The sequence below is a fragment of the Mesorhizobium sp. WSM4830 genome (assembly GCF_055811495.1).
In genome coordinates, this window is the sequence record NZ_JBVVQI010000012.1 from 57672 (window position 1) to 171109 (window position 113438).

The 113438-nt window shown below is 62.5% G+C and carries 104 protein-coding genes and 2 pseudogenes (2 of these 106 cut by a window edge); 60 read left to right on the top strand and 46 right to left on the bottom strand.

Translation table 11 applies throughout. The annotated features are described in order from the left end of the window. The 4 genes from AC0L2Y_RS16905 to AC0L2Y_RS16920 all read left to right on the top strand — a co-directional run. Positions 1 to 935 carry the 3' portion of an ABC transporter ATP-binding protein gene (locus tag AC0L2Y_RS16905; protein ID WP_473557928.1) on the top strand. Its footprint begins 157 nt before the window's first position, so only the last 935 of its 1092 coding nucleotides appear in the window; its start codon lies off the left edge, out of view; it ends in the stop codon at positions 933 to 935. A gap of 19 nt (positions 936 to 954) precedes the next feature. Continuing rightward, the gene (locus tag AC0L2Y_RS16910; protein ID WP_473558153.1) at positions 955 to 1872 is read left to right on the top strand and encodes a carbohydrate ABC transporter permease; all 918 of its coding nucleotides are present in this window, start codon (positions 955 to 957) and stop codon (positions 1870 to 1872) included. Beyond that, positions 1869 to 2717, top strand: coding sequence for a carbohydrate ABC transporter permease (locus AC0L2Y_RS16915; RefSeq protein ID WP_473557931.1), 849 nt, complete (start codon positions 1869 to 1871; stop codon positions 2715 to 2717). The genes AC0L2Y_RS16910 and AC0L2Y_RS16915 overlap by 4 nt, the downstream gene beginning before the upstream one ends. Positions 2718 to 2812: 95 nt before the next feature. After that, positions 2813 to 4132 carry an ABC transporter substrate-binding protein gene (locus AC0L2Y_RS16920; RefSeq protein ID WP_473557933.1) on the top strand — a complete coding sequence of 440 codons (1320 nt, stop codon included), beginning with the start codon at positions 2813 to 2815 and terminating at the stop codon, positions 4130 to 4132. Positions 4133 to 4314: 182 nt separating this feature from the next. On the opposite strand, the gene minE is transcribed toward AC0L2Y_RS16920, so the two are convergent. Genes minE through minC form a run of 3 tightly spaced genes read right to left on the bottom strand, consistent with a single transcriptional unit; the run spans position 4315 to position 6138 of the window. Continuing rightward, positions 4315 to 4587 carry a cell division topological specificity factor MinE gene (gene minE, locus AC0L2Y_RS16925; RefSeq protein WP_023677151.1) on the bottom strand — a complete coding sequence of 91 codons (273 nt, stop codon included), beginning with the start codon at positions 4585 to 4587 and terminating at the stop codon, positions 4315 to 4317. Beyond that, a complete protein-coding gene (gene minD, locus AC0L2Y_RS16930) occupies positions 4584 to 5399 on the bottom strand; it encodes a septum site-determining protein MinD (RefSeq protein ID WP_473557935.1) in 816 nt (271 codons plus the stop codon). The genes minE and minD overlap by 4 nt, the downstream gene beginning before the upstream one ends. A 19-nt stretch (positions 5400 to 5418) precedes the next feature. After that, positions 5419 to 6138: a septum site-determining protein MinC gene (minC, locus tag AC0L2Y_RS16935; protein ID WP_473557938.1), complete on the bottom strand. Its 720-nt coding sequence runs from the start codon at positions 6136 to 6138 to the stop codon at positions 5419 to 5421. Positions 6139 to 6377: 239 nt separating this feature from the next. On the opposite strand from minC, the gene AC0L2Y_RS16940 reads away from it, so the two are divergent. Further along, the gene (locus AC0L2Y_RS16940; protein ID WP_473557940.1) at positions 6378 to 7238 is read left to right on the top strand and encodes an alpha/beta hydrolase; all 861 of its coding nucleotides are present in this window, start codon (positions 6378 to 6380) and stop codon (positions 7236 to 7238) included. A gap of 94 nt (positions 7239 to 7332) precedes the next feature. Here the strand turns inward: AC0L2Y_RS16940 and AC0L2Y_RS16945 are convergent, their stop codons facing one another. Together AC0L2Y_RS16945 and AC0L2Y_RS16950 are read right to left on the bottom strand one after the other, a co-directional pair. Next, complete coding sequence (locus AC0L2Y_RS16945) at positions 7333 to 8439, bottom strand: glycosyltransferase (RefSeq protein ID WP_473557942.1); 1107 nt, start codon at positions 8437 to 8439, stop codon at positions 7333 to 7335. 8 nt (positions 8440 to 8447) lie between these two features. Then, a complete protein-coding gene (locus AC0L2Y_RS16950; protein WP_473557944.1) occupies positions 8448 to 9998 on the bottom strand; it encodes a GumC family protein in 1551 nt (516 codons plus the stop codon). A 171-nt stretch (positions 9999 to 10169) separates the two neighbouring features. On the opposite strand from AC0L2Y_RS16950, the gene AC0L2Y_RS16955 reads away from it, so the two are divergent. Beyond that, a complete protein-coding gene (locus AC0L2Y_RS16955; protein ID WP_352489838.1) occupies positions 10170 to 11447 on the top strand; it encodes a VpsF family polysaccharide biosynthesis protein in 1278 nt (425 codons plus the stop codon). A gap of 19 nt (positions 11448 to 11466) precedes the next feature. Here AC0L2Y_RS16955 and AC0L2Y_RS16960 read toward each other — a convergent pair whose 3' ends face one another. Continuing rightward, complete coding sequence (locus AC0L2Y_RS16960) at positions 11467 to 12906, bottom strand: glucosamine inositolphosphorylceramide transferase family protein (RefSeq protein ID WP_473557947.1); 1440 nt, start codon at positions 12904 to 12906, stop codon at positions 11467 to 11469. A gap of 201 nt (positions 12907 to 13107) precedes the next feature. Between AC0L2Y_RS16960 and wecB the strand changes: the two genes are divergently transcribed. The 3 genes from wecB to AC0L2Y_RS16975 are packed head-to-tail and all read left to right on the top strand — an operon-like array spanning position 13108 to position 16386. Continuing rightward, complete coding sequence (gene wecB / locus AC0L2Y_RS16965) at positions 13108 to 14262, top strand: non-hydrolyzing UDP-N-acetylglucosamine 2-epimerase (RefSeq protein ID WP_473557949.1); 1155 nt, start codon at positions 13108 to 13110, stop codon at positions 14260 to 14262. Next, on the top strand, positions 14255 to 15586 hold the full coding sequence (gene wecC / locus AC0L2Y_RS16970) for a UDP-N-acetyl-D-mannosamine dehydrogenase (protein WP_352489841.1): 1332 nt from the start codon (positions 14255 to 14257) through the stop codon (positions 15584 to 15586). The genes wecB and wecC overlap by 8 nt, the downstream gene beginning before the upstream one ends. Beyond that, complete coding sequence (locus AC0L2Y_RS16975; RefSeq protein ID WP_473557953.1) at positions 15583 to 16386, top strand: WecB/TagA/CpsF family glycosyltransferase; 804 nt, start codon at positions 15583 to 15585, stop codon at positions 16384 to 16386. The genes wecC and AC0L2Y_RS16975 overlap by 4 nt, the downstream gene beginning before the upstream one ends. 44 nt (positions 16387 to 16430) lie before the next feature. On the opposite strand, the gene AC0L2Y_RS16980 is transcribed toward AC0L2Y_RS16975, so the two are convergent. Then, positions 16431 to 17870, bottom strand: a complete 1440-nt coding sequence (locus AC0L2Y_RS16980) for a lipopolysaccharide biosynthesis protein (RefSeq protein WP_473557955.1) — start codon at positions 17868 to 17870, stop codon at positions 16431 to 16433. Positions 17871 to 18039: 169 nt separating this feature from the next. Here AC0L2Y_RS16980 and AC0L2Y_RS16985 point away from each other — a divergent pair, with 169 nt between their 5' ends. Then, on the top strand, positions 18040 to 19158 hold the full coding sequence (locus tag AC0L2Y_RS16985; protein ID WP_473557957.1) for a glycosyltransferase family 4 protein: 1119 nt from the start codon (positions 18040 to 18042) through the stop codon (positions 19156 to 19158). On the opposite strand, the gene asnB is transcribed toward AC0L2Y_RS16985, so the two are convergent. Both asnB and AC0L2Y_RS16995 read right to left on the bottom strand, forming a co-directional pair. Continuing rightward, entirely contained in the window at positions 19132 to 21057 is a 1926-nt protein-coding gene (gene asnB / locus AC0L2Y_RS16990) for an asparagine synthase (glutamine-hydrolyzing) (RefSeq protein WP_473557960.1), read from the bottom strand. The genes AC0L2Y_RS16985 and asnB overlap by 27 nt on opposite strands. Before the next feature lie 165 nt (positions 21058 to 21222). Continuing rightward, complete coding sequence (locus AC0L2Y_RS16995; RefSeq protein WP_473557962.1) at positions 21223 to 22464, bottom strand: glycoside hydrolase family 5 protein; 1242 nt, start codon at positions 22462 to 22464, stop codon at positions 21223 to 21225. Positions 22465 to 22580: 116 nt separating this feature from the next. Here AC0L2Y_RS16995 and AC0L2Y_RS17000 point away from each other — a divergent pair, with 116 nt between their 5' ends. The 3 genes from AC0L2Y_RS17000 to AC0L2Y_RS17010 all read left to right on the top strand — a co-directional run bounded on the left by AC0L2Y_RS17000 (position 22581) and on the right by AC0L2Y_RS17010 (position 26908). Further along, on the top strand, positions 22581 to 24509 hold the full coding sequence (locus AC0L2Y_RS17000) for a heparinase II/III family protein (protein WP_473557966.1): 1929 nt from the start codon (positions 22581 to 22583) through the stop codon (positions 24507 to 24509). 237 nt (positions 24510 to 24746) lie between these two features. Then, positions 24747 to 25742: a sterol desaturase family protein gene (locus AC0L2Y_RS17005; protein WP_473557968.1), complete on the top strand. Its 996-nt coding sequence runs from the start codon at positions 24747 to 24749 to the stop codon at positions 25740 to 25742. Next, complete coding sequence (locus tag AC0L2Y_RS17010) at positions 25739 to 26908, top strand: GNAT family N-acetyltransferase (protein WP_473557970.1); 1170 nt, start codon at positions 25739 to 25741, stop codon at positions 26906 to 26908. The genes AC0L2Y_RS17005 and AC0L2Y_RS17010 overlap by 4 nt, the downstream gene beginning before the upstream one ends. Positions 26909 to 26928: 20 nt before the next feature. Here the strand turns inward: AC0L2Y_RS17010 and AC0L2Y_RS17015 are convergent, their stop codons facing one another. From AC0L2Y_RS17015 to AC0L2Y_RS17040, 6 genes are all read right to left on the bottom strand, one after another. Further along, positions 26929 to 27240: a UBP-type zinc finger domain-containing protein gene (locus AC0L2Y_RS17015; RefSeq protein ID WP_036238601.1), complete on the bottom strand. Its 312-nt coding sequence runs from the start codon at positions 27238 to 27240 to the stop codon at positions 26929 to 26931. After that, a complete protein-coding gene (locus AC0L2Y_RS17020) occupies positions 27237 to 28928 on the bottom strand; it encodes an FAD-dependent oxidoreductase (RefSeq protein ID WP_473557973.1) in 1692 nt (563 codons plus the stop codon). Before AC0L2Y_RS17020 ends, AC0L2Y_RS17015 begins: the two co-directional genes overlap by 4 nt. Positions 28929 to 29246: 318 nt before the next feature. Then, positions 29247 to 30173 carry an NADP-dependent oxidoreductase gene (locus tag AC0L2Y_RS17025; protein WP_352565388.1) on the bottom strand — a complete coding sequence of 309 codons (927 nt, stop codon included), beginning with the start codon at positions 30171 to 30173 and terminating at the stop codon, positions 29247 to 29249. 115 nt (positions 30174 to 30288) lie between these two features. After that, entirely contained in the window at positions 30289 to 30726 is a 438-nt protein-coding gene (locus AC0L2Y_RS17030; protein WP_473557975.1) for a CBS domain-containing protein, read from the bottom strand. Further along, positions 30723 to 30857, bottom strand: a complete 135-nt coding sequence (locus AC0L2Y_RS17035; RefSeq protein WP_352455359.1) for a hypothetical protein — start codon at positions 30855 to 30857, stop codon at positions 30723 to 30725. The genes AC0L2Y_RS17030 and AC0L2Y_RS17035 overlap by 4 nt, the downstream gene beginning before the upstream one ends. 376 nt (positions 30858 to 31233) lie before the next feature. Further along, complete coding sequence (locus AC0L2Y_RS17040) at positions 31234 to 32031, bottom strand: AraC family ligand binding domain-containing protein (RefSeq protein WP_473558155.1); 798 nt, start codon at positions 32029 to 32031, stop codon at positions 31234 to 31236. 278 nt (positions 32032 to 32309) lie between these two features. Here AC0L2Y_RS17040 and melA (AC0L2Y_RS17045) point away from each other — a divergent pair, with 278 nt between their 5' ends. The 6 genes from melA (AC0L2Y_RS17045) (at position 32310) to melA (AC0L2Y_RS17070) (ending at position 41295) form a co-directional block, all read left to right on the top strand. Next, positions 32310 to 33776: an alpha-galactosidase gene (gene melA, locus AC0L2Y_RS17045; protein WP_473557979.1), complete on the top strand. Its 1467-nt coding sequence runs from the start codon at positions 32310 to 32312 to the stop codon at positions 33774 to 33776. A 118-nt stretch (positions 33777 to 33894) separates the two neighbouring features. Further along, positions 33895 to 35979 (top strand): ABC transporter substrate-binding protein, encoded by a 2085-nt coding sequence (locus tag AC0L2Y_RS17050; protein WP_473557981.1) that lies wholly within the window; start codon positions 33895 to 33897, stop codon positions 35977 to 35979. A 104-nt stretch (positions 35980 to 36083) separates the two neighbouring features. Next, entirely contained in the window at positions 36084 to 37091 is a 1008-nt protein-coding gene (locus tag AC0L2Y_RS17055; protein ID WP_473557983.1) for an ABC transporter permease, read from the top strand. A gap of 1 nt (position 37092) precedes the next feature. After that, the gene (locus tag AC0L2Y_RS17060; RefSeq protein WP_292653801.1) at positions 37093 to 38226 is read left to right on the top strand and encodes an ABC transporter permease; all 1134 of its coding nucleotides are present in this window, start codon (positions 37093 to 37095) and stop codon (positions 38224 to 38226) included. Positions 38227 to 38235: 9 nt separating this feature from the next. Continuing rightward, positions 38236 to 39903: an ABC transporter ATP-binding protein gene (locus AC0L2Y_RS17065; protein WP_473558158.1), complete on the top strand. Its 1668-nt coding sequence runs from the start codon at positions 38236 to 38238 to the stop codon at positions 39901 to 39903. A gap of 21 nt (positions 39904 to 39924) precedes the next feature. Then, the gene (melA, locus tag AC0L2Y_RS17070; protein ID WP_473557986.1) at positions 39925 to 41295 is read left to right on the top strand and encodes an alpha-galactosidase; all 1371 of its coding nucleotides are present in this window, start codon (positions 39925 to 39927) and stop codon (positions 41293 to 41295) included. Positions 41296 to 41322: 27 nt separating this feature from the next. On the opposite strand, the gene AC0L2Y_RS17075 is transcribed toward melA (AC0L2Y_RS17070), so the two are convergent. After that, positions 41323 to 42525, bottom strand: a complete 1203-nt coding sequence (locus AC0L2Y_RS17075; RefSeq protein ID WP_473557988.1) for an ROK family protein — start codon at positions 42523 to 42525, stop codon at positions 41323 to 41325. A 242-nt stretch (positions 42526 to 42767) separates the two neighbouring features. Here AC0L2Y_RS17075 and AC0L2Y_RS17080 point away from each other — a divergent pair, with 242 nt between their 5' ends. The 7 genes from AC0L2Y_RS17080 (at position 42768) to AC0L2Y_RS17110 (ending at position 51696) form a co-directional block, all read left to right on the top strand. Next, positions 42768 to 44039, top strand: a complete 1272-nt coding sequence (locus AC0L2Y_RS17080) for an ABC transporter substrate-binding protein (protein WP_473557990.1) — start codon at positions 42768 to 42770, stop codon at positions 44037 to 44039. Between the two features lie 71 nt (positions 44040 to 44110). Next, the gene (locus tag AC0L2Y_RS17085) at positions 44111 to 44995 is read left to right on the top strand and encodes a carbohydrate ABC transporter permease (protein WP_473557993.1); all 885 of its coding nucleotides are present in this window, start codon (positions 44111 to 44113) and stop codon (positions 44993 to 44995) included. Next, complete coding sequence (locus AC0L2Y_RS17090; RefSeq protein ID WP_473557995.1) at positions 44995 to 45846, top strand: carbohydrate ABC transporter permease; 852 nt, start codon at positions 44995 to 44997, stop codon at positions 45844 to 45846. The genes AC0L2Y_RS17085 and AC0L2Y_RS17090 overlap by 1 nt, the downstream gene beginning before the upstream one ends. Positions 45847 to 45907: 61 nt before the next feature. Then, positions 45908 to 47047: an ABC transporter ATP-binding protein gene (locus tag AC0L2Y_RS17095; RefSeq protein WP_473557998.1), complete on the top strand. Its 1140-nt coding sequence runs from the start codon at positions 45908 to 45910 to the stop codon at positions 47045 to 47047. Positions 47048 to 47065: 18 nt separating this feature from the next. Next, entirely contained in the window at positions 47066 to 49207 is a 2142-nt protein-coding gene (locus tag AC0L2Y_RS17100; RefSeq protein WP_352489866.1) for a beta-galactosidase, read from the top strand. A gap of 223 nt (positions 49208 to 49430) precedes the next feature. Beyond that, the gene (locus AC0L2Y_RS17105; RefSeq protein WP_473558160.1) at positions 49431 to 50672 is read left to right on the top strand and encodes an acyl-CoA dehydrogenase family protein; all 1242 of its coding nucleotides are present in this window, start codon (positions 49431 to 49433) and stop codon (positions 50670 to 50672) included. Between the two features lie 7 nt (positions 50673 to 50679). Then, the gene (locus tag AC0L2Y_RS17110) at positions 50680 to 51696 is read left to right on the top strand and encodes a phosphotransferase family protein (RefSeq protein WP_473558001.1); all 1017 of its coding nucleotides are present in this window, start codon (positions 50680 to 50682) and stop codon (positions 51694 to 51696) included. 44 nt (positions 51697 to 51740) lie between these two features. Here the strand turns inward: AC0L2Y_RS17110 and ftsZ are convergent, their stop codons facing one another. Then, on the bottom strand, positions 51741 to 52748 hold the full coding sequence (gene ftsZ / locus AC0L2Y_RS17115) for a cell division protein FtsZ (protein ID WP_352489868.1): 1008 nt from the start codon (positions 52746 to 52748) through the stop codon (positions 51741 to 51743). A 220-nt stretch (positions 52749 to 52968) separates the two neighbouring features. Then, positions 52969 to 54087 carry an NAD(P)/FAD-dependent oxidoreductase gene (locus AC0L2Y_RS17120; protein ID WP_473558004.1) on the bottom strand — a complete coding sequence of 373 codons (1119 nt, stop codon included), beginning with the start codon at positions 54085 to 54087 and terminating at the stop codon, positions 52969 to 52971. A 150-nt stretch (positions 54088 to 54237) separates the two neighbouring features. Between AC0L2Y_RS17120 and AC0L2Y_RS17125 the strand changes: the two genes are divergently transcribed. After that, positions 54238 to 55614 (top strand): aspartate aminotransferase family protein, encoded by a 1377-nt coding sequence (locus AC0L2Y_RS17125; protein WP_473558006.1) that lies wholly within the window; start codon positions 54238 to 54240, stop codon positions 55612 to 55614. Between the two features lie 5 nt (positions 55615 to 55619). On the opposite strand, the gene AC0L2Y_RS17130 is transcribed toward AC0L2Y_RS17125, so the two are convergent. From AC0L2Y_RS17130 to AC0L2Y_RS17145, 4 genes are all read right to left on the bottom strand, one after another. Beyond that, positions 55620 to 56720, bottom strand: a complete 1101-nt coding sequence (locus AC0L2Y_RS17130) for an alcohol dehydrogenase family protein (RefSeq protein WP_473558008.1) — start codon at positions 56718 to 56720, stop codon at positions 55620 to 55622. A gap of 9 nt (positions 56721 to 56729) precedes the next feature. Continuing rightward, the gene (locus AC0L2Y_RS17135) at positions 56730 to 58109 is read right to left on the bottom strand and encodes an aminotransferase (RefSeq protein WP_473558011.1); all 1380 of its coding nucleotides are present in this window, start codon (positions 58107 to 58109) and stop codon (positions 56730 to 56732) included. A 34-nt stretch (positions 58110 to 58143) separates the two neighbouring features. After that, on the bottom strand, positions 58144 to 59637 hold the full coding sequence (locus tag AC0L2Y_RS17140; RefSeq protein WP_473558013.1) for an NAD-dependent succinate-semialdehyde dehydrogenase: 1494 nt from the start codon (positions 59635 to 59637) through the stop codon (positions 58144 to 58146). A gap of 408 nt (positions 59638 to 60045) precedes the next feature. Next, positions 60046 to 60537 (bottom strand): Lrp/AsnC family transcriptional regulator, encoded by a 492-nt coding sequence (locus AC0L2Y_RS17145; RefSeq protein WP_473558016.1) that lies wholly within the window; start codon positions 60535 to 60537, stop codon positions 60046 to 60048. Positions 60538 to 60619: 82 nt separating this feature from the next. Here AC0L2Y_RS17145 and ehuR point away from each other — a divergent pair, with 82 nt between their 5' ends. From ehuR to doeB, 10 genes are all read left to right on the top strand, one after another. Beyond that, complete coding sequence (gene ehuR / locus AC0L2Y_RS17150; RefSeq protein WP_473558018.1) at positions 60620 to 62005, top strand: MocR-like ectoine utilization transcription factor EhuR; 1386 nt, start codon at positions 60620 to 60622, stop codon at positions 62003 to 62005. A 122-nt stretch (positions 62006 to 62127) separates the two neighbouring features. Next, positions 62128 to 62913: an ectoine/hydroxyectoine ABC transporter ATP-binding protein EhuA gene (gene ehuA / locus AC0L2Y_RS17155; protein WP_352467667.1), complete on the top strand. Its 786-nt coding sequence runs from the start codon at positions 62128 to 62130 to the stop codon at positions 62911 to 62913. A 65-nt stretch (positions 62914 to 62978) separates the two neighbouring features. After that, the gene (gene ehuB, locus AC0L2Y_RS17160; protein ID WP_352467666.1) at positions 62979 to 63830 is read left to right on the top strand and encodes an ectoine/hydroxyectoine ABC transporter substrate-binding protein EhuB; all 852 of its coding nucleotides are present in this window, start codon (positions 62979 to 62981) and stop codon (positions 63828 to 63830) included. A gap of 187 nt (positions 63831 to 64017) precedes the next feature. After that, the gene (ehuC, locus tag AC0L2Y_RS17165) at positions 64018 to 64677 is read left to right on the top strand and encodes an ectoine/hydroxyectoine ABC transporter permease subunit EhuC (protein WP_254819481.1); all 660 of its coding nucleotides are present in this window, start codon (positions 64018 to 64020) and stop codon (positions 64675 to 64677) included. A gap of 16 nt (positions 64678 to 64693) precedes the next feature. Then, positions 64694 to 65353, top strand: coding sequence for an ectoine/hydroxyectoine ABC transporter permease subunit EhuD (ehuD, locus tag AC0L2Y_RS17170; RefSeq protein ID WP_352467665.1), 660 nt, complete (start codon positions 64694 to 64696; stop codon positions 65351 to 65353). Next, positions 65350 to 66123 (top strand): ectoine utilization protein EutA, encoded by a 774-nt coding sequence (eutA, locus tag AC0L2Y_RS17175; RefSeq protein WP_473558022.1) that lies wholly within the window; start codon positions 65350 to 65352, stop codon positions 66121 to 66123. Before ehuD ends, eutA begins: the two co-directional genes overlap by 4 nt. A gap of 10 nt (positions 66124 to 66133) precedes the next feature. Beyond that, complete coding sequence (eutB, locus tag AC0L2Y_RS17180) at positions 66134 to 67126, top strand: hydroxyectoine utilization dehydratase EutB (protein WP_473558024.1); 993 nt, start codon at positions 66134 to 66136, stop codon at positions 67124 to 67126. Next, positions 67123 to 68115, top strand: a complete 993-nt coding sequence (locus AC0L2Y_RS17185; protein ID WP_473558027.1) for a cyclodeaminase — start codon at positions 67123 to 67125, stop codon at positions 68113 to 68115. Before eutB ends, AC0L2Y_RS17185 begins: the two co-directional genes overlap by 4 nt. 38 nt (positions 68116 to 68153) lie before the next feature. Continuing rightward, complete coding sequence (gene doeA / locus AC0L2Y_RS17190; protein WP_473558029.1) at positions 68154 to 69332, top strand: ectoine hydrolase DoeA; 1179 nt, start codon at positions 68154 to 68156, stop codon at positions 69330 to 69332. A gap of 5 nt (positions 69333 to 69337) precedes the next feature. Then, positions 69338 to 70339: a N(2)-acetyl-L-2,4-diaminobutanoate deacetylase DoeB gene (gene doeB / locus AC0L2Y_RS17195; protein WP_473558030.1), complete on the top strand. Its 1002-nt coding sequence runs from the start codon at positions 69338 to 69340 to the stop codon at positions 70337 to 70339. Positions 70340 to 70341: 2 nt separating this feature from the next. On the opposite strand, the gene AC0L2Y_RS17200 is transcribed toward doeB, so the two are convergent. After that, the gene (locus AC0L2Y_RS17200; protein ID WP_352467684.1) at positions 70342 to 71001 is read right to left on the bottom strand and encodes a GntR family transcriptional regulator; all 660 of its coding nucleotides are present in this window, start codon (positions 70999 to 71001) and stop codon (positions 70342 to 70344) included. A 322-nt stretch (positions 71002 to 71323) separates the two neighbouring features. Here AC0L2Y_RS17200 and AC0L2Y_RS17205 point away from each other — a divergent pair, with 322 nt between their 5' ends. The 10 genes from AC0L2Y_RS17205 to AC0L2Y_RS17250 all read left to right on the top strand — a co-directional run bounded on the left by AC0L2Y_RS17205 (position 71324) and on the right by AC0L2Y_RS17250 (position 80406). Next, entirely contained in the window at positions 71324 to 72451 is a 1128-nt protein-coding gene (locus tag AC0L2Y_RS17205) for a BMP family ABC transporter substrate-binding protein (protein ID WP_473558033.1), read from the top strand. Positions 72452 to 72471: 20 nt separating this feature from the next. After that, complete coding sequence (locus AC0L2Y_RS17210) at positions 72472 to 73596, top strand: ABC transporter permease (RefSeq protein WP_473558036.1); 1125 nt, start codon at positions 72472 to 72474, stop codon at positions 73594 to 73596. Then, positions 73596 to 74522, top strand: a complete 927-nt coding sequence (locus tag AC0L2Y_RS17215) for an ABC transporter permease (protein ID WP_352489886.1) — start codon at positions 73596 to 73598, stop codon at positions 74520 to 74522. The genes AC0L2Y_RS17210 and AC0L2Y_RS17215 overlap by 1 nt, the downstream gene beginning before the upstream one ends. A 14-nt stretch (positions 74523 to 74536) precedes the next feature. Beyond that, positions 74537 to 75238 carry a biuret amidohydrolase gene (gene biuH, locus AC0L2Y_RS17220; RefSeq protein WP_292658819.1) on the top strand — a complete coding sequence of 234 codons (702 nt, stop codon included), beginning with the start codon at positions 74537 to 74539 and terminating at the stop codon, positions 75236 to 75238. 10 nt (positions 75239 to 75248) lie between these two features. Further along, positions 75249 to 76781, top strand: a complete 1533-nt coding sequence (locus AC0L2Y_RS17225) for an ABC transporter ATP-binding protein (RefSeq protein WP_473558038.1) — start codon at positions 75249 to 75251, stop codon at positions 76779 to 76781. Next, positions 76781 to 77449, top strand: a complete 669-nt coding sequence (locus tag AC0L2Y_RS17230; protein ID WP_473558040.1) for a cysteine hydrolase family protein — start codon at positions 76781 to 76783, stop codon at positions 77447 to 77449. Before AC0L2Y_RS17225 ends, AC0L2Y_RS17230 begins: the two co-directional genes overlap by 1 nt. Further along, entirely contained in the window at positions 77442 to 77792 is a 351-nt protein-coding gene (locus AC0L2Y_RS17235; RefSeq protein ID WP_473558043.1) for a cupin domain-containing protein, read from the top strand. Before AC0L2Y_RS17230 ends, AC0L2Y_RS17235 begins: the two co-directional genes overlap by 8 nt. Beyond that, entirely contained in the window at positions 77789 to 79597 is a 1809-nt protein-coding gene (gene atzF, locus AC0L2Y_RS17240; protein WP_473558044.1) for an allophanate hydrolase, read from the top strand. Before AC0L2Y_RS17235 ends, atzF begins: the two co-directional genes overlap by 4 nt. Before the next feature lie 9 nt (positions 79598 to 79606). Continuing rightward, entirely contained in the window at positions 79607 to 79903 is a 297-nt protein-coding gene (locus tag AC0L2Y_RS17245) for a helix-turn-helix domain-containing protein (protein ID WP_473558047.1), read from the top strand. Positions 79904 to 80004: 101 nt separating this feature from the next. Further along, on the top strand, positions 80005 to 80406 hold the full coding sequence (locus AC0L2Y_RS17250; protein ID WP_473558166.1) for a hypothetical protein: 402 nt from the start codon (positions 80005 to 80007) through the stop codon (positions 80404 to 80406). 132 nt (positions 80407 to 80538) lie between these two features. On the opposite strand, the pseudogene AC0L2Y_RS17255 reads toward AC0L2Y_RS17250, so the two are convergent. The 3 genes and pseudogenes from AC0L2Y_RS17255 to cueR form a co-directional block, all read right to left on the bottom strand. Continuing rightward, a pseudogene (locus AC0L2Y_RS17255) lies at positions 80539 to 80631 on the bottom strand (phytochelatin synthase family protein); the annotation flags it as partial. Between the two features lie 66 nt (positions 80632 to 80697). After that, complete coding sequence (locus tag AC0L2Y_RS17260) at positions 80698 to 81252, bottom strand: cytochrome c (protein WP_473558049.1); 555 nt, start codon at positions 81250 to 81252, stop codon at positions 80698 to 80700. After that, a complete protein-coding gene (cueR, locus tag AC0L2Y_RS17265; protein ID WP_254819466.1) occupies positions 81249 to 81647 on the bottom strand; it encodes a Cu(I)-responsive transcriptional regulator in 399 nt (132 codons plus the stop codon). The genes AC0L2Y_RS17260 and cueR overlap by 4 nt, the downstream gene beginning before the upstream one ends. Positions 81648 to 81915: 268 nt before the next feature. Here cueR and AC0L2Y_RS17270 point away from each other — a divergent pair, with 268 nt between their 5' ends. Genes AC0L2Y_RS17270 through AC0L2Y_RS17280 form a run of 3 tightly spaced genes read left to right on the top strand, consistent with a single transcriptional unit; the run spans position 81916 to position 84895 of the window. Then, positions 81916 to 82983 (top strand): type III polyketide synthase, encoded by a 1068-nt coding sequence (locus AC0L2Y_RS17270; RefSeq protein ID WP_473558052.1) that lies wholly within the window; start codon positions 81916 to 81918, stop codon positions 82981 to 82983. Continuing rightward, positions 82980 to 83693 carry a class I SAM-dependent methyltransferase gene (locus AC0L2Y_RS17275; RefSeq protein ID WP_473558054.1) on the top strand — a complete coding sequence of 238 codons (714 nt, stop codon included), beginning with the start codon at positions 82980 to 82982 and terminating at the stop codon, positions 83691 to 83693. Before AC0L2Y_RS17270 ends, AC0L2Y_RS17275 begins: the two co-directional genes overlap by 4 nt. Then, the gene (locus tag AC0L2Y_RS17280; protein ID WP_473558057.1) at positions 83690 to 84895 is read left to right on the top strand and encodes an NAD(P)/FAD-dependent oxidoreductase; all 1206 of its coding nucleotides are present in this window, start codon (positions 83690 to 83692) and stop codon (positions 84893 to 84895) included. Before AC0L2Y_RS17275 ends, AC0L2Y_RS17280 begins: the two co-directional genes overlap by 4 nt. A gap of 117 nt (positions 84896 to 85012) precedes the next feature. Here the strand turns inward: AC0L2Y_RS17280 and AC0L2Y_RS17285 are convergent, their stop codons facing one another. From AC0L2Y_RS17285 to AC0L2Y_RS17325, 9 genes are all read right to left on the bottom strand, one after another. Next, a complete protein-coding gene (locus AC0L2Y_RS17285; RefSeq protein ID WP_023720633.1) occupies positions 85013 to 85177 on the bottom strand; it encodes a hypothetical protein in 165 nt (54 codons plus the stop codon). A gap of 118 nt (positions 85178 to 85295) precedes the next feature. Continuing rightward, positions 85296 to 85862, bottom strand: coding sequence for a hypothetical protein (locus AC0L2Y_RS17290; RefSeq protein WP_352489899.1), 567 nt, complete (start codon positions 85860 to 85862; stop codon positions 85296 to 85298). Continuing rightward, complete coding sequence (locus AC0L2Y_RS17295) at positions 85859 to 86638, bottom strand: DsbA family protein (RefSeq protein WP_473558060.1); 780 nt, start codon at positions 86636 to 86638, stop codon at positions 85859 to 85861. Before AC0L2Y_RS17295 ends, AC0L2Y_RS17290 begins: the two co-directional genes overlap by 4 nt. A 51-nt stretch (positions 86639 to 86689) precedes the next feature. After that, positions 86690 to 87427 (bottom strand): SCO family protein, encoded by a 738-nt coding sequence (locus AC0L2Y_RS17300; protein WP_473558063.1) that lies wholly within the window; start codon positions 87425 to 87427, stop codon positions 86690 to 86692. A gap of 13 nt (positions 87428 to 87440) precedes the next feature. After that, the gene (locus AC0L2Y_RS17305; protein ID WP_473558065.1) at positions 87441 to 87971 is read right to left on the bottom strand and encodes a TlpA family protein disulfide reductase; all 531 of its coding nucleotides are present in this window, start codon (positions 87969 to 87971) and stop codon (positions 87441 to 87443) included. Positions 87972 to 87978: 7 nt separating this feature from the next. Further along, complete coding sequence (locus AC0L2Y_RS17310) at positions 87979 to 88419, bottom strand: DUF411 domain-containing protein (RefSeq protein ID WP_023720628.1); 441 nt, start codon at positions 88417 to 88419, stop codon at positions 87979 to 87981. A gap of 29 nt (positions 88420 to 88448) precedes the next feature. Beyond that, positions 88449 to 89879: a multicopper oxidase family protein gene (locus AC0L2Y_RS17315; protein WP_473558068.1), complete on the bottom strand. Its 1431-nt coding sequence runs from the start codon at positions 89877 to 89879 to the stop codon at positions 88449 to 88451. 130 nt (positions 89880 to 90009) lie between these two features. Then, on the bottom strand, positions 90010 to 90417 hold the full coding sequence (locus tag AC0L2Y_RS17320) for a hypothetical protein (protein WP_473558070.1): 408 nt from the start codon (positions 90415 to 90417) through the stop codon (positions 90010 to 90012). 87 nt (positions 90418 to 90504) lie between these two features. Continuing rightward, a complete protein-coding gene (locus AC0L2Y_RS17325; RefSeq protein ID WP_473558073.1) occupies positions 90505 to 90930 on the bottom strand; it encodes a MerR family transcriptional regulator in 426 nt (141 codons plus the stop codon). 107 nt (positions 90931 to 91037) lie between these two features. Here AC0L2Y_RS17325 and AC0L2Y_RS17330 point away from each other — a divergent pair. The 3 genes and pseudogenes from AC0L2Y_RS17330 (at position 91038) to AC0L2Y_RS17340 (ending at position 95200) form a co-directional block, all read left to right on the top strand. Next, a pseudogene (locus AC0L2Y_RS17330) lies at positions 91038 to 92958 on the top strand (heavy metal translocating P-type ATPase). 31 nt (positions 92959 to 92989) lie between these two features. Beyond that, on the top strand, positions 92990 to 93586 hold the full coding sequence (locus tag AC0L2Y_RS17335; RefSeq protein WP_473558075.1) for a cation efflux transmembrane domain-containing protein: 597 nt from the start codon (positions 92990 to 92992) through the stop codon (positions 93584 to 93586). Positions 93587 to 93760: 174 nt separating this feature from the next. Further along, on the top strand, positions 93761 to 95200 hold the full coding sequence (locus AC0L2Y_RS17340; RefSeq protein ID WP_473558078.1) for an FAD-binding oxidoreductase: 1440 nt from the start codon (positions 93761 to 93763) through the stop codon (positions 95198 to 95200). A gap of 65 nt (positions 95201 to 95265) precedes the next feature. Here AC0L2Y_RS17340 and AC0L2Y_RS17345 read toward each other — a convergent pair whose 3' ends face one another. Further along, on the bottom strand, positions 95266 to 95688 hold the full coding sequence (locus AC0L2Y_RS17345) for a hypothetical protein (RefSeq protein WP_352489910.1): 423 nt from the start codon (positions 95686 to 95688) through the stop codon (positions 95266 to 95268). A gap of 187 nt (positions 95689 to 95875) precedes the next feature. Here AC0L2Y_RS17345 and AC0L2Y_RS17350 point away from each other — a divergent pair, with 187 nt between their 5' ends. The 4 genes from AC0L2Y_RS17350 to AC0L2Y_RS17365 all read left to right on the top strand — a co-directional run bounded on the left by AC0L2Y_RS17350 (position 95876) and on the right by AC0L2Y_RS17365 (position 101122). Further along, complete coding sequence (locus AC0L2Y_RS17350; RefSeq protein WP_352489911.1) at positions 95876 to 96688, top strand: class I SAM-dependent methyltransferase; 813 nt, start codon at positions 95876 to 95878, stop codon at positions 96686 to 96688. 568 nt (positions 96689 to 97256) lie between these two features. Next, entirely contained in the window at positions 97257 to 98786 is a 1530-nt protein-coding gene (locus AC0L2Y_RS17355) for a DUF2778 domain-containing protein (protein WP_473558080.1), read from the top strand. Between the two features lie 363 nt (positions 98787 to 99149). After that, positions 99150 to 99935, top strand: coding sequence for a ThuA domain-containing protein (locus AC0L2Y_RS17360; RefSeq protein ID WP_352489914.1), 786 nt, complete (start codon positions 99150 to 99152; stop codon positions 99933 to 99935). A 77-nt stretch (positions 99936 to 100012) separates the two neighbouring features. Next, entirely contained in the window at positions 100013 to 101122 is a 1110-nt protein-coding gene (locus tag AC0L2Y_RS17365) for a Gfo/Idh/MocA family protein (RefSeq protein ID WP_473558083.1), read from the top strand. Positions 101123 to 101190: 68 nt separating this feature from the next. Here the strand turns inward: AC0L2Y_RS17365 and AC0L2Y_RS17370 are convergent, their stop codons facing one another. Next, positions 101191 to 101889, bottom strand: a complete 699-nt coding sequence (locus AC0L2Y_RS17370; RefSeq protein WP_473558085.1) for a TetR/AcrR family transcriptional regulator — start codon at positions 101887 to 101889, stop codon at positions 101191 to 101193. Between the two features lie 195 nt (positions 101890 to 102084). Between AC0L2Y_RS17370 and AC0L2Y_RS17375 the strand changes: the two genes are divergently transcribed. Together AC0L2Y_RS17375 and AC0L2Y_RS17380 are read left to right on the top strand one after the other, a co-directional pair. Then, positions 102085 to 102570 carry a RidA family protein gene (locus AC0L2Y_RS17375; protein ID WP_473558162.1) on the top strand — a complete coding sequence of 162 codons (486 nt, stop codon included), beginning with the start codon at positions 102085 to 102087 and terminating at the stop codon, positions 102568 to 102570. Positions 102571 to 102979: 409 nt separating this feature from the next. Beyond that, complete coding sequence (locus AC0L2Y_RS17380) at positions 102980 to 103411, top strand: nuclear transport factor 2 family protein (protein ID WP_473558165.1); 432 nt, start codon at positions 102980 to 102982, stop codon at positions 103409 to 103411. Positions 103412 to 103435: 24 nt separating this feature from the next. Here the strand turns inward: AC0L2Y_RS17380 and AC0L2Y_RS17385 are convergent, their stop codons facing one another. From AC0L2Y_RS17385 to AC0L2Y_RS17425, 9 genes are all read right to left on the bottom strand, one after another. Further along, complete coding sequence (locus tag AC0L2Y_RS17385; RefSeq protein ID WP_473558087.1) at positions 103436 to 104179, bottom strand: amino acid ABC transporter ATP-binding protein; 744 nt, start codon at positions 104177 to 104179, stop codon at positions 103436 to 103438. Between the two features lie 25 nt (positions 104180 to 104204). Then, positions 104205 to 104879, bottom strand: coding sequence for an amino acid ABC transporter permease (locus tag AC0L2Y_RS17390; protein ID WP_473558090.1), 675 nt, complete (start codon positions 104877 to 104879; stop codon positions 104205 to 104207). Further along, entirely contained in the window at positions 104876 to 105547 is a 672-nt protein-coding gene (locus AC0L2Y_RS17395; RefSeq protein ID WP_473558092.1) for an amino acid ABC transporter permease, read from the bottom strand. The genes AC0L2Y_RS17390 and AC0L2Y_RS17395 overlap by 4 nt, the downstream gene beginning before the upstream one ends. 127 nt (positions 105548 to 105674) lie before the next feature. After that, positions 105675 to 106463: an ABC transporter substrate-binding protein gene (locus AC0L2Y_RS17400; protein ID WP_352489924.1), complete on the bottom strand. Its 789-nt coding sequence runs from the start codon at positions 106461 to 106463 to the stop codon at positions 105675 to 105677. A gap of 111 nt (positions 106464 to 106574) precedes the next feature. Then, positions 106575 to 107738, bottom strand: a complete 1164-nt coding sequence (locus AC0L2Y_RS17405; protein WP_473558094.1) for a saccharopine dehydrogenase family protein — start codon at positions 107736 to 107738, stop codon at positions 106575 to 106577. Continuing rightward, a complete protein-coding gene (locus AC0L2Y_RS17410) occupies positions 107735 to 108238 on the bottom strand; it encodes an Lrp/AsnC family transcriptional regulator (protein WP_023677254.1) in 504 nt (167 codons plus the stop codon). Before AC0L2Y_RS17410 ends, AC0L2Y_RS17405 begins: the two co-directional genes overlap by 4 nt. 317 nt (positions 108239 to 108555) lie before the next feature. After that, entirely contained in the window at positions 108556 to 109599 is a 1044-nt protein-coding gene (locus tag AC0L2Y_RS17415) for an acyltransferase family protein (RefSeq protein WP_473558097.1), read from the bottom strand. 202 nt (positions 109600 to 109801) lie between these two features. Next, positions 109802 to 110527, bottom strand: a complete 726-nt coding sequence (locus tag AC0L2Y_RS17420; RefSeq protein WP_473558099.1) for a 3-keto-5-aminohexanoate cleavage protein — start codon at positions 110525 to 110527, stop codon at positions 109802 to 109804. Positions 110528 to 110709: 182 nt separating this feature from the next. Further along, complete coding sequence (locus AC0L2Y_RS17425) at positions 110710 to 112905, bottom strand: tetratricopeptide repeat protein (protein ID WP_473558100.1); 2196 nt, start codon at positions 112903 to 112905, stop codon at positions 110710 to 110712. A gap of 236 nt (positions 112906 to 113141) precedes the next feature. On the opposite strand from AC0L2Y_RS17425, the gene AC0L2Y_RS17430 reads away from it, so the two are divergent. Next, positions 113142 to 113438, top strand: partial view of a 2OG-Fe(II) oxygenase gene (locus tag AC0L2Y_RS17430; protein WP_473558103.1) — the 5' end (the start) only. 447 nt of this gene lie beyond the right edge of the window; the window shows 297 of its 744 coding nt (coding positions 1-297); its start codon is at positions 113142 to 113144; the stop codon falls past the right edge of the window.

The window sequence follows — 113438 nt, forward strand, 5'->3', positions numbered from 1 at the left end:
TCGAAGCTGTCGATAGCGGCGAGATTGCCATCAACAACGAGCGCATCGATCATTTGCCGCCGGGCAAGCGCGGCATTGCGATGGTGTTCCAGTCCTATGCGCTTTATCCGCATATGACGGTGCGCGACAACATGGCCTTCGGCCTTGCGAATATCGGCGTACCAGGCAAGGTCATCGAGGCGCGCATCAACGAAGCCGCTCGCATCCTCGAAATGCCGCATCTGCTCGATCGCAAGCCGGGCCAGCTCTCCGGCGGTCAGCGCCAGCGCGTCGCCATCGGCCGTGCGATCGTCAAGGAGCCGAAGGCCTTTCTGTTCGACGAGCCGCTCTCCAATCTCGATGCGGCGTTGCGCACCCGAACCCGCATCGAGCTTGCTCAGCTTCACCAGCGGCTGCAATCGACGATGATCTTCGTCACCCACGACCAGGTCGAGGCAATGACGCTCGCCGACCGCATTGTCGTCATGAACAATCGCAAGATCGACCAGATCGGTACCCCGATGGAGATATACGAGCGCCCGGCGACCAAATTCGTCGCGGGTTTCGTCGGCGCACCGGCGATGAACTTCGTCGATGCGACGCTTGACAGATCCGGCGAGAACGCCACAGCCAGGTTTGCGGACGGCATCTCGGTGCAGACCGAGATTGCCTCCAGCCAATTGACCGACGGCAAGTACACTTTCGGCATCCGTTCTGAAGACGTGCGCATCGTTGCCGCCGGGCAGGGCAATGCCGACGGCGTCGTCGATGTGCTCGAGCGGCTCGGCGAACGCACGCTGATCTACGCGCGGCTGGGTGATGGCCAGCAGATCGTCGGCTCGGATGCCGGCAACAGCCGCGTCGCCGTCGGCGACAGAATCGGGCTCGCCTTTGACGGCCAGAAATCGCATCTGTTCAACGAGACCGGCCGCGCCTGGCATGCGAGGGAGGCCTGAGATGGCTGACCGGCTGGCGATGTCCCCGACCGCGACGCTGGCTGTCGGCGTCGGAGCTCCTACTGCCGACATCTATGCGCCGCAATGGCGAAACTTCATTTTCGTTGCGCCATTCTTGTTCTTCTTCACCACGCTGCTGCTCTTCCCGCTGCTCTGGGGGATGTGGCTGAGTTTCCACAAGGCCGACACGTTCTCGTCCGGAAATTTTGTCGGTCTCGGCAATTACGCCAGGCTGTATCACGACAAGGTTTTCCTGCAATCGATCTGGAACACCTTCTATTTCGTGCTTCTGACGGTACCGACGCTGGCGCTGATCGGCCTTTTCCTGGCGCTTTGCCTCAACCGCCGCACGCGCACTGCCGCGGTTTTGCGGACGCTGTTCTTTTCCTCGTCGGTGCTGTCGGTCACCATCGTCACGCTGATCTGGCGCATCGTCTTCATTCCAAATGTCGGCCTGTTGTCGACGATCTACGGATGGTTCGGCGCGACCGCACCGGCCTTCATTTCCGATCCCAGCCTGGCGATGATCGGCATCGCCATTGCCACCATCTGGTGGTGCATCGGCCTGCCGATGATGCTCTTTCTCTCGGCGCTCCAGCAGATTCCGCAGGACATTTACGAGGCGGCAGCGCTGGACAATGCCAATCGCTGGCAGACGCTACGCTCGATCACGCTGCCGTCGATCAAGCGGACCTTCATCCTGGTGATCATCATTCAGATCGTGCTGCAATTCCAGCTGTTCGGCCAGGCCTGGCTGATGACGCGCGGCGGTCCGAACAACCTGACCAAGCCGATCGTGCTCTACATCTACGATACCGCATTCCGTCGCTGGGATCTCGGCCTGGGTGCCGCTGCATCGGAAATCCTGTTCATCCTCATCCTGATCGCGGCCATGGCCCAGTACCTGGTGACACGCAGCAGGGGAGACCAGGCATGAGCGCTCCAGCCACTTCCATCAAGGGACGGGCATTTGGCGACCACGTGCTATTAGCCCTCGTCATCCTGCTTTCGATCGTCATGATCGCGCCGGTTCTGTGGGTCATCGGCCTGTCGCTCAAGGACAATGCCGAGCTGATGGCCGATCCGAATTCGGTGTTTCACGCGCCTTATACGCTGAAGAACTACATCAATACCGTCGGCACCTCGTCGGTGTTCATCTGGGTGCGCAACAGCATCATCGTCTCGGGCGGATTGACGCTCGGCACGTTGATCCTGTCGTCGCTCGCCGGCTACGGCTTTGCACGGCTGAATTTCCCCGGCCGAGACGTGCTGTTCGTGATTGTGCTGTTCGGCCTGGCGGTCCCGGAGCAGGCCGTGCTCGTCGCCCGTCACCAGATCTTCAGCATGCTGAAATTCCACAACACCTATCAAGGGCTCATCCTGCCGGGCCTTTCGGCTCCGTTCGGCGTCTTCTTGATGACCCAGTATTTCAAGGCCATCCCGAAGGAGCTGGACGAAGCCGCCATGCTCGATAACGCCAGCCGGCTCAGGATTTTCTGGAAGGTGCTTCTGCCGCTCACGCTGCCTGCGCAGGCGACGCTCGGCATCTTCACCTTTCTCGGCGCCTGGAACGAGTACTTCTGGCCGCTGATTTCGGCGACGAGGAAGGACATGTTCACGCTGACGGTGGGCATGGCCTCGACCCAGACCAACTTCGCCCAGTCCGAAGGCATCGGCTTCCTGATGGCGCAGGCGGTGTTCGCCGGTGCACCGATCCTGATCGTCTACCTGTTCTTCCAGAAATACATCGTCACGGCGGTCTCCGGTGCTGCGGTGAGATAACGAAGACTGCCTGACGGCCGGGGGGAATGCGTAGCGATTGAAGCACGAAAGCCAATCCAGGGTGGAGCGGCGGAAACTCAGTAGGAGGAACTGATATGAAACTGAAGAAAATACTGTTTGCCGCAGTTTCTGCGGGCGCAATGATGCTCGCAGCTCCAAGCTTCGCCGCCACGGAACTGAGCGTGCAGCGCTTTTTCGGCGCCTGCGATGCCGATTTCGGCACCAACACCGATCCCACCAAGGCCGTTGGCGAATGCGGCATCATCACCTCGCTGATCAACAAGTTCAACGCCGACAATCCCGATGTCCACGTCAACGTCACCACCGTGGAATGGCCCGGCTATGATCAGCTGACCGCGCAGTTCGCTTCAGGCGACGCTCCGGACATCGTCACGATCCATGAATCCGTACTGTCGGATTATCAGTCGAAGGGCCTGTTGATGCCGCTCGACGATCTCTTGAAGTCGGTCGGCGTGACACCCGACGCCTTCACCGACGCGGCGCGCAATGGCGCCACCAAAGACGGCAAGATCTACGGCCTGCCGATCGACAGCTGGACGATGCTCTATCACATCAACATGGATCTTTTCAAACAAGCCGGCCTGGTCAATGCCGACGGCACGCCGATCTTTCCAAAGTCGCCCGAGGAACTGCTCGCCCAGGCCGAACAGTTCAAGCAGAAGACGGGCAAGCCTTATTTCGTCCAAAACCTGGCCAATGAGACTGCACTCTACACACGCAACCTCTACACCTATCTTTTCCAGCAGGATTCCGATTTCTTCGCCGATCCGAAACATGTGAAGTTGAATACGCCGGAAGCCAAGAAGGTCGTCGAGATGTACAAGGCGATCTTCGAGAAGGGTTACACCACCAAGGATCTCGACTATGGCGGCTCGATCAACGCCTTCCTTGCCGGCGAGGGTGGCGTCCACCTCAACGGCACCTGGGTGGTCGGCGATTACAACGCTCAGTCCGAGACCAAGGGTACGGCGCTCAACAAGGGCGGCTATGCGGTCTATCCGTATCCGCAGCTGTTTGGCGGCACCCACGCGCAATATGCCGACGGCCACACCTGGGCCGTTTCGCAGAAAGACCGCACGCCTGAACAGATCGCGGCCATCGGCAAATTCCTGAAGTTCTTCGCCGACAACGACTTCGAATGGTCGCGCACCGGCCACTTGCCGGCCTATAAGGCCGTCATCACCTCGGAGGCCTTCGAGGCCCTGCCGCATCGCAACACGATCTCTGCGGTCGCCGACCTCGGCAAGCCGCTGCCGTCCGCCGTACAGCGTCAGTTTGCGATCCAGGACATCATCGGCGAAGAGATGAGTGCAGCAATCAGTGGCCAGAAGGACGTCGACACCGCCCTTGCCGACATGGAAAGCCGCGTCAACGAATTGCTCGCCAACATCTGATCACGGGTTTCGAAAGGCCCTCCCAAGGCGCCCCGCGGCTGGAAACGGCCGCGGGGTTTTGGTGAGGCAGTGATTATTGTCCTCGAATTGCGAGACTTGCCGGTGGCAACCGGGTCAAACACGCCAACCACGGCACCGCAACCTCGGCAGCAGCCGACGCAAGCCCTGCCTGGAGGGTTCCATTAGAACGCCGCGGCCATGGGCATTGCGACCTTGTTGGGGATCTGGATGTCGATCTCCAATCTCGATGTCGTCTCGCCGTGATCCATGCTCACCTGCAGGAAATCCTGATCGACCTGAACATGCCGGGCGATCACCGCCATGATCTCCTCGCGCAACACGGAGACGAGATCGGGCTGGTTGCGGCTTCGACGCTCGTAAGCCAACAGCAGTTGCAAGCGTTCGCGCGCCACCGGCGCGCTGCCGCGGCGCTTGAAGATATCGAGCAGGTTCATGCTGCCCTCCTTCCCAACAGCCGGTCGAGAAGGCCCCTCCGCTCGAAAGGCAGAATGACCGGCAGGTCCTCGCCCTCAAGTCTTCTTGCCGCGTCGATATAGGCGCGTGCGGCGGGGTTGGTGTTTTCGCTGAGCGTAACCGGCGCGCCCACATTGGATGCGCGCAGCACGTCCTGGCTCTCGGGAATTATTCCCAGCAGAGGCGTGGACAGGATCTCGAGCACGTCATCGATGCTGAGCATCTCGCCGCGGGCCGCGCGCGCTGCATCATAGCGCGTGACGAGGACGTGTTTGGCAATCAATTCACCTTGCTCGGCTTTCATCGTCCTGGAGTCGAGCAGGCCGATGATGCGATCGGAATCGCGGACCGAGCTCACTTCCGGGTTGGTAACGATTACCGCCTCGTCGGCAAAGCGCATGGCAAGTTGCGCGCCCCGCTCTATGCCGGCTGGGCTATCGCAGAAGACGTAGTCGAAAACCGAGCGCAGCTTGTCGATGACATCGGCGACACCGTCCTCGGTGAGGGCATCCTTGTCGCGCGTTTGCGAGGCCGGCAGCAGGAACAGCGTTTCGAGCCGCTTGTCACGGATCAGCGCCTGCGAAAGCTTGGCGGTTCCCTGAATGACGTTGACGATATCGAAAACAACGCGCCGCTCGGCACCCATGATCAGATCGAGGTTGCGCAGGCCGACATCGAAGTCGACGAGGGCCACCCGCTTGCCGGTTTTCGCGACCGCGGCGCCGAGAGCGGCCGTCGAGGTCGTCTTGCCGACACCCCCCTTGCCGGATGTGACAACCACTACCTTGCCCATATTTGTGCCTCCAATGTTGTTAGTTGAGCGGTGCGACGCAAAGTGCGCCGTCCTCGAGAAAGGCCTGTACCGGCCTTCCTCGCGAGGAGGCGTCCATTTCCTCGGCGGTGCGGTACCAGCCGTCCACCGCCAGAAGTTCGGCTTCGTTTTTCCGGCAAAAGATACGAGCCGCGGAATTTCCCGTAGCGCCGGCGAACGCACGTCCACGCAGCGTGCCGTAGACATGGATCGATCCTCCGGCGATGATCTCGGATCCGGAACTGACGGAGCCGACAATGACCACATCGCCATCTGGGTGAAAGATCGACTGGCCGGAGCGGATCGGTGCCTTGATCATCAATGAGTTCGGCGCCTGCGGCTCTTCCGTCTTGGCCTCAGCGGCGGCCTTCGGGTCAGGCTGCACGTAAAGCGCATCAGCGGTGGCCTCCTTGGCGCCAACGAGGAGCGGCGGCAGATCGGCATCGAGAGCAACATTGCCATCGGCCTCGATCGCGTAAATGCGAATCCCGCGCTCCGCGAGCTGTAAGACCAGATCCCGCATCTCGCCCACTTCGGGCTTGAGCATACTCAGATCGAGCACGACCGGACGGCCGGCAAAGAAGCCGGGAGAGTTTTCGGTCCAGTGATCGAGGCTTTGCAGCCATTCCCCTAGCGGGGCCTCAGGGGTGAGGGTGAAGGCTACAAACGAGCGCGCTCGAAAGCGTATGGACTTGTTTTGGATGGGAGCGACGCAGGTCACAGAGGCGAGTCCTTACTGATTGGTTAAGGCTAGCCCGGCATGGTTAACGAAAAGTTAATGGCGGCTTCCCGAGGCGTTGGCGGAGGCATTCTTTTTGCCTCCGATCGTCCCGCCGGGCGCCCTGCTTCCGATGCACGACGAGGTCCTCCTCGCGGCTGCCTGGAGGCGTCTCCAGTTCACGAGGTCGGCCGACCGGTATATTGTTGCCGGAATGCCGCGCCTATTAAGGAGTTATCGATTTGACAAGCGTTGCCAGGGGGCCTGTCGCGGATCGCGGTCGCGCTACCTATGACCTTGGCGCGACCGCCATCTTTGCTTCCAAATCAGACCCGCGCTTTCACTATTGCCTGTATGTGCCTCCCGCGGTTGGGGAAGGCGCCAAAGTCGATCTGATGGCCGCCATCCATGGCACCGGCCGCACCTCTTTTCTTGGATTCCGCGACGCGTTTTCCGAGTTCGGACGCTGGAACGGCTGCGCCGTTTTGTGTCCGCTGTTTCCCATCGGCGTTCTCGGCGATGATGCCCGCAGCGGGTACAAATATATGCTCGAGGGCAACATACGCTACGATCAGGTGCTGCTCGCGATGATTGAGGAGGTCAGCGCCAAATACAGTCAGGATTGGAGCCGTTTTGCCATGTTCGGATTTTCCGGCGGCGGGCATTTCACGCATCGTTTTGCTATCCTGCATCCCGACAGGCTCTGGGCGGCCTCAATCGGCGCGCCAGGCTCGGTGACCTTGCTCGATCCGACGCATGACTGGTGGGTGGGCATTCGCGATCTGCCGGAGAAGTTCGGCATCACCTTCGATGCCGTAGCGCTGGCAAAAGTGCCTGTCCAGATGATCGTCGGCGACGCTGACCTGGAGACTTGGGAAATCACTCATGTCCAAGGCAGCACCCATTGGATGCCGGGCGCCAACGATGCGGGGCTAACACGGCCGGAACGCCTCATGGCATTGTGTCGATCGTTCGAGGAGGCGGGTGCGCGCGTGCGCTTCGATTTGCTGCCAGGCGTATCTCACGAACGGGACGCGGTTCTCGATTCGGTCAAGGATTTCTTCGCCCAACAACTCAAGGAACGAGGGAACGCCTCACGATGAATTCGTCGCGCTCCAGCCCGTGAAGAGATTACGGCGATCAAAACCCGACCACGTCGATCGCATCCAACGCCGATGTGCTGGCAGTGCGCGACAATCAGAGCAACGCTTCGTACCGATCGCCGATCTTATCGACTGTGAAATCCACCGCCCTTTTTTTCAGCACGGCAGCAGGGGTGGGATGGTCCAGCATCTCGGCCATCGCCTCCGCCAGGGCTGCGCCGTCACCGACCGGCACCAAGGTGCCGAAACGGCCGTCACCGAGTATTTCGCGCGGGCCATGCGGAGCATCGGTGGAGATTATGGGGACACCTGCGGCCATCGCCTCGACCAAGACATTGCCAAAGCCTTCGCTGGTGGATGTAAGGACGAACAGATCGGCTGCGGCATAACAGGTTGCGGGATCGTTGACGTAGCCGGCAAAGAGTACGTCCCCGCCGATGCCGATCTGCTCGGCATAGGCGTGCAATTCGGCAGCCAGCGGACCTTCGCCGAAGATGACAAGCCGGGCAGGGCGGCCGACGCGCAGGGCAGCGAAGGCCCGCAGCAAAGTCCGGTGGTCCTTGACCGGCACCAGGCGTCCGGCGGTGGCGATGACCGGGCCATCGCCCATCGCCGCCAACGCTGCCTGCCAGGCATAGGAATTCCCCTGCGGTGCTTCAGCCGGCGGCAGCGGGTTGTTGATGACGACGACCTTGGATTCGGGGAAGCCGCGGGCGATGATGTCACGGCCGACACCCGCCGAAACGGCGATGGCTTTGGTTGCACGCGCTGCAACCAGCGCGGAAAGCCAGATCGCCAGCCTCGCGCCGAGGCCGCTGGCAGGCAGGGAGGTGGCGGCGTGGAAGCTTGGAAAGAATTTTGCCCGGCTTCTGGCCAACATGAGTGACAGCGCCATCACCAAATTGGCGAATTCCGGGGCACTATAGACCGCATCGGGATCAAGGCGGTGGAACAAATTTGCGCTCCGCACGATGCCTTTCAGCGTCGCCGACTTGGCGTAACCCTCGCCGCGCAAGAGAAGGCCGAAGTCGACCAGGTGCACGGCAGCGGAACGCAGCGCGGCGTTAGGGCCTTCCGAGTTCCAGGTAAAAAGCGTGACCTCGTGGCCACGCGACGCCAGTTCATTTGCCATAAGGACGAAAACACGTTCGGCGCCGCCGCCCCTCAGGCTGGCGATGTGGAAAACGATGCGCTTCGCCATGCCTTGCTTCAGGCTCGGCTGGCGGCAAGGCCTGATTGGTTCGGCGGCCGGCGCATGTCGCGGATGATGCCCATGCCGATGGCCAGCAGCATGCCCAGGGCAAAGCCTGCGAACGCTCCTGCGCCTGCCACCAAGGCAGGGCGCGGTGGCCATGAGCGCCCTGGTGGCGGCACCGCGGTCGAAATCACCTGTACGTTTGTGGTGTCGATCTGCTCGCGCTCGCTGATTTGGCGCGCACGGGACAGGAAGCTCTCATAGACCGCTCTCTTGGAGGCGGCATCGCGTTCAAGCTCACGTAGGGCGACTTCGGACTCGCTGTCGGTGAAAACGTTGCTCTTCAGATCGTTCATCCTGGCGTTGAGAGAAGCCAACGAGGCCCTGGCCTTGTCCAGGCTGGCCTTTGCCGTGCCGACGGTGCGAGAGAACTCGGCCCGGAGTTGCGAGTTGACGGTCTCGAGTTCTGTCCTGAGCCTGACAATCGTCGGGTGACGCGGGCCGAAGGTCATCGACTGTGAGTCGATCTGCTGCCGCAGGCCGTTTGACTTGTCGCGTAGCGCCGCGAGCGCTTCCGAAACCGTGGGGTCGGGATTGGCCCCATTGATACCGGAGGCAACCAGGGCGTCGTAGCTTGCCTGTGCGGCGATTACGCGCGATTGCGCATCGACGATTTCGCCGTTGAGCTGCGTCAGCGTCTGCGAACTGACGAGCTGGCCATTGCTGGACGACAGGTTGTGGCTGCGCCTGTAGCTCTCGACCTTCTCTTCGGCAGTCTGCACGTCGCTCTTGAGTTGGCCAAGCCGGCTGTCAAGGGCAGCCGCGGCACGGCTGGCGCCGGCAGCTTCGGCCTTGGCCAGTTCTTCCTGGAAGTTTTTGACTATGGCCTGCGAGATCAGGATCGCCTTGGCGGTGGTTTCCGCAGATACCGAGAGGGTTGTGACAAACGATGTCGGGTCCGCGATCGCGTCTACCCGGTCCGCCAGGTTCTTCAAGGCGATAAGCCTCGGGTCGGGCTTCGCCACAGCGCCAGATGAGGATGTGCTCCGGTCCGGATCGAAAAACTCCGGATCGTGAGTCAGATTCAGTTCGTCCACCACACGGGAAAGCACGTTGCCCGAGGTCAGGATGCGCTGCTTGCTGCGCGTGCTGAGCAGTTGGCTGTCGACCTGGCCCGGTTGCGAGTAGAGGTCGTTTTCCACAACCTGCAAATTGGATGGGTTGATGAGAACCTCGGTCGTGACGGTGTAACGCTGCTTGCTCAGCAATGCATACGCGCCACCGACAATGCCCCCGATTACCGCCAGCATGAAGGCCAGGGCGAGGCCGGCCCGCAGCCAGACGAACAGGCGTCGAAAATCGAGCTCGAGGAAATCGCCGATCTTGTCCAGGGTCACAGTCGCGACAGGCTCTGGAGGTTGCGGCGTCACCGGCGCGGAGCTTAGCGCCGCGACTGGGCCATGCTGTTGCAGCAATGCCCTGCGCCGTGCATTGGCGATACGCTCGAATGCACTGTTGTTGGAAGCCGTCGCGGAGATAGGGGGTGTGCCGGAACCGGCAGACATGGTGACAACCCTTGTTAAATCATTACGCTTGGCCTGCTCTACAGAAACATCGTTAACATCTTATTTTCCAAGTTGGCCCATTTTACTGTTCATACACCCCGTCCGTCCGGCGGACGTTGAAGGGATTTCGTTGCCCAGAATGCCGTTCGAATATCGCCATTTGGATGGGCCATGAGCTATCCCGCTGCCGCTTCGGAACGAGTGTTGTCCAGTCGAGCGCGCCGTCAGAACGCGCTGTCGCTGCTGTTTTTCCTGTGCGCGGCGTTCGCGCTCCTGCTTCGCTTTACGGTGTCGCCGCAGGTGATGAACATGGTCGTCGACTATACGGCCCAGGGAGGCTCGTTCTACGAAAAGCTGCATTTCGGCACCTATGCGATCATCCTGCTGCTTCCTATCGTTCTTTTCAGCCGACCGTTTCTGCTGCACGGCGATGAAATTGGAATATTCAAGGCGTTGATCCGCTATTCGGTGCTGATGTTCGCGCTGGTGCCTTATCTGTTCGTTACCGGCCGTGCGGGCTCCTCCGGCTTCATCATCGATACCTATCTGGTGGCCGGCGCCACAGGCCTGTTGATGCTGGCATTGAATGCAGAGGTGCGGCGGGCGTTGGGAGACGTCGTGCTTGGAATGGCGGTCCTGAGCGCTGTCATCGGCACCATCGAGGCGGTGACTCAACATCGGTTGTTGCCCTATGGCTTGAACGAACTGCAATTCAGGCCAACTGGCCTGTCGTCCCATCCGCTGGCACTGGGCGCGCTCTGCGCCACAAGCATTGGATTCGTGCCGCTGACGCACTGGCGCATCTGGATGCGGGTGATGGCGATCTTCCTGTTGTTCATCGGTTGCGCTGCGTCAGGCGCTCGCGCTGCGCTGATGCTCGCCACGGCGGAAATTCTCATTCTGCTACTGTTCGTGCCCTGGCCAGGCCTATCGCTCAAATACGAGCGGCAGGCCAAATTTTTCGTACTGATGTTCACCGTCGCCGGTGGCGCGGTGCTCGTAGCTGTACTGTTTGCGGGCGGTCTGCTGAATCGGTTCAGCAACACCATCTTCGACGAAAACTTCATGGCCCGGGTGACCATTTACCAGGTATTCGGACTGGTCAGCTGGAACGACATCCTGTTCGGCATGAACGTTGACGACCTGCTGGCGATCGTCAGGCAGAAGCTGCATCTGCCCTACATCGAAAGCGCGCCTGTGGTAATTATCTTGCTCTTCGGCCTGCCCATAGCCCTGCTGTTTACAGCGCTGATATTCTGGTTTGTCTTCCGGCTGCTGCGCGGGGCGCCGCTGCCCGCATGGATCGGCACCATAACGTTCTTGCTTGCCGCGCTGTCGAACAACGCGCTTTCGTCAAAAACGCCGGACATGACGATCATCGTGGTGTTGCTGCTTGCCTACAGGGACCAGTCTTCGGTCGCTGCATTGAAGCCGACTGAGATCCGTTAAGCACGGGCCTCGGATCCGCTCAGCCGGCGCTGTCCACGACCTCGACACGGCCCGCGCGGTTGAGCGTGTGAATGCCGGACCGAGCCCATGCCGGCCCGGGGTCGATTGGGCGGGGCAGTTCGAAACGGACGTCGAAATCGTCAAGCCGATCCAGCCGCATCAAGCCGAGGCCGCCACCATAGGCTCTCGAGCCGTTTTGCACCGGCAGCAGCGAGCCCTCCCGGCGGATAAAGGCGCCGCCAGGCCGAGTGGCCGAGTGATCGACGGCGACCGGATTGAGCGCGTGCGCAGCCCACGGCCCACGCAATGCCGGGGCGGAATAGACGGCCATTGTGTCGGACGCGCTACCGTGACCGAACCGCTCAGTCCCCAACAGCCAGAAGCGGCCGTCGGATTCGAGCAGCGTGGCGTCGTTGAAGTCCCTGTCCGCGATCAGCACCGTATCGCGTACCCAGCGATCCGGAAACTGCACGGCACGGTAGAGCACCAGTTCGCGCGCCGTAGCGCTTTCAGGGATCATGAATATCTCACCGGAGTGAGCGAACACCTGCGGATATGACAGGTGATGCGCTTCCTCCAGCACCATTTTCGGGACGCCGAAAGTGCCGTCGGTGCCAAGTTCCGCGACAGAAATCACCCCGCGGCCGGTGGCGTAAGGAAACTCCTCGACAAAAAGATAGTGGCGGCCATCGCGTTCGAGAACGAACGGATCGGCGTAGAATCGCTGTCCGTCATCGGCAAGCACGGTGAAGGGCTTGCCATCCAGCTGTCCGGTTTCGGCGACGCCTGGACCATCGATCAGCCGGTAAGCAACCTGCCAATAGAAGGGGCGCCGGCCACGTCGCAGTTTTTGCACGGCGCGGTCGACCAACCCCCTGCCGAAAAAGGGCAGATAGTACCTGATAAATCCGCCTTTCTGCAGGGGCGGCGCCGGGCTCTCGGCAATCGGCGCAAGTTTGCCCGTGGAGAATCGGGCGACACATTGGGCAATCAGGGAGATGGCGCCGGCGAGCAGGTCGTTGCTGGTTCGGGACAGCCAGAGCCGATCGCTGATCATCGGCCGCGCCCTGGCGACGGCAACGCCGTCGAGGCGCGCGGTGAGTTCTGGCAAACGCCCGCTCGCCAGCATCTCGGTCATGCCCGCGGCAAGGCTGCTGTGGCCGCAAAATTCGAGCGTCAGGACAGGCGTGCCCCGTCGTGCGGCGGTAGCGGTGAGATCGACTATAAGATCGACTGGGCCGGTGTCGCCGGACGGCAACGGCTCGGAACGGCTCGCCAATGAGGGGCCGAAGCGCCGGCCCTCGAGCGCCAGCACATTATCCATCATGCGCGCATTGGGTTCAGGCGCCGGCGCGCGGCAACTCGAAACCGCATGTCCAGCCACACTCAACCGCGCCAGAAGCTCATTTTCCCAGCGCCGGGATGCGTCGGCGTGGCCGATGATTAAAATATTAGCCAATCCAATATATTCTTTTTCAAGACTACTGCCATAGAACACTTGTCAGCCCAACCTTTCACAAGAGTTAAGCCGGGAGAACGCGGCCTTGGTTATTAATCATATATTAAGAATTGAGATCACGAAGGCGCTTCCCGGCGCTATTATGGCTCTTGCGGGCAATAGTCGGCATGTCCCGAAGGCTGCAGGCGACCAGGATCAGCAATGAACGTCCTTTCACGTCCAAAACTGCCGTCCAGGCAGAAACTGCTGATCGTGTTCGGCACGAGGCCGGAGGCACTCAAATGCTTTCCAGTGGCGCGTGCGGCCCTTGCTCATTCAGGCTTCATCACCGAAATATGCATCACCGCCCAGCATCGTGAAATGGTCGACCAGGTTGTCGAGCTGACCGGCCTGCCTGTGCATCACGATCTCAACATCATGCAACCCGGCCAGTCGCTGTTCGATGTGACCTCGCGCGTGCTCCTGGGCATGGCCGAGGTGCTGGACAAGGCGAAGCCCGATATCGTCATGGTACAGGGCGACACCACCACGGCAATGGCCGCGGCTCTGGCTGCCTTCTACAAGCGTATCCCGGTCGCTCATGTCGAAGCAGGATTGCGCAGCCACAACATCAACTCGCCGTTTCCTGAAGAACTGAACCGCAAGATTGCCGGCGACATCGCCACCTGGCATTTTGCGCCGACCGTTCAGGCTCGCGACAACCTCATCGCCGAAGGAAAGGCCGAAAGCACCATCTTCGTGACCGGTAACACGGTGATCGACACGCTGTTGCACTTTTCAAGCGCGATCGATGCCGACAGGCTGATGAACGCGAAGCTCGCTGCCCGCTTCCCGTTCCTCGATCCTTCCAAGAAAATGATCCTCGTCACCGGCCATCGCCGCGAGAATTTCGACGGCGGTATCCAGCGCATCTGTACGGCGTTGAAGGGATTGGCGGCGCGCGGAGACGTGCAGATCGTCTACCCTGTCCATCCAAACCCCAATGTGCGCTCGGTGGTCAACGCAGAGCTGGAAGGCGTGCCGAACATCCATCTGGTCGAGCCGCAGGACTATCTGCCCTTCCTGTACCTGCAGAAGCAGAGCTATCTGGTGCTTACCGATAGCGGCGGCGTGCAGGAAGAAGCGCCGTCGCTCGGCAAGCCGGTGCTGGTGATGCGCGAAAATACCGAGCGACCCGAGGGGGTCGTGGCCGGCACCGCCCGTCTTGTCGGCACCGATGTCGAGAAAATCCTGTTCAACGCCAATCGCCTGCTCGACGATCAGGCTGCCTATCGCGGCATGGCGGAACGACACAACCCATATGGCGATGGCCGGGCCAGTAACCGGATTGTTGAGGAACTGCTGCATCATGGCTGAAATCAAGACCGTTTCCGTAATCGGCATGGGCTATATCGGCCTGCCGACCTGCGCCATTTTCGCCAGCCGCGGGCTCAATGTCATTGGCGTCGATGTCAACGGAGCGGTGGTCGAGAAGGTCAACCGCGGTGAAATCCACATCGTCGAGCCGGACCTCGACGGCCTGATCCAGAAGGTCGTGGCGAACGGCAAGCTCATGGCCTACAGCACGCCACAGCCGGCGGACGCCTATATCATCGCCGTGCCGACCCCGATGACCCACGACCATAAGCCGGACGTGACCTACGTGCTCGCGGCGGCACGAAGCATCGCCCCGGTGCTGAAGCGGGGAGACCTTGTGGTGTTGGAATCGACATCGCCGGTGGGAACTACGCGTATCATGACCGGGCTGCTTGCCGAGCTGCGGCCTGATCTCAAATTTCCTGTCCAGCATGGCGAAGACGCCGATGTGCTGGTCGCCTATTCGCCCGAGCGCGTGCTGCCGGGAAAGGTGCTGACCGAGCTGATCAACAACGATCGCTCGATCGGCGGATTGTCCCGCAAATCGTCCGAACGGACCGCGGCACTCTATTCGACCTTCGTCACCGGCGACCTGTTCATGACAACGGCCGAAAGTGCCGAGCTGGTGAAACTGACGGAGAACGCGTTCCGCGACGTCAACATCGCCTTTGCCAACGAGCTTGCCGCCGTGTGTCAGGACCTGTCGCTCAATGTATGGGAAGTGATCGATCTCGCCAATCGACACCCTCGCGTGAACATCCTCCAGCCGAGCCCGGGCGTTGGCGGTCACTGCATTGCGGTCGATCCATATTTTATTATCGACGCCGCACCCAACAGCACGCGGCTGATGGCTTCGGCACGCCGGATCAATTCCGAGCGGCCCATGTCGGTGGTCAGGGATATCGAGGCCTTGCTCGACCCCTCCCGCAAACAGACGATCGCCTGTCTTGGCCTCAGCTTCAAAGCCAACATCGACGACTTGCGCGAGAGCCCGGCCGTCGAGGTGGTGAAGCTTCTGTCCGATATCCCCAATGTGAAGATCATTGCGGCTGAACCCAACACAAATTCGCTGCCGCATGAGCTCGAGGGCAGGGGCATCGTGTTCACCGACGCACTTTCGGCCATCGACAGGTCCGATATCGTCGTCCTCCTGGTCGATCATCGGCAATTCAATCTGGTCGACCCCGAAGCGCTCAAGGACAAGAAGCTCGTCGATACGCGGGGTCTGTGGACGTGGCGCAAGGCACGCAAGCCCGACGCCCGCATCGAAGGCAAGAAACCAGAGGTCGCACAAGTGACGCTTGCAAGGGAGCAGGCTGCATGAACGCGCACGCCCCGGCATGGGCGCAGCATACCCTATTGGCGTCACGGCGCCGGGAGTTCCTTGGCGCACCTATCCATGCGCTGACTATGGCAGAGACGCTGGCTATCGCCGACGAGGCGATGACGCTGCGACGGCCGCTGCATCATGTGGTCGTGAACGTCGCCAAGCTGGTGACCATGCGCCAGAATGCCGAATTGCGCGAGGACGTGGCCGGGGCGGACGTGGTCAATGTCGACGGCATTGGCGTGCTTTGGGGTGCACGTCTGTGCGGCGTCGCGCTGCCCGAGCGGGTGGCGGGCGTCGACATCATGATCAATCTGCTGAGCCTCTGCGCGAAGCGTGGATTCAGGCCGTATCTGCTGGGGGCCGAACAGCACGTTCTCGACGCGGTTGTATCGAGACTTGCCAGGGACCATCCGAGCCTCTGCATAGCGGGAATGCGCAACGGCTATTTCAAGCCGGAGGACGAGGCCGGAATCGTCGCGGCGATCAACGCCTCGGATGCCGACTGCCTGCTGGTGGCCATGCCGACACCGCGCAAGGAACGCTTTCTCAAACGCTACCGCGATGAACTCGCCTCAAGCTTCGTGATGGGCGTGGGCGGCAGTTTCGACGTCTATGGCGGCAAGGTTGCCCGTGCGCCGAAGCTGATACAAGCGGCCGGACTGGAGTGGCTGTTCCGCGTCGTCCAGGAGCCGCGACGCTTGTGGCGCCGCTACTACGACACGAACACTGCCTATGCGGGACTGCTGTGCCGGGAGTTCTGGGAGCGTCGCTGGCGCCGAAACGCCGGTTTATAGTTTCGCATTCCCCCACAAAACAGGCGTTGGCCCTGGACTTCGCTTTACGCGATCCGTAGCCGCGCCCGCAGCTGCGCGACGAATTGCGTCGCTGCCACGGGGTGGAACAACGAGGTCAGCCCGAAGAAAACCGCAGCGCCGGCAGTGCCGCCGGCGATAAGAGAGAAGATTGCCGGCACGTCGCCGGCCACCATGCTGGCAAGCTTGGCGGCCACCCCCGTGCTGAGCGAGATGATCACCGAAACACCGATGTCGCGCCACGGCACCGGCACCGGCGTAAGCCGCTCGCTGATGATGATGCAGGTTATGGAGCCCACCACCGAGCCGCCCGCAAGCGCCAAAGCGGCGCCGATCTCCGCCATCGGGGGGATCAACAGCAGGGATAATGCGATTGTTGCCACCGAGCCGAAGAGATTGGCGATGATCAGCAGCCACGGCCGCTTGTGCGCGTGCACCACGACGCCGTAGACGAAGCTGGTGAGGTTGGCGCACAGCACGCTGAAGGCAATGATCGGAAACAGCAGGCCGAAGCGGCCGTGATATTGCGAAGGCAGCATGAGCTCGGTGATATCGCTGCTGAGCGCGACCAGCATCGCTGCAATCGGCAGGCAAAGCCGCATCATCAGCGCCATCAGTTGCGACAGCAGCCGGCCCGACGCCGCGGGCCCATCCTCGTCGAACCGGCTGACCACCTCGGGAAAGGCGCCCATGTTGATGGCGTTGGCGACCATGTCGATCGGCTGGCGGGCCAGCGCATAGGCTGCGGCGAAGATCGCCACAGCGCTGGCGTCGTAATAGATCTTGAGGAACAGACGCTCCGCGCTGTTGAGCCCGAAGCCTACCAGCGCCATGATGATCAGCGGCACACCGAGCGCAAAGAAGTCCCTGTGGGTGAAGCGCGGCGGACCGGTAACGAGCCGTCGCGATGCCATGGTGCCCGCCACGATGCCGGCAATCAAGGCGCCGAGGCTCGAGCCGAGCGATACCGTCAGAAAGCTATCCTGAAAGACAAGGATGGCGCCGATCGGCAATGCGAGTTGCAGCAGGGCACGCAGGGCTTCTAGCATCGAATAGACCGAATGGCGCTGCTGCATCTGCAGCACGGTCAAGGCGAAGCGGCTGATGGACCCGGCGACCAGATAGCCGCAGACCGCGATCGCGAACTCGACCCAGCGTTCAGGCACGATCACCGCAGACGCGCCTACCGATATGACCAGCGCCAGTGCCGTCGTGGCAAGCAACACCTGCCCGGCTAGCATCAGGCTGCCGCGGCTGACTTCGCCCTTGCCGCCCAGCCTGAGCAAGGCGATGCGCAGCCAGTTGGTGACGGCAATGTCGGTCATTTCACCGACGGTCACCACCAGGGTGAGCAGGCCGTACTCGGTCTGGTCGATCAAACGCGTCACGACGACCAGCAGGAGCAGCGCCGAAATTCGCGTCAGCAGGATCGCCGGAGCATAAATGAGCGTGGAACGGAGCAGCAAGGGCGTGTCCCTGGAAAACTCACCTTCGACTAGCCGCCGACTGGCGGAAAATCCAGCGCGACGACGGCGAAGGGTGAACAGATTCAGTTTGAACTAAAAGATTTACCGTAAACCTTATCGGGAACGTTTGCTTTGCAGTTACCCGGTCTGTGTTATTTAGAGTACCATCATGTTGCAGCGCCTCATATCCGATCGAAAAATACATGTCCTGGTCGCGACGCCGTCGGGCGTTTCGGGGCAAGGCGGCATCGACCGCATCATGGGGGCGTTGAAGCAGGAGTTCGAACGGCAAGAAATCGCCGACATCGATGTGTGCTTCCTTGCCAGCCGTGGCCCGGGGCATGTCGGACTTTCGATCTTCTATATGCTCGGCTTTTGCTTACGGATGCTTAAAGCACGTCTGGCTGGACGCGCCGATGTCATTCATATCAACATCTCAGTTTCCGGCAGCACCTACCGCAAGATGGTGATCGCCTCCTGCGCACGGCTGCTGTCGATACCTTATGTCCTGCATCTGCACGGGGCGCAGTATCAGACATTCTGGAAAGCCGACCGCGGTTTCATAAGCCGCCGTATCAAAGCCCTGTTCGAGCATGCCGATCGGGTGATCGTTTTGGGCAGGCTTTGGCGCGATTTCGTCGCCAGCCGGGCGCCGGGCGCAGCCGGCAATATCGTGATCGTGCCCAATGCGACCGAAGTCCCGTCGCTGGCGCATGTCGGCGGCGGCGACCATGTGCATATCCTGTTCCTGGGCCGCATCGGCGACCGCAAAGGCGTACCGCAATTGCTGGAGGCACTGCACAGCATGAGCTCTGTCAAGAATTGGCGCGCCACGATTGCCGGCGATGGCGAAGTCGAGGCGGCACGGGCAAAGTCAGCCGCGCTGGGGATTGCAGACAGGATCGCCTTTCCGGGTTGGGTGGGACCTGACGATGTCGCATCGCTGATCTCGTCGGCCGATATTCTGGTTCTTCCCTCCTTCGCCGAAAATCTGCCGATGTCGGTGATCGAAGGCATGGCAGCCGGTTTGGCGGTGGTGGCGACCCCGGTTGGCGCGGTCGAAGACATAATCACCGACGGGCAATCCGGGCTGCTGGTGCCGCCAGGCGATGTTACTGCGTTGACCGAGGCGCTGAGCCGCCTCGCGGAGAACCCGGCACTGAGGGCAAGGCTTGGTGCCGGTGCCATGGCCGTGCATCGGGAACGGCTTGAGCTCGCCCCGTTTGTCGGCGCAATCTGCGATGTCTGGCGGTCGGCGGCGTCAAGCCGTCAACCGGTCAAGCGCTGAGGCCGACGATCGCGGCGGCGCTTCGAGCCTGAATTCGCGGTGGAATATCTCCAAATTCAACAGCGCCCATATCAGCTTTTCGTGGTCGGCAGCACGCGTGGTGTGTTCCGAGACGATTTGATCAAGCTGTTTCGGACTCAGATAGCTGCGAATGACGGAGTGAGGCGAGCAAAGATGGTCATGCACGTAGTTCCTCATCGATCCGCGAAACCATTCGGCGACCGGTACCTTGAACCCGACCTTGCGGCGGCTGAGAATTTCCTCCGGGAGGATATTGGCCATGCTGTCGCGCAGGATCTGCTTGCTGTGCAACCAACCCAGCCTGTAGCGATCGGGCAATTTGCTGACGAACGAAACTAGGTCGCGATCGAGGAACGGCATTCTCCCTTCGATCGAACCGGCCATCATCATGTGATCGCCTCGTTCCAGGAGATTGTCAGGCAGCCACGATGTCTGATCGAAAAACAGCACGCGGCGAAGATGGGAAGCCGTGGCGCTTGACGAGAACGGAAAGTCGTTGCGCTCATAACGGCGATTTGCGGACGCACCGATCAGGCAAGCGCCCTGCTGCGCCGAAACGGCTCCAAACCAGGAGACCATCCGGGCGGCAAAGTCCCTTTCGCCCGCGGTGCGGGCAAACGTATCGACCTTGGCCGACGCGCCCGGCATGGCGCGTACCAAAGGGGAAAGGACATAATCGTGCAGCGAGGCTGGAACAAGCGACTGGTAGATCCCGGCCAGTGATTCCGCGCGATGCTTGGGATAGCCGCCGAGAATCTCGTCGGCTCCTTCTCCGCTGAGCACCATCTTGACGTCCTGGGAGGCGCGCTCCGACATCAGGTAAATTGGAATATCGCTGCTTTGCGAAACAGGTGCGCCGCGTTGGCGAACCATCGCCGGCAGGTGATCCATCAGATCGCCTGGCTGGATGACAAGTTCGCAATGATCGGTCTTGAAATGATCGGCAACGCGCCGGGCGAATGCAAGTTCGCTATAGGCTGCGTCGTCGAACCCGACGGAAAACGTGCGAATAGGTGTGGCGCTGTGCCTGGCCATCAGCGCGACGATAGCCGAGGAGTCGAGCCCTCCTGAGAGAAAGGCACCAAAAGGTGCATCGCTGCGCATCCTGATCTCGACGGAATGGTCGAGCAGTTCCAGAAATCGCCGCTTGGCGGTTTTTTCGTCGATCCGCTCGGTCAGGGCCGCCTGGTCCGGAGGCGTATAATAGCGCGTTTCCTTGACTACCCCTTGCGACCAGACGGCATAGCTTCCGGGATTGAGCTTGCGGATCTGTTTAAAAAGCGTGCGTGGTCCCGGCACATAACGCCAGTTCAGATACTCGTGCACAGCATCCAGATCGAGTTGCTGCGCATCTTGCTGCGACGACAACAATGCGTTGATCTCCGAGGCAAACAGCAGCAATTTTTCGCTTTGCATGAGGTAAAGCGGCTTTTCCCCGAAGGGATCCCGGGCGAGGATCAATTCCTGCCTCTGAGCATCCCAGAGTGCAAAGGCGAACATGCCGCTCAGCCGGTCGAACATGGACAAGTGCCACTGATCGTAGGCTCGGAGCAGCACCTCGGTATCGGAGCGCGTTCGAAAATGATGGCCAAGGCCGATCAGTTCCTGGCGCAGCTCGATGTAGTTATATATCTCGCCGTTGAAAGTTATTTTGAGACGACCGTCCTCAATCTGCATCGGCTGGTTCGACTCAGGCGCCAAGTCAATGATCGCCAGGCGGCGATGGACCAATGCCAATTGTTGCTCGCCGGTATTCAGGTCCAGTATCTCGGTGCCTTCGGCATCGGGCCCGCGATGCCGCAATGCGTTTGACATTCTGGCGGCCCGCTCTTGTGGATTTTTAGCCCTTCGACCGATCCATCCGGCAATTCCACACATTGTTCCCCCTAGGCGCGCATTCCTCACTTCAGTACAACAAATGTGTTAAACACTTCGTGCCAATACAACCCGACCGGGAGAAAGCTGCCCCAGGCCGTTCCTCGATCGAGCCTGGCGGTCAGGGGTTGCGACCGGTTGTTCGCTGGTGAGGGCGAGTGACGGCACCTATGGCAGGCCCAATACCTGCAGCATCTCGGGGTCGGGAACCGGGGGACCATCGGGCGGGATGAGGCTCATCCCATAGGGATTGGAGAACTCCCAGACAGACCATGGGATCGCGAAGCGTTCGGCCTCTCGGCGCACTGCCTTGAGATAGCGAGAACGGTCGGCCTCAAAGGCGCCCATGCGGCCGTCCGCGGACATGAGGATAGCGCCGAATTCGCCCATGAAAAGCCGCCGGCTGGGAATGCCATGGCCTTCAGCCCAGTCGACAGCCTGGCGAAAGCTCGCCTCCAGTTGGCTCTGGCCCCAGTTCTGCTCGAAATATTTCGCGATTGCTTGGCGCGCGGTGGCCATGTTCATCATCTGCTCGACCCGGCTCAAGCCGGCAGCTTCCATCCGCGCTCTAAGGGTTTCGGTCACCACTTCGGGTGTACTGCTGTCGGCCGGCCAGGGAAGTCCCGAAGCAAAGCTGATTGTGTCATCGGGCCGCTGGTGGGTGAAGCTGTGCGGCTCATACATATGGAAGCTGTAATAGAGGTTTGGGTCATCAAAGCTGGGGCTGAGGTTGACCAATCCGGCAATGCTGCCGCCGCAGGCGCCGGTTGCAACGATGGTAAGTTCGCTGCTGACCGCTCGAATGTCGTGGACGGTCCCTGCCATGATCCGCTGCCAGTCATCGCTGCCGCTCGCATCGCAAGGGTAGTATGCGGGCTCGTTGTAAGGTTCGAGGGCGACTTTGTCGGTGCCTATCTTGACCAGCATGGCGGCGACCGCCACAACCATTTGACGATAGCGGGCGACACCCTCGCTGTCGGCGCCGCCATAGATCATCTCCATGCTGTAGTCGGGAACCTGAGTGACGCCATGCAGGTCGAAAACCACCTTGAGGCCGGTCGACGTGATCCGCTCGACGGCGGCGGCAAGTATGTCCAGCGCCTGCTGCCGCTTGGCGTCCCCGCTGGCAAGCAGCGGGCCGGGATCGACGCTCAGCCGGACGAAGTCGAAGCCCATCGATCGGATGTGGGCAAACACCTCCCCGGCCGGCCAGTCGGTGAGCGGCCTGCTTTCCGCAAGCCACTCCTTTTCGCTGCGATAGGGCGGCCAAACGTAGGTTCCATCTTTGTCCACCGGCGACCAGTTGAGCCACTGATGCACGCCAACGCCGCGCTTGAGAGGGATGGGCGCTGCGTCGGCAGCGACAAGCAAGGCGAGCACCCAGGCAACAACATACACCGCTTTTTGCATCGCTCCCTCCGCATGCTCGCGGGAGATATTAACCGCAACGAACGGGAAAGAAGATTGCCGGCCCGCAGCTTTTCGACGGCATGGTATACAAGGACCGAAACGTTGACGGGGCGTGCATGAGAATCGGCTGGTACATCAACCGATTGCGCAGCATGGGACCGGCCGAGGTGCTGCACCGGCTGGGCGAGCAACGTCGAAGGATCGCGTCGCGCCGCCGCGATGATGGGTGGGAGCGCTATCCATCGCCGCAGTTGCACCCGGTGCTGCCCGGATTTCGCCATGCTGCGCTGGCAGCGACCGACGCTCAACGGCAAGCCATAGCGGCGGCCGCGCAAGAGATGCTTCACGGCCGGTTTTCGGCACTCGGGCGGACATGGCCAAAGCGTGAGCCCGATCTTTTGTTTCCTGCTGAGCTTTGGCGTCTTGATCCGATGACCGGCAGGCTTTGGCCTGGCCCCGAGGCTCATACTTTCGATATTGATTTTCGCGATGGCGGCGACCTTGGCGATATAAAATATGTCTGGGAGATCAACCGGCTGCAGCAATTGCCAGTACTGGCTGCACATCTGCTCCTCAGCGAGGACAATCGATCCCGGAGTGCCATCGAGGCGGCAATCGGCAGCTGGCATTCCGCCAATCCGCCGTTCCGAGGCATTGGCTGGGCTTCCGGCATCGAAGTAGCGCTGCGAGCCATCAGCCTGATCGTCACCCTTGACCTTGTCGGTGACCGGCTTGACCCGGCGACGCTGCGGAAAGCCGGTGAGATACTCGCGGCAAGCGCCTATTGGCTGCCGCGGTTTCCGTCGCGATATTCCTCCGCCAACAATCATCTCGTCGCAGAGTTGGCTGGCGAATATCTGGTCGGCCTGGCGCTCGGGGCCGGATCCGAAATCGCCCGCGGCGCCCTCTTGAATGAGACGCAGAAGCAGATTCTTGCCGACGGCGCCGGTGCCGAGCAAACGCCGACCTATGCAGCTTTCAGCGCCGAACTCATCTTGCTGTGCGCCGCAGCGGCACGCCAGGCAGGAACGCCGTTTCCCTCGGCCGTCGAAGCGCGTCTGGGCGCCTTCGCCAATTTCGTCGGCTGGCTGCCACAGAAAGCCGCCCGCTTCGGCGACGACGATGAGGGCCATGTGCTGAAGCTGGGCGACGAGCCGAACTATGTCCGATCCGTCGCGGCCGCCATCCACGGCTTACTGGGGACGCCGGGCAACGCGCCGGAGCCCGACGATTTTCGTTCGCTTTTCTTTGGTGCGCCGTCGGGCCCGACGCCCGCGGTGCATGGCTTGCAGACATTCACGCAAGGCGGGCTCTCCGTCTGGCGCGGAGCAATGAATGGCCGCAATGTCGAACTGACGTTCGATCATGGACCGCTCGGCTATCTCTCGATAGCGGCGCACGGCCATGCCGACGCGCTGTCGCTCACCCTGTGCATCGACGGTGAGCCGGTGCTGGTCGATCCCGGCACCTGGCTCTACGGTTCGGGAGGCGCATGGCGCGACTGGTTCCGCTCCACACCGGCGCACAACACGCTGAACATCGAGGGCAAGAGCCAGAGCACCATCGCTGGAAATTTCAACTGGTCGCACAAGGCAGTCGCAGCGCTGGCGGAGAGCAAGCCGGGGATGCACTGGAGGCTGAGCGCCCGGCATGACGGCTATCGAAGCCGCTTCGGCGTCGTGCATCAGCGCACTTTGGCGCGCCGGGCCGATGGCATCCTCATCACCGACCAACTGCTTGGCGGCAGGCGCCAGTCCGAGATCGTCTTCCAACTGGCCGCCGGCCTCCATGCCGACCGGCACGAAAAGACGGTCACGGTATTGCGCGGCGACGAGGCACTGTTGGCCATCCGCTTTCCTGATGCTGCGCTCGATATCGGCGCCGGCGGTGACATGCCGGGCCAAGGCGGTTGGGTTTCGCTGCGTTTTGGCACCAGGCAGCAAGCCGAACGCCTCGCCTGGCACGGTGAAGTGGGCGAAGCCGGGATCGATATCCATCTTGCCCCAATTCACCCGCCGCAACGGCAAAAACCGCCGCCAACGTAGAGTTGCCGGGCGAGTTCCAGCCGTATTCGACATTAATTACGTTTGGACATTTAGCGGTTTCGTTACCGTTGATCTGTTAGTCTCGCACCATCCAGCCTGCTTTGCCCGCTGCGTCCGCAACAGCCACTGGTTGCAGGCGGCGTTGCGAGTTTGGCGGGAATTTTGTGCTTTGCTATTCGCCAGATCGCCTTCTTACGACCCCAGACTGCCTTCTTACGACCAGGAGCCGCTGCAACGATGTTTTCCGAATTTGTCCGAGCGATTGTGGAAAAGCTTTCGAACGTCAATCTGACCACGCTCGGCCTGCTTCTCCTAACCGCTCTGGGCAGCGCGGTGATCGCCTACTGGCGAACTGCCGAACATAAGTCCCTCAGGGACTTTTTCGACTTCGCCTTCCCACAGGAAGTCATCCTGCACCCGTCGGCGCGAGCCGACGCCCTGTTCTGGATCACGAAACGAGCGATGATGCCTTTCCTGCTCATTCCTGCCGGCGTCACCTTCGTCGTCGCGGTGGGCTATGGCACACGCGAGGCAATTGGCTGGCTCCTTAACATCCACGCGCCGCTTCTCGGCGGCCCGGCGGGACCGGTGACGATCGTCATCTTCACCGCAACCATGCTGGTCGCCTATGATATTTCATACTACCTCTACCACGTCGCCCAGCACCGCTTCCCGTTCCTGTGGGAATTGCACAAGGTACATCATTCGGCCGAAGTGATGGTGGGGATCACCAAGGACCGGGTTCATCCGCTAGACGATCTGATGAACCGTATGTGGGATGGCGTCATCCCGGGCATCTGCTTCGGCATCTGGAGCCTGATTGCACTCGATCCGGTAGAGGTCGCTATCTTCGGCATCAACGTCTATGTCATCCGCAACATCCTGATGATGGATTTTGTTCGCCATACGCATCTCAAGATCTCGTTCGGCCCGTTGAACAACATCATCCTGTGTCCGCACTGGCACCAGGTGCATCACAGCATCGACCTACGTCACTACGATAAGAATTTCGGCCTGCTTTTTTCGTTCTGGGATCGCCTGTTCGGAACGCAGTTTGTCCCGGAGCCGGATGAAGACCTGAAATTTGGCCTAGTCGACCGCGACGTGCGCGATTACCAGTCGCTCTTTGGGCTCTACATCCTGCCGCTCAAGAAGATGGCAAGGCATGTCATGCGACTGTTTCACAGACGGCCCAATGTGGTCGCGCAGCCACAGGACAGTTCTCCTTCATGAACACCGCTGTTTCCATCGACGTCCTAGGCGCGGAGCGCCTGGAAATCGTCCGTTCGGCGGATCGCCTGGCTGCGGTCGAAGCCGCTTGGATGGAGCTTTGGCATCGTACCGACGGGCTGATCTTTCAAAGCCATGCCTGGATTTCGGCATGGTGGAGTACCGTACAACGCCGTGACCAGCGCGCGTTGCGGATCGGCCTGGTCTGGAAGGGCGAGAGACTCGTTGCTGTCGTTCCGCTGGCGATCGGCAGGCGCAGGGGGCTGCGGTTTCTCGAATGGGCGGCCGGCAGCTATACCGACTATGGGGATATTCTCGTCGCTCCGGAATGCTCGTTGTCGGCGCTGCAGGAGCTGTGGACCCAACTCTGCGATGCAGGTGGCTTCGATCTGGCCTTGATCAGTCGTCTCTCGCCGGATGCGGCGGCCCGCAAAATTTTCACGCCGGGAGCTTCCGCCGGCATCAGGCTCCGTCACTTTCACCGAACGGAAGTCAGCTATCGCGTTGCCGGACAATGGGAAAGCGGAGCGGCATGGTTGGCGGACCAGTCGAAAAAGACGCGCCAGAACTATCGGCGCGGCATCAAAGCGCTGGAAGAAGCCGGAGAGGTGAGATTTCGCCTGCTTGCGCCCGACGAGCCGCTGCAACCGGTACTGGAACGCCTCGCGGCCTTGAAGCGGAAATGGCTGACCGAGCGCATGCGTGAGTCAGACCTCTTCGAAGAGGGCGTGCCGGTACTCGCCGCGCTCGTCGGCGCGTTGGCGCGCGCCGGCGTGCTGCATATCTTCGTCCTCGAATGCAATGGCGTAATGGTCGCGGTGTCGATCAACTTCGTCCAGCACGACGTGATGATGGCCTTCGTGACGACGTTCGACCCGGATTTCGGCCGAGCGTCGCCGGGTGTGATCCTGTTGATGGATTACGTGAAGTGGTCAATCGATCACGGCTTGAGCACTGTCGATTTCCTCTGTGGCGCAGAGTCGTTCAAACACAAATTCTCGACGCAGGCGGTTACGCTGGAATCCGTCATCGGGACGCGCACGGCACAGGGTGCACTTGCATCTCTTGCCGATCGTGTCCTTCAGACCGTCAGGCATATGCGCGAGCGTTCATCGGCAGCACCAGAGGGACGTGGTACGCCCACTCAAGCCGAAGCAGCCTTGGAGTAGCGGCCCGCTGGCAAAAAAGCTCAAATGAAGCGCGGTATCGGACCGTTTTGCGGCGTGGTGCGGTCGCCAAGGTCGAGGAAGATTTCGTCGATGTAGCACCATCCCCAACCTTCCGGCGGATCGTAGCCTTCGATGACAGGATGGCCGGTTGCCCGAAAATGCTTGGTGGCATGACGGTTGGGCGAGTCGTCGCAGCAGCCGACATGGCCGCATGTGCGGCAGAGCCGCAGATGCACCCATTGCGAACCGCTCTTCAGGCATTCCTCGCAACCGAGCGCGCTCGGCGTCACGTCGCGAATATCCCCGGCGTGCCTGCATTCGTCTGCCATCATACGCTCCTGATCAGTTGCGGCGCCACGGCGAGACTACCGTTTCGCGCGAGATATTGATGCAGCGCCGCAACCACCTGGGCGCCTTCGCCGACAGCAGCGGCGACGCGCTTGATCGAGCCGGAGCGCACGTCGCCGATGGCGAATACGCCGCCGCGGTTCGTCTCCAGCGCACCACGTTCCTGGCCAATATCCGGCCCGGTGCGAACGAAGCCCTTCGCGTCCAAGGCCAAACCGCATTGCGCCAGCCAGTCGGTGTTCGGGTCGGCGCCAATGAACAGGAAGAGGTGGCGGATCGGACGCAAAGTCTCGGTGTCGCGGTTGCGCCAGCGCACTTTGCCAAGATTGCCGTCGTCGCCTTCCAGCGCCGTGATCTGCGTCTCAGCCAGCACTTCGATGTTCGGCTGTGCCCTGACGCGCTCTACGAGATAGCGCGACATGCCCGCATCCAGGCTGCTGCCGCGCGCCAGCAGCCATACCTTCTTCACATGCGCCGCCAGATAGACGGCAGCCTGGCCAGCCGAATTACCGGCGCCGACCAGGGCTACCTCTTGCCCGGTGCAAAGCCGCGCTTCGATCGGTGAAGCCCAGTAATGCACGGAGGTTCCCTCGAATTGCGCCAGGTTTGCCATGTCAAGACGGCGATAGCGCGCTCCGCTGGCTATCACCACCGACCGTGCCCGCACGGTCTCCCCGCCGCCGACGGCGAGCGTGTAGTGGGCACCGGACGTGTCGGTTGCGCTGCCCAGCAGCTTCGCCTCGTCTGGGATCACCATCTCGACGCCGAATTTCTGCGCCTGGTTGTAAGCGCGCGCCATCAGCGCCATTCCCGAAATGCCGGTCGGGAAGCCGAGATAGTTCTCGATACGCGAGGAGGCGCCCGCCTGTCCGCCAAAGGCACGGCAATCGAGCACGATCGTCGACAGCCCTTCGGAAGCCGCATAGACGGCCGCCGCGAGGCCAGCCGGTCCGGCGCCGACAATGGCCACGTCGTACAGCTTGCCGGAGTCGATCGGCCTCAGCAGGCCGATGCAGCGGGCAAGCTCGTTTTCTCCGGGATTGAGCAGCAGCTTGCCGTTCGGACAGAGCACGATCGGCAAATGGTGGATATCGACGTGGAAGCGTTCGATCAGGGTCCTGGCGCAGGGATCGGTAGCCGAATCGAGAACCCGGTGCGGCTGACCGCTTCGGGCCAGAAAACCTTGCAGCCGCAATACGTCGCCGCTGTCGACCGGTCCGACAATGATCGGTCCGGCTGTGCCGCTCTCGAGCAGGCCGACGCGGCGCAGGATCAGCGCCCGCATGATGCGCTCGCCGAGGTTTGCTTCCTGCACCATCAGCTCTCGCAGCCTTTGTGATGGGATGACGAGCGCCTCGACCGGCTCGACCGCCTCCACATCCACCAGTGAGGGCCTGGCTGAAAGCTGCGCCAACTCGCCGACGAAATTGCCCGCACCGTGCGTGACGATCGTTTCGCGCCGGCCGAAGCTGCCGCCCTGGATGATATCCACCTTGCCGGACAGGACCACGATCAGACCGGGCGCCGGCTCGCCGGCTTTGACGATCTGTTCGCCTGCAGCGTAGGACACGGCTTCGCCGAAACGGCCCATGCGGTCCAGGTCCGCCTCAGCCAGCGCTGGAAACATCTGATCGTGACGGGCAATGGAGGTCGGATTGGCGGACTGAGGCATGGTTCGAACCTATCGCCGGTGTCCGACGGTTTGAAGCGGTTTTTTTGCGGCTTGCGGCCGGTACAAACCTAGCCCCCCTGTCGGTAAACGCTGTGCCCTTCGCTTCGCCGTAACTGACAGCGGCCCGCGCGACGATGTCGTCGCGACGTGCCTCACACTCCGTTGCATCTCCTTGATTTGTTTGATTTGCGCATCCCGGCAAACCCGGCGCATGCTGCTTCAGCCGGCACCAGTCTAAGCCGGCCAGGCCCGGCGCGCCGTCCTGTGTCAAACTCTCGGCCGCCGGGCTTCTGGACAGCAGAAAACGGCCTGCGTCCGCTAGGCGGCTACCTGAAGCACGATCTTGCCGCGCGTGTGCTGCTTTTCGAGCCGTTCCTCGGCCTTGGCGACGTCCTCGAGAGGATAGATTGCCTGCACGAACGGCCTGACCTTCCCGGCGTCGATGAGGCGGCTGATCTCGGCAAGCTGCGCCGCGTTCGGCTTGGTCAAATAGGAAACGCCGCGAGCCCGATGCAGGCGGGCCTTCTCCGCCGATGGTTCGGAAAGCGTTGAGACGAGCGTCCCGCCAGGCTTGAGCACGTCCCACGAGCGGTCCTGTGTTTCACCCCCTACCAGGTCGAAGACGAGGTCGACGTCCTCGACAACTTCCTCGAAGCGCTGGTTCTTGTAATCGACCGCCTGGTCGGCGCCAAGCGCGCGGACGAAATTGAAATCCTGCGCGGAAACGGTCGTCGCGACGAAGGCGCCCGCGGCCTTTGCAAACTGCACCGCCAGATGACCGACGCCGCCGGCGCCACCATGGATGAGGACCCGCTGCCCGGATTTGAGGCCGCCGTGATCGAACAGGCCTTGCCACGCGGTGAGGCCCGCAAGCGGCACGGCGGCGGCTTCGGCGTGGCTTAAGCGTTGCGGCTTCGCCGCCGCCTCCGTTGCCTTGACGACGACGTATTCGGCGTTGCCGCCGCGGTCGTTGCCGAGCATGGCATATAGCGGATCGCCCTTCTTCAGCGTATGGGCCCGCGTGCCGCACAGTTCCACCACGCCGGATACGTCGCGGCCGAGCGTGACGGGCAGATCCGCGCCCGAAGAGCCCTCGCGAACCTTGTAGTCGACGGGATTGACGCTTGCCGCGTAGACCTTGAGCGTGACCTCGTCGTCATGCGGCTGGGGCAGCGGAACCGCGTCCAGCGAAAGAACCTCCGGTCCGCCAAAATCGTGGATACGGACGGCCTTCATAGTAATCATGGCTTGCTCCTCGTCGGGTTTGCAGTCCAGTTCGCCTCTGAACAGTTTCGCCGGCAGGCCGACGTCTATCCAGCCGGCGGTTCGGTCGTGGCAAAGGCCGGCCGACGGTGCGCCGTCAGTGTATCGTTTGCGAATGCTCGCCGCCGGGTTGCGAGATGCCGCTTAGCGCTTCACCGGCTGTCACCGTCTCGCTGTTGGTGGCGAGGTCGCCCAGCGAAACGATGCCGACCAGGCGCTTGTCGCGGTTTAGCACCGGCAACCGGCGCACTTTCAGGTCAGCCATGTTGCGCAGAACGTCCTCTGCGTCTTCGTCTTCGAAGCAATACCTGACCTCGGTGCTCATCACTTCCCGTACCTTGGCGTCAGGTGTCTTGCCTTGGGCGACGCCGCGGATTGCGATGTCGCGATCGGTTACCATGCCGACAAGCCGATCGTTCTCGCCCACCGGCATTGCGCCGGCGTCGAGGCGACCCATCATTTCTGCCGCATCGCGCAGGGTTTGCTGCGGACTGGCGATCTCGACGTCCTTTGTCATGCAGTTGCCGACTTTCATTTTAACCTCCTTTGGTTGCAGGGCCCGCCGCCGGTTTCCATGATGGAAGGGTGAATGAGCGCCAGCGCAAAACGTTCCATGGCAAGACCCGTTTCGAGCGCTTCGCCGAAATCACCCTTGCCATCCTCCACTCCGACCGCCCTTCAGGCGGTCGGCCCGGGAAAAGTTGGTTTCGAAGGAATTTCGGAAGGCGTGCCAGGAGGAACTCCGATCGGCTCCTGGTCCGGCGTCGGAATTGGATCCGGCGAGGGCGGGGGTATGCCTGGAGGTTCTCCCGGCGGAGTCTCCGGCGGGGCAGGCGGCCGGGCCGGCTCCGGATTGGGATTGTCCGGCAGTGGATTCGGGTTGTTCGGATCGGGATTGCTCATCGACCACTCCCCTGACATCTGTGGCCTGATCTCCGCCAGAGCGGGGTGCGGCAGCGGCGAGCAGGCTCTCTTGTCCTAAACCGAGGAGAAGCAAAAGCGTTCCCGCACCCGATGCCAAGCGCGGCGCCAATCTATCGGGCTATCGGGCGGTTCCCAGGCTGGCATACATTCCGTTGGTGCGGAACTGCGTCGGGTTGATGCCGTAGAGGCGGCGGAAGACCTTCGAAAAATAATTGGCATCCTCGAAGCCGCACATGATGGCGACTTCCTTGACCGGCAGGAAATCGGCCTTCGTCAGCAACTTCGCCGCGCGCTGCAGTCGCTGCTGCAGCACGAATTCGGCGGGCGGAAGTCCCTCGCTCTCGGCGAAGCAGCGCGAGAAATGCGCGCGGCTCAGGCCGCTGATCTCGGCGAGATCTGCGACGCGGAGCGGCCTGTCGAGATTGGCCTTGATGTGATCGATGACCGGCTGCATGGCGCTCTCGTCGTCGGTCACGGCATGCGAGCCGAAGACATCATCGTAGAGCGCCATGGCTGCTTCATAGGCGACGGCCGAGGCGGCTCCCGGCGAGACCGCGCCCGTGATCAGGCGCACACTGCAATCAGCCAGATGATCGATCGTCGAGGGCTGCAGCCGCAGCACCGGACCGACGGCGGCAAGGATCGACTTGTGGATGCGCAGTGCCTCCTCGCCGTTCATCGATATCCAGAAGAACTCCCAGCGCTCGTCCTTGGCCAGCCAGTAACGGTGGTTGTGCGGCACGAGAACCAGCAAGGTGTCGCCCTTTTGCATGCGGTAGTTCCGGTTCTCGTAGCGCAATCGGCCGGCGCCGCTGATCGTATGCTGGAGCACGGTAAACGGCGTCTGGCCGCGCTTGCGCCCATCCCAGTCGTAGACCTCGTTCTCGCGCACTTCATAGCCGGTGCTTGTCGGCATGGTGTGTAAGCGCTGGCGCCCGCGCGGCAGCGATACCGTCCTGCCCGCCGGCCCGATGTCGATCAAGTTCCGCAGCACAAAATTACCCCTAAAAGCATAATCCTTCTCTGGTCGCGTGCCGAATAAGGCGCATAATCCCTAGAGAAAAGCAAAAGAAACCGCGGTCAAAGAGCGGATGGGAGGAAGTGCCGGATTCCAGCCTGCATAGCGTGGCAGGCGGGCCAGGCTTCTTTTCGCCGCCTTTGCCCTAGCGTTCGATCAGGTCGAGGTGAGGACTGATGAGTTTCAAGATCGCTATCATCGGTGCGGGAAGCGTCGGGTTCACCAAGAAGCTCTTCACCGACATTTTGTGCGTTCCTGAATTCAGGGATGTCGAGTTCGCATTGACCGATCTCAGCGAGCGCAACCTCCAGATGATCAAGTCGATCCTCGACAGGGTCGTCGAATTCAACAGGCTGCCGACCAAGGTTACGGCAACGACCGACCGCCGTCCTGCCCTCGAGGGTGCCCGCTACATCATCAGCTGCGTTCGCGTCGGCGGTCTCGAAGCCTATGCGGACGACATCCGCATTCCGTTGAAGTATGGCATCGACCAGTGCGTCGGCGACACGATCTGCGCCGGCGGCATCCTCTATGGCCAGCGCAACATTCCGGTGATCCTCGATTTCTGCAAGGATATCCTCGAAGTCGCCGAGCCTGGGGCGAAATTCCTGAACTACGCCAATCCGATGGCCATGAACACCTGGGCGGCGATCGAATATGGCAGGGTCGATACCGTCGGCCTCTGCCACGGCGTCCAGCATGGCGCCGACCAGATCGCCGAAGTGCTCGGCGCCAAGTCGCGCACCGAGCTCGACTACGTCTGCTCCGGCATCAATCACCAGACCTGGTTCATCGACCTGCGTCTCAACGGCCGCAAGATCGGCAAGGACGAGCTTGTTGCCGCCTTCGAGGCGCATCCGGTCTATTCGCAGCAGGAAAAGCTGCGCATCGACGTCCTGAAGCGCTTCGGCGTCTATTCGACTGAAAGCAACGGCCACCTTTCCGAATACCTGCCCTGGTATCGCAAGCGGCCGGACGAAATCACCCGCTGGATCGATATGTCCGACTGGATCCACGGCGAGACCGGCGGCTACCTTCGTTATTCGACCGAAACACGCAACTGGTTCGAAACCGAGTTCCCGCAATTTCTGGAGTCCGCCGCCAGGCCGATAGACCCCGCCAAGCGCTCCAACGAGCATGCCAGCCACATTCTCGAAGCGCTTGAGACGAACCGCGTTTATCGCGGCCATTTCAACGTCAAGAACAACGGCATCATCACCAACCTGCCGCAGGACGCGATCATCGAGTCGCCCGGCTTCGTCGATCGCTTCGGTATCAACATGGCGGCCGGCATTACGCTGCCGGAGGCCTGCGCTGCCACTTGCATTTCCTCGATCAACGTCCAGCGCATGTCGGTTCATGCGGCAATCTCCGGCGATATCGACCTGCTTAAGCTCGCGGTCCTGCACGACCCGCTGGTCGGCGCGGTTTCGACGCCGGAAGAGGTTTGGCAAATGGTGGACGAAATGGTCGTCGCCCAGGCCCGCTGGCTGCCTCAATATGCCGATGCGGTGCCGGCCGCGAAGGAACGGCTTTCGAAATCCAGGGTCAAGACCCGCGAATGGGCGGGCGCGGCGCGGCGCGACGTCCGTTCGATCGAGGAACTACGTGCGGAAAAAACGGCTCTCAAGCAGGCCGTCTGAATTTCGCCAGGACGGATCGCGGCGAGCTTTCGGGAGGATTTTCCGCACCCGTCTGTACATTGTTCGAGGAGAGATGGAGCAGCGTCAACGCGCTCCTGAACAAGAGGGAGGAGAGACGATGAGGAATTTTCGAAACATTGGCATTCTCGCCGGGCTGGCGCTTAGCGTCTCGGCCTCGGCGCTGAACGCGTATGCATCCGAGCCGACCGTGCCGCCGGTGCCCGCGCAATTTCCCGCCGAGGGAAAGATCAAATACGTCGCGCGCGACTCGATCCTGGAGTTCAAGGCACTTCCAGACTACCACGAACCCGATTGGGTCACCGACAAATACGTCAAGGCAGGCAAGCTGCCGCCGGTCAAGGACCGGCTGCCGAAGGAGCCGCTGGTCTTCAAGACCGGCAACATGCCGGACGGCGTCGGCGTCTACGGCGATACGATGCGCCATGTCATCGGCGGCCGGCCGGAGGGCTGGAACTACGGCGCGGGCCAGACGCAAGGCTGGGGCGGCATCGACATCGGCCTTTCCGAATGCCTGACGCGCACCGCACCGCTTTTCCAGGTCGAGGCCAAGGACACGGAGCCGCTGCCTAACCTCGCCAAGAGCTGGGACTGGTCGAAGGACGGCCACACGCTGACGATGCATCTGGTCGAGGGTGCGAAATGGTCGGACGGCGTTCCGTTCAACGCCGACGATGTGATGTTCTACTGGGACGACGAGGTGATCGACCCTAATGTGTCGCCGCTGAACGGCGCGACGCAGGAGACCTTCGGCGTTGGCACGATGCTGAAGAAGATCGACGACTACACCGTCGAGTGGACCTTCAAGGACGCCTTTCCGAAGCAACACCTCTACGCCATGGCTTACGGCAAGTTCTGCCCCGGACCGTCGCATATCCTCAAGCCGCAGCATCCGAAATATTCGAAGAACACCTACGAGCAGTTCAAGAACGCGTTCCCGCCGGAATATATGAACATGCCCGTGATGGGTGCCTGGGTGCCGGTGGCATACCGCCCCGACGACATCATCGTCATGCGCCGTAATCCGTACTATTGGAAGGTCGACGAGAAGGGCAACCAGCTGCCGTATCTCAACGAGCTGCACTACAAATTATCAACCTGGGCCGACCGCGACGTTCAGGCGGTGTCGGGGGCGGCCGACATCTCCAATCTGGAGCAGCCAGAGAATTTCGTCGCCTCGCTGAAGCGGGCGGCGCAAAAGGACGCGCCGGCTCGACTTGCCTTCGGTCCACGGCTGATCGGCTATAATCTGCGGATGAACTTCTCCGCCAACGGCTGGGGCAATCCCGACGAGCGTGGGCAGGCGGTTCGCGAGCTGAACCGCAACGAGGATTTCCGCAAGGGCGTTACCATGGCGCTCGACCGCAAGGCGCTCGGCGACTCGCTGGTCAAGGGTCCGTTCACCGCCATCTATCCGGGCGGCTTCTCCTCGGGTACGAGCTTCTACGACCGGAAGTCGACTGTCTACTATCCTTTCGATCTCGAAGGCGCCAAGGCGGAACTCGCCAAGGCAGGCCTGAAGGACACCGACGGTGACGGCTTCGTCAATTTTCCTGCCGGCACCGCCGGCGGCAAGAATGTCGAGATCGTGATGCTCGTCAACAACGACTACACCACCGACAAGAGCCTCGCGGAGGGCGTCGTCGGCCAGATGGAGAGGCTAGGTCTTCGCGTTGTCCTGAACGGGTTGAACGGCGTCCAGCGCGACGCGTCCATGTATTCCGGCCGTTTCGATTGGATGGTCAGGCGCAATGATGAGGAGCTCACCTCGGTCGTACAGAACACCGAGCAACTGGCGCCGATCGGCCCACGCACAAGCTGGAACCATCGCGCTCCGGAAAACGGCCAGGTCGATCTGATGCCGTTCGAGAAGGACCTCGTCGACATCGTCAACAAGTTCGTCTCGGCGCAGGACAACGACGAGCGCGCCAGCCTGATGAAGCAGTTCCAGAAGATCTCGACGCAACACGTCTATACCGTCGGGCTGACCGAATATCCCGGCGCGCTGATCATCAACAACCGCTTCTCCAATATCCCGCAGGGAACGCCGATCTTCATGTTCAACTGGGCCGAAGATTCGATCATTCGCGAAAGGGTCTGGGTCGCTGTCGACAAGCAGCAGAAATATGAACTGTTCCCCGAACAGCTTCCCGGAAAGCCCGGGGACAAGGGTCCGACGAACTGAGTTTCCTCCCCTGACTTGAAAATTCCCGGCCGCGCTGCTGGCGCGGCCGGGACAAAGCCAGCGGCGAGGGGATAACTGAAACCGAGCGAGGAGGGAAACGGCCGATGCTGCGATTTCTGCTTATGCGCATAGCATCCGCGATACCGGTTCTCGCCATTTTGAGCGTGGTTACCTTCGCGATCATCCAGGCACCGCCGGGCAACTATGCCGACTACATCCGCTTGCAGCTCATCAACCAGGGTGGAGCCTCCTTTGCCGAGGCCGATGCCCAGGCGAAGGCTTATAGCGTGGAGCATGGCCTCGATAAGCCGGTTCCGCTCCAATACCTGAACTGGATCGCCGGCATCGTCACCCGCGGCGACTTCGGCTACAGCCTATACTACAACAAGCCCGTCGCCGACGTGGTGGGCGAGCGGCTGCCGCGCACGCTGCTGCTTGCGCTTGTCTGCCACCTGTTGGCTTCGGTGCTGGGCATCGGTTTCGGCATCTGGGCGGCGACCCGGCAGTACAGCTGGATCGACAGTACGCTGTCGGCGATTTCCTTCCTCGGAATGACGGTACCGCGCTTCCTGATGGCGCTGATCATCGTTTATCTGCTGGTCTTCCAGTTCAACGTCTCCGAGATCGGCAGCTTCTTTTCGCCGCAATTTGGCGGGGCTCCGTGGTCCTGGGCGAAGTTCGTCGATCTCGTCCGGCATGTCTGGCCGGTTGTCGCCATCGCCACCTTCGGCGGGCTCGCCTACAACATGCGGGTGATGCGTGGCAATCTGCTCGACACCCTGAACGCGCAATATGTCGAAACCGCTCGCGCCAAGGGCCTCAGCGGCGGTGCGGTCGTGATGCGTCATGCGGTGCCCAATGCGCTGCATCCGCTGGTCATGTATCAGGGTGTGGTGCTGCCCTATATGCTGACCGGCGAGATCGAGACTGCGATCATCTTTGCCCTGCCGACCGTCGGCCCGGCGATCGTTGGCTCGATGGCGGTCGGCGACGTCTATGTCACGGCGACCTTCATGATGGTGCTGTCGGCAACGCTGATCGTCGGCAACATCATCGCCGACATGCTGCTCGTCATGCTCGACCCACGTGTGCGCCAATATGCAGGGTCCTGAGATGCTTGCGTTCGAGCCCTCGCTGCCGCCACTTGCCGAGGAATCGGCCAAGATCAAGCCGCGCGGCAATGAGAGCTACATCGCACTCGTCTGGCGCCGCCTGAAACGGTCCTGGACCGGTATGGCCGGGCTCATCCTGGTCGCGTTTCTGGTGCTGCTGGCGGTGTTTGCCGACTTCTTCGCACCGATGGATCCCAAGGTGACCGATGTCGGCTTTGCCCCGCCGCAGATGATGAGCTTCCATGACAAGGACGGCAACTTCGTCTTCCAGCCACGCGTCTATGCCCTGGCGGATTCGGAAGACCTCGACCCGGTTACCTTCCAACCCGTCGTCGGGCCGGACTACGACCATCCGCGGCTGCTCGGCTTCTTCGTCAAGGGAGCGGAGTACAGACTGCTCGGGCTGCTTCCCGCGAACCGGCACTTCTTCGGCTCGACCGACGGCCAGCCGGTGCACTTCCTTGGCACCGACAAATTCGGCCGCGATGTGCTGGCGCGTGCGATCTATGGTTCGCGCATCTCGTTGATGATCGCATTGACCGTGGTCTTCATCGTCACCGTGATCGGCACGACGGTCGGCATGGTGTCGGGCTATTTCGGCGGCACATTCGATGTCTGGGTCCAGCGCTTCGTCGAACTGGTGCTCGCATTTCCACAATTGCCGCTTTATCTGGCGCTGACGTCGCTGGTTCCGGTGACGGCGCCGACGAATGTCTTTCTGGCCTTCGTGATCGTTGTCATGTCGGCACTCGGCTGGGCGCAGATGTCGCGCGAGGTGCGCGGCAAGACCTTGGCGCTGGCGCGGATCGATTACGTTCGTGCGGCGATGGCGGTCGGCGCCACGGATGGCCGCATCATCATGCAGCATATTTTTCCAAACGTGATGAGCCACGTGATCGTTGCCGTCACGTTGGCGATCCCCAGTGTGGTCCTGCTGGAATCCTTCCTCGGTTTTCTCGGTTTTGCGGTGAAGCCGCCGCTGATCTCCTGGGGGCTGATGCTGCAGGACACGGCGACCTATTCGGTCATCGGCACCTATCCCTGGATCCTCTCGCCGGTCGGCTTCGTGCTTGTCACCGTCTTTGCGTTCAACGCGCTTGGCGATGGACTGCGCGATGCGGTCGATCCGTATTGACGTGACATGATGCAACACGCGCTCGTCAAATCCTTCGCACCGCCTGTCCGGCTCGACCATGACGGCCGTTCGGAAGACCCGGTCATCGATGCCCGCAACATCGCCGTCGATTTCAAGGTCGAGCACGGCATGGTGGAAGCGGTCAAGGACATCTCCTTCCAGCTCTATCGCGGCGAGACGATCGCCATCGTCGGCGAATCCGGATCGGGCAAGTCGGTGACGGCGCGCACCGTCATGGGACTGTTGTCGAAGCGCGCAGTCGTGTCGCCGAAATCGACTGTCGAATACAACGGGGCGAACATCCTGAAATTTTCCGAGCGCGCGCGGCGCAAACTGCGCGGCGACCGCATCTCGATGATCTTCCAGGAACCGATGAGTTCGCTGAATCCGATCTACACGATCGGCAGCCAGATCGTCGAGGCGATCCGGGTGCATCGCAAGATGAGCCGCAGGCAGGCCGAAGCAAGGGCGCTCGAGCTGCTGCAGCAGGTGCAGATTCCTGAACCCCAGGCGCGGCTGAAACAGTATCCGCACCAGCTTTCCGGCGGCCAACGCCAGCGTGTGATGATCGCCATGGCGCTGGCCAACGATCCCGATGTGCTGATCGCCGACGAGCCGACGACGGCGCTCGACGTCACGGTTCAGGCACAGATCCTCAATCTCATCCGCAACCTGCAGAAGAAACTGCGCATGGCGGTGATCCTGATCACGCACGACCTGACTGTGGTGCGGCAGTTCTCCGACTATGTCTACGTCATGCAGCATGGCGAGATGCGCGAGCACAATGTGACGGAGAAGCTGTTCGCCGATCCGCAGCATCCCTACACCTGTCATCTGCTTGCCTCCGAGCCGCGCGGCCAGGCAAATTCGTTGCCGGAAGGCGCCGACGTCATTCTTGAAGCCAAGGATGTGCGCGTCTCCTTCATGCTGCGGCACGGCACGTTCATGAGGCCGGACCTGCGCGAACTCGTCGCCGTCGACAGCCTCAGCCTGACCCTTCGGCGGCACGAGACGCTGGGTCTCGTCGGCGAATCCGGATCGGGCAAGACCACCTTCGGCGAGGCGTTGCTCAGGCTCAACACCACAGACAGCGGCGAGATCTATTTCGATGGCCAGCCGATCCATGGCTGTTCGCGCGCGCAAATGCGGCCGTTGCGGTCGCGCATGCAGGTCGTCTTCCAGGATCCGTTCTCGTCGCTCAACCCGCGCATGACGATCGGCCAGATCATCGAGGAAGGGCTGGTCGTCAACCGCATCGGCGCCACCAGGAACGATCGGATCGAGCGGGTGCGCGAGGCGCTGATCAGCGCCGGCATGCCCGGCGATATCCTGTCGCGCTTCCCGCACGAGTTTTCCGGCGGCCAGCGCCAGCGTATTGCGATTGCCCGCGCCGTCGCGCTCGAACCGGAATTCATCGTGCTCGACGAGCCGACATCGGCGCTGGATCTCTCGGTCCAGGCGCAGATCATCGAATTGCTGCGCAAGCTGCAGCGCGAACGGGGCCTGAGCTACATCTTCATCTCGCACGACCTCAAGGTCGTGCGGGCGCTGTGCCACCGCGTCATCGTCATGCAGCACGGCAAGATCGTCGAAGAGGGGCCGGTCGACGAAGTCCTGTCCCATCCCAAAACCGCTTACACCGAACGGCTGGTCAAAGCCGCTTTCGAGGTAGCCTGATTGCTTATGCCGGAGGTTGTTGTGGCAAGAAATCCCAAGGTCGCTTTCATCGGAGCTGGCTCGACGGTGTTCATGAGGAACATCGTCGGCGACATATTGCAGCGTCCGGCTTTATCCGGCGCGATGATCGCGCTGATGGACATTAATCCGCAACGGCTCGAGGAAAGCGCAATCGTCGTCGGCAAGCTGATCTCGACGCTTGGCGTAAAGGCCAAAGCCGAAACCTATTCGGACCAGCGCAAGGCGCTGGCGGGCGCCGATTTCGTCGTCGTCGCCTTCCAGATCGGCGGCTACGAGCCCTGCACGGTGACCGATTTCGAAGTTCCGAAGAAATACGGGCTGCGGCAGACCATAGCCGATACGCTCGGTGTCGGCGGCATCATGCGAGGCTTGAGAACCGTGCCGCATCTCTGGAAGATCTGCGAGGACATGCGCGCGGTCTGCCCGCAGGCGATCATGCTGCAATATGTCAACCCGATGGCGATCAACACCTGGGCGATCGCGGAGAAATATCCCGACATCAAGCAGGTCGGCCTCTGCCATTCGGTGCAGGGCACGGCGATGGAACTGGCGCATGATCTCGACATTCCCTACGAGGAGATTCGCTACCGCTCGGCCGGCATCAACCACATGGCCTTCTACCTGAAGTTCGAGCATCGCCAGCCGGACGACTCCTACCGCAACCTCTATCCGGATCTGCTGCGCGCCTACAGCGAAGGGCGGGCGCCGAAGCCGGGGTGGAACCCGCGCTGCCCGAACAGAGTGCGCTACGAGATGCTGAAGCGCCTAGGTTACTTCGTCACCGAGAGCTCCGAACATTTCGCGGAATACACACCCTATTTCATCAAGGACGGGCGCGAAGATCTGATCGAGAAATTTGGTATCCCGCTCGACGAATACCCGAAGCGCTGCATCGAGCAGATCGAACGCTGGAAGGGGCAAGCGGAAGCCTATCGCTCGGCTGACAAGATCGAAGTGGAGCAGTCGAAGGAATATGCGTCCTCGATCATGAACTCGGTCTGGACCGGCGAGCCGTCGGTGATCTACGGCAACGTCCGCAACAATGGCTGCATCACGTCATTGCCATATAATTGCGCGGCCGAGGTACCATGCCTCGTCGACGCCTCCGGCATTCAACCCACGTTCATCGGCGACCTGCCGGTGCAGCTCACCGCGCTGATCCGCACCAATATCAACGTCCAGGAGCTGACGGTCCAGGCGCTGATGACCGAGAACCGCGAGCACATCTATCACGCGGCGATGATGGACCCGCACACGGCGGCCGAGCTCGACCTCGACCAGATATGGTCTCTGGTCGATGATTTGCTGGTTGCGCATGGCGATTGGCTGCCGGCCTGGGCGCGTGGAGCGCGCAGCGTTCGGGCGGCCTGAGGCGCAGGGCTGTCTATTTCACTCGCCCTATGCCGACCATAGGGCCGGCTTTGAAAGCGGAGCGGCGTTGCCGGCAGATGTTTCGAAATCAAAGAGCTTCTGCGTTACGAGAGCAGCCGCTCCCCTTGCCCAGGAATTGTCCTCCCAGTCCAGCAGCATTGGTGGTGCCGCGCGAAAGGTATTTTTCCCAAGCGTCAGCCGCATTGGGCCAAACAGCGCATCACCAAACGACACGGCTTCACCGCCGACGACAATGACCTCCGGGTCGGTGATGTTGACAAGATTGGCGAGATGCCAGCCGATGCCATGTCCGGCTTCTTCGAGAATGGCGACGGCTCGCGGTTCGCGGTCTGCCAAGGCTGCCATAAGGCTCACTTTGCTGTCCGCTTCGTCGTGCCCGGTGGCTTCGCGCCAGGTGCGCAGGATCGCCGGCTCGGCGTAATAGGCCATCAGGCAGCCGCGTTTTCCGCACTCGCAAAGGCGGCCGTTCTCCTCATAAGAGCTGTGGCCGAACTTGCCGGCGGCACCGTTCGCGCCGCGATAGAGTTTGCCTTCGAAGACGAGCGCACAGCCGATTCCGACGCCGATCGCCAGCACAGCCATATTGCGGTGCTGGCGTCCCAGGCCGAAGAGTTGCTGGGCAATGGCATAGGCATTGGTGTCGTCCTCAAGCCACACGGGGACGTCTACCAGTTCGGCCAGCATCGGGCCAAGGGGAACGTTGTCCCAGTTGTAGCGATTGCTGCGGATACACACAGCCTTCTGGTTGTCGATGACGCCAGGCATTGAAACGCCGATCCCGGCAAGCTTGGCAGCGGGCCGATCGACAATGGAAATCAGCTCCGGTACCGCCTTGGCCAAGGTCGCTATGATATGGTCGGGATCGCTGTCCGAGAGCTTGACGCGCAGAGAGCCCAACGGATTGGTCGCAAGGTCGGTGACCACGCACTCGACCGATCCGACCATCAGCTTGAAACCTATGGCAAGGCCGTTGGCATAGTTGATATCCACCGGGATAGGGCGGCGCCCAGCCGAGCCCACGACTGTCTTGCCTTCGATCAGCAGGCCCTCCTCGATGAGGTCGGCCACAACGAAGGTGACCGCTGCCGGACTAAGGCCGGTAACGGACGCTATGTCGGCCCGGCTGCGCGGACCCTCCTGCCGCAAGAGATTGAGGATCAGTCTGCGGTTCATCGCCCGAGTCGTGCTCGGGTCACCCTTGAGCTTCACGGATCCGCTTTCTTAATTTTGTAAATTAATTATTGCCTCTCGAGAAGACATATGCATAAGTTTGCCCGACTGTTCAACACCCGAACCGGGGGTCAGCGAAATTAATCCGGTTAGCAATGTCACCGCGCTCTGAAGGGACGGGCAAGCATATTCTCTCGCCCGGGAGGTGAGCCGCGCCGTTGAGAAGAACAACCGCGCCGGCCGGAGTGCCAGTAGAGAATTGACAACAGGGAGGAGTAACAATGACGTTCAAGTGGATTGAAAAGCCGTCGACGCGGCGCAATTTCCTGAAGGGAGCGGGCGGCATTTCCGCCGCAGCGCTCGCGGGCTTCCCGATGCCGGCACTCAGCCAGTCGAGCGAAGTCACCATCATTTCAGACGAAAACAATGCCGATGCCCTGCGGATTTTGCGGCGCATCGCCGCCGACTTCGAGAAGCAGTCCGGCACCAAGGTTGTGATCAACAATATGGATCACGAGGCCCACAAGACCGCGATCCGCAACTACCTTGTAGCCGGCGCGCCGGATGTCTGCTTCTGGTTCTCCGGAAACCGCATGCGCGCCTTCGTCACCCGCGGCCTGTTCGACGACATTTCGGATCTGTTCGAGAAGGAAAAGTACAAGGACGTGCTGGGTGCCACGACCGGTGCCGTCACCGTCGACGGCAAGCAGTATGGCCTGCCGACCGGCGGCACGATGTGGGGCATGTTCTATCGCAAGGACGTCTTTGCCGAGCACGGACTGACGGTGCCGGCGACCTGGGACGAATTCCTGGCTTACGGCGAGAAGTCCAAGGCTGCCGGCCTTATTCCCGTCAGCATCGGCACCAAGGAACTCTGGCCGGCGGCCGGATGGTTCGACCAGATGAACCTGCGGATCAACGGTCTCGACAAGCACTTTGCCTTGATGAACGGCAAGATGGCTTACACCGACCCGGCGCTGAAGGCTGTTTTCGACCACTGGGAGGAACTGATCAAGCAGGGTTTCTTCACGCCGGATCAGACGTCGTTCGGCTGGCAGGAGGCCGGCGCCTTCCTCGCCCAGAAGAAGGCCGGCATGATGAACCTCGGCGCCTTCGTGAAAGCTACTTTCCCTGAGCAGGATCTCGAGCAGCTGACATTCGCCCCTTTCCCGAAGATTGAGGGCGCCCTCGACCGCTACGAAGAATTCTCGGTCAATTCGGTCCACATCCCGGCCAACGCCAAGAACAAGGCGGGTGCCCGCGAGTTCCTCGCCTTCTTCTACCAGCCGGAAAATTTCGGCCCCTATCTGGAACCTGGCGGCAACGTTCCGCCGCGCAACGACCTTCCAGCCAGCAAGGACCCGCTGGTCAACGCAGCTGTGGAAAGCCTGAAGACGGTGGCCGGCACGTCGCAATATTACGACCGCGATACCGATCCCGACATGGCCCAGGCCGGCCTGGTCGGCTTCCAGGAATTCATGGCCAAGCCGGAGCGCCGGGATGCCATTCTCCAGCGTCTCGAGGGAACTCGTCGCCGGATCTTCAAGATCTAGCGTCTCCCAGCGGAGGGGAGCGGGGATCTTGCCCGCTCCCCAATGCGTTCCGGTGAATGGGGTCTCCCAAAATGACGAAGCTTTGGCGCCGCCATTGCTGGTGGCTGACACCGACACTTCTGATCCTGCCCGCCGCTGTGCTGTTTTCCGTCGTCATTCTGGCATCTGCGGTCGAGAGCCTATGGATCAGCCTGCACGAATGGGACGGCTTCAGCCCGATGGTCTGGATCGGCCTCGGCAACTACCGCGAACTGTTCGCCGACCCGCAGTTCTATGTTTCGCTGAAGAACAATCTGATCTGGTTGGTGATGTTCATGCTGGCGCCGCCGCTCGGCCTCGCCATCGCGCTGCTCGTCAACCAGAAAATCCGAGGTATGCGCCTGCTCAAATCGCTGTTCTTCATTCCGCTGGTGCTGGCTTCTGTTGCCGTCGGCGTTGTCTTCACCTGGGTCTATACGCCGGAATTCGGGCTTCTCGCGCTGATCTTCCGCACCTTCGGCGCGACCGCCCCGGCAGTGCTGTCGGATGAAAACTTCGTCACCTTCGCCGTCGTGATCGCAGCGTTGTGGCCGCAGATCGCCTTCTGCATGGTGCTCTATCTCGCCGGCCTCAACAATCTCAGCGAGGACCTGATCGGCGCCGGGCGGGTCGACGGCGCCAGGGGCTGGAACATGCTGCGCCACATCGTGTTGCCGCAGCTGACGCAGGTCACCTTTATCGCCATCGCCGTCACCGTCGTCGGCGCCCTGCGTTCCTTCGACATGGTCTCGGTGATGACCAGCGGCGGCCCCTTCGGTTCGTCCGAGGTGCTTGCCTATCAGATGTTCGAGCAGTCCATCTTTTCCTACCGCTTCGGCTATGGCGCGGCCATTGCTTCGGTGCTGTTCGTGATCATGGCGGTCTTCATCGCCTGGTACCTGACGCGGATGATCCGCGCCGATGAAAGGGGCGGCTGATGTTTCCTCGCCCGTTTCCCGAAACTGCTATTTGGCGGCGTCGCCTCTATGTCGTGCTGGTGACCGGAATCCTGATTGTCTGGCTGGCACCGCTCTTTGCCATCATTCTCACCTCGTTCCGCTCCACGCAGGATGTCATGGGCGGCAATCTGTGGGGCTGGCCGACGCAATTCGGCCTGGTCGACAACTACATAGCGGTCTTCACCCAGACGCCGATGGCCCGCTACTTCCTCAACAGCCTGACCATCACCATCCCCTCGGTGATCGGCGTTCTCATCTTGAGCACTCTCGCCGGGTTCGTGCTCGCCCGTTACCGGTTTCGCGGCAACATGCTCGTCTTCGCCCTGTTCGTCGGCGGAAACTTCCTGCCGCACCAGATCATGATGATCCCGGTGCGCGATCTCATGGTGCGGCTCAACCTCTACGACACGATGGCGGCCCTGATCATCTTCCACATCGCCTTCCAGACCGGGTTTGCGACACTGTTCATGCGCAACTTTATCGCCGCCTTGCCGGGAGAACTGTTTCAGGCAGCCAGGGCCGAGGGCGCGACGCCGTTCCAGACATTGGTACATATCGTGGTCCCATTGGTGCGGCCGGCTCTCGCGGCGCTTGCCATCCTGCTCTTCACCTTTATCTGGAACGATTATTTCTGGGCGGTCGTGCTTACCATCAGCGATACCGTCAAACCGGTCACCGCCGGCCTCGCCAATCTGCGCGGCGAATGGGTCTCGGCCTGGAACCTGATCTCGGCTGGCACAATCGTCGTGGCTATGCCGCCGGTTGCCATGTTCTTCCTAATGCAGAAGCACTTCATCACCGGCCTCACCATGGGAGCGGTCAAGGGATGAGCGACCATGGCTTCAAGGCGTCGCCCACCCGATCCGAAACTGATTTCGCAAGCAGGGCTCCATGACCAGTCTTGAACTCCGGCAGATACAAAAGAATTATGGCAGCTACCACGCGCTGCGCGGCATCGATCTCAGCGTCGAACAGGGCGAGTTCATTGTCACCGTCGGGCCGTCCGGCTGTGGCAAGTCAACGCTGTTGAAGATCGTCGCCGGGCTTGAAACCGTCTCGACCGGTAAGATTCTCATCAACGGCCGTGATGTCACCACCACCGAGCCGGGTGAGCGCGGCATTGCCATGGTCTTCCAGTCCTATGCGCTTTACCCGCATATGACGGTCGCCGAGAACATGGGTTTCGGCCTGCGCATGGCGCATCGCCCCAAGGCCGAGATCGACGCCGCCGTGCTGCGAGCCGCCAAGATCCTTCGCATTACCGACCAGCTCGACAAGCGGCCGAAACAGCTTTCCGGCGGCCAGCGTCAGCGTGTGGCCATCGGCCGTGCGATAACCCGCTCGCCCGACGTGTTCCTGTTCGACGAACCGCTATCCAACCTTGACGCAGCGCTGCGCACGCAGATGCGCGTCGAGCTTTCCGATCTGCACGCCAGGCTCGGCGCCACCATGGTCTATGTCACGCACGACCAGACCGAGGCGATGACAATGGCGAGCCGTATCGTCGTGCTCAATCGCGGCTCGGTCGAGCAGGTGGGCGCTCCGCTCGAACTCTATCGCAACCCGGCCAATCTCTTCGTCGCCGGCTTCCTCGGCGCACCCCGGATGAATTTTTTCGAAGTGGCGGTCGCCGCTGTCTCCGGCGGCGTCGCCACGCTGTCGGCCGCCGGTCTTTCTCCCTTGACTGTCGAATTGACGGAAGCTGCATCGGTACAGGTCGGGGACAGGCTGACGATGGGGATCCGGCCGGAGAGCATCAGCTTGGCCGCGGAAGAGACGGCGAGTTTTGCCGGACGGGTACGGCTGGTCGAGCATCTCGGCCGCGAGACCATCCTCTATGCCGACGCCGGCCCGCTGCAATGCGTCAGTTCCGAAAGCGGCAGCGGCAACGTCACCGTCCAGATCGGCCATGCGAGTGCCGTCGCTGCCGATGCGACCATCGGCTTTAAGGTCGAGCCGCGTGACGTCTATCTCTTTTCCTCTGTCGATGAGCGGACGATCAGTGCCCGCAAGTCCACCATCACCGACTGATCTGCAGGAGTATCCTTCGTGAACAAGACTTCAAAAGGCCGCGCCCTGTCGGTCTGGCGCACGATCCAGACCGACCGCTTTCTGGTCGGCGCGCCGCACTACCCCGAACATGTGGACGAGAGTTACTGGGACAACGACGCCCGGCGCATGGCCGAGGCCGGCTTCAACGTCGCCCGCCTCGGCGAATTCGCCTGGCACATTTTCGAACCGCGTGAAGGCATCTTCGATTTCAGCCTGTTCGACCGCGCAATCGAGGGGCTGGCGCGTCACGGCGTCAGCACGATCTTGTGCACGCCGACCGCCACTCCGCCGCGCTGGCTGACGGCAAAACATCCGGAAATCCTGCGGCGTGATGGAAATGGCCGGTCGATGAGCCACGGCTCACGCCAGTATGCCGACACCAGCAGCCCGGTGTTTCGCGACTATAGCCGCAAGATCACCAAGGCGATGGCGGACCACTACCGCGACAACGCAAATGTCATTGGCTGGCAGACCGACAACGAACTCAACACCAGCATGCCGGAATCCTATTCGCCGTCGGCATTGAAGGAATTCCAGGCTTATCTCCAGGAAACCTACCAGACGATAGATAGGCTGAATTTCGCCTGGGGTGGCGACTTCTGGGCGACGGCTTACGGCGATTTCAGCGAAATTGTCTTCCCGCTGGAATTCTCACCGTCCTTTCCCGGTCCCGGTCACCTCCAGGACTACCACCGTTTTCTCGCCTTTTCGACAGCACGGTTCCAGCACGACCAGGTCGAGATCCTGAGAGAAGCGAATGCCAGTTGGTTCATCTTCCACAATCTCGGCGGATTGCGTGACATCGACTTTCGCGGCCAATTCTCCACCGATCTCGACTTCGTCGGCTACGACATCTATCCGTTCCTCTATGACGAGTTCTTTCGCCTCGGCAACCACGCCAAGATCCAGGCACTGCATCTCGACATCTGCAGGGGATTTTCCGGCAACTACATAGTGCCGGAACAACAGTCGGGTTTTGGCGCCCAGCCGGGCTTCTGCACGCTGACGCCGGAGCCGGGCGAAATGCGGCGCATGGCGATGTCGTCGGTTGCGCGTGGCGCCGATGGTATCATGTTCTTCCGCTGGCGCCCCGCGCATTTCGGTGCGGAGATATACTGGATGGGCATCATCGACCACGATGATGTCGCTCGCCGCCGCTATGACGAAGCCAGGCAGTTCGCCACCGAGTTGACGGCGCTGAAAAACAAGATCCTGGGCACCTATGTGCGGATGGATGTCGGCATCGCCGGCTCGGACTTCGACAATCAGGAAGCCCACAAGACCTTCCCCATCGGCCTGCCAAGTCCGCAGGATGATGCAACCTTGCTGCATCAGTATTGCTATGACCGCGGCATCGCCTGCGGCTTCATCCACCCGGAAGACGATCTGTCGAAGCTCAAGGTGTTCTACGTGCCGCATTGGGTGATCTGGAAGGACAGCTGGACCGAGCGGCTGCAACTCTTTGCCGAAAATGGCGGTACCGTCATCATCGGCGCGCGCACGGGAACCCGCGACGAAAACAACCACGTCATCTGCGAGACGCCGCCAGGCCGGTCGCTGTCGAAGCTGACCGGCGTTCGCGTCGAGGATTTCGGGCGGCTGGCGGCACCTGGGGCTAATGGCCTGTTCAATACCATGTCGCGCTCCGGCGGGCTCGTCATTCCTCCCGACAGACCGGCCGAATCCAGCCGCCGTATCCGTCGTTTCACCGTCGGAAATCACGAGTTCGATGCCGGTTATTTCTATGAGAACCTCGCAGTCGAACCGGAAGTCGAAATTGTAGGGGTTTGGTCGAACCGCTACGCGGCAGGAACGCCTGCAATTACCTCCCGCGCCGTCGGCAAGGGCCGTGTGCTCTATGTCGGCACTTATCTAACCCCGGAGCTGACAGCTCAGCTCGCTACGCGCACTTTCGTGGACGCGAATGTGGAGCCTCTGGTTCCGGATCTGCCGGAAGGCGTCGAGGTCACGATGCGCGAGAATGACGAACGCCGGCTGCTGTTCGTGCAAAACATCAAAGACACGCCCGTTGCGGTAACCGGCGTTCCCTCCGGCAGCAACCTGCTCGATAGCGAAGAGCCTGTCTCCGGAGTGTTGACGCTGGACGGCTATGGCTGTGCTGTCATCGAATTGGCCTGAGCATTGTCGCGGACGTTAGCCATACGAAACCTGAGTACTCTTTGATCCTGGAATTCGACCGGCATCGGCAGCGCGCCGGCATCGATCCATATCGAACCGGCGCTTTGACGTGCGCAAGGAACGGCCGGTGCACTGCTGTTGCTCCCATCCAACGACGGCAGTTACACTACCGGCGCGACCATCGGAGTCGATGGCGGCAACTCGTCTCATCCTTGTGAGCGCCATGAATTTCGACATTTCCGTCCGCACCGAGGCCTTCCGCAGCCGGATCGCCGACTTCGTCGAGCGCGAGATCCTGCCGCTCGAGGCAGACAAGGCTTCCTATGACGGCCATGGCAATATTGCGCTGCCGCTGCTCGAAACGTTGCGGGGCAAGGCGAAAGCAGCCGGCCTGTGGTGCCTGCAGCTGAAGCCCGAGACCGGCGGGGCCGGCCTCTCGAAGGTGGATATGGCGGTCTGCTATGAAGAGATGAACCGCTCGATCTTCGGTCCGGTCGTATTCAATTCCGCGGCCCCCGATGACGGCAACATGATGGTGCTGGAACGGCTGGGGACGCCGGAGCAGAAGCAAAGATGGCTGAAGCCGATCGTCGAGGGCAAGGTGCGCTCGGCTTTCGCAATGACGGAACCGCATCCGGGGGGCGGCTCCGACCCGTCGATGATCCTGACCAGAGCCGAACGGCGCGGCGACAGGTATGTCGTCAAAGGCCGCAAATGGTTCATCACCGGCGCGCAAGAGGCGAGCCATTTCATTCTCATAGCGCGCACTTCGGACGATCCGCGTCACGGCCTTTCGGCCTTGCTGTTCCATAAGGACCAGCCGGGCTGGCGGATCGTGCGGCGCATCGAGATCATGGGGCCGGAAGAACATGGCGGCCATTGCGAGCTGGAGTTCGACGGCCTGGAAGTCCCGGTCGAGGACGTGCTTGCCGGCGAAGGCAGCGGCCTCAGGGTTACCCAGGTCCGGCTCGGTCCGGCGCGGCTCACCCATTGCATGCGCTGGCTCGGCCTTGCCAAGCACTGCATCGAGATCGCGCGCGCCTATGCCGCCGAGCGTAGCGGCTTCGGGCAGCTTTTGGCCGACCGCGAGAGTATCCAGCTGATGCTCGGCGACCTTGCCATGCGCATCGAGATCGGGCGGCTGCTGGTGATGAAGGCGGCCTGGGAGCTCGACCGCGGCGGCTTTGCCCGCAAGGAGGTCTCCATGGCCAAGATCCAGGTCGCCAACGTGCTGCACGACGCCGCCGACGTGGCGATCCAGATCAACGGCGCCCGCGGCTATTCGAAAGACACTGTACTCGAATGGATCTACCGCTACGCCCGCCAGGCTCGCCTGGTCGACGGCGCCGACGAGGTCCACAAGATGGTGCTCAACCGTGTCCTCAACGAGGAAGGTACAGGCTTCTGGCGCTGGCATGTCGAAGCCGGCACGCAAGACGAAACAGGTCGCGGCGGGAACCGCTGAGCCGGCAATGAGGATGGATTTCGATCCAGTACGCCTGGAGGATTTTCTGAGAGCGCATTTTGGCGATGGCCAGATGTCGCTTGAGCGGATCGTCGGCGGCCAATCCAACCCGACCTATTTCCTCGACTATGGCGGCCGCCGCATGGTGCTGCGCAAGAAACCCCCGGGACCGATCCTGCGCGGCGCTCATGCCGTCGATCGCGAATACAGGGTGATCGAGGCGCTAGCGGCAACAGACGTGCCGGTGCCGCGGCCGGTGCTCTTTCACGACGGCGACGAGCCGCTCGGCACACCGTTCTATCTGATGCAGCGGCTCTACGGCCGGGTGTTCCACGATGGCGCGTTGCCCGGACTGGCGCCGAACGAGCGGCGCGGCATCTATTTCGGCATGGCCGAGGCGCTGGCAAAGCTGCACGCAGTCCGGCCGGAAGAGGTCGGGCTCGGCGACTATGGCCGTCCCGGGAACTATTTTGAACGACAGATCGCGCGCTGGACCAGACAGTTGCGGGAATCGCCGAGCGAACGCATTGCCGCGCTCGAAGCCGTCGCCGAATGGCTGCCGCGACATCTTCCGCCAGATGACGGCCGAGTCTCGATCGCGCATGGCGATTTCCGTCTCGGCAATCTTATCTTCCATCCTGCGCGGCCCGAGGTGATCGGCATACTCGACTGGGAGTTATCGACGCTCGGCCATCCGCTTGCCGATCTCGGCTTCTCCTCGATGCCCTGGCATTCCTCGCCTGACGAATATGGCGGCATCCTCGGCCTCGATCAGGCAGCACTCGGCATTCCCACACAGCGCGAATTCCTCGATCATTACTTCGCTCACGCCGTGCCGACGGCGCCGCTGCAGCAGTTCCATCTGGTGTTTGCCATGTTCCGCTTTGCGGTGATCTTCGTCGGCATCGCCGACCGCGTGCTGGCCGGCAGCGCGGTTGCGGCCGATGCGGCGGATGTGGCACCACTGGCCGGCCGTTTTGCTGTACGCGCCATGGAGGTCATCGACCGCGCGCGGCCCTGGTGAGGAAAGGCTGGCAATCAGCTGAGCGAGCCGCACGCGATACGCGTTCAGTTCATGCGAACTTCCGGTTCCGCCAGCAGCGGAATCTCCAGGCCACGCCGCAGGCCGGTCGCCACGACCGACACCCTGAATTTTCCGGCGAGTGCCTTGTCGAAGATGGCGCCGACGATGATGTCGGCATCGTTGTCGACCTCCTCGCGGATGCGGGTAGCAGCTTCGTCGACCTCGAACAGCGTCATGTCCATGCCGCCCGATATCGAGACAAGGACGCCCTTGGCGCCCATCATCGAAGCTTCGTCGAGCAGCGGGTTGGCGATTGCCGCTTCCGCCGCCTTCTTGGCGCGGCCTTCTCCGGCGGCCTCGCCGGTTCCCATCATGGCGCGGCCCATGTCGCGCATCACCGACTTTACATCGGCGAAGTCGAGATTGATCAAGCCTTCCTTGACGATCAGATCGGTAATGCAGCCGACGCCCGCATAGAGAACCCGATCGGCCATGGCGAAGGCGTCGGCGAACGTGGTTCTGGCGTCGGCGATCCTGAACAGGTTCTGGTTGGGGATGACGATGACGGTATCAGCGCTTTCGCGCAGGCGCTCGATGCCCTCATCGGCAGCGTACATGCGGCGCCTGCCTTCGAAGACAAATGGCTTGGTAACGACGGCGACGGTCAGTATTCCGGCTGCCCGTGCTGCCTGCGCTATAACAGGCGCGGCACCGGTGCCGGTTCCGCCTCCCATGCCGGCGGTCACGAAGCACATATGCGTTCCAGCAAGGTGATCCATGATCTCGTCGATGGATTCCACGGCCGCGGCACGGCCGACCTCGGGCAGGGACCCGGCGCCCAGACCTTCGGTGATATGAGCGCCCAACTGGATCAGCCTCGTTGCCTTCGACATGGCAAGGGCCTGGGCGTCGGTGTTGGCGACGATGAATTCCGCGCCCTGCAGGCCTTCGGCGATCATGTTGTTGACGGCGTTGCCGCCGCCGCCGCCGACCCCGACAACCGTGATCTTGGGCCTCATCTCCGAGATTACCGGCCTCGCCGCGGTGTTCATTGCCGTTCTCCCTGGATACGCCGAGTGGTCGCTGGAAGCTTGTCCCGGGCGCACTGCGAAAACTTTGAACCGGGCAGTGCGAATCAGGACAGCCCAGAGTGCAGGGAATCAGAGCGCGAAGCGGGCTGCAAGTGCGCGATGTGCCTCATAGGCGACTTGCCACTGAAAGTTCACGCAATGCGCTTTGATACAGTGCAGATCGTGGCGCGGGCGCCGCACGCTACAACTTCGGCGCGAGACACTGCGCGACATGGTCGGCAATGGCCAGGCAGGAGGTCAGGCCGGGGCTTTCGATGCCGAACAGGTTGACCAGGCTATCCACGCCGTGCACCGCCACGTCCTGGATGACGAAGTCGGCATTGGCCTCACCGGGACCAGACAGTTTTGGCCGGATGCCGCTGTAAGCGGGCTGCAGGCTGCCATCGGCCAGATCCGGCCAGTATTTGCGGATCTCGCTGTAGAAACGCGCGCCACGAGCTGGATCGACGCGATATTCGAGTTGATCAATCCATTCGACGTCCGGCCCGAAGCGGGTGACGCCGTCGAGATCGAGCGTCAGATGAACACCGAGCCCGCCGGGTTCGGGCACCGGATAGACCAATCGCGAGAAGGGCGCCCGGCCGACCACCGAAAAATAATTGCCCTTGGCATAATGGAGCTTTGGCACAAATTGCTGATCGAGCCCGTCGAGCGAACCGGCAAGTGCTGCGGCGCCAAGCCCGGCAGCGTTGACGAAGCGCGTGGCGGCGATCTCGAAGCGTTCGCCGCCGGCAGCGTCCACCGTCTCGAGCACGACGCGGCCCGCTTCGATGCGGCCGGAGGCGACGCGGGTGTTGATGCTGAGTGCCGCCCCGTGCTCCTCTGCGTCGCCCAACAGCGCAAGCATAAGGGCGTGGCTGTCAATGATCCCGGTGGCCGGCGACAGCAGCGCCGCCGTGCACTTAAGGCTGGGCTCCAGCGCACGCGCCTCGGCTTCGCGCAACGGCACCAGCTCGCCGGCGCCGCAAGCGCGTGCATTGGCCCGGATGGAGGCGAGCACCGGCTCCTGTTCGGCATTCGTCGCGACGATGAGCTTGCCGCAGCGCGCGTGTGGGATCGCCCGCTCCTCGCAATAGCGATAGAGTCTTTCCCGGCCCGCCACGCAGAGCTGGGCCTTCAGCGATCCAACCGGATAGTGGAGGCCGGCATGGATGACCTCGGAGTTGCGCGAACTTATTCCGGTGCCGATAGCGCTCTCGGCTTCCAGGACCAGCGTGTCGATACCGCGCTGCGCCATCTCTCGCGCAATCGCCAAGCCCACAACGCCGGCGCCGGCGACAATGCAGTCGACATGGTCCACGGTCAGGTCAAGCCGAAGTTCTGCATGTGTCCATCCATCCGCTGGCCCTGTCGAAAGCCCTTGACACTATATCGTTCGGGAAAGATGCATCAAACGCATAATGCACGCGAACCTTCCGATGCGGACCCGCGTGCAGCACAGGAGCCCCCAATGGACGCACGACCGAATTCTCCCGAAGCCCGCGACATAAGCTTTCACATGCATGGCTATACGAATGCCCGCAAACATCAGGAGTCGGGGCCGCTCGTCATCGAGAAGGGCGACGGCATCTATGTCGAGGACCTTGCCGGCAACCGCTATATCGAGGCGATGGCCGGGCTTTGGAGCGTCGCGGTCGGTTTTTCGGAGAAGCGGCTGGTCGATGCGGCGGTACGGCAAATGTCGAAGCTGCCTTACTATCACGATTTCGGCTCCAAATCGCATTCGCCGCTGATCGATCTCGCCGAGAGACTGGTGCAGATGGCGCCGGTGCCGATGAGCAAGGCGTATTTCACCAATTCCGGCTCAGAGGCCAACGATACGGCCATGAAGATGATCTGGTACCGGTCGAATGCGCTCGGCCAGCCGGCGCGCAAGAAGATCATCAGCCGCAAGAAGGGTTATCACGGCGTCACCATCGCCTCGGCAAGCCTGACCGGACTGCCCAACAACCACATTTCGTTCGATCTGCCGATTGCCAATGTGCTGCATACCTCGACGCCGCACCATTGGCGCGAGGCGCTGCCGGGTGAAAGCGAAGAGCTTTTTTCGACACGGCTTGCCGACGAGCTGGAAAGACTGATCCTCGCCGAAGGACCGGAAACCATCGCCGCCTTTTTCGGCGAACCGATCATGGGCGCCGGCGGCGTTATCGTTCCGCCTTCCGGCTACTGGGAGAAGATACAGGCGGTGCTGTCGAGATACGATATCCTGCTTGTCGCTGACGAGGTGATCTGCGGCTTTGGCCGAACAGGTGAGATGTTCGGCTCGCAGGCCTTCGGTATCAGGCCCGACATCATGGTGCTGTCAAAGCAGATCTCTTCCTCCTATTTGCCGATCTCAGCCCTGCTGATCAACGAAAAGGTATTCGAGCCGATCGCCGATGAAAGCAATCGTATCGGCACCTTCGGCCACGGTTTCACCGGCGGCGGCCATCCCGTCGCGGCTGCGGTCGCGCTCGAGAACCTGAAGCTGATCGAGGAGCGCGATCTCGTCGGCAATGCGCGCACCGTCGGTGCGCACATGCAGAAGCGGCTGCGCGATCTCGCTTCGCACCCGCTTGTCGGCGAGGTGCGCGGCATCGGCCTGATTGCGGCGGTCGAACTGGTCGGCGACAAGGCGAACAAGGCGCCGTGGAACACGGTCGGTGCCTTGGGCGGGCTCGTCAACGGGTTCATGCAGCAGAACGGCGTCATTTCCCGCAATATGGGCGATGCGCTGGCTTTCTGCCCGCCGCTGATCATCACCGAGCCGCAGGTCGACCAGGTGATCGACGCGTTTGAACGGTCGCTGGAAGCCGCCGCCAAACAGGTTGGATCACAGAGCTGATCGCGCTATTTAGCGACGCCGACCGCATCCGGCACGACGACCAGCTTGCCGACGAAGTCCTTGGCCACGAAATCGGCCTGGGCGCGATGGAAATCGGACAGCTTGTAGACGCCGCCGACCAGCGGCCGGATCTTCTTCTCCTCGATGTAGCGCACGATGCGGCGGAAGTCCGCCCGCGTGCCCTGGCTCGAGCCATGCAGTTGCAGCTGTTTCAGGTACATGGTGCGCAGATCCAGCTGCACGACCGGGCCGGCAATTGCACCAGCCGTGGTGTAGCGGCCTTCCGGCCTCAAGATGCGCAGGAGGTCGTTGAAGATCGCGCCGCCGACCAGATCGGCCACCACGTCGATCGGCTGGCCCTCGGTCGCAGCGCTGACGGCGGCCGGCAGATCGGCAACGCCACGGGTGATCACCGCCTCGGCGCCGATATCCCGCACCGCCTGTTCCTTGCCCTTGCCGGCAATGGCATAGGGAATGGCGCCGCGTGCCCGCGCCAGCTGCACGATGCCTGAGCCGACGCCGCCCGAGGCGCCGGTGACCAGCACACGCTCGCCGGCTTTCAATGCGGCGCGTTCCAGCATCTGCTCGCCGGTGAGATAGGCGCAGCAGAATGTGGCAAGTTCGACGTCGGTCAGGTCGGTGCTGACGACATGGGCATTCTCGGCCGGCACGGCCTGGTATTCGGCATAGCCGCCGTCGCGGCCGTGGCCCATATAGTCGATGTCGGCCAATGAATCGTCGTCACGATTGTAGATGGAGAAATCGACCATCACCCGTTCGCCGATGCGGGCCGGCGACACGCCGTCGCCAACGGCGACGATGTTGCCGACCGTGTCGGTGCCCTGGATACGCGGGAAGGTCAGTGTGTTGCCTTGCCGCCGCCATGTCGACACGGCGGCTGCATCCTCCTCAGTGCCGTAGGCGCCCTGGCGCACCCAGACATCGGTGTTGTTCATACCGCAAGCGGTGACCTTGACCAGCACCTCACCAGGGGCGGGCGAGGGTACTTTGACGTCGGTGCGGTAGACGAGCTTTTCCGGCCCACCGTGCCCGATCAATTGCACGGCGGCCATGGTGGCGGGGATGGTCTTCGTCATGGCATTCATGTCGGTTCTTCAGATATTGGCAAACACGCTCTTCACCGCATCGGCCGTCTTGGAGACAACGACGTCGGCCTCTTGCCGCGTCAGGCAGAGCGGCGGCGCAAAACCGAGAATGTCGCCCTGCGGCATGGCGCGGCCGATGACGCCGCTTGCCGCAAGGGCGGTCGCGACCTGCGGTCCGATCTTTTGCGAGGCGTCGAAGAAGACACGGTCGTCCCGGTCGGCGACGAACTCGATTGCCGCGAGCATGCCGTCGCCGCGGACCTCGCCGACGTTTTTGTGGCCACCGACGGCTTTCGTCAGCTCGGCGCGGAAATAGGCGCCGGTCTCGCCGGCGTTCCTGACCAGGTCCATCTCGTCGATCAGTTCCAAATTGGCGACGCCGGCGGCAACGCAGATCGGATGCGCCGAATAGGTCCAGCCATGGCCGAGCGAGCCGAGCTTGTCGGAGCCTTGGACGAGCACCTGCCACACCTTGTCGGAGACGATGACGCCGGAGAGCGGCGCATAGGCCGAGGTCAGGCCCTTGGCGATCGTGATCAGGTCGGGCTTGATGTCGTAATGGTCGGAGCCGAACATGGTACCCAATCGGCCGAAGCCGGTGACGACCTCGTCGGCGACCAGCAGCACGCCGTACTTCTTCAGCACCGCCTGGATCTTTTCCCAGTAGCCGGCTGGCGGCGGCACGATGCCGCCGGTGCCGAGGATCGGCTCGCCGATGAAGGCGGCGACGGTTTCCGGCCCTTCGGCCAGGATCATCTCCTCGAGCTTGTCGGCACAGTATTGCGAAAATTGCCCCTCGCTCAGCGAGCGGTCGGCTCGGCGGAAATAGTAGGGTGCCTCGGTGTGCAGCACCGGCGCACGCGGCAGGTCGAAGGCATTGTGGAACAGGTCGAGGCCGGTCAGCGATCCGGTCATGATGCCGGAGCCGTGATAGCCGCGCCAGCGCGAGATGATCTTCTTCTTCTCGGGCCGGCCGAGCACGTTGTTGTAGTACCAGATCAGCTTGATGTTGGTTTCGTTAGCGTCGGAACCGGAGAGCCCGAAATAGACCCTCGACATGCCTTGCGGCGCGCGGTCGATGATCATCTTGGAGAGCGTGATCGACGCCTCGGTGCCGTGCCCGACATAGGCGTGGTAATAGGCGAGATTCTTGGCCTGTGCGGCGATGGCGTCGGCGATCTTCTGGCGGCCATAACCGACATTGACGCAATAGAGCCCGGCGAAGGCATCGATGCTCTTCCTGCCGTTATTGTCCCAGATGGTAACGCCTTCACCACCGGCAATCACACGCGTCGGGCTCTCGCCACGCGCGTGCGTTCCCATATGGGTCGAGGGATGGAAGAAGTGATCGCGATCCCAGGCGGCGAGTTCGTTTGACTGGTCGAGCATTTTTTACTCCTGAGGAAAATGTGTCGGGCGCGGCTCACGCCACGTCGAGGCAGAGATATTTGAGATCGGTAAAGGCTTCGAGCCCGTGACGCGAGCCCTCCCGGCCGATGCCGGACTGCTTGACGCCGCCGAACGGGACCGGCGCGCCGGTGATCTTGACCCGGTTGATGGCGACCATGCCATAATCGAGCGCGCGGCCCATGCGCAATTGGCGGCCGCCGTTTTCAGTGACGACATAGGCGACGAGGCCGTATTCCGTGGCGTTGGCGCGGGCGATCACTTCGTCTTCGCCGTCGAAGGGCGTCACCGCTGCGACCGGACCGAAGGTCTCATCGCGCATGATCAGGGCATCGTCGTCAACATCGGCCAGCAGGGTCGGCTGATAGAACAGCGGCCCGGCCGCATGGCGCTTGCCGCCAGTCAGGCAACGCGCGCCTTTGGCGAGCGCATCGGCCACCTGCTCCTCGACCTTCTTGACGGCGCGCTCGTGCATCAGCGGCCCGATTTCAGTGTCGTCAGCGAGGCCATTGCCGGCCCGCAATGCCTCGACGCGTTTAGCGAAAGCAGCGCAGAACCGATCGTATATCGGACGCTGGACATAGATGCGGTTGGCGGCGAGGCAGTCCTGGCCGGAGGTGGCGAATTTGGCGTCGACGGCGATGGTCACAGCCTTGTCGAGATCCGCGTCGGCGAAGACGATCAGCGGCGCATGACCGCCAAGCTCCATCACCAGACGCTTCATCGTCGGCGCACTTTGCGCGGCGATCAATTTGCCGATCTCGGTCGAGCCGGTGAAGCTCATGGCGCGAACGCGCGGGTCTTCGCACATCCGCCCAACGATGGTCGAAGCCTTGCCGGTGAGAACGTTGAACACGCCAGCCGGCACGCCAGCGCGCTCGCCAAGTTCGGCTAGCGCCAGTGCCGACAGCGGCGTTTCCGACGAGGGGTGCGCGACGATGGTGCAGCCGGCGGCGAGGGCGGCCGCCGCCTTGCGGGTCAGCATGGCCGCGGGAAAATTCCACGGCGTGACGACGCCGACGACGCCGAGCGGCTCGCGCCGCACCATCATCTCGGTATCAGGCAGATGACTGGTGACGCTTTCGGCGTTGAGGCGTTTGGCTTCCTCGGCATACCACTCGACAAAAGAGGCGGCGTAGTCGATCTCGCCGAGCGATTCCTTCAGCGGCTTGCCCTGTTCGAGCGTCATCAGCAGGGCCAGGTCATTTTTGGCGGCGACGATCAGATCGAACCATTTTCGCAAGATTTTCGACCGTTCCTGCGGCAGCAATGCGCGCCAGGCAGGAAAGGCGCGCGATGCCGCATCGATCGCCAATGTCGTCTGCCGTGCATCGAGCGCCGCAACGAAAGCGACGGTGGATCCGGTGGCCGGATCGGTCACCTCGAAACTCTCCGCGGTCTCGCTCGCCGTCCAGTGGCCATCGACATAGGCGAGTTCGCGCAGCAGCCGTCGGTCGGCGAGGCGATCAAGCGCCTCATGGCGGTGCGAGCGGGCAAAATGTGCGGACATGTTCAAGGTCTCCCGGTTCGGAGTGATACGGGAATATTATTCGTCTGCGGCGGACAGAGAGGCTGTTTGGGCGCTTGCGTGTAGAGAGATTGTCTCTTTAGGTCTACCGGAACGGACGATCTCTCTGGTCGTGCGGCAGAACACAAACCTTCGAGATTGACTGAACCTCCTCAGCCTCGTCATCCTTGGGCGGAGCGAGGCGAAGCCGAGCGCAGACCCAAGGACCCATGCCGTAACCTCTGCTAAGGATGCAGCGGAGCAGAATTCTGCACCGTCGCGGCGCCCTGATGTCACGCAATGGATCCTGGGGTCTGCGCCGCGTCGCTTCGCTCCTTGCTCCGCCCCAGGATGACGAAGCCGCGTGGGTCAGCGGCCAACCTCCTAGACCTGTGGTCCGAGAGATCAGCCTCACGAAGACGCCGGCAACAGATCCGCCACTGGCAGCACACTCTCCTCCTTCACCGTCTTGGTGACGATGTAGGTGAAATAGCGGTCTATGCCGATCTCGTGTTCGAGCAGGGTGTCGACCAGCCGCTGATAGGCGTCGATGTCACGCGCCATGACTTTCAGCAGGTAATCGACGCCGCCACCGACAGACCAGCAGGCGACGATCTCGCGGATGTCGCGGATGACGCGCTCGAAACGGTCGAAATCGGCCTGGCGGTGGCTGGCAAGCGTCACCTCCATCAGCACGGTGGCGACCGGCGCGATGGAGCGCATGGCGATCCTGGCGTGATAGCCCGAGACGATGCCGGCCTTTTCCAGCTTACGCAGCCGCATCCAGCAAGGCGTCGGCGACAGGCCGACCTTCTCGGCCAGCGCCAGCTTGGTGATGCGCCCGTCGCGCTGGATGGCGTCGAGGATTTTCAGATCGATCGGATCGAGTTTCGCTGCAGCCATGATCGTCCACTTCCACTGCCCGACACCATGACGGCGCATTATTTCGATTGTCAATTGCACTGATTTCGATCTCTAATAAGTCATGACATTTTGGCGACCAGATCCCGCTCTTATCCGGCGGCCGGCCTATCAATCGCTCGCCGACCAGTTCGCGCGCGCCATCCATGACGGGCGCCTGGCCAATGGCGCTCGCTTGCCGACGCATCGGCAGCTGGCCGACGATCTCAAACTTTCCGTGCAGACGGTCAGCCGCGCCTATGAGGAGCTGATCCGCCGCGGGCTGGTGTCCGGCGAGGTCGGCCGCGGCAGCTTCGTGCAGACACAGCGCCGCGAACCGGAGCCGCCCTATCTGCCGGAGCGGCTGGGCGAGGTCATCGACCTCTCCATCCTGAAGCCGGTCTGCGAACCGATGCATCTGGAACGGCTGAGGCAGGCGCTGGGCTGGCTCGCCGAAAACCTGCCGTCGAGCTCGGCGCTGTCGTTCAGGCCGAACATGGTGTTCCCGCGCCACCGCGCGGTGGGTGTCGAGTGGCTACGCCTCTGCGGCCTCGACGTGTCGCCGCAGAACATCAGCCTGACCAACGGCGCCACCGCAGGGATGACAGTGGCGCTGATGAGCGTGGCGCCGCCCGGCTCGACCGTCGCCACCGAGGCGATCGGCCACCACACGCTGATCCCGCTGGCGCGTTATCTCGGCTTCAACCTCGAGGGTTTGCCGATCGACGATAATGGGCTGATCCCGGAAGCGCTGGACGAGGCCTGCCGGCTGTCCGACATCCGCGCCGTGTTTGTCCAGCCGTCGGTGATCAACCCGACGGCCACGCTGATGGATGCCGGCCGGCGCGAACAGATTGCCGCCGTTGCGCGCAGGCATGACATCGCCATCATCGAAAACGACGTCCTCGGCCCGCTGGTCGAGGACCGGCCGCCGCCGGTCGCCGCCTTCGCGCCCGAGCGCACGCTCTACGTCACCTCCTTCACCAAGATCGTGGTGCCGGGCCTGCGCATCGGCTATCTCGCGGCGCCCGATCGTTATGTCGCCGCGGTCGCCAATCGCCACCTCGTCTCGAACTGGATGGCGACGCCGCTGGTGGCCGAGATCGCCACCAAATGGGTGACCGACGGCACCGCGATGGAACTCGTGCGATGGCAGCGCCTGGCTTTGCGGCGGCGTCTGGACATCGCCGCCGAGGTGCTTGCCGGAGTGGACTATCGCGCTCACCGCGACGGGCTGCATGTCTGGCTGCAACTGCCGGATGATCGCGGCGAGGAAAGCTTTGTTTCCCAGGCCCGCCTGCAGGGGGTGGCGATTGCGCCCGGCACGTCGTTTCGCATTTCGCAGACGCCTTGGCATCCAGCTGTGCGGATTTCGCTTGGCTCGACCACGGAGGGGGAACTGCGTGCCGGTCTCGGCGTTGTCACCAAGCTGCTGCTCGGCGATCCCGAGCATCTCCTGCTTGCGATCTAGGCGACAAATGGTGGGAAATTGTGCGGAATCCGAAATATTGTCATGATATTATTTTCTTGATTGACATGATTTGCCGCGGTCCGCATCGTTAAAGGCATCGCTTCTCCAGCACGGGAAATTCATTGTCGGCGCCCATTATCAAGATCGACGGCATTTCGAAAAGCTTCGGCACCTTCAAGGTGCTGGACGGCCTCTCCATGCAAGTCATGCCCGGCGAGAAGCTGGCGCTGATCGGCCCATCGGGTTCGGGCAAGACGACGATCCTGCGCATCCTGATGACGCTAGAGCGTATCGACAGCGGCCACATCCAGGTCGACGGCGAGCAGCTGTATCACATGGAGCGTAACGGCCGGCTGCTGGCGGCCGATGAACGGCATTTGGCAAAGATGCGCCAGAAGATCGGCATGGTCTTCCAACTGTTCAATCTGTTTCCGCACAAATGCGTCATCGACAATGTGACGCTGGCACCGATGCTGACCAAAGGCGTGCCGCGGGCCGCTGCCGAGAAGCGGGCGATGGAGCTGCTCGACATGGTGGGAATGGTCGACAAGGCCAAAGCGATGCCGGCGCAGCTTTCCGGCGGCCAGAAGCAGCGCGTCGCGATTGCCCGCGCGCTGGCGCTGTCGCCGAAGATCATGCTGTTCGACGAGGTCACCTCGGCGCTCGACCCGGAACTCGTCGACGAGGTGCTCAACGTCATGCGCAAGCTCGCCGCCGAGACCGACATGACCATGCTGCTGGTCACCCACGAGATGGGTTTCGCCCATGACTTCGCCGACCGGGTGCTGTTCTTCGACCGTGGCAGAATAGTCGAGGAGGGCAAGCCCGACGAGATTTTCCGCCATCCCAAACAGGAGCGCACGCAAGGTTTCCTGAAGAAGATCATTGCGGCCGGACATCGGGTCTGACTGCCATGCGAGGCGGCGACGCCTCAAGCAAGCCAAGAAGACAGACAAACAAGGAGTTGGGAACAATGAAGAAATTTGCCATTTTGGCCGGCGTCGCCGGTGTCGCCCTGACGGCGGTGCTGGCCGCCTCGACGCCCGGCTCTGCCGATGACAGCAAGCTCGAAGAGCTCAAGGCGCAAGGCTTTGCCCGCGTCGCCATCGCCAACGAGCCGCCCTATACGGCGGTCGCTGCCGACGGCAAGGTTTCGGGTGCGGCGCCTGACGTTGCCCGTGAAATCTTCAAACGCCTTGGCGTCAACGATATCGTCGCCTCGATTTCGGAATATGGCGCCATGATCCCCGGCTTGCAGGCCGGCCGTTTCGACGTCGTCACCGCTGGCCTGTTCATGAAGCCGGAACGTTGTGCTGCGGTCGCCTATTCGGAACCGGTGCTGTGCGACGCCGAGGCGATGCTGGTGAAGAAGGGCAACCCGAAGGGCTTCAAGAGCTACGAGGACGTCGCCAAGGACACCAGCGCGACGATCGGCGCACCGGGTGGCGGCACCGAGGAAAAGCTGGCGCTTACCGCAGGTGTGCCGCGCGAGCGCGTCATTGTCGTGCCGGACGGCCAGAGCGGCCTGAAGATGCTGCAGGACGGCCGCATCGATGCCTATTCGCTGCCCGTGCTGTCGATCAACGACCTGGTCAAGAAAGCCAATGATCCGAACCTCGAAGTCATCGCGCCGGTGGTCGGTGCGCCGGTCTATTGCGACGGCGCGGCCTTCAAGAAGGGCGACGAAGCGCTGCGCGACGCCTATGATGTCGAGCTGGCGAAGCTGAAGAAGTCCGGCGAGTTCGCCAAGATCATCGAACCCTACGGCTTCTCGGCGGCGGCGGCGATGTCGACGAGCCGCGACAAGCTCTGCTCGGCGAAGTAGGCGCGTTCTTTCCTTCTCTCCGTTGACGGGAGAAGGTGGCCAGAAGGGCTGGATGAGGGGCGTCGCCACACTCTGGTTGGTTCGCGCTGCCCCTCATCTGCCTGCCGGCATCTTCTCCCCGCGAACGGGGAGAAGGAACCTGAAGTGATCGCCTCGCCAAATATTCAATGCGGAGCCCTTTCGACCAATGACCCAATGGTCCGGCTATTTCGGCCTGATATTGCAAGGAGCGCTTGTCACCATCGAATTGACGTTGATGGGGTCGGTGCTTGCCTTGGTCATGGCCTTTCTTGCCGGACTGGGGCGGCTGTCGCGGTTTTTCGTGCTACGCGCGCTGGCCACCGCCTATATCGAGTTCTTCCGCGGCACCTCGATCTTCGTGCAGCTGTTCTGGGCCTATTTCGTGCTGCCTTTTGCCGGCATTTCGCTGACGCCGCTGCAGGCCGGCGTGCTGGCGCTGGGCCTGAATGTCGGGGCCTATGCGGCGGAAGTGGTGCGCGGCGCCATCAAGTCGATCGGCCGCGAACAATATGAGGCCTGCACCGCGCTCAATCTCGGCCGCTGGCAAGCCATGCGCCATATCATCCTGCCGCAGGCGCTTCTGGTGATGCTGCCTACCTTCGGCAACAACGCCATCGAGCTGCTCAAGGCCACCGCCGTCGTTTCGCTGATCTCGCTCGCCGACCTGACCTTCCAGGCGCAGGTGGTGCGCTCGCAGACCGGCAATACACTGGTGCCGTTCAGCACCATCCTCGTCATCTATTTCGTGCTGGCGCTGCTCATCTCATGGGGCGTGCGGTCGCTGGAACGCCGGATGGCGCGCGGCCTCGACGGGGTGCGCGTCTGATGGAGCGGGCCTGATAATGGAATGGGATTGGGATTTTGTCCGGCAGATCCTGCCGACGCTGATCGAGGGGGTGAAGATCACCATCCTGGCGACGCTGCTCGGCTCGGTGCTGGCGGCCATCGTTGGGCTGGGCATCGCGTTGGCGCGCCGGTCACCGAACAGGGCTCTGTCACGCACTGTCGGGTTCCTTGCCGAGTTCATCCGTGGCACGCCGCTGTTGGTGCAGCTCTATTTCATCTTCTACGTGCTGCCGGATTTCGGCGTCCTGTTGCCGCCGCTGGTGGCGGGCGTCATCGGTCTCGGGCTGCATTACGGCACTTACACGGCCGAGGTCTACCGCGCCGGCATCGATAATGTTCCGCGCGGTCAGTGGGAAGCGGCCAAGGCCTGCAACCTGAACGCCACCCAGACCTGGACGCACATCATCATTCCGCAGGCAATTCCGCCGATGATCCCGGCGCTTGCCAATTATTTCATCGCCATGTTCAAAGAGACGCCGCTGCTGTCGGCGATCACCGTGCTGGAACTGATGAACCAGGCCAAGAGCGTCGCCAATACCTATTATCGGTATATCGAACCGATCACCTTGGTCGGCGCCTTCTTCCTCGCCATCAGCCTGTTCTCGGTGGTGCTGCTGCGCTGGCTGGAACACCGTTATGGGCGGATCGAACGATGAGCGCTGCACTCGATATTCGCCTCCACTCGGCCCGGCCGGCGCTCGATGCGCGTCCGCTGGAAAAGCGGGTCGGCCTGATCGTCCTCGCAACCGACCATACGAGCGAACCGGATTTTCACCGCATGGTGGCAAGCGATCATATCGGCGTCTATGTCGCGCGTATTCCCTACGCTAACCCGACGACGCCGGACAATTTGCGCAAGATGCAGCCGTCACTGACGGCGGCTGCGGCCCTGATCCTGCCCGACGAGCCGCTCGATGCGATCTGCTATTCCTGCACCTCGGCTTCTGTCGTGATCGGCGATGCCGAAATCGAGGCGGCGGTGCAGGCCGCCAAGCCCGGCGTGCCGGTGGTCACGCCGCCGATGGCCGCGGTGCGCGGCCTGAAGGCGCTGGGCGCCAGGACGATCAGCATCCTCACTCCCTATACGGTCGAGACCAGCCGGCCGATGGCGGCCTATTTCACCGAGCATGGATTCGAAATCGTCAGCTTCACTTGCCTCGGCTTCAAGGACGACCGCGAGATGGCGCGGATTGCACCGAAATCCTTGGTCGATCTGGCCCGCGAGATGACGGCCCCGCAGGCCGACGCGCTGTTCGTGTCCTGCACGGCGCTGCGGTCGGCGGCGGCAGTTGTCGGTACGGAAGAGGCTATCGGCCGCCCCGTCGTCACCAGCAACCAGGCGACGGCCTGGAATTGCCTGCGGCTCTGCGGAGATGAGATGTCGCGCCCTGAATTCGGCCGTCTGATGACGCTGCCGTTGAACTGATTGCAGAGCCATGACCACGTCCAGGATAGGCCTCTCCGATATCTGCGCCGCGCGCGAGCGCATCGCGGGCAAGGTCGAGCGTACGCCGACCGTCACTTCCCGGAGTCTTTCCCAGCACTTGGGCGAGCCTGTTTATCTCAAGCTCGAACATCGGCAGACCACCGGCGCCTTCAAGCTGCGTGGTGCCTCGAACGCTATCGCCTCGCTGACAGAAGAGGAGAGGACGCGTGGCGTCGTCGCTGCCTCGACAGGCAATCACGGCCGGGCGCTGGCCTATGCCGCTCAACTGCAAGGTATCCACGCGACGATCTGCATGTCGCGGCTGGTGCCGCAGAACAAGCTCGACGAAATCCGCCGGCTCGGCGCCGAGATCCGCATCGTCGGCAATAGCCAGGACGATGCGCAGCAGGAGGTCGAGCGGCTGGTCGCCGAAGACGGGCTGATCATGCTGCCGCCTTTCGACCATCCCGCCATTGTCGCCGGGCAAGGCACGCTCGGGCTGGAGATTATCGAACAGGTTCCTGATGCCGCCCTTGTGCTGGTGCCGCTTTCCGGCGGCGGGCTGGCGGCTGGCGTTGCCGCTGCCGTCAAGGGCGTCAGCCCGGCGACGAAGGTGGTGGGTGTTTCGATGGCGCGTGGTGCGGCGATGAAGGCAAGCCTCGATGCCGGGCACCCGGTGCTGGTCGAGGAACTGCCGACGCTGGCCGACTCGCTTGGCGGCGGCATCGGCCTCGACAACCGGCTGACCTTTTCCATGTGCCGCGACCTGCTCGACGATGTGATCCTGCTCGGCGAGGACGAGATCGCCACCGGCATCCGCCTTGCCTATGAGCAGGAGCGCGAGATCGTCGAAGGCGCCGGCGCGGTTGGCATCGCGGCCGTGCTTGCCGGCAAGGTCAAGGCGAATGGCCCGACGGTGCTCGTTCTGTCCGGCCGCAACATCGATATGACACTGCACCGCAAGATCATCTGCGGCGAAGCAATTGCGGAGAGCGCAGCATGAGCCGTATGACGATCCTCACCGAAGCCGAATTGCGCAACATCGTGAAGCTCGATCTTGATGCCGTCGCCTGCGTCGAGAACGCGTTCCGGGCGCTCGCTACCTTGCCGGTGGCGATGCCGCCGATCCTGCGGCTGGACATTCCAGAGCATCGCGGCGAGGTCGACGTCAAGACCGCCTATGTGCCGGGCATCGATGGTTTTGCGATCAAGATCAGCCCCGGCTTTTTCGATAATCCCAAGCTCGGCCTGCCCAGCGTCAATGGCATGATGGTGTTGCTGTCGGCGAAAACCGGGCTGGTCGAGGCGCTGCTGCTCGACAATGGCTATCTCACCGACATCCGCACGGCCGCCGCCGGCGCGGTCGCCGCCAAACATCTGTCGCGGGCGGACTCTTCCATTGCCGCGATCTTCGGCGCCGGTGTTCAGGCCGGACTGCAGCTCGAGGCGCTGATGCTGGTGCGGCCGATCACCGAGGCTCGCATCTGGGCAAGGGATGCCGCCAAGGCCGAAGCCGCGGCGGACGCATTGTCCGAAAGACTGGGCATCGCCGTTCACGCCGAACCGGACGCGGCAAAGGCTGCGGCCGATGCCGACATCATCGTCACCACGACGCCGTCGACCGAGCCACTGATCAAGGCCGGCTTCGTCTCCGCCGGCCAGCACATCACCGCGATGGGCTCGGATGCCGAGCACAAGAACGAGATCGCGCCGGCGATCCTGCGCATGGCCGATCTCTACGTCGCCGATAGCGCCAAGCAGACGCGGCGGCTGGGCGAACTGCACCATGCTATCGCGGCGGGCGTGATGGCGGCCGATGCCGAGATCACCGAGCTTGGCCACATCATCGCCGGCGAAAGGCATGGCCGGCGTTCGGACAGCGACATCACCGTCACCGATCTGACCGGCACCGGTGTGCAGGACACGGCAATCGCCACGCTCGCCCGCGACCGTGCGCGTGCGGCCAAGACCGGTACGATTTTCGAAAGCTGATGCTGGCCGCAAGGCCCAACAAACGAGGACCAAGAACAATGCAGCCCAGTTTGAAATTCTCGCGCGGCGAATATGCGGAGCGCCTCGCCAAGACGCGGAAGTCGATGGAGGCCAAGGGCGTCGATCTGTTGATCGTCAGCGATCCGTCCAACATGGCCTGGCTGACCGGCTATGACGGCTGGTCGTTCTATGTGCACCAGGCCGTCATCGTGCCGCCGTCGGGCGAGCCGGTGTGGTACGGCCGCGGCCAGGACGCCAACGGCGCAAAGCGCACCGCCTATCTGGCGCACGACAACATCGTCGGCTATGCCGACAACTACGTGCAGTCGACCGAGCGCCATCCGATGGATTTTCTGTCCAGCGTGCTCTCCGATCGCGGCTGGGGGAAGCTCAGCATCGGTGTCGAGATGGACAATTACTGGTTCTCGGCCGCTGCGTTCGCATCGCTGCAGAAGCATTTGCCCAATGCCCGCTTCGTCGATGCCACTGCACTGGTCAACTGGCAGCGCGCGGTGAAGAGCCCGACCGAAATCGATTACATGCGCAAAGCCGCCCGCATCGTCGAAGCGATGCACCAGCGCATCGTCGACAAGATCGAGGTCGGCATGCGCAAATGCGACCTGGTCGCCGAGATCTACGATGCCGGCACGCGCGGCGTCGACGGAATCGGCGGCGACTATCCGGCGATCGTGCCGCTGCTGCCGTCGGGCGCCGACGCATCGGCGCCGCATCTGACCTGGGACGACCGGCCGATGAAATCGGGCGAGGGCACCTTCTTCGAGATTGCCGGCTGCTACAACCGCTATCACTGCCCGCTTTCCCGGACCGTGTTCCTCGGCAGACCGACGCAGGAGTTCCTCGACGCCGAAAAGGCGACGCTGGAAGGCATGGAGGCGGGACTTGTCGCGGCCAAGCCCGGCAACACGTGCGAGGACATCGCCAATGCCTTCTTCGCGGTGCTGAAGAGGTACGGCATCGTCAAGGACAACCGCACCGGCTATCCGATCGGGCTTAGCTATCCGCCGGATTGGGGCGAACGCACCATGAGCCTGCGTCCCGGCGACCGCACCGAGCTGAAGCCCGGCATGACCTTCCATTTCATGACCGGCCTGTGGCTGGAGACGATGGGGCTGGAAATCACCGAATCCATCCTGATCACCGAGACTGGCGTCGAGTGCCTGGCCAATGTGCCGCGCAAGCTGGTGGTGAAGAGTTGAGCCCGATGTCCAGCCTTCGTCCATCACCGATCACGCCGACCGTCGATTTCGAGCGCGACGGCGTGCAGCACGGTTTCCTGCGGCTGCCTTACAGCCGCGACGATTCTGCCTGGGGATCGGTGATGATCCCGATCTGCGTCATCCGCAACGGCAACGGGCCGAGCGCGTTGCTGACCGGCGGCAATCATGGCGACGAGTATGAGGGGCCGCTGGCGCTCTACGATCTCGCCCGAACGCTCGACCCGAAGCAAGTAAGCGGCACGATCATCATCGTGCCGGCGATGAACTATCCGGCGTTCCGCGCCGGCACGCGCACCTCGCCGATCGATAGGGGCAATCTCAACCGCAGCTTTCCCGGCCGGCCCGACGGCACGGTGACCGAGAAGATCGCCGACTATTTCCAGCGCGAACTTCTGCCCCGTACAGACATCGCGCTCGATTTCCACTCCGGCGGCAAGACGCTCGACTTCGTGCCGTTCTGCGCCGCCCACATCCGGCCCGACAAGGTGTTGGAGGAGAAAGGATTCGCTGCGGTCGAAGCGTTCTCCGCACCATGGTCGATGAAGATGCTGGAGATCGACGCGGTCGGCATGTTCGACACCGCCGCCGAAGAGATGGGCAAGCTGTTCATCACCACCGAGCTCGGCGGCGGCGGGACTTCGCGCGCGGAAACGGTGCGGATCGCGCGTCGCGGCGTGCTCAACGTGCTGCGCCATGCCGGCATCGTCGCCGGCGCGGTCGAGATGCAGCCGACCCGCTGGCTCGATATGCCGTCGGGCGATTGCTTCTCGTTCGCCGAGGACGACGGGATGATCGAAACCATGATCGATCTCGGCGAGCCGGTGGCAGAAAACCAGGTACTGGCACGCATCCATTCCGTCGGCCGCACCGGCGGCGCTCCGCAGGAGATACGGGCCAAAATGTCCGGTCTGTTGGCGGCGCGGCATTTTCCGGGGCTGGTCAAGGCCGGCGACTGCGCCGCCGTGGTCGCCGTGTTGGTCGATTGACGTCAGGAAGCCGATGTCGGGAACGGCTCGGCCTTGCCTTTGGGGCGATCGCCGATGGCAAAGACGGCGCTCGCCTCGCTGACGATCGAGACATGATCCTTGGCGGCTGTTCCGGCCGCCGCACTGTCGCCGCGCATGATTGCGGTGACGATGGCGTCATGCTCCTGCCAGGACTGGGCCAGCCGCCCGGGCAGCATGAATTGCGCGCGCCGGAACGGCGCCAGGCGGCCGCGGGTCATGACGGTCAACTCATAAATGTGCTTGCTGTGGGCGCCGCGATAGAGCCGGGTGTGGAACTCGGTGTTGAAAAGCTCATACTCTTCTTCGGCCCCGAGCTGCACCAAGCGCGCCGATGCCTGATGCTCGGCCTCCAGCGTGCGGCGCTCGCCGGCCGTCATGCGCTCGGCCGAGAAGCGCGCGCAGATCGCTTCAAGCTCGGCCATGCTTTCGAACATCGAGGCGAGGTGCTCCTGCGTCACCACGGCGACGGTGGCGCCACGGTTCGGTCGCCTTTCGACCAGCCCCATGGCGCTGAGCCGGCTGAGCGCTTCCCTGATCGGCGTGCGTGAGACGTCGAAGCGGGCGGCGAGCGAGGCCTCGTCGAGCTTTTCGCCGGGACGCAGGAAGCCGGTGACGATCCGGTCGCTGATCGCCCTCACCATCTGATCGACGGTCGTGCCCGACCTGATCAAATTGCGCTTTCCCGACACGTCTCCTCCGTCCAGTCTTTTCGCGAGAGCCGTAAGCCACTCACCGGCTTCGATTCCTCCGCAGCTCTGTATGCCTATGTTTTAGCCTTCATGTCAAATTGGCGATTTTGAAGGCAAAAAGTGTATGCAATTGCTCCGGCTTTGTGCAGTCCACATCGGCATGCTCATTGATATTGCTGAATAAATCCAATTTCTGAAACTGGCATGCTGATTGCATACACTTCTTTCATTGAGGTGTTAACCGGCCCCAAAGGCCCCACAGAGGGAGCATTCAATGTCCGAGAAATTCATGCTTAGCCGCCGCGACCTGCTCAAGACTTCCGCCGCCGGAGCTGCGCTCGGCCTTGCGTCGGCATCGTTTCCGATCAGCAGGGCCTTCGCCGCGACGGCCACCGTCGGCTTCATCTATGTCGGGCCAAAGGACGATTACGGCTACAACCAGGCGCACGCCGAAGGCGCCGCCACGCTGAAGGCGATCGAAGGCATTTCCGTCGTCGAAGAGGAGAACGTGCCGGAGACGGTCGACGTCCAAAAGACGATGGAATCGATGATCAATCTCGACGGTGCGTCGCTGATCTTCCCGACCTCGTTCGGCTATTTCGATCCGCACATGCTGGCCATGTGCGCGAAATTTCCCGACGTGCAGTTCCGCCATTGCGGCGGCATGTGGAACAAGGACAAGCATCCGATGAATGCCGGTTCCTATTTCGGCTATATCGGCATGGGCCAGTATCTGAACGGCGTCGTCGCCGGCCACGCCAGCAAGACCAAGAAGCTCGGCTTCGTCGCGGCAAAGCCGATCCCGCAGGTGTTGCTCAACATCAATTCCTTCCTGCTCGGCGCACGCTCGGTCGACCCGACCATCACCTGCCAGGTGATCTTCACCGGCGAGTGGTCGCTGGCGGTCAAGGAGGCGGAGGCCACCAATGCGCTGGTCGACCAGGGTGCCGACGTCATCACTTGCCATGTCGACAGCCCCAAGGTGGTGGTCGAGACGGCGGCCGGACGTGGCGCCTTCGTCTGCGGCTATCATGCCAACCAGAGCCCGCTGGCGCCGGAAAAATACCTGACCGGCGCGGAATGGAACTGGGCCAAGGTCTACAAGATGTTCGTCGACGATCTGGTGGCCGGCACACCGCTGCCCAATTTCACGCGCGGCGGCCTGGCCGACGGCTTCGTCAAGATGAGCCCGCTCGGCCCCGCTGTTGGCGCCGCCGCCCGCAAGCAGTTCGACGGCACGCTGGCCGAAATGATGAAAGGCGGCTTTTCCGTCATCAAGGGTCCGCTGAAGAGCAACAAGGGCGTCGTCGTCGCGACCGAGGGCCAGGCCTTCGTCGAGACCGCGCTCGAACTCGAAAGCATGGACTACCTCGTCGAGGGCGTCGTCGGTTCGACCGCCTGAACCGGATCGGAGACGGGGCCATGGCAGACACGGTCAGCACTGCGGGCGCACCGGCGCTGTTTGGCGCCAGGAATTATCCGGCGGCGCTCGAATGGGCGGCGCGGCGCGCGGAAGCCTTCGTCATACCGCTCGCGGCGCTGATCGTCGGCATGGCGCTGTTCAGCGTGTTCATCGCGCTGGTCGGCAAATCGCCGTTGCAACTCTACGAGACGATGTGGCGCGGCGGCTTCGGCTCGTGGTTCTCGATCCAGAACTCGCTGTCGCGGGCAGCACCGCTTTTACTGGCAGCGCTCTGCGTGGCGCTGCCGGCACGGCTCGGACTCGTCGTCATTGGCGGCGAGGGCGCGATCGTGCTGGGCGGCGTTGCCGCCGCCGCCATCGGCGTCGCGGCGAATGGCGCGCCGGCTTTTGTGGTCATCCTGCTGATGGGCGCGGCGGGCGTGGTCGCCGGCGGCATCTGGATCGGTGCCGTCGGCGCACTCCGCCACTACCGCGCCGTCAACGAAACCATCTCCAGCCTGCTGATGGCCTATATCGCCATCGCGCTGATGAACCATCTGGTCGAAGGGCCGCTGCGCGATCCGGCCTCGCTCAACAAACCCTCGACCGAGCCGCTGGTGGACGCCTACCGCATCGGCAACATTCCAGGCATGGACGTGCACTGGGGCCTGGTCGTCGGCATTCTCGCCTGCGTCCTGTCCTGGCTGCTGATCGAAAAGACGCGCTGGGGCTTTGCCGCCCGCATCGCCGGCGGCAATGTCAGGGCGGCCCAGGTGCAAGGGCTTGCCGTCGGGCCGCTGATCGTCGGCTTCACCGGGTTGGCCGGCGGCTTCGCCGGGCTGGCCGGCATGCTGGAGGTCGGCGCCGTACAAGGCAGCGCCAACGCCTCGCTCGCCGCCGGCTATGGCTATACCGGCATCCTCGTCGCCTTCCTCGCCCGCCACAATCCGCTCGCCATCATTCCGGTCGCTTTCCTGCTCGGCGGCATCGGCGCTTCCGGCGGGCTGATCCAACGCCGCATGGACCTACCCGACGCCACCGTGCTGGTGCTGCAAGGCATGCTGTTCGTGGTCATCCTGTTCAGCGAAACCTTTTACGGCCGCTTCAAGGTCTTCAATCCCGATCTGTGGAAGAGGGGTTCCTGATGGACGCGACCGAGATCGGCCTGTGGGGCGTGCCGCTCGCCATTCTCGGCGGCGCCATCCGCGTCTCGACGCCCTTCATCTTCGTCTCGCTCGGCGAAGCCATCACCGAGCGCTCCGGCCGCATCAATCTCGGCCTCGAAGGCACACTGGTCTTCGGTGCCATGACCGCCTACGCCGTCGCAGTGATGACCGGCTCGCCATGGCTCGGCCTGCTGGCCGCCGCAGGTGCCGGTCTTTGCTTCGGCCTGTTCCACGGCTGGATCTGCAAATTCCGCGGGGTGAACGACATCGCCATCGGTATCGCACTGATGCTGTTCGGCTCGGGTCTCGCCTTCTTCTTCGGCAAGCCGTTCATCCAGCCCTCGGCGCCAGACCTGCCGGCTATCGCCTTCGGTGGCTGGTCGGATATCCCGCAGGTGCAGGCGGCGCTCAACGTCAACGTGCTGTTCCTGATTGGTGCGGCACTTGCCGTGTTTCTATGGTGGGCCTTCCGCAACACGCGCGCCGGCCTGATCGTGCGGGTGGTCGGCGACAGCTCCGATGCGGCGCGCGCCATGGGCCTCAATCCCAACACCGTGCGCCTGCTTGCGACAGGCGTGGGCGGCGCGCTCGCCGGCATCGGCGGCGCCTATCTGTCGCTCTACTACCCCGGCAGCTGGACCGAACGCATTTCGTCGGGACAGGGGCTGATGGCGGTGGCGCTGGTCATCTTCGCGCGCTGGAATCCGCTTGGCTGCTTTGCGGCGGCACTGTTGTTCGGCGGCGCCGGCGCGTTAGGCCCGGCACTGCAATCGGTCGGGGTGACGCAGGGCTACTATCTCTTTTACGCCGCGCCTTACATCCTCACGCTCATCATCATGATCGCCACCTCGTCGCCGAGCCGCTCGCTTGCCGGCGCGCCGGGCGAATTGTCGATCACCAAATGACTGGAGTTTTTCCGATGAACGCCAGAGCCGAGATCACCCAGCGCTACATCGACGCCGACCCTTATCCATGGCCCTATAATGGCGAGCTTCGGCCGGACAATACGGCGCTGATCATCATCGACATGCAGACCGATTTCTGCGGGCCGGGCGGCTATGTCGATCATATGGGCTACGATCTTTCGCTGGTGCGGGCGCCGATCGAGCCGATCAAGTCGGTGCTCGCAGCCATGCGGGCCAAGGGCTACACCATCATCCACACGCGCGAGGGCCACCGGCCCGATCTCGCCGACCTGCCGGCCAACAAGCGCTGGCGCTCGCGCCGCATCAATGCCGGCATCGGCGACCCCGGACCTTGCGGTCGCATCCTGGTGCGCGGCGAAGCCGGCTGGGACATCATCCCCGACCTCTATCCGGCGGCGGGCGAACCGATCATCGACAAGCCGGGCAAGGGCTCGTTCTGCGCCACCGACCTGGAGCTGATCCTGCATCAGCGCGGCATCGAAAACATCGTGCTGACCGGTATCACCACCGATGTCTGTGTCCACACGACGATGCGCGAGGCCAACGATCGCGGCTTCGAATGCGTGATGCTGGAGGATTGCTGCGGCGCGACCGACTACGGCAACCATCTCGCTGCGATCAAGATGATCAAGATGCAGGGCGGCGTGTTCGGCGCGGTGTCGAATTCGGCATCCTTCGTAGCGCAGCTGCCGTGAGGACACGATCTTGAGTGGAAGCATCGGCAAGAAAGCCGTCGGCGTCGAGACCATCGGCATGACCATGCGCTTCGGCGCCTTCACCGCGCTGGACGACGTCTCGATCAGGGTGCCGGCGGGATCGTTTCATGCGCTGCTCGGCGAAAACGGCGCCGGCAAATCGACGCTTGTCAAATGCATGATGGGTTTTTACCACCCGACCGCCGGCGACATGCTGGTCGAAGGCCGCGAGGTCGCAATCGCCAGTCCCAAGGACGCCTCGGCATTAGGGCTCGGCATGGTCTACCAGCATTTCACGCTCGTCCCGTCGCTGACCGGTGCGGAGAACCTGGTCATTTCGCGCGAGAAGGTGCCCGGCATCATCGACTGGCGCAAGGAGCGCGCCGCGCTTGCGCAATTCATGCAGCGCATGCCGTTCAAGCTGCCGCTCGACGTCAAGGTTGCCGAGCTTGCCGCGGGTGAGAAGCAGAAGCTCGAAATCATCAAGCAGCTCTATCTCGGCCGCAGTTTCCTGGTGCTCGACGAGCCGACTTCGGTGCTCACTCCCGGCGAGGCGCAGGAAGTGCTTGGCCTGGTGCGCGACATGACCAGGACCGGCGACCTTACCGTGCTGATGATCTCGCATAAATTCCACGAGGTGACGGCCTTTGCTGACGACATCACTGTGCTGCGGAAGGGCAGGCTGACCGGAACCGGCAAAGTCTCGGAGCTTTCGCACAAGCAGATGGCGGCGATGATGATCGGTGACCAGCCGATCGCCGCGCTCGACAGCCGCGCTCCGGTGCCGGCCGGCGCCAGGCAGGTGCTGACGGTAAAGTCGCTGAAGGCGCCCGACCGCACCGGCTTGAAAACCATCGACATCGGCGAGCTCGATGTAAAGTCCGGCGAGATCGTCGGCATTGCCGGCATCTCCGGCAACGGCCAGAAGGAGTTTCTCGAAGTGCTAGCCGGACAGCGGGCGCGCAATGGCGGCGACGTTCTGGTGAAAGGCTCGCCCTATGGCGCCAGCCGCAGCGAGGCGCGCACGCTCAATGTCCGCTTCATTCCGGAGGAGCCGTTGCGCAATGCCTGCGCGCCGAAGATGACGGTGGCGGAAAACATGGCCTTCCGCACCTTCGACCTCAACGAGGCCGGCAAGCCGGTCAACTGGATCAGGATGAGTGCGATCAGGGACTACGCGGCCCGCCTAGTCGAACAGTTCAAGGTCAAGACGGCATCCCTCGCTTCGCCGATTTCGTCGCTCTCGGGCGGCAATGTGCAGCGCGCGGTGCTGGCGCGGGAACTGACCGGCGAGGTCGATTTGCTCATCGTGTCGAACCCCTGCTTCGGACTCGACTTCTCCGCCGTCGCCGAAATCCGCGCCCGCATCATGAAGGCGCGCAATGCCGGCGCCGCAGTGCTCCTAATGTCGGAGGACCTTGATGAGCTGCTCGAGCTCTCGGACCGCATCTTCGTCATGTCGGACGGCGCGCTGGTCTACGAGACGCCGATCGCGCAGGCGAGCGTGCAGACGATCGGCGAGCACATGGCGGGACATCACTGATGGCGGAGATCGAGGCGCTGCCGTTTCCGCTTGCCTTCAGGCCTGAGGCGGTGGCGCTGATCGTCATCGACATGCAACGCGACTTTGCCGAACCCGGCGGCTTCGGCGCCAGCCTCGGCAACGACGTCAGCCGCATCACGGCGATCGTGCCGACGGTGAAGAGGCTGATCGAGGGCTTTCGCGCGGCCGGGCTGCCGGTCATCCATACGATGGAGTGCCACAAGGCAGATCTTTCGGATCTGCCGCCAGCCAAGCGCAATCGCGGCAACCCGTCGATCCGGATCGGCGATGTCGGGCCGATGGGTCGCGTGCTGATCGTCGGTGAGCCGGGAACGGCGATCCTCGATGAACTTGCCCCACTGCCTGGCGAGATCGTCATCGAAAAGCCGGGCAAGGGCGCGTTCTATGCCACCAGCTTCGGCGACGAGCTGAAGCGGCTCGGCGCACAGCAACTCGTCTTTGCCGGGGTGACGACGGAGGTCTGCGTGCAGACGACGATGCGCGAGGCCAACGACCGCGGCTATGAATGCCTGCTGGCGGAGGATGCCACCGAGAGTTATTTTGCCGAGTTCAAGGCGGCCGCCCTGGCCATGATCAGGGCGCAGGGCGCCATCGTCGGCTGGACGGCGACAACCGACCAAGTGCTCGAGGGGATTGCCAATGCCTAACCTTGCCTTTGCCGGCCTCCTCAATGGTGGCTGGCGCGATCTGGCGTTCGGGCATTTCCGCGATGGCATTACGGCGCACTGGCTGCTCAAGGGCGGACCGACGGAACCGTCGGTCGCGATCCTGAACTACCGGCCCGGCGCCAGCGTGCCGCGCCATCGCCATGCGGGGCTGGAAACGATCATCGTGCTGGAAGGCACACAGAGCGACGAGAATGGCGATCATGCCGCGGGCAGCGTGATCCTGAACCCGGTCGGAACCGAGCATTCGGTATGGACAAAAGACGGCTGCGTGGTGCTCATTCAGTGGAACCTGCCGGTAGTCATTCTGGGCGAGGCCGAATGAGCGAGATCCATTTCGATATTGCGAGCCTGCACGCTGCCTATCGGGCCGGCGTCAGCATCGGCGAGATAATCGATACGGTCCATGCGCGGCTCGCAGCGGCCGATGACCCCGGCATCTTCATCCATCTGGCGAGCAGGGCGGAGATGCTGGCCGAGGCGGAAAAGCTCGGCCTCTTCGATCCCGTGGCAAAGCCGCTGTGGGGCGTACCGTTCGCGGTCAAGGACAACATCGATGTTGCGGGCATGCCGACGACGGCCGGCTGCGCCGAATTTGCTTATCTGCCGGCGAAAGATGCCACAGTCGTCGCGCGGCTCAAGGCCGCCGGCGCGCTGGTCGTCGGCAAGACCAATCTCGACCAGTTCGCCACCGGCCTGGTCGGCGTGCGCACGCCCTATCCAATCCCGAGGAATGCGATCGACCCGAAGCTGGTGCCGGGCGGCTCCTCATGCGGCTCGGCCGTGGCGACGGCGCGTGGCATCGTCTCGTTCGCGCTCGGCACCGACACGGCCGGTTCGGGCCGCATACCTGCAGGCCTCAACAACATCGTCGGGCTGAAGCCGAGCGTCGGCGCGCTGTCGGCCACCGGCGTCGTGCCGGCCTGCCGCACGCTCGACTGCGTCTCGGTCTTCGCGCTCACCGTCGACGACGCCTACCACGTGTTCGAGGCGGCGGCGGCAAAGGACGACGCCGATCCCTATTCGCGTGACCTCGGCGTCCAACCGCTTACCGCGTGCCCGCCGGTGCTGACGGTTGGCGTGCCGGCCAGGGCCGACTGGACCTTCTTCGGCGACGAGGCGATGCAGGCGGGCTTCGAGGCCGCCCTTGCCTCGATGGAGACGCTGGGCTGCAGGCTGGTCGAAATCCCGTTCGGTGATTTCTACGCCACCGCCAACCTGCTCTACGAAGGCGCCTGGGTGGCCGAGCGTTATGCCGCGATCAAGGACTTCATGGACGCCAACGAGGCCGCCATGCATCCGGTGACGCGGCAGATCATCGGCGGCGCGCGAAAGCTTTCCGCAGCGGACGCCTTCAACGGGCTCTATGCCTTGCAGGCCTACAAGGCCAGGCTTGCGCCGGTCATCACCTCGGTCGATCTCTTCTGTGTGCCGACCGCGCCGACCCACTACACGGTCGAGGCGGTTCTCGCCGATCCGATCGTCACGAACAGCCGGCTCGGCACCTACACCAACTTCGTCAACCTGCTCGACATGTGCGGCATAGCCGTGCCGGCCGGAATTCGTAGCGACGGTTTTCCGACGAGCGTCACCTTGCTTGCCGCGGCGGGCAAGGACCATTTGACGGCGTCGCTTGCGCGCGATGTCCATGCGGCAAGCGGCCTTGCGCTGGGCGCTACAGGCTGGCCGCTGCCGCAGCGTGGCGACCCTTGCGTAGACGTGGACGAAGGCACGATCGAACTGGCCGTCGTCGGCGCGCATCTGTCGGGCATGGCGCTGAACGGCCAGCTGCAGCAACTCGGCGCGATTTTCGCCCGGGCTGCCAGTACGGCGCCGCTCTACCGGCTTTACGCGCTCGCCGGCCAGTCGGTGCCGCGACCGGGGCTCGAGCGCAGCTGCAACGGCAAGGGGACAGCGATCGAGGTCGAAGTCTGGCGGCTGTCGCCGCAAGCCTTCGGCCGTTTCGTCGCCGCGATCCCGCCGCCGCTCGGCATCGGCACGCTTCTGCTCGATGACGGAACTTCGCCGAAAGGCTTCCTCGTCGAAAGTGCCGGCCTCACCGATGCAGAGGAGATTTCGCATTTCGGCGGCTGGCGCAATTTCATGGCGGGTCAGCTGCAGCGGAGCTGACGACAAAGAATGCCCGTCGCATGCGCGGCGAACCCGGAAGCGCTCGGACGGCGGCGGACCAGCTTCGTGTTTGCCGGCCTCGGCCCCTCGCAGATCCGGCGGTTATTCCAAAAGAATCTGCGGACAAGCCCGCACCAGTGGCTGATGCGTGAGAGGCTGATGCAGATGCAATCGCTGCTGGTGCGGAGCAACCGTAAGCTGGCCGAGGTCGCCGAGGCCTGCGGTTTCTGCGACGTCTGTCATTTCGGGCGCGAGTTCAAGCGCTCAGTGGGATATCGCCGGCCGCATGGCGCCGCATCGAGTTAAGCGCCGGGCCGGGACATTAGGTCGACGGCCTAGGTCGTATGATGATAGCTGGACTGACTGCTTGCGACCACTCGTCGACCGTCATCCGCCGGAGGCCCCCTTTGGTTCTGTATATACCGTTGTCCTTAGACACGCCGATCAGAAGCAGCGTCAGCGACCTCATCAGCCTTCGCTCTGACGGCGACGCGATTTTGGCGACGTTCATCGTGCCACACGATAAAACCAAGGCGCTTCGTGTCCACTTTCATGCCAGCTATGTTATGAGAATGTGCGACGAGCACGTCTTGAACCTCGAGGATCTGCCAATAACCCGACAAGGGCTGATTGGGGAGCATTTTCTCTATCAGGTCGAAGGTGCTGACTTTCTACTCCATCAACCCGCGATTAAAGACAGCTATCGGGGAGCGAAACACTTTCGCTGCGTGACTGGATCGACCTGTCTGGACGTCGTCGCAGATGACCCGCCGACTGTGATGTTGGTCTCGCGTGACAGCGCGAACTGATCGCGTCCGTTCAGCTTCGCTCTTAAAGCCGCATTGAGAACGTCCGGTCCCACCACTTTGCCGACATTGGACTTTTATTGTCACGCTCTGGAACGATGCGCGTCCTGTCGCTGTCCCGAACAGTGTTACGAAAAGCAGCAAGCCGCGCGTTGTGCCGCCATCGCCATCGATCGTGTCAACGGCTGAGAACAGGCGGTCACGCTCGATCAGCCAAGGCTTGTAGTCCAGCGCCGCACCCGACCAAGCAGCCATCCGGTCCTGCAGCAATATATCTCGCGGATCGGTGGGCTTTCACATGGTCCTTTGCCGGAACTTGGAATGGCAGCTCGAGCAATCCTGCAAGATAAGATGCAGGAGGTGCTCTGCCGGCAATTTAGCGGGATCGGCTTCCGCCGCCGGCCGCTTGCCAAGCAGGCTGCCACCGCCCATTGCCAGGCCGGAACCCATTCTCATATCGTCGGTGATGCGAGGCGGCGCCCGCTCGGCGTCGGAGGCCAGGGCGCTGGCCAGCGTCCCGATATGACGAGCCAGTGCTTCGAACTCCGCGCGGGCGGAGTCGATATCCGGCTTGGCGCCTGAAGGCGCACCCAACGTCGCGCTGGGGAATTCGGCAATCAAGGCAGGGCCGGTGCGGGCGCGGATGGTCTCGGCCGCCGCCTTGAAAGCCACGGCGTCATAGGCCTGCTTGCCGTCGAACATCCCGGCGATCGCCTTTGCCGCCGCGGCCATTTCCTTCATCGAGGCCTGGCGAGCCTCGATGACCCCATCACGGCCCGAATGGGCGGCAGCGAGCACGACTGAGACGCAGGCAAGCGACAGCACCGTTACAGCGGCTGCGAGCCTCACTGGGCCACGCCTTGTCCTGCCAGCTCGTCAATGATCGGGCAATCCGGCCGCTCGTCGCCGTGGCAGTGACTGACCAGATGGTGGAGCAAGCCGCGCAATCCGACCAGTTCTGCGATCTTCCTGTCGATCTCCACCAGCTTGGCTTTCGCGATCGCCTTCACGTCGGCGCTGTCACGTTCCCTGTCCTGGTACAGCGACAGCAGCTGGCGGCATTCGTCGACCGAAAACCCCAGGCTTCGCGAGCGCTGCAGGAAGCGCAGCCGGTGAATATCGGCGGTCGAGTAATCGCGATAGCCGTTGTCGGTTCGGGCCGGGTGCAAGAGCCCGATATCCTCGTAGTAACGGATCGTCTTGGCCGGCAAGCCGGATTTTTCGGATGCGACGCCGATGTTCATGACGGAAATCTCCTTTGTCGGAGGAAATAGGCCTTCCAGTGGATGGAAGGTCAACATGATGTGGCGATTTTGGATGCCCGACGCAACCGCCCGCCCGCTCCAACCGTTTGCCTGCCAACAGCGCACACTGAACCTTCGGGAAGAAATCAGTTCTCGGAAACGTTTACCGAACAGTGCTCAAAACCCGGCGTTCGACACCGGGTACCGATGAGCAACCCCTCCGGCGGTGGCCCGACGCTACACCGTGCAGACGCCGAGGAGACAGAATATGCCCGTCAAGGCCTATATCAACCGGATCGCGACAGCGGTGCCGGAGCACGAGGTTCATCAATTCTACCTGCGTTTCGCGGCCTCCATGCTCGCGGCCGATCGCCGGAGGATATTCGAACGCATGGCCGATCTTGCCGGCATCGAGCACCGCTATTCCTGCTTTGCGCCGGCGTCCGATCCCGAAGGACCATCCGCCGACCTGGCCGGGACCTTTATCCGCGGCGCGTTTCCCGGAACGGCGATGAGAATGGCGATGTTCGACGATGCCGCACCCGTCCTGGCGCAAAAGGGCATCGACGGATTGCAGCTTGGCGACGACGCTTCCCGCATCACCCATCTCATCGTCACCACCTGCACCGGTTTTTCGGCGCCGGGCATCGATCTCGAGCTGGTTGCGCGTTGCGGGCTGCCGGACGGGGTCGAACGCACGATGATCGGCTTCATGGGTTGTTATGCGGCGATCAACGGCCTCAAGCTGGCCCGCCACATCGTCCGCTCCGAGCCGCAGGACAAGGTCCTGCTGGTCAATATCGAGCTCTGCACGATGCATCTGCGCGAAACCACCGAGCTGGAAAAACTGCTGTCGTTCTGCCTCTGGGGCGATGGCTGCGCGGCTGCGCTCATCACTGCCGAGCCGGCCGGCATCGAGCTCGATAGCTTTTACTGCTTGGTGGCGAGGGAACGGCGGGACCTGATGCGTTGGAACATTCGCGACCACGGCTTCGAAATGGTTCTTTCCGGCCAGGTGCCGGCAGCGATTCATGAAGCGTTGCGGAGCAACCAGGCCGCCATCCTCGGCGGTCGATCGGCGGAAGACATCGACCTTTGGGCCGTGCACCCGGGGGGACGTTCGGTGCTCGACGCCGTCGAAAGGGCCCTGAAACTCGAACCCACCGCGCTGGAACCATCGCGTGAGGTCTTGCGCCGGTATGGGAACATGTCGTCTGCGACAGTCATGTTCGTGATGAAAGAGATGTTGAAGGCGCCACCCGGCCTGCTCGGCTGCGGCATGTCGTTCGGGCCCGGGCTGACGGCCGAAACCATGCTCTTTCGAACCGTGTCATGAGCAGCCTGGAGCATCGGCAGCTTGCGCCGGAAATCCTCGACGGACTTGCGGCCGACGATCCGCGAGCGCTGACCGCGCGCCGCGACCTTCGTCGCATCAACATGCTGATGTTTCAGGTGCCGATCATGACGTCGTTGCTCAAGAGGTTTGTGCCAAATCCGCCACGCCGCATCCTGGAGATCGGCGCCGGCGATGGCTCCTTCATGCTGGCAGTGGCGCGGCACATGGCCAGGCATTGGCCTGGGGTCGAACTGGCAATGCTCGACCGCGTCGACCTCGTCACCGCGCAATTGCGCGATGATTTTGACAGGCTGGGATGGAAGGCTGAAGGGATCACCGCCGATGTCTTCGACTGGACAGGAAAGTTCGAGGGCGCACGGTTCGACGCCGTCACCGTCAATCTGTTCCTGCATCATCTCAACGATGCGCAGCTCGTGCGCCTGTTTTCGCTTATCAGGCCGAAAGCCCCGTTGCTGCTGGCGACAGAGCCGTTGCGGGCGAAACTGCCGCTGGCCACGACCCGTCTTCTGCCGGCAATCGGCGCCAATGACGTCACACGAAACGACGCGGCGCAAAGCGTGCGTGCCGGCTTTCGCGGCAGCGAGCTTTCCGGCCTCTGGCTTGCGGCCAACGGCAAACCGGTCGAGGAACGGCGCGCCGGCCTGTTTTCCCACATCTTCGTCGGCGCCAGCGCCAGTGACGAGCCATGACGCGATTGTCGACCCATGACGCCATCGTCATCGGCGCCGGCCCGGCGGGCACATCCGCCGCGCTCACGCTGGCCCGGCACGGATGGGTCGTGGCCATTGTGGAAAAGACCGCATTTCCGCGCCGCAAGGTCTGCGGCGAATATATCTCGGCAAGCAATCTTGCGCTGCTGGACCGGCTGGAGATCGGCGATGCCTGGTACGCCAATGCCGGCCCCGAAATCCGCCGCGTCGGCCTGTTTTCCGGCGAGACCTGCGTCGAGGCGGCAATGCCTTTTGCAGGAAGCGAGCCGCGTGCAAAAGACGGCTTCGGCCGGGCGCTCGGCCGCGACATTCTCGATTCCCTGCTTTTGCAGGCGGCACGCTCGGCGGGTGTCGAAATCTTCCAGCCCTGCCGCGCCGTCGCCATCCACCGGGATGGTCAGATGCAACGGGTGCGAATTCAAGCCGGGGAGGAAACGACCATGTTGCGTGCACCGGTGATTGTCGCCGCACACGGCTCCTGGGAACCGGGACCGTTGCCCAGCCAGCTCGCAAAGGCCAATCGCCCGTCGGACCTGCTCGGCTTCAAGGCGCATTTCACCGGGTCGTCGCTCGCACCGGATTTGATGCCTCTGCTGGCTTTTCCCGGCGGCTATGGTGGCATGGTCTCGGCGGATCACGGCCAGTTGTCGGTCTCGTGCTGCATTCGCCGCGATATGCTCGCGCGGTTACGCAAACAACGTGGACATGTGTCGGCCGCCGATGCGGTCTCCCGCCATGTCGTGGACTCATGCCGGGGCGTGAGAGACGCCCTGGAACCGGCGCGCCTCGACGGTCCGTGGCTTGCCGCGGGTCCGATCCGGCCGGGAATTCGCTCGTGCTACGAAGGGGACATCTTCCGCGTCGGCAACGCAGCCGGAGAGTCTCACCCAGTCATCGCCGAGGGTATCTCGATGGCGCTTCAGTCCGGCTGGCTGCTGGCTTGCGAACTCGCATCCGCGCCAAGTGGCCGGGCAGGGCGCGAGGCTGCCGCCAGACGCTATGAGGCGGCCTGGAAAAGACTGTTTTCGACGCGGGTCTATGCCGCCGCGGCCCTTGCCGGAGTTGCCCTTCGTCCCGGCAGCGCCACCTTGATGGCGGCGATCGTCCGGAATTTTCCGCAGACCCTGACGTTGGGCGCGCAACTGAGCGGCAAGACCAAGCCGGTTCCAGGCTTTGCCTGACGAGTGACGCGGCCTCGTGCTGCCCTGTCGCCTTACATGCCACGGCGGCAATCGGCGGCAACATGGGCCCTTTCTGCTGGGAATTTGCTATCGTATGGTCGTAGGCGCCCTACGGCTTCAGGTTCGCAGGTATTTGACCAGCGCTGCAATCGCGAGCAAGAGCGCGACGAACACCAGGACCCAGACGAGCGCCATGCCGCCCATCATCCATGTACCCATTGGACCATTCATCATTGCAATCACCTTTACGGTCAGTGAAGGCCCGCCTTCGTCGGTAAGCATCGGCGACTGCGAAGGCAATTAGCTCGCCGGGGAATTCGGTCAAGACGACGAGGAAACCCGATCGGCCGCCCTGCCGCCGTGTCCTGCCAACCGGAGTGTCCACCACGTCCTGGTCGTCTTACAAACCCCCGCCGCAGCCGTCCGAGAGATCCCAGACGTCGACGACCTGCTTGCCGGTGAAACCGTGCTCGCGGATCAGGAACTTCGCCAATCCGCCATACACTTTCCAGCGCCAGCATGGGCAGCAGCATGGGCCTTTCTCGTTGGAATTGGCCATCGCATAGTCATAGGCCTGCTGCTCGTCGCCGGAGAGTTTCACATCGTAGTAGGGCAGCATCTTCTGTGCGATGCCGGCCGGAATGTCGTACGGATCGCTGGGGATCATCGCGATCTCCCGGTACTTGGCCAGGCCGCTCACTTGCTCGGCATAGCGCTTCGTCTCCATAGGGCTGCAGCACGAGCCCGTGATCCGCGACATCGCCGGCATGGTGGCGATGGACTCCGTGAACTTGGCCGAACACGTGCTGTTGCCGTTCTGGCTGAGATATTTGAAACGGCGCACCAGATCGGAATCCTCCGCGGCGATCGCCAAATCCGGCCTCTTGAGCAAGCCGACGACCGCAGCGACGCCAAAGGCGCTGCCCAGAACAACCGTCCGCCGGGTTGGGTAGCATATCCGGCTCATTTGCTGTTCCTCGCCTGCTCGATCAGTTTCTTCATCGTTGCCAGGTCGGTCGCGCCGGGGAAAATCTGCTCGCCAACGACGAAGCTTGGCGTTCCGCTGATCTTCAGCGCCTGGGCCAGTTGCGTATTCCGGTCGATCGACGCCTGGATATCGGGCCGCTGCATGTCGGTCTTCATTTTAGCCACGTCGAGCCCGACGTCGGCAGCGACCTTCAGCACGACCGCTTCGGTCACCCGCGTCTTCACCGCATACAAGGCCTTGTGGAATGCCATGTACTTGCCCTGGCGCACTGCGGCGAGAGCCGCCTTGGAAGCAAATACGGAATCCGTGCTGAGGATCGGGAATTCCTTGTAGACGATCTTGAGCTGCGGATCGTCGGCCATGGCTTGCGCCATGATCGGCGCAACTTGCCGGCAATAGGGGCAGTTATAGTCAAAGAACTCGACCACGGTGACGTCGCCTTCGGCGTTGCCGCCGACCGGGCTCGCCGGGTCCCGGAAAATCTCGTCGGCCCTGGCCGCCAGGGCGGCTTTCGCCTCTTTTGCCGCGGCCTCGCGCTGGCGGGCATCGAGGCTCTGCAGCGCCTCCATGACGACCTCGGGATGCGCCAGGATGTAATCGTGGACGCGCTGGTCGAACTGGTCCTGGGACATCTCGCCCGCGGCGATCGCCTGACCGTGAAGACCGAGCGCCAGCCAGACCGTCGCACCGGCCAGGACGAATGCACGGGCCATTTTGCCGACGGCTGCGCGCAATGGATTGGACTTGTGGATCACAGGGTTCTCCTTCCCTCTTTTTCGCCGGACCGCCGGCGTGTGAATGGTGCCTCAGAACAAGCCCTTGATCTTCGCCCACCATCCCGTTTCCGGCTCATGGTGCGGGCGCTCGACATTATTGGTGAGCGCATTGACGAAGGTGACGAGATTGACCGCGGCGAAATTCAGGCCATGGAAATTCGCCCGCCAGCGGCCCTCCTTGTCGATCACATGGGTGACGGTGCCGTGCATCTGATAACCATCATCCGTAAGCGTGAACTTGTGGCCGAAGGCTTCCGCCAGCTTCCGGGTCGCATCCTCCGGCTGATCCGGGGTCGTGGTCAGGAACAGCCAATTGACGGGATCGAGCCCGTGCGCCGGCCCGTATTTGCCGAGCACGTCTGGCGTGTCCCTGGTCGGGTCGGTGGTGATGGTCACAAAGCTGACCTGGCCTTTCATCTGCGTACCGTTCACCATTTTCTGGACTTCGGCGATCTTCTCGGCATGCAGGGGGCACACATCCGGGCACGATGTGTAGATGAAGTGGAGGACGACCACCTTGCCGCGCAGATCTGCCGTTCGCACGGCACGCCCTTCGGCGGTGCGCAGCGTGAATTCAGGCGCCGGCTTGTCGATCGTCTGGAAATATTTCTCGTCGCCCTCAAGCATGGCGTCGATTTCGTCGAGTGAGTGGGCTTGGGCCTGATACGAAAAGCCCGCGGTCAGCGCCGCAATGGCAATTACGCCTAGCCGCAAACACCTCCATTCGTTCAAAGCCGATGCGACGCAGCGAGCCTTCAACCCGGACATATCTGTTCCTTTCTCACTCGGCGGCGATGCGGCTGCGGATGAAGTCGACCATGTCGGGCGCGTCCCATTCGGCCGGCCCAATCAGCCGGCCGATCTCCTTGCCATCGCGATTGATCAGCAGGGTTGCCGGAAGGCCGACGGTGCCGATGGCAAACATTGCCTTGCCCGAGACATCGATGTTGAGGGCGAGGTGTGTGACGCCGATCTCGCCATAGAACTTTTTGACGGCGTCAGGACCGGCACGGTCCATGGACAGCGCGACGACCTCGAAATCCGGACCGCCGAGTTTGGCCTCCAGACGATCGAGCGTCGGCATCTCCTTGCGGCAGGGCGCGCACCACGTCGCCCAGATGTTGAGCAGCACGACCTTGCCGTGGAAATCCGCAAGCGTTTTCGGCTTGCCATTGCCGTCCTCGAAGCTGATTTCCGGTACGGGGACGGGCGCCTCGTTAACGACGAAGTTCTGCGGTGGCTCGGCGGCTGATGCCGGCAGCGAAAATGCCACCAGCAGCATGCCAACCAGGACCATGGCGAGTTTGCTCACAACAGCCTCACTCGGTCGCGTAGACGGTGGGCGCCTTGCCGTCCTTGGTGAAGGCGTAGACGACGAAGGGGCCTTGCTTCTCACCACCCATGCCTGGAGCGCCTGTCGGCATGCCGGCCAGCGTTATGCCGGTGATCGCCGGGCGTTCGGTCAAAAGCTTCTTGACGATCTCGACCGGCACCAGGCCATCGACGACATAGCCGTCGACCATCAGCGTGTGGCAGCCTTCGAGGTCGGCAGGTACGCCGGCATCGCTACTGATCTGAGAGAGATTGTTGACCGGCTTGATGTCGACCTTGAAGCCGTTGTGCTCGAGATAGTTGGCGTAGGATTCGCAGCAGCTGCATTGCGGGTTCTTGTACATGACGGCGTTGATCGTTGCGGCGAAGGCGGGCAGGGGCGTTGCGATCAGCAGCGACAGTGCGGCTAGGCGGTAGGTCAGTTTCATTGCAGTTCTCCTTGGTTGGATAAAAAGTTTCAGGTCACGCGGAACGCGGTCATCAGGCCGGCCATCTGGTGATCGGCGACATGGCAGTGCAGCATCCAGTCACCCGGATTATCCGCAACGAAGGCGCATTCGATCGTATCCTTGGGGGCGAGCAGCACCGTGTCCTGCCATTGCCGGTGCGGCACCGGCGAACCATTGCGCGAAAGCACCGACAGGCTGAAGCCGTGGACGTGCATGGGGTGCCACCAGGCGGTTTCGTTGCGCATGGTGAGGTGACAGGTGGCACCGCGTTTCAGTGTGAACTGCGGCGCCATGCCGGCGTGGCCGTCGCCGGTCATCGACATGCCGTTGATCGCCCAGGCGGCCGTACCGTTCATGCCGGGCATTCCCATGCCCATCATGCCGCCGACGCCGGCCAGCTTACCGCCGCCCATCATGCCGCCCTGCAGGACGATTTCATGCCGTTCGGCCCTGGCCAGGTCGGGGGCCGGCAGCGGATTGGCCGGCAAGCGAAGCGGCGCATCGAGAGGATGGTCGCGCAGCGGCGCTCCGGCGTCGTAGGCGAGCGTGGTCAGGGTGTAGGCGAGGCCATCGTAGTAATCGTCGATCACCGCGTGCCGGCTGCCGGGGTCGCCCTGCAGGTCGAGCAGGACATCGACGCGCATCGCAGGCGCCAGCACCAGGCGGCCGCTTTCAGGCTCGTGCGGATCGCAGGGCTGGCCGTCGATGGCGATGACAACCGGCCGGTGGCCTTCGAAGCTCAGGGCCATGATGCGGGCGAGCGATGCATTGGCCAGCCGCAGCCGGAGGCGCTCGCCGGTCCGCACCTTCTGGTCCGCCGGGCGCGCGCCGTTGAGGGTCACGAGACCGCCGACGCGGCCGGACATGGCGGCATCCATCGCGCTGCCGAAGCCGGCGGCGATCTGTCCATCGGCCGCAAGCCGCCAGTCTTGCAGCAGCCACAGAATGTCGCGGTCGACGGCGATCGGCTCGGCCTCCTCGACGATCAGCGCGCCGGCAAGGCCACGGCCGAGCTGAACCAGGCTGTTGGCGTGCGGGTGATACCAGAAGGTGCCGGCATCGGGCGGGGTGAATTCATAAATAAAGTTTTCACCGGGCCTGATGGGCTTCTGCGTCAGGCCGGGTACTCCGTCCATGGCGTTCGGCAGCCGGATGCCGTGCCAGTGAACCGTGGTGTTTTCGCCCAGTCCGTTCTCGACGACAATGCGAGCGGGCTGCCCCTGGCGCAAGCGCAGTGTCGGGCCAGGGACCGTGCCATCATAGGCCCATACCGGAGTGCGCGGGCCATCGGGGCCGACGAGCCGTGCCTGGCCCGGCGCCACCCTGATCCGGTGTTCGTCGGTAGCCAGTGCAGGGCGGATCGCTGCGGAGGCGGCAATGCTCGCTGCCGCAAACAGGAATTTGCGGCGCGTTATGAACGGACTTGAAACGGAATTCACCCTTGTGACCCCTGCGGTAATCGACGGCGAAGGTCGCGACATCGATTGAATTGCTGCCGCGCCCGTTGCGCAGTACACGCAAGCGGGCGATCAAACGCCGTCAATCAACCGCGGAAACGGCAGAACGGCGTCAGACGAGAGCGCTGGGTCTTGGAGGGAATGGCTCGGGCAGCAGACTTCGCCCATGCAGGAACGCGGCGGGAAGCGCCGGCGGCAGCTCGGCCTGCGGCAGTCCCGTTACAAGGAGAGCTTGCGGCAGCACCGCCAGAACCGGTGCGACGCAGGTCGGCGCACATTGCATCGGTTTGTCGTTGTCGGCTGAGCTCTTGAGGCAAGCGCTGCAGTCGCCGCCCTTGGCATCGGCCATCTTGGCCATGTCGGCGTCTGTGGTGCCGGCATCTGCGGCCATCATCATGCGGCTGTCGATCGCCATCCTCGCCGACATGACGGCAGCCTGGGCGGCTGACAGACTGAACCCGGCGGTCACGAGGATCGCGAGCAGCATAGTCAGAAGGTGTTTTGGTGACAGACGTGCCATCATCCGCTCAGGTTGACTGCAAAGTGCGGCTTTTGCAAGCTCCGCATGCCGCGACATCGGCGCTGGTAGGGGCTCTGCTTTGGCAAATCAATGATGAGGATGCTCACATTGATCGTGATCTGACAGCACCTCGATCACACGGCATTCGCAGACTTTCCCCTGCCGGCAGCCCTCAACCATCAGCTCCAGCTCGATCTTCAATGCGGTAAGGCTGCGTATTCGCTGGACGACATCGGCCAGACGGGCTTGGGCGATGGCGTCGGCGGTTCCACAGGGCTGATTGGGATTATCCTGCAACGTCAGCAGCGTCCTGATGGCCTCGATCTCGAACCCAAGCTCTCGCGCGTGCCTGATGAAGGCGAGCCGGCGCAAGTCGGCCGCTTCATAATGCCGGCGATTGGCTTCGCTGCGGGCGGGGGCTGGAAGCAAATCGATCTGTTCATAGTAGCGGATGGTTGGAACCTTCACGCCGCTGCGTCGGGCTGCTTCACCGATGGTCACACCTGCTGGCATTTTTCGCTTGCTCCTCTAGTCACTAGAGGATGTAGCGTCGCGTTCAAAGTTACAAGAGGTGCGAGATAGCTGAGATCGGGCAAGAGACAAAATTCCGCGTGGAAGGCATGGATTGCGCCAGCTGTGCCAGCAAAGTCGATACGGCTGTGCGGCGGATGCCTGGCGTGCAGGATGTTAACGTGTCCGTTTCGGCAGGGACTCTGACGGTCATTCATACTCCCGAAAGCAATCTTGACGCGATCGAGAGGAAAGTCACCGGCCTCGGCTACGCTGTTGCACCGGTGACCGCCAAGTCTGGAGCGCCGGCCTCCGATCAATTGGCCGACCACGACCACAGAACGCACAGTCACGACAAGAAATTAGCGGGATTGCATGGCAACGATGATGCGCCGATGTCGGGGCCATGGTGGAACAGCGCCAAGGGCGGCCTGACCATCGCCAGCGGCGTCGCCCTGGCGGTGGCTTTCGCGGTTCACTACGCCTGGCCCGCGACCGGCCCGTGGGCCTTCATCGCCGCTATGCTGATTGGACTCGTGCCGATAACGCGCCGAGCGGTCATGGCCGCACTCGCCGGCATTCCGTTCACAATCGAAATGCTGATGACCGTGGCGGCCACCGGTGCCGTCATCATCGGCGCCGGCGAGGAAGCGGCGACGGTGGTCTTCCTGTTTCTAATCGGCGAGCTTCTGGAAGGGGTGGCCGCCGGGAAGGCGCGTTCCAGCATCCAGGCGCTCACCACACTGGTTCCCAAGACTGCGCTAGTCGAAGTGCATGGGACGACCCGCGAGGTGCCGGCCGAAAGTCTGTCCGTGGGGGACATCATTCTGGTGCGGCCCGGTGATCGGATGCCGGCTGATGGCGAGATCACCGAGGGTGACAGCGCCATTGATGAATCGCCTGTGTCGGGTGAAAGCGTCCCGGTTCGTAAAGTGGCTGGCGACAAGGTTTTCGCCGGCACTATCAACGGCGACGGCGTGCTGCGCGTCAAGGTCACGGCGGGCGCCGCCGACAACACGATTGCACGGGTCGTCAAGCTGGTCGAGGAGGCGCAGGAAAGCAAGGCGCCCACCGAGCGCTTCATCGACCGTTTCTCGCGCTGGTACATGCCCGGCGTGGTCGCCGTCGCGGCGCTCGTGGCGATCACAGGTCACCGATGTCGTTGCAGTGGGCGCCAGTGAACGTCAGGTCCTTTCCCTCGCGGCAGCGCTTGAGACCGGCTCAAGCCATCCCCTCGCTTTGGCCATCCTCCAAAGGGCCGGTTTCGACAAGGTTCCCGTGCCGCCTGCGGCTGATGCCAAGGCGCTCGGTGGCAAAGGGGTAATCGGTCGTATTGGCGGCAAAAGCCTGTTTCTGGGCTCGACGGTCGCTGCCGGCGAGATAAGCCCGCTGCCGGCCGACCAGGTTGCACGCATCGCGGCCTTCAACGATGAAGGAAAATCGGTGTCGGTGCTGCTAATCGACGACGCTCTTGCCGGCTTCATCGCCATGCGCGATGAACCCCGGCCGGACGCGTTCGCCGGGCTGAAGGCGCTGACTGACGCTGGTATCAAAACAGTCATGTTGACCGGTGACAACAAGCGCACCGCGGTTGCAATCGGCAAGCAACTCGGCATCGAGGCGCGCGCCGGATTGCTGCCCGAGGACAAGCAGCGCATCGTCGGTGAGTTGAAGCGGCAGGGGCTCAGGGTCGCCAAGGTCGGAGATGGCATCAACGATGCGCCGGCACTTGCGGCGGCCGATGTCGGCATCGCCATGGGTGGCGGCACCGATGTCGCTCTTGAAACGGCTGACGCAGCGGTGCTGCATGGACGCGTCGGAGACGTCGCCGCTATGATCAGGCTGTCCCAAGCAACCATGGCCAACATCAAACAGAACATTACAATGGCATTGGGGCTGAAGGCGGTGTTCCTGGTGACGACGATCGCCGGCATCACCGGCCTGTGGCCCGCCATCCTCGCCGACACCGGGGCGACGGTGCTGGTGACAGCCAATGCCGTGCGGCTGTTGCGCTGGAAAAACAACTGGTAAGAGCACCAACACCATCACGTCAGGACAGGCCATGCAACAAGCCATTACGTCGGACGGCCTTCGCCGGGTGGTGCTTGTCGTCGCGCTGTTGAACCTCGGTTATTTCGGCATTGAATTCGCCGTGGCGCTGGCGATCGGCTCGGTGTCGCTGTTCGCCGATAGCGTCGATTTCCTGGAAGATGCCTCGGTCAATCTCCTGATACTGCTCGCCATGGGATGGTCGCTGCGTGCCCGATCGCGGGTCGGAATGGCGCTGGCGCTTATCCTTTTGGTGCCGGGCCTGGCGACGCTGTGGACCGCGTGGGAAAAGTTCAACATGCCGGTGCCGCCGCAGCCAACGGCGCTGACGCTGGCAGGGTTGGGGGCCTTGGCGGTCAACCTGTCATGCGCCTACATGCTGGCGCGCTACCGCCGTCACAGCGGCAGTCTTACCAGGGCGGCATTCCTCTCGGCCCGCAACGACGCCGTCGCCAACATCGCGATCATACTGGCCGGGTTGGTGACGGCCTTCCTGTGGCGATCGGCATGGCCGGATCTGATCGTCGGCCTGGGAATCGCGGCACTGAACGCGGACGCGGCGCGCGAGGTCTGGGAGGCCGCTCGGGAAGAGCACCGAGCCGTTTCGTGAAGCCAAATGTCCAGCGTGGCGCCGGCTTGCGAATGCGCCCATGCAGGGGCGCCAATGCAGGCCCGCAGACCGGTCTGCGGTCATCCATAAACTTGCGTGATTTCTAATATAAGCGCACACTTGCAAAGCGGGCGGAGGGAGAAACGGCTCATAAGCAAAATCGGGAGGAAAGCCATGGACAGCATGAGCCTCACCACACTTGAGCGCGGCACGACGACCGTCGACGCCGCGGCCCTAGAGGCGCTTTCGGCGCAACTGCGCGGCACTGTCCTGAGTGAAGGCGACGCCGCCTACGACGAAGCGCGGACGATCTGGAATGCCATGATCGATCGGCGGCCCGGGCTGATCGTGCGCTGCGCCGGCGCTGCCGACGTTATCGCTGCCGTGAATTTTGCCAGGGAAAACAAGCTTCTGCTCGCGGTTCGCGGCGGCGGCCACAACATCGCCGGCAGCGCCGTCTGCGATGGCGGCCTGATGATCGATCTGTCGCCGATGAAGTCGGTGCGGGTCGATCCGGCGACGCGGCGGGCATGGGTGGAACCTGGAGCGACGCTCGCCGATGTGGACAGGGAAACACAGGCTTTCGAACTGGCAGTGCCGACCGGGATCAACTCGACCACCGGCATCTCAGGCCTGACCCTGGGCGGCGGCTTCGGCTGGATCACGCGGAAATTCGGCATGACCATCGACAGTCTTCTCTCCGCCGACGTGGTCACCGCAGACGGCAAGCTTTTGCGCGCCAGCCAGACGGAAAATCCGGACCTGTTCTGGGCGCTGCGCGGTGGCGGCGGCAATTTCGGCGTCGTCACGGCCTTCGAGTTCAAGCTCCATCAGGTCGGTCCACAGGTCCTGTCGGGACTTGTCGTTCATCCTTTTGCCGACGCCGAAAACGTGCTGCGTGAGTACCGGGCGGCTCTCGAAGCAGCGCCCAATGAGCTGACCTGCTGGGTGGTCATGCGGCAGGCGCCACCGCTGCCGTTCCTGCCGGCGCGATGGCATGGCAAGGAGGTGCTGGTCCTGGCTATGTGCTATTGCGGCGACCTCGAGGAGGGCGAGAAGGCGACGCAAAGGCTTCGCGCCATCGGCACACCGATTGCCGATGTTGTCGGTCCTAACCCGTTCACCGGCTGGGAGCAGGCATTCGATCCGCTGCTGGCGCCAGGTGCTCGAAACTACTGGAAGAGCCATGACTTCACCGAGCTGTCCGACAGCGCGATCGAGGTCGTCACGGCCGCGATACCTGGGCTTCCGGGGCCGGAATGCGAGATATTCTTCGCCCATCTCGGCGGTGCCGCGGGCCGTGTGACAGCGGATGCAACGGCGTTTCCGCAACGCAGCGCGCACTACGTCATGAATGTTCACGCGCGCTGGCGCGAACCGGCAATGGACAGCGCCTGCATCGACTGGGCGCGCGGCATCTATGAAAGCACGAGGCCCTTCGCCGCTGGCACGGTCTACGTCAACTTCATGCCGGACGACGAAGTCGACCGTGTCGCAGCGGCCTATGGCGGAAACCATCAGCGGCTTCTGGAGATCAAGCAGCGCTATGATCCGCTGAACCTGTTCCGCATGAACCAGAATTTGCGTCCCGTGGAAAATTTGCGCGCCGCTTAGGCCAGGCACCTCATCAAAAGGCCCGCGTCTCCGAAGAGGACGCGGGCCGGTTTCGCTGGCATGCGCTAGGCAGGTATCAAGACGGCGATGCGGTGGATGCCGACCACCTTGCTGGTGTTGGCTGCCTCGTCGGTCTTGCCCTTGGAGCAGGTATAGACGTCACCTTCCTTGAGCTTGAATTGCTTGTCGGCTTTCTTGATCGTGAATTCACCGGCGGCAATGGTGCACACCATGTCGTTGTCCATTACCATTGCAGGAGCAGTTGCTCCCGGCTGAAAGACCACATCGACAATTGAGATGCTCTTGTAGGCGGGGATATCGGAATTGCCGGTGCCGACCTCAACCACCCTGACGCCGGGGGCTATTTCCTTGCCTTCCTTCGGGCCGTATTTCTTGACCTTTGCAGCTGCCGCCAGCGTGAACAAAGGCGTTACCGCGGCCGCCGTCACGCCGAGCGCAATTGCAGACCTGCGATTTATGGTTTTCATCGCATCCTCCCATTATATTGGCCACGCACCAATGCGCATGGCTGCAATACATTAGCACATATGCAGGTAATTGCAGCACGGCGTTTGAGAGCTTCCGGGAGCGAACCGCCTCCCGGTCGAATACGACCGAATGGCAAACAATTCCATGCTATGCTGGCGAGCCATCAAACGGGCGACGGGGATAGCAATGTTAGAAACGGACAAGGTGTTCGCTGGCTCAATTCCGGAAAACTACGACCGCTATATGGTGCCGTTGATTTTCGAGCCGTTCGCCGCAGATCTTGCACGACGAGCAGCGTCCTTGTCGCCAAGCGCCGTTCTGGAAACCGCCGCGGGCACCGGGGTTGTCACCCGCGCATTGGTGCCAAAACTGTCCCCCGGTGCAAGCTATGTCGTAACCGACCTCAACCAGCCGATGCTCGACTACGCCGCTTCGCAGCAAGCTCCCGACGATCGCATCAAATGGCGTCAGGCGGATGCTCTGGCGCTGCCGTTTGAAAATGCGACCTTCGATCTCGTTTGTTGTCAGTTCGGTGCGATGTTCTTTCCCAACCGCTCATCTGCCTACCGCGAGGCCCGGCGAGTCCTGAAGCCCGGAGGACATTTTCTATTCAGCGTATGGGATCGCATCGAAGAGAATGTATTTGCGGACGATGTGACGAATGCTCTCGCGAGGATTTTTCCGAACGATCCGCCGCGCTTTCTGGCACGCACGCCGCATGGCTACCACGATACGGCACTGATCCGTAGCGAATTGGAGGATGCAGGCTTTTCCGGTGTGGTGATCGAGACGAGGGCCGAACAAAGCCGTGCCTCCTCTCCTCGCCTTCCGGCCGTTGCTTATTGCCAGGGCACTCTGCTTCGCAACGAAATCGAGGCCAGGGAGGCGGGAAGGCTGGACGCTGCAACCGACTATGCCGCAGCCGCAATTGCAGACAGGCATGGCAGCGGCGAGGTTGCTGCCAAAATTCAGGCTCACATAGTCATGGCTGTAGCCTAGGTGTTTGAATATCCCGTTCCAGCCTTCGCGACATTCAGCTGCTATGCAGTAAACATCTTGCCGCTATCCCAAATTCTCAGACGTTAACCGTTCATTCGCCCGCGTGGCAGTCGACAAGTGGCGGTTCGACAAGTGGCCGTTGACCGATAGCCGGGGCTTGATGGCGGCGGCTGCCGGCCGCGCGATTCTGGTCGGCCGGACTTCGTTTTGGCAGCCATGGCCAACTCCGCCCAGCAAGGTCTAGTCATTTCGCTTTCTTGACTCGGCCGACAAAAACGGGCAGCAAAGTCATCATTGGAGGGCAGTTTTGCCAACTATGCAGGTTTTGGAGGGCGTTTTTCGGTGTGACCGTCGCCCAATCGGCGGTCGGTAGAGGGATTGGTTAACCAACTTTGTCCATCTTTTGAATCAATCGGCAACAGACGCGAAGTGTGCTGGGGGCACCAGGCGAACTGTGAATGTCACGGCTGCGAAATCCGCTAGCCGGCATCGGCCGATTGAGAGTGGTTGAATGGCGTTTGTAAGTGCGAAAACCCGGGGTGACAGTCCTGCAACTGGATTGACTTCGATGAGGCCCGGCCTGCGCTGGGTCGCGGTTCCGGCCGTCGGCGCAGCCATTGCTTTATGGTCGGTAGCGACCTTGGCCGGCCTCAATTCGATGGCAACCTCGCTCACCGCCGCTTCCAACGGTCTTCCGCAAAGCCTGCTCGCGCCGCGCACCATCGCGCTCGCCGATCCTCGCCGCAGCCTTGCAAAGGCGCAGGCCCCGACATGGGCCGCGGCAAACGCAGCGCTGTCGGCCCGGCTGCTGCAGCACGAATGCGATGCCAACTGCCTGCGGTCGGCGTCGAACTTCGTTCACCAGGGAAAATCGGCGCGTCTCAAGCGCAATGCCGTGCCGCCTGTCGCCGCCGCATCGCGGCATCCAAGCTTCGACGACGTGGTGGCCAAAGCCGCGCTGTCGCCGCAAAAGCTTGCCGCCGCCTTTGCCCGTGCCTCCTCCGGCTCACCCGTCATGCTCGCAAGCCTGCCGGCCGACGCCCGGTTCGCCGAGCCGGTACGCATACCCGACCCGAACGGCCCGGCATCGGTGCGCTTCGGGCCGGAGGTGGCGGAGATCGAACGCTCGTCGCGACTGGCGCTGGCGCTGGCGAATACATTGCCGGAGCAGATGATCGACGTGCTCCCGGCAGCCGTCGCGGCAAGCGAGCCCGCGTCTTCGCAAGAGCCGCACGAACCTGAGGTCCAACTGGCCTCGCTGCCGCCGCAGGACGACATGCCCGACAGCATTCCGCTGCCGACGCTGCGTCCGCGGGCGGACATCGATGAGCCGGCGCCTCGCGCTCAAGCCTTGAAAGACCAGGCGCCGAAAGACCGGGCGCCAAAGGATCAAGCAGCAAAAACGGAGCCGCCCCAGGCATCCAAGGCCCAGGCATCCAAGACCCAGGCATCCAGGGCGAGCAAGGTCCAGACGGCCGACGCTCCGCCGGCCGAAACGCAACCCGGCAGCCTGTCGCCTCGCAATTCGTCACAAGCGGCAGTGCCGGCGGTGTCGGGCAAGCCGGGCAAACGGTCGAAGACGCAGGGCGGCGACATGCTCGCCTATGCCAAGCCCGACATGCCTTCCGGCGGTCTCGGCGGGGCCTTCAGGAACCTGTTCACCACGCCCAACATGGGCAGCGGCGTCGCCGTCTACGACATCTCGGCTAAGACCGTCTATATGCCCGACGGCTCGCGGCTGGAGGCGCATTCGGGACTGGGCGCGATGGTCGACCAGCCGCGCTATGTTCACAAGAAGAATGTCGGTCCAACGCCGCCCGACACCTACAATCTGACGCTGCGGGAATCACGCTTCCACGGCGTCGAGGCCCTGCGTCTCACCCCCGCCAGCGGCAGCAACAAATATGGCCGCGACGGCCTGCTCGCCCACACCTACATGCTGCGCGGCGGGCGCGCCGAATCCAATGGTTGCGTCGTCTTCAAGGACTATGCCCGCTTCCTCGCCGCCTACAAGAAGGGCAAGATCAAGCGCCTCGTCGTGGTGCCGCGCCTGTCGAAGCCGCTGACACGCGTCGCCCAAGAGGGCCGCGGCGCTTAGACGGTAGCGGCGACGCACTACGAAAGCCGTTCTTTAGCGATCCTTCGCGCCCCCCTCTGTCCTGCCGGACATCTCCCCCACAAGGGGGGAGATCGGACTTCGCGTTTGTCTGTCGCCATCCTGCAACGTTGGCGATTGGCGAAATCGCGGATGACAGTCAATCTCCCCACAAGTGGGGGAGATGTCCGGCAGGACAGAGGGGGCGCTGTCCCGCCGGCATTGCTGGTTTTGCCGCCTGGACGTTCCCGCCCGCTTTCCAACAGATTGTCAGCAGCCGGCCGCGAAACGGTTTTCATTCCCGGCCGAGGATATTATGACTGACCGGCCGGGGCGGCTCCAGCTTCAAACAATCACGAGGACATCATGACAATACGCGCTGTCGTCTGGGGCGAGAATATCCACGAGCGGACCAATGAGGTGGTCGCCGGCATCTATCCCGAGGGCATGCACGCGACGATTGCCAATGCGCTGAAGCTCGACCCGGAGATTTCGGTATCGTGGGCGACGCTGGAGCAGAAGGAGCATGGGCTGCCGGCCGACCGTCTGGCCGAGACCGACGTCTTGCTGTGGTGGGGGCACAAGGATCATGGCGCCGTCGCCGACGAAGTGGTCGAGCGCGTGGCGCGCCGCGTCTGGGAAGGCATGGGGCTGATCGTTCTCCATTCCGGCCATTTCTCGAAGATATTCAAGAAGCTGATGGGCACGCCCTGCACGCTGAAATGGCGCGAGGCGGGCGAGCGCGAGCGGCTCTGGGTGACCAGCCCCAACCACCCGATCGCTGCCGGGATCGGCGAGTATTTCGAGCTCGAAAACGAGGAGATGTATGGCGAGCAGTTCGCCGTGCCGGAGCCGCTCGAGACCGTGTTCATCTCGTGGTTCCAGGGCGGTGAAGTGTTCCGGTCGGGGCTGACCTATCGCCGCGGCGCCGGCAACATCTTCTATTTCAGGCCCGGCCACGAGACCTATCCGACCTATCACGACGCCAACGTCCACAAGGTGCTGCGCAATGCGGTGAGATGGGCACACAACCCGCAAGGCTCTAATCCAGCCATCCTCGATGCGCCGAACGTGCCGGTGGAAAAGGCGCTCGAGCCGATCGTCGAGCGCGGCGGAAAACTTCATTCCGCCGGCGAAGCCGGCTTCCGCTAGGCTGCGATCCCGAACCGTTGGTTCGGGAAATCCATGATCGAACAAGAAGATAAAGCTCTGTCCTAAGGATAAGAATCATGCGCCTGTTGATACTCGGTACCGGCTGGATGGCGGAGGAGCACGCCAGGCAGTTCGGCAAGATCGATGGCGTCGAACTGATCGGCGCCGTCGATCTCGACCGTACGCGCGTCGACAAGTTTTCGGACATCTACGGTATCCCCTACCGGTTCGCGTCGCTGGACGAGGCGCTGGCATGGGGCAAGTTCGACGCGGTGGCGAACGTGACGCCCGATCGCATCCACCATCCGACCACCATGATGCTGATCGCGGCGGGCAAGCCGGTGCTGTGCGAAAAGCCGCTCGCCGAGAATTACCAGAGGGCCAGTGAAATGGCCGATGCCGCCGAGCGGGCCGGCATCATCAACATGGTCAACCTGACCTATCGCAATGTCGCGCCGCTGCAGAGAGCGCGCGCTATGGTGCTGGCCGGCGAGATCGGCACGGTCAGGCATGTCGAGGCGTCCTATCTGCAGAGCTGGCTGGTGTCCAAGTTCTGGGGCGACTGGCGCACCGATCCGAAATGGCTGTGGCGGCTGTCGCGCGGCCACGGCTCCAATGGCGTGCTGGGCGACGTCGGCATCCACATTCTCGATTTCGCCAGCTATGGCGCGGCGCTCGACATCGACCATGTGTTCTGCCGGCTGAGATCCTTCGACAAGGCGCCGGGCAACCGGATCGGCGAGTACGAACTCGATGCCAATGACAGTTTCACCATGGCGCTGGATTTCAGCAACGGCGCTTTCGGCGTCGTCCATGCCAGCCGCTGGGCGACCGGCCATTTGAACGAACTCCGTCTGCGCATCTACGGCGACAAGGGCGGCATCGAAGTCGTGCACAATCTGACCGGCTCGCAGCTGAAAGCCTGCATCGGCGAAGACGTCGAGAACGCCAAATGGCAGGTTCTCGACGCCGGAACGGTGGCGACCAACTACCAGCGCTTCGTCGATGCAGTCCGCAACGGCGTCCAGGCCGAACCGTCATTTCGCCACGCGGCCGAATTGCAGAAGGTCCTCGACCTCGCAGTCGTCTCGGATGGGAAGAGGGCTGAATTGAGCACGCACGCGATGCGCGATAGGCTTGGTTTCCCTCGCCGTCGGACGGGGCGGTCAGGGTCGAAACAAAACTGATCCCTTTGAACGACCGAGTTCGAATCTCGGCCGTTCACGGCAGGAACCGACGCCTGTGAAGGAAGAGTTCATCCTCTTGAAGAGAGGCCATCGAGCAGGAAGCCGAGGCCTTTGCGGAAAGCACCATCCCAATCGTTATCCAACAGCAGACGGGAGCGCTCAATTGTCGGGTAGCGTTCGCTGAGACGCGCATGGCGCTGCTGCGTGGCGGCCCTGCCGTCGTCCGAGAGGTCGAAGTTCGCCCGGCTGATGGTGGCGCCCATCACATAGTTCCACAGCGACCATATCGCGACGTTCAGATCTGCGTCCGCCACACCGGCCCTGGACAAGGTCTTAATCAGCAGTTCCAGGCGACCGAGGATGTTCGGGCCAAGCGCCCGGCGCGGCAACAGCGATGCCGACCAAGGATGGCGCAGCATGCTGGCGCGCCAGTCTTCGAGCATATGGACGACTTGCCCGCGCCAGTCTCGAGACTCAACCATTTGCGGCGGTCCGCGATATTCGAGCACCGAATCGAGCGCCAGATCAAAGACATCCCCTTTCTTGTCGACATGCCAATATAGGCTCATCACGCCCGAGCCGAGGCGATCGGCCAGCCGACGCATCGTCAACCCGTCGACCCCTTGGGCGTCCAGCAGTTCTACGGCGGTCGCCACAATACGTTCCCGCGACAGAGGCGGTTCACTGCGCGACTCCTTCACGGGCTGGAGCCGCCCGCTTGTCCGTTGAGACCGCGTGCTCCGGGCGCCGCTGCGTTTGGCTGCCATCCGTCTTCCCCGCTGTTCAGGCCGTCGATTTTGACCGGCAACGCGATGAATGTCGATCCTGAACGATTGACTCGTACGGCGTACCATGCGACTGGCTCGTGCGGCGTACGAGTCGATCGCCGATACCGGTTAATGTTCAATAATGGCCGCCGCGAGGGTTGCGTTGCTCGCCGTCCGCAGAGCCAAGAGAAAATCATGCCACGCGCCAAGCGCCTGCTTATCGGAGGGTTAATCGTCATGACCATGGGAGTTTCCACTGCTGCGACAGCGAATGAGAAAGATCTCAAGCTGACCATCGTCAATCCACAAACCCTCTACGACCCGTCGCCGAATGGCTACAGCACGGCAGTGATCACGCCCCGCGGAGCCCGGGTGGCCTACATCTCCGGACAGGGCGGCCAGGACAGCACGGGAGCCTTGTCGCCCGACTTCGCTGTCCAGGTTGCGCAGGCCTACGCAAATTTGCGCACCGCCCTCGATGCGCTCGGTGCGAGGCCGGATCAGGTCGCCAAGCTCACGGTCTTCGTGGTCGATCACAATATGTCCAAGCTCGAGGTGTTGACCAGGAACGTCAAGGAGATGTTCGGCGAGGCACTGCCGGCGCAGACTCTGGTTCCCGTTCCCAAGCTTGCAATCGACCCGATGCTCTTCGAGGTGGAGGCCGTTGTCGTGCTTGACTAGGTGCGCGGCTGTAGCTCCGATCGCCCAAATTGAAATGGGTCGAGCGCGCCGCCGACAGCCGCGCGCTCGCCATCACGAGGGCTGAGCAACAGGGCTTCGCCTGTTGCATCGGCGACAAGGGTGGCGTCGAAGTCGTGCACAATCAGGGTCGCACCACGCCTTCGTCATCCCAGGACGGAGCAAGGAGCGGAGCGACGCGGCGCAGACCCTAGGATGACGAAGTCATGATGGCTGAAGGCAAATTACGGATGTCGGAGATTTACGCAGCGTTCCCGCCGCCTGCCGCCTCGCTTCGCTCTTGCTCCGCCCTGGGACGAAGTCATGATGGCTGAGGGGCAATTGCGGATGTCGGAGATTGGCGGAGCGTTTCCTGGGCCCACCCAACATAGCCGCACCTGGAGATGAAATGATGGAGACCAGCGTAAGGAAGCTATTCGACCGATATGAGCGCTTTTTCAACCAATCCCTCGGCGGCGACATGGACATGGATGAGGTCGCATCGCTGTATGCTTCGGATTTCATAGCGGCTTCGCCCGCCGGGGTCATGACTGGAAAGAACGATGAACAACTCAAGCAGATCATGGCGCAAGGCTATGCGCACTATCGCGCGATAGGGACGAAGGAAATGCGGATACGCAACGTCCGGCTCTCGCCGATAGACGAACATCATTGCGTGGCTCATGTCGCCTGGACGGCAACCTATGCCCGCAAGGATCAATCGAAGGTGGCGATAGATTTTGACGTCCACTACCTCGTGCAGAAGTTGGACGGGGAGCCGAAGGTTTTCGGCTGGATATCGGACGACGAGCAGGCGCTGTTGAGAAAGCACGGCATCGTCTGAGGTCCGCTTTCTCCTAATGCCCTCCTAATGCCGCAGGATCTTGCTCAGGAAGGCGCGGCTGCGGTCGGTCTTCGGGTTGGAGAAGAACTCGTCCGGGGTGCCGCTTTCGACGATGGCGCCGGCGTCCATGAACACGACGCGCTGGGCGACCTTGCGGGCAAAGCCCATCTCGTGCGTCACCACCATCATGGTCATGCCTTCCTCGGCCACGGCGACCATGACGTCGAGCACCTCCGAGATCATCTCGGGATCGAGCGCCGAGGTCGGCTCGTCGAACAGCATGATCTTGGGGCGCATGCCGAGGCAGCGCGCGATCGCCACGCGCTGCTGCTGGCCGCCTGAGAGTTGCGCCGGATAGGCATCGACCTTGTCGGCGAGGCCGACCTTGGCGAGCAGCTCGCGCCCGGCCTTCTCGGCCTCAGTGCGCGGAATCTTGCGGACATGGATCGGCGCCAGCGTGACGTTCTCGAGCGCCGTCTTGTGCGGATAGAGATTGAAGGACTGGAAGACGAAGCCGATCTCGGTGCGCAGCCGCGTCATGTTGGTGGCGGGGTCGCCGAGGCGCTGGCCGTCGACCGTCAGGTTGCCGTCGCGGATCGTCTCCAGCCCGTTGATGCAGCGGATCAAGGTACTCTTGCCCGAGCCGCTCGGCCCGCAGACGACGACCACTTCGCGCGGCTCGATGCTGAGCGTGATATCCCTGAGCACATTGAGCTGGCCGAACCATTTGTTGACGCCGCGAAATTCGATCATGCCGGTTTTGGTCATATTGCCGGACCCTTGGGGTTCGATGTCACAACTGCACCTCGCCATGGGCCGCACCCATGCGCTGTTCCAGCCGGCGGGCCAGCATGATCAGGGGATAGCAGACGATGAAATAACCGAGGCCGACGAGGAAGAAGACGAGCAGGCCGTTCGGCACACGCTGCACCACCAGCCAGCCGACGCGGGTAAGGTCGGTGAGGCCGATGGCCGAGACCACCGAGGAATCCTTGATCAGCAGCACATATTGCCCGACCAGCGGCGGCAGCACGATGCGCATCGCCTGCGGCAGCACGACCTGGCGCATGCGCTGCCAGCGCGACAGGCCGGATGCCAACGCCGCCTCTACCTGGCCGGTCGGCACCGAGCGGATGCCGGCGACGACGATCTCGCAGATGAAGCAGGCGGCCAGATTGGTCAGCGCGATGATGCCGGCGGTGAAGGCGTCGAGCTCGATGCCGAGTTCCGGCAGGATGAAGAAGATCAGGAAGATCTGCACCAGGAACGGCGTGCCGCGGATCATGTCGACCCAGGCGCCGATCGCACCGCTGAGCAGCCGGTTGCCGCCGGTGCGCAGGATGCCGAGGCCGAAGCCGAGCAGCGTGCCCAGCACCAGGCTGATCAGCGACAGCACCACGGTCATGCCGAGGCCGCGCAGCGCGAGGGGATAGCTGCCCGCGATGCTTTGCAGCTGCTGCCAGATCATGTCCGTGCTCCCGCCAGGCCGAGCCAGCGCCCGGAGAGCGCCGCCAGCCCCTTCAGCCCGTAATAGAGGAGGAGGTAGAAGGCGGCGATGGTGATGAAACCTTCGGCCGGCATGAAGCGGTCGGAGGCGAGCAACTGTCCGGCGCGCGTCAGTTCGGCGACCGAGATCAGCGACAGCAGGGCGGAATCCTTGACCAGCACGATTGCCTGGCCGAGCAGCGGCGGGATCGTCACCTTGAACGCCTGCGGCAGGATGACGAGGCGCATGCGCTGGACATAGGTCATGCCCGAGGCGACGCCGGCCTCGACCTGGCCGCGCGGGATCGACAGGATGCCGGCGCGGATGATCTCGGCGACATAGGCGCCACTGTTCAGCGACAGGGCCAGGATGCCGACGACGAGCTCGGGCAGGACGAAGCCGAGCCGCGGCAGGCCGAAATAGAGGAAATAAAGCTGCGCCAGCAGCGGCGTGGCGCGCACCGCGTCGATATAGGCCTTGGCCGGGACGCGGAACAGCCGGCCGTGCTGCAGGTTCATAGCGGCGAGCACGATGCCGACGGCGAGCGCGCCGGCAAAGGAGAGGACAGACAGCCATACGGTCGTGACGAGGCCCTGCCCGAACAGGGGCAGATATTCGACGATTGTGCGGAAGCTGAAATTTTCGAGCATGGGTGGGGCGGTGAATGGTGATTGGTGATTGGTGAATAGCGAGTAGCGAGTAGCGAGTAGCGAGTAGCGAGTAGCGCTTTACCACTCACTACTCACTACTCACTACTCTCTATTCCCTCTACTCTACTCAGTGATCCTTCTTCCAGGCGTCGGAATTGACCCAGTAGTCGAGGTTCTTCTGCAGGCGGCCGTCGAGGCTGACCTGGTCGAGGAACAGGTTCATCCAGGTCAACAGGTCCTGCTCGTCATAGCGCGTGGCGAAGGCCAGTGGCTCCTTCGACAGCATGTCGGGCATGATGATGAAGCTGCCGGCCGGATAAGCGGTCGACTGGCCCTTGACCGCCGAGACGTCGTTGACGCCGCAATCGGCCTGGCCGTTGTTGACGGCGTCGAGCAGCAGCGGACCGCCGCCCTTGTAGCTCTTGATGTCGGCATCGGGGAAGGCGGCCTTGGCTTCCTTCTCTCCGGTGGCGCCGAGCAGCACCGCGATCTTGGTGCCCTTGGCCTTGCAGTCCTCGGTGGACTTGAAGGCGGTCCCAGCCTTGGTGAAGACGGTGCTGCCCGTGTACATGTAAGGCTTGGTGAAGGCGACCTTCATGCCACGCGCCAGCGTCGGCGTCATGTCGGCGACCAGAAGGTCGGCCTTGCCCGACAGCAGCGCCGGGATCAGGCCATCCCAGTCGAAGTCGAGGAAGGTGATCTTGACGCCCATTTCCTTGGCCATCAGTTCGGCGAGTTCGACCGAACTGCCGGTGCGTTCGCCGGCAGCACCGACCAGCGAGAAGGGCGGTCCTTGCGTCTGCACCGCAACGCGCAATTCACCGCGCTTGGTGATCTCGTCGAGCGTTCCGGCACTGGCGACAGCGGTGAGGCCGGCGAGCGCAAGTCCGGCGATGAAAAGCTTGGCAATCTTCATTTGGGCATTCCTCCTTGTTGTCGTTTGTTGTTCCACTTGTTGTTTCACCCCATCGAGGTGCTTTTTGAGCGGCGGCGCCGTTGCCGGCGGCAACCACCGTTCGAAAATCCTTCAGTCCCAGCTCACCGTTTCGGCGACCTTGATGCCGCGCCTGGCCAGCTCATCGAGGAAGCGGCCATCGGGCACATGCAGCAGCGGGTTGAGCAGGCCGGGCGCGGCGATCTCGCGCCGTGCCAGCATCTGCGCCACGATGCTGGCGGGATAGCCGACGCCGAGGCTCATGCCGAACAGGCCGGAGGCGAGATCGCGTTCGATGACCAGCTCCGAGGTCACCGTCTTGCGGCGGCCGCCTTCGCTGCCGACAAAGACGTTGCGCATCACGCAAAGGTCTTTTTCGTCGGCGCCATATTGCAGTTGCGGACCGAGCAGCCGGCCTAGGAATTCGCGCGGGCTGACGCCGGTGCCGGGCACCTTGTCCTCGGAGAGGAAGCCGAGCTGCTTCAGCGGCGCCCAGAACGCCGACCAGCCGGGCCAGCGCAGCGAATAGCGGCCGGAGCGCTGCAGCCCCTTGGCGGCGGCGAGCATGCCGGCATAATGCGGCGCGTCGCCATTGGGGAAGGCTTCGAGCCTGCCCAGTCCCGCCACCTCGATTTCGTGGATGAAACGATTGTCGTGCTGGCGGGCGGCCGGCACATCGACCCGTTTGCCGTCCTCGACCAGCACGCTGTCGCGGTTCTGGCTGACCAGAACCATGTCGAAATTCCAGCTCACCTTGTAGCGCAGCGGCTCAACCACTGCCCTCGGTTCGGGAATGCCGCCGCAGTAGGAATCGATCGCAGTGATGGTGTCGAACTGGCTTGCGGCGCGTGCGTAGAGCACCAGGTCGATGCCGGGGTCGAGCCCGCATTCGGTCACGATCGACACGCCGGCCTTTTCGGCCTCGGGAGCGAGATCGGCGATGGCCTTGCCGTAATTGGTGGTGACCAGCGGCGTGCGCGTCGCGATCGCCGCCTGCACTGCCTCGCGCATCAGCGGCTGTGGCAACAGGTCGATGACCGCGTCGACGTCCTTCATCACGTCGGCCAATGCCGGGCCGATCGCGCCCTCCGGCACGACGAAACGCACCCGGGCAAGGTCGGTCAGGCCGCCAAGCCGCGCCGCGCCATCGGTTGCGGTGTCGACGCAGACCACTTGCTCGACGCCGTCGCTGGCAACGAGATCGGCGATCGCCGCCCGGCCTTGCAGGCCGAGGCCGCCGAGAACCGCGATCTTCATGCCATTTCCTTTCGCGTCTCGTCCGACCAGCAGCCTTCAGGCAGGCTGACCCATTTGTTGCAGGACGCCATGACGACGAAGGTCTCGCTGCGCACGACCTCGCCCGGCTCACCGGCGCCGGGGATCAGTTCGCTGGTGACGCGGTAGAGATCGGCGACATCGCCGGCCACGGTCACGTCGACGATAATGTCGAAGCGTCCGGTGACGACGGCGGCCGAATTCACGAAAGGCAATTCCGAGATGCGCTGCGCCAGTTCCCGCGCCCGGCCGCGCCCTTGTGCATTGATGCCGACGATGGCCGAGATCAGCTCGGGGCGTTCGGTCAGGTTGAGCAGCCCGACGATCTTGAGCAGGTTGCGGTCGAGCAGGTTGCGCAGCCGCATGCGCACCGTCGGCACCGAGATCGCCATCTTCTCGGCGAGGCGGTTGACGCCAAGCTGCGCATCCTGCGACAGCAGCTTGACCAGTCGCCGGTCGGTCTGATCGAGATGTTCTCGCAAGCGCTCAGGCTTTCATAAAGGGAAAGAAACGATTGGATTTTCTTTCAGATATGAAAATACCTTATGAGATATTTTTAACAACGGCAAGAGCCATGTCATCCGCCGTGGCTCTGTGCCTGTTGGCAATTTCGTCGAGTGCGCCACATTTTGTTCTTGCTTTGTGCCGGCAGCTATGCTATTAATTTGGGTATCGTGCCAATTTGGCTCCAACGACCCGTCCTCCCGAGGCGGGTTTTTGTTTCCGGATCTTTTGAAGGTTCAGCGCCGCCGGTCTAAGGTTGGCGGGACAGCGTGGTTCCGCGGAGCGCAGCCGCAACTCATGCCTTCACCTGACGGGCGGAAAGGCTCATCCGCGAAATGGCCAAAAGCGGCTTTTCAATAAAACTGTAGCTGGCCAGGGAGACGGCAATGCAGGCTGCGACAATAACCATGCCAGCAACCCATGGTGATACGCTGACGCTTGCAACGACAGGAGCGGTCGCAAGCAGCACGATAGGATGGGTCAGATAGAGAGAGTAGGAGGCATCGCCTAATCTTGCCAGCAGGCGAGGAGCAAAAAGCCGGAAGTAGCTTTCCAGGCTGATGCAACCCGCGACAAGGATCAAGGCCGGGATTCCCTGAGCAAGGGTTCGCGGCAAGTTGAAGCCAAGTACCATCACCAGCATGGACACGATGGCGAACACGAGCGCCGAGACACCCAGGACGGTAGGCAAACGCGCCAGTCTGCCGACCAGGTGGCCGAGCGCCATGCCGGCAAGGAACTCAAACAGGATTGGCGTGGTATAGAAAAATAGCACAGTGTCGGCGGCGGGTTTGAAGACGATGCGCGCCGCTACGGCGATTGCAAAGACAACGCCGACCATGGCCATTTGCGTCAGCGTGCCGAAACGCATAGTCGCCGCGAACAGAATGTAAAACAGGATTTCCAGATTGAGCGTCCAACCCACGCCAAGCACCGGTTGGACATAGCCTGTGACCGTATCGAGATAGGCTATGAAAAGCAGGCTATTGGTGATCTGCTCAAGAAACACTGCACGACCGGCAAACAACCAAAGTGCGGCGACCATAAGGAAGGTCATAACCCAATAGAACGGAACGACGCGCGTGAAGCGCTGCATCAAAAAAGCACGATGGTCGGCGCGTCTGTTCTCTGTCGAGAGAACCATTACAAAACCACTGATGACGAAAAACAGGTCGACGCCGCTGTTTAGAACGGGAATACGCAGATCGAGCATGCCCAGTGCGGCCGGAAGATGATAGATAACAACCATGAGGGCTGCTAGCCCGCGCAGGACCTGTATCGATGTATATTGTTGAACCCGACGCGGCGCAGCGTGACCATTCTCTGGAATGATGTTCATCAAAAATGGTCCCCGGTGCGGGGGAGCATTAACACACGCGATCGTCGATGTGCCGATTAATTGTTGGTTTAATTAACACGTAAAGTTTTAGATAAGTTTTATTGATATAGCGTGCCGCCACACTTATGCTCGGCCGACTTTGGCCTGCCTCGTTGCCAAACTTGGCATCTCCCCAGTGAAGAGGAGATTGGCCGTTCCCGCGCTAACGGCTGGTCTCGAAGATAGCGACGGCTGCCCCTGTCAGCGCAGCGTTACCGGGGGCTACCGTTCCATCAGGAAGCTCCTTGCCGTCTTCCAGCCCGACGCGCGTCGACCAACGGCGTTCCGCCGCCCGACGCACGAAAGGCCAGACCGTGGCGTCGGCGCCGTGCAGCAGGATTGCCCGGCGCATTCCGGCGCCGTCGAGCACGGCGGCGATATCGTCGCCGATCTCCAGCGCAGCGTCCGGCTCCTGCTCGGAGATTTCGATCAGGATGCGCAGCACGCGTTTGCCATGGTCGAGGCTCACCAGCCGCTCGGCATCGGCGACGGAGGCGAGCCCGGCCTCGATGCCAATGCCGCGCTGGCGCAGACGCTCCATGACGGCGGGCGCGGCGTCTTCGCTGAGATTGACCGAGGCGTAGTCGGGCAGCTCGCTCCAGCCGGCGATCGCGGCCAGCGTCCGCTGGTCGTCGTTCTCGATCCAGGCACCCGTCGACACGCCGATCAGCGTCCCCGGGCAGGCGCGGCGGAGCGCCAGCACCGTCCGGTCCATCGCCGCCGGCGCGATGCTTTCGCGGCCATCGAGCTCGCGCGCATGGATGTGCAACTCGGCGGCACCGGCGGCGACCGAGGCGGCGCCGTCACGCGCCATGACCTCCGCCGTCAGCGGCAGTTGCGGATGATAGTCGGCGCTGCGCGCACCATTGATGCATGTCTGGACGATCATGCTATGGGCAGTCCGGTTGCGGTTGCTGCCAGTCTAGCGCGGGCCAGTGAAAACCGGAATCACGCTGGCGAAGGCTCCTGACATATGGACGTGGCACAGCCTGAATCAGTCTGGCAGTGTGTGTCTCTATCGCCTTGTTCGCCAACGATCTTCTCGGCAAAAGAGGACGGTCGTTTGCAGAGTTATGGCGGCACGCCCAGATCGTGCAGCGCACTCATGGCGGCTCGGTATTCGACGAAATCCCTGGGACAATCGCTAGCGGCGAGCCGGTAAAGCCGTAAGGCTTCCTCGCTATGCCCCTGGAGCCGGCTAAGCTCGGCCGTGTAGAAATTCGTTTCGCAGACTTGTCCGGTTCTCTGGGCCAGGCCCACAGCACCAGCATCCGAAAGCGCTTCGGCGGGCGTCTTTTCACCCAGCAGCATGCTGACCAGCGGTGCCGGCCACTTCGTCATGTCGAGCTTGCCTTTCGCTTCCTTCAAATGGCCCGCCGCGCCGTTGCGCCGCGCGGCAATATCAAGCCAGATGGCAAAATAGGCATTGTCGGGCGTGAGAGCAGCCCCCTGCTCGAAATCCGCCTGCGCGTTCGCCATCGCACCGGAATAGAGATACAGGGTGCCCCGGCCAGCATAGGTAGAGGCGTCTTTCGGATCGAGGTTGATTGCTTTGCCATAGTCGGCGATAGCGCGGTCGTATTGGTCCTTTGCCGTCCAGGCAATGCCTCGGTTTTGGTAGCTCTTGACAAGTCTCGGATCGAGGCTGATCGCGCGGTCGTAGTCGGCGATGGCAAGGTCGTACTCGCCTTTCCTGCTCCAGGCGAAACCTCGGTCGTTGTAGGCGACCGCCTTTGTCGGATCGAGAGCGATGGTCTGGCTGTAATCGGCGATGGCACGATCGTCCTTGCCCTTTCGAAGCCAGGCGGTGCCCCGATCGTAGTAGGCGCTCGTCAGTTTCGGATCGAGGCTGATGGCTCGGCTCGAATCCTCAATGGCGTGATCGTCCTCCCCCTTCGTGTACCAGGCCTCGCTACGGTTGACGTAGATTTTCGGATTTGTCGGATCGAGCCTGATCGCCTGGGTGTAATCGGCAATGGCACTGTCCGCATCGCCCCTTGCAAGCGAGGCGATGCCTCTGTTGAAATAGGCATTGCCAAGGTTCGGGTCGAAGGTGATCGCCTGGCTGTAATCGGCGATGGCACGATCGATGTCGCCCTTGTTTGCTCGGGCCAGACCCCGGTTTGAATAAGAAATGGCGTGTTTCGGATCGAGGCTGATCGCTTGGTCGTAGTCGGCGATGGCACGGTCGAAATCGCCTTTCGCCGCCCATGCTATCCCCCGGTTGTTGTAGGCGTCGACATATTTCGGATCCAGCGCGATGGCCTGACCATAGTCAGCGATGCCGCCATCGGAGTCACCTGCGTCGGATCGGGCCGCACCTCGCGCGAAGTATGCGACGGCGAGTTTTGGATCGATGCCGATCGCCTTGCCATAGTCGGCGATGGCGCGGTCATGATCCCTCAGGTTGACCCGAGTGACGCCTCTGCTGCAATAGGCCGGTGCAAATGTCGGATCGAGGCTGATGGACATGTCGAAGTCCGCCAGCGCCCGGTGATGGTCGCCCTTGTTCGACCAGGCGAGGCCTCTGTTGTAGTAGACGCTAGCATCCTTCGGATCGATCGCGACGACCTGATTGTAGTCGGCGATAGCGCCGTCAAAATCGCCGCCCGTCAGCCGGGCATTGCCGCGCCGGTAGTAGGCATGCGCGTTTTTCGGATCGAGGCTGATCACCTTGTCATAGTCGGCCAGCGCGCGCTCCTCTTCGCCCTTGCTGGTCAACGCATCGGCGCGGCCATTCAGGGAACCGGCGTCGATCGGATTGAGCCTGATGGCCTGATCGAAGTCGGCTATCGCGCGGTCGTGGTCGCCTTTGCTTGCCCAGATCAGCCCGCGATTGTGATAACTTCTGCCGTCTTCGGGATCGAGGCTGATTGCCTTGTCATAGTCGGCGATAGCGCGGTCGTATTGGTCCTTTGCCGTCCAGGCGATGCCTCGGTTGTAGTAGGCATCGCCATATTTCGGGTCCAGGCTGATCGCCTTGTCCAGATCGGCGATGCCCTTGTCGTAGTCCTCCTTGAAGACCCAGCTGATGCCCCGGTTGTAGTAGCCGCTGGCGACGGTCGGGGCGATGTCGACGAACGCGCTGTAGTCGGCGATGGCGCGGTCGTAGTCGCCTCGTTCCGTGAGGGCATTGCCGCGCCTGAAATAGGCAATGCCACGGTTTTCAACGGGCTCTGTCGCATCGTCGATCATGCGCGTGCAGGCGGCGATCCGCGTGCTGGCCTCGACATCGTCGTCGCTGACGCAGTCGCTGCTGGCCGACAAGGCCGGGAGCGCTGAGACAAGCAGGAGAATGAGACAAACGAGGAATTGCGCGGCCGCCCCGTTCCTTTGTCGAACCCATCCGGTCAATTCGCCCCCCATCGCGTCAAGCCGCGCTGCATTGTTATTCAACGAAATCCCCTAGACAATCGCTAACGAGCTCACCCGGCAAGAAACGGGTGGTCCGCGCGCGCCGTTTCACCCATCTCAATGACAGAGAAGCCACAGGAGGCGAAGCCATGACCATCCATTCGATAGGCGCGAAAGCGGCGGTGAAATCGGCGGAGGTGCGCGTTGCCGGATATGACTGGCGGAAGCTGACCGATGAGCTGAGCAGCTACGGTTGCGCGGTGATGGAAAAGCTGCTGACGCCGCAGGAGTGCCGGCATATCGCCGGACTTTATCCGGACGAGAGCCATTTCCGCAGCCATGTCCAGATGGCGCGGCATGGCTTCGGCAAGGGCGAGTATCGCTATTTCCGCTATCCCTTGCCCGATCTGATCGGCGGCTTGCGCACCGCGCTCTATCCGCGCCTG

Excerpts from the sequence above, each read along its gene's own strand:
- AC0L2Y_RS16910 (WP_473558153.1), top strand. The coding sequence starts at position 955 with ATGTCCCCGACCGCGACGCTGGCTGTCGGCGTCGGAGCTCCTACTGCC.
- AC0L2Y_RS16915 (WP_473557931.1), top strand. The coding sequence starts at position 1,869 with ATGAGCGCTCCAGCCACTTCCATCAAGGGACGGGCATTTGGCGACCAC.
- AC0L2Y_RS16920 (WP_473557933.1), top strand. The coding sequence starts at position 2,813 with ATGAAACTGAAGAAAATACTGTTTGCCGCAGTTTCTGCGGGCGCAATG.
- minE (WP_023677151.1), bottom strand. The coding sequence starts at position 4,587 with ATGAACCTGCTCGATATCTTCAAGCGCCGCGGCAGCGCGCCGGTGGCG.
- minD (WP_473557935.1), bottom strand. The coding sequence starts at position 5,399 with ATGGGCAAGGTAGTGGTTGTCACATCCGGCAAGGGGGGTGTCGGCAAG.
- AC0L2Y_RS16945 (WP_473557942.1), bottom strand. The coding sequence starts at position 8,439 with ATGGCGAAGCGCATCGTTTTCCACATCGCCAGCCTGAGGGGCGGCGGC.
- AC0L2Y_RS16950 (WP_473557944.1), bottom strand. The coding sequence starts at position 9,998 with ATGTCTGCCGGTTCCGGCACACCCCCTATCTCCGCGACGGCTTCCAAC.
- AC0L2Y_RS16955 (WP_352489838.1), top strand. The coding sequence starts at position 10,170 with ATGAGCTATCCCGCTGCCGCTTCGGAACGAGTGTTGTCCAGTCGAGCG.
- wecB (WP_473557949.1), top strand. The coding sequence starts at position 13,108 with ATGAACGTCCTTTCACGTCCAAAACTGCCGTCCAGGCAGAAACTGCTG.
- wecC (WP_352489841.1), top strand. The coding sequence starts at position 14,255 with ATGGCTGAAATCAAGACCGTTTCCGTAATCGGCATGGGCTATATCGGC.
- AC0L2Y_RS16975 (WP_473557953.1), top strand. The coding sequence starts at position 15,583 with ATGAACGCGCACGCCCCGGCATGGGCGCAGCATACCCTATTGGCGTCA.
- AC0L2Y_RS16985 (WP_473557957.1), top strand. The coding sequence starts at position 18,040 with ATGTTGCAGCGCCTCATATCCGATCGAAAAATACATGTCCTGGTCGCG.
- asnB (WP_473557960.1), bottom strand. The coding sequence starts at position 21,057 with ATGTGTGGAATTGCCGGATGGATCGGTCGAAGGGCTAAAAATCCACAA.
- AC0L2Y_RS16995 (WP_473557962.1), bottom strand. The coding sequence starts at position 22,464 with ATGCAAAAAGCGGTGTATGTTGTTGCCTGGGTGCTCGCCTTGCTTGTC.
- AC0L2Y_RS17000 (WP_473557966.1), top strand. The coding sequence starts at position 22,581 with ATGAGAATCGGCTGGTACATCAACCGATTGCGCAGCATGGGACCGGCC.
- AC0L2Y_RS17005 (WP_473557968.1), top strand. The coding sequence starts at position 24,747 with ATGTTTTCCGAATTTGTCCGAGCGATTGTGGAAAAGCTTTCGAACGTC.
- AC0L2Y_RS17010 (WP_473557970.1), top strand. The coding sequence starts at position 25,739 with ATGAACACCGCTGTTTCCATCGACGTCCTAGGCGCGGAGCGCCTGGAA.
- AC0L2Y_RS17015 (WP_036238601.1), bottom strand. The coding sequence starts at position 27,240 with ATGATGGCAGACGAATGCAGGCACGCCGGGGATATTCGCGACGTGACG.
- AC0L2Y_RS17020 (WP_473557973.1), bottom strand. The coding sequence starts at position 28,928 with ATGCCTCAGTCCGCCAATCCGACCTCCATTGCCCGTCACGATCAGATG.
- AC0L2Y_RS17025 (WP_352565388.1), bottom strand. The coding sequence starts at position 30,173 with ATGATTACTATGAAGGCCGTCCGTATCCACGATTTTGGCGGACCGGAG.
- AC0L2Y_RS17030 (WP_473557975.1), bottom strand. The coding sequence starts at position 30,726 with ATGAAAGTCGGCAACTGCATGACAAAGGACGTCGAGATCGCCAGTCCG.
- AC0L2Y_RS17040 (WP_473558155.1), bottom strand. The coding sequence starts at position 32,031 with ATGCCGACAAGCACCGGCTATGAAGTGCGCGAGAACGAGGTCTACGAC.
- melA (WP_473557979.1), top strand. The coding sequence starts at position 32,310 with ATGAGTTTCAAGATCGCTATCATCGGTGCGGGAAGCGTCGGGTTCACC.
- AC0L2Y_RS17050 (WP_473557981.1), top strand. The coding sequence starts at position 33,895 with ATGAGGAATTTTCGAAACATTGGCATTCTCGCCGGGCTGGCGCTTAGC.
- AC0L2Y_RS17055 (WP_473557983.1), top strand. The coding sequence starts at position 36,084 with ATGCTGCGATTTCTGCTTATGCGCATAGCATCCGCGATACCGGTTCTC.
- AC0L2Y_RS17060 (WP_292653801.1), top strand. The coding sequence starts at position 37,093 with ATGCTTGCGTTCGAGCCCTCGCTGCCGCCACTTGCCGAGGAATCGGCC.
- AC0L2Y_RS17065 (WP_473558158.1), top strand. The coding sequence starts at position 38,236 with ATGCAACACGCGCTCGTCAAATCCTTCGCACCGCCTGTCCGGCTCGAC.
- AC0L2Y_RS17080 (WP_473557990.1), top strand. The coding sequence starts at position 42,768 with ATGACGTTCAAGTGGATTGAAAAGCCGTCGACGCGGCGCAATTTCCTG.
- AC0L2Y_RS17085 (WP_473557993.1), top strand. The coding sequence starts at position 44,111 with ATGACGAAGCTTTGGCGCCGCCATTGCTGGTGGCTGACACCGACACTT.
- AC0L2Y_RS17090 (WP_473557995.1), top strand. The coding sequence starts at position 44,995 with ATGTTTCCTCGCCCGTTTCCCGAAACTGCTATTTGGCGGCGTCGCCTC.
- AC0L2Y_RS17095 (WP_473557998.1), top strand. The coding sequence starts at position 45,908 with ATGACCAGTCTTGAACTCCGGCAGATACAAAAGAATTATGGCAGCTAC.
- AC0L2Y_RS17105 (WP_473558160.1), top strand. The coding sequence starts at position 49,431 with ATGAATTTCGACATTTCCGTCCGCACCGAGGCCTTCCGCAGCCGGATC.
- AC0L2Y_RS17110 (WP_473558001.1), top strand. The coding sequence starts at position 50,680 with ATGAGGATGGATTTCGATCCAGTACGCCTGGAGGATTTTCTGAGAGCG.
- ftsZ (WP_352489868.1), bottom strand. The coding sequence starts at position 52,748 with ATGAACACCGCGGCGAGGCCGGTAATCTCGGAGATGAGGCCCAAGATC.
- AC0L2Y_RS17125 (WP_473558006.1), top strand. The coding sequence starts at position 54,238 with ATGGACGCACGACCGAATTCTCCCGAAGCCCGCGACATAAGCTTTCAC.
- AC0L2Y_RS17130 (WP_473558008.1), bottom strand. The coding sequence starts at position 56,720 with ATGAATGCCATGACGAAGACCATCCCCGCCACCATGGCCGCCGTGCAA.
- AC0L2Y_RS17135 (WP_473558011.1), bottom strand. The coding sequence starts at position 58,109 with ATGCTCGACCAGTCAAACGAACTCGCCGCCTGGGATCGCGATCACTTC.
- AC0L2Y_RS17140 (WP_473558013.1), bottom strand. The coding sequence starts at position 59,637 with ATGTCCGCACATTTTGCCCGCTCGCACCGCCATGAGGCGCTTGATCGC.
- AC0L2Y_RS17145 (WP_473558016.1), bottom strand. The coding sequence starts at position 60,537 with ATGGCTGCAGCGAAACTCGATCCGATCGATCTGAAAATCCTCGACGCC.
- ehuR (WP_473558018.1), top strand. The coding sequence starts at position 60,620 with ATGACATTTTGGCGACCAGATCCCGCTCTTATCCGGCGGCCGGCCTAT.
- ehuB (WP_352467666.1), top strand. The coding sequence starts at position 62,979 with ATGAAGAAATTTGCCATTTTGGCCGGCGTCGCCGGTGTCGCCCTGACG.
- ehuC (WP_254819481.1), top strand. The coding sequence starts at position 64,018 with ATGACCCAATGGTCCGGCTATTTCGGCCTGATATTGCAAGGAGCGCTT.
- ehuD (WP_352467665.1), top strand. The coding sequence starts at position 64,694 with ATGGAATGGGATTGGGATTTTGTCCGGCAGATCCTGCCGACGCTGATC.
- eutA (WP_473558022.1), top strand. The coding sequence starts at position 65,350 with ATGAGCGCTGCACTCGATATTCGCCTCCACTCGGCCCGGCCGGCGCTC.
- eutB (WP_473558024.1), top strand. The coding sequence starts at position 66,134 with ATGACCACGTCCAGGATAGGCCTCTCCGATATCTGCGCCGCGCGCGAG.
- AC0L2Y_RS17185 (WP_473558027.1), top strand. The coding sequence starts at position 67,123 with ATGAGCCGTATGACGATCCTCACCGAAGCCGAATTGCGCAACATCGTG.
- doeA (WP_473558029.1), top strand. The coding sequence starts at position 68,154 with ATGCAGCCCAGTTTGAAATTCTCGCGCGGCGAATATGCGGAGCGCCTC.
- doeB (WP_473558030.1), top strand. The coding sequence starts at position 69,338 with ATGTCCAGCCTTCGTCCATCACCGATCACGCCGACCGTCGATTTCGAG.
- AC0L2Y_RS17200 (WP_352467684.1), bottom strand. The coding sequence starts at position 71,001 with ATGGTGAGGGCGATCAGCGACCGGATCGTCACCGGCTTCCTGCGTCCC.
- AC0L2Y_RS17205 (WP_473558033.1), top strand. The coding sequence starts at position 71,324 with ATGTCCGAGAAATTCATGCTTAGCCGCCGCGACCTGCTCAAGACTTCC.
- AC0L2Y_RS17210 (WP_473558036.1), top strand. The coding sequence starts at position 72,472 with ATGGCAGACACGGTCAGCACTGCGGGCGCACCGGCGCTGTTTGGCGCC.
- AC0L2Y_RS17215 (WP_352489886.1), top strand. The coding sequence starts at position 73,596 with ATGGACGCGACCGAGATCGGCCTGTGGGGCGTGCCGCTCGCCATTCTC.
- biuH (WP_292658819.1), top strand. The coding sequence starts at position 74,537 with ATGAACGCCAGAGCCGAGATCACCCAGCGCTACATCGACGCCGACCCT.
- AC0L2Y_RS17230 (WP_473558040.1), top strand. The coding sequence starts at position 76,781 with ATGGCGGAGATCGAGGCGCTGCCGTTTCCGCTTGCCTTCAGGCCTGAG.
- AC0L2Y_RS17235 (WP_473558043.1), top strand. The coding sequence starts at position 77,442 with ATGCCTAACCTTGCCTTTGCCGGCCTCCTCAATGGTGGCTGGCGCGAT.
- atzF (WP_473558044.1), top strand. The coding sequence starts at position 77,789 with ATGAGCGAGATCCATTTCGATATTGCGAGCCTGCACGCTGCCTATCGG.
- AC0L2Y_RS17245 (WP_473558047.1), top strand. The coding sequence starts at position 79,607 with ATGCCCGTCGCATGCGCGGCGAACCCGGAAGCGCTCGGACGGCGGCGG.
- cueR (WP_254819466.1), bottom strand. The coding sequence starts at position 81,647 with ATGAACATCGGCGTCGCATCCGAAAAATCCGGCTTGCCGGCCAAGACG.
- AC0L2Y_RS17270 (WP_473558052.1), top strand. The coding sequence starts at position 81,916 with ATGCCCGTCAAGGCCTATATCAACCGGATCGCGACAGCGGTGCCGGAG.
- AC0L2Y_RS17275 (WP_473558054.1), top strand. The coding sequence starts at position 82,980 with ATGAGCAGCCTGGAGCATCGGCAGCTTGCGCCGGAAATCCTCGACGGA.
- AC0L2Y_RS17280 (WP_473558057.1), top strand. The coding sequence starts at position 83,690 with ATGACGCGATTGTCGACCCATGACGCCATCGTCATCGGCGCCGGCCCG.
- AC0L2Y_RS17285 (WP_023720633.1), bottom strand. The coding sequence starts at position 85,177 with ATGCTTACCGACGAAGGCGGGCCTTCACTGACCGTAAAGGTGATTGCA.
- AC0L2Y_RS17290 (WP_352489899.1), bottom strand. The coding sequence starts at position 85,862 with ATGAGCCGGATATGCTACCCAACCCGGCGGACGGTTGTTCTGGGCAGC.
- AC0L2Y_RS17300 (WP_473558063.1), bottom strand. The coding sequence starts at position 87,427 with ATGTCCGGGTTGAAGGCTCGCTGCGTCGCATCGGCTTTGAACGAATGG.
- AC0L2Y_RS17310 (WP_023720628.1), bottom strand. The coding sequence starts at position 88,419 with ATGAAACTGACCTACCGCCTAGCCGCACTGTCGCTGCTGATCGCAACG.
- AC0L2Y_RS17320 (WP_473558070.1), bottom strand. The coding sequence starts at position 90,417 with ATGGCACGTCTGTCACCAAAACACCTTCTGACTATGCTGCTCGCGATC.
- AC0L2Y_RS17325 (WP_473558073.1), bottom strand. The coding sequence starts at position 90,930 with ATGCCAGCAGGTGTGACCATCGGTGAAGCAGCCCGACGCAGCGGCGTG.
- AC0L2Y_RS17335 (WP_473558075.1), top strand. The coding sequence starts at position 92,990 with ATGCAACAAGCCATTACGTCGGACGGCCTTCGCCGGGTGGTGCTTGTC.
- AC0L2Y_RS17340 (WP_473558078.1), top strand. The coding sequence starts at position 93,761 with ATGGACAGCATGAGCCTCACCACACTTGAGCGCGGCACGACGACCGTC.
- AC0L2Y_RS17345 (WP_352489910.1), bottom strand. The coding sequence starts at position 95,688 with ATGAAAACCATAAATCGCAGGTCTGCAATTGCGCTCGGCGTGACGGCG.
- AC0L2Y_RS17350 (WP_352489911.1), top strand. The coding sequence starts at position 95,876 with ATGTTAGAAACGGACAAGGTGTTCGCTGGCTCAATTCCGGAAAACTAC.
- AC0L2Y_RS17355 (WP_473558080.1), top strand. The coding sequence starts at position 97,257 with ATGAGGCCCGGCCTGCGCTGGGTCGCGGTTCCGGCCGTCGGCGCAGCC.
- AC0L2Y_RS17360 (WP_352489914.1), top strand. The coding sequence starts at position 99,150 with ATGACAATACGCGCTGTCGTCTGGGGCGAGAATATCCACGAGCGGACC.
- AC0L2Y_RS17365 (WP_473558083.1), top strand. The coding sequence starts at position 100,013 with ATGCGCCTGTTGATACTCGGTACCGGCTGGATGGCGGAGGAGCACGCC.
- AC0L2Y_RS17370 (WP_473558085.1), bottom strand. The coding sequence starts at position 101,889 with ATGGCAGCCAAACGCAGCGGCGCCCGGAGCACGCGGTCTCAACGGACA.
- AC0L2Y_RS17375 (WP_473558162.1), top strand. The coding sequence starts at position 102,085 with ATGCCACGCGCCAAGCGCCTGCTTATCGGAGGGTTAATCGTCATGACC.
- AC0L2Y_RS17380 (WP_473558165.1), top strand. The coding sequence starts at position 102,980 with ATGGAGACCAGCGTAAGGAAGCTATTCGACCGATATGAGCGCTTTTTC.
- AC0L2Y_RS17385 (WP_473558087.1), bottom strand. The coding sequence starts at position 104,179 with ATGACCAAAACCGGCATGATCGAATTTCGCGGCGTCAACAAATGGTTC.
- AC0L2Y_RS17390 (WP_473558090.1), bottom strand. The coding sequence starts at position 104,879 with ATGATCTGGCAGCAGCTGCAAAGCATCGCGGGCAGCTATCCCCTCGCG.
- AC0L2Y_RS17395 (WP_473558092.1), bottom strand. The coding sequence starts at position 105,547 with ATGCTCGAAAATTTCAGCTTCCGCACAATCGTCGAATATCTGCCCCTG.
- AC0L2Y_RS17400 (WP_352489924.1), bottom strand. The coding sequence starts at position 106,463 with ATGAAGATTGCCAAGCTTTTCATCGCCGGACTTGCGCTCGCCGGCCTC.
- AC0L2Y_RS17405 (WP_473558094.1), bottom strand. The coding sequence starts at position 107,738 with ATGAAGATCGCGGTTCTCGGCGGCCTCGGCCTGCAAGGCCGGGCGGCG.
- AC0L2Y_RS17415 (WP_473558097.1), bottom strand. The coding sequence starts at position 109,599 with ATGAACATCATTCCAGAGAATGGTCACGCTGCGCCGCGTCGGGTTCAA.
- AC0L2Y_RS17420 (WP_473558099.1), bottom strand. The coding sequence starts at position 110,527 with ATGATCGTCCAGACATGCATCAATGGTGCGCGCAGCGCCGACTATCAT.